The sequence below is a fragment of the Hamadaea sp. NPDC050747 genome (assembly GCF_040654195.1).
In the GTDB taxonomy this organism is placed as follows: Bacteria; Actinomycetota; Actinomycetes; order Mycobacteriales; family Micromonosporaceae; genus Hamadaea.
This window is the reverse complement of record NZ_JBFAHM010000013.1, coordinates 171,767-259,489: the sequence shown is the minus strand read 5'-3', so window position 1 is coordinate 259,489 and position 87,723 is coordinate 171,767. Positions and strand designations below refer to the sequence as shown.

At 70.9% G+C, this 87,723-nt stretch carries 75 protein-coding genes, 3 pseudogenes and 2 riboswitches (1 of these 80 running past the window's edge); of the genes and pseudogenes, 49 read left to right on the top strand and 29 right to left on the bottom strand.

The window, feature by feature from the left end:
* Positions 1-127 precede the first annotated feature (127 nt).
* From AB0H43_RS29965 to AB0H43_RS29945, 5 genes are all read left to right on the top strand, one after another.
* A complete protein-coding gene (locus AB0H43_RS29965) occupies positions 128-856 on the top strand; it encodes a PASTA domain-containing protein (protein WP_360004754.1) in 729 nt (242 codons plus the stop codon).
* Positions 857-940: 84 nt separating this feature from the next.
* Positions 941-1,657, top strand: a complete 717-nt coding sequence (locus tag AB0H43_RS29960) for a methyltransferase domain-containing protein (protein WP_360004822.1) — start codon at positions 941-943, stop codon at positions 1,655-1,657.
* A gap of 70 nt (positions 1,658-1,727) precedes the next feature.
* On the top strand, positions 1,728-2,876 hold the full coding sequence (locus AB0H43_RS29955) for a nucleotide pyrophosphatase/phosphodiesterase family protein (RefSeq protein WP_360004752.1): 1,149 nt from the start codon (positions 1,728-1,730) through the stop codon (positions 2,874-2,876).
* A gap of 33 nt (positions 2,877-2,909) precedes the next feature.
* Positions 2,910-4,202, top strand: a complete 1,293-nt coding sequence (locus tag AB0H43_RS29950) for a DNA polymerase IV (protein WP_360004750.1) — start codon at positions 2,910-2,912, stop codon at positions 4,200-4,202.
* A 130-nt stretch (positions 4,203-4,332) separates the two neighbouring features.
* Complete coding sequence (locus tag AB0H43_RS29945; protein ID WP_360004748.1) at positions 4,333-4,728, top strand: DUF3040 domain-containing protein; 396 nt, start codon at positions 4,333-4,335, stop codon at positions 4,726-4,728.
* Between the two features lie 167 nt (positions 4,729-4,895).
* Here AB0H43_RS29945 and AB0H43_RS29940 read toward each other — a convergent pair whose 3' ends face one another.
* Genes AB0H43_RS29940 through AB0H43_RS29930 form a run of 3 tightly spaced genes read right to left on the bottom strand, consistent with a single transcriptional unit; the run spans position 4,896 to position 9,706 of the window.
* A complete protein-coding gene (locus AB0H43_RS29940; RefSeq protein ID WP_360004746.1) occupies positions 4,896-7,346 on the bottom strand; it encodes a DUF3488 and transglutaminase-like domain-containing protein in 2,451 nt (816 codons plus the stop codon).
* Positions 7,347-7,368: 22 nt separating this feature from the next.
* Positions 7,369-8,673 (bottom strand): DUF58 domain-containing protein, encoded by a 1,305-nt coding sequence (locus AB0H43_RS29935; RefSeq protein WP_360004744.1) that lies wholly within the window; start codon positions 8,671-8,673, stop codon positions 7,369-7,371.
* A gap of 4 nt (positions 8,674-8,677) precedes the next feature.
* On the bottom strand, positions 8,678-9,706 hold the full coding sequence (locus tag AB0H43_RS29930; protein ID WP_360004820.1) for a MoxR family ATPase: 1,029 nt from the start codon (positions 9,704-9,706) through the stop codon (positions 8,678-8,680).
* 380 nt (positions 9,707-10,086) lie between these two features.
* On the opposite strand from AB0H43_RS29930, the gene leuS reads away from it, so the two are divergent.
* Together leuS and AB0H43_RS29920 are read left to right on the top strand one after the other, a co-directional pair.
* Positions 10,087-12,996, top strand: a complete 2,910-nt coding sequence (leuS, locus tag AB0H43_RS29925; RefSeq protein WP_360004742.1) for a leucine--tRNA ligase — start codon at positions 10,087-10,089, stop codon at positions 12,994-12,996.
* A 151-nt stretch (positions 12,997-13,147) separates the two neighbouring features.
* The gene (locus AB0H43_RS29920) at positions 13,148-15,808 is read left to right on the top strand and encodes a glycosyl hydrolase (RefSeq protein WP_360004740.1); all 2,661 of its coding nucleotides are present in this window, start codon (positions 13,148-13,150) and stop codon (positions 15,806-15,808) included.
* Positions 15,809-15,829: 21 nt separating this feature from the next.
* On the opposite strand, the gene AB0H43_RS29915 is transcribed toward AB0H43_RS29920, so the two are convergent.
* Genes AB0H43_RS29915 through AB0H43_RS29895 form a run of 5 tightly spaced genes read right to left on the bottom strand, consistent with a single transcriptional unit; the run spans position 15,830 to position 19,375 of the window.
* The gene (locus AB0H43_RS29915; RefSeq protein ID WP_360004738.1) at positions 15,830-16,255 is read right to left on the bottom strand and encodes a Rieske (2Fe-2S) protein; all 426 of its coding nucleotides are present in this window, start codon (positions 16,253-16,255) and stop codon (positions 15,830-15,832) included.
* On the bottom strand, positions 16,252-16,710 hold the full coding sequence (locus tag AB0H43_RS29910) for a DUF2231 domain-containing protein (RefSeq protein ID WP_360004736.1): 459 nt from the start codon (positions 16,708-16,710) through the stop codon (positions 16,252-16,254). Before AB0H43_RS29910 ends, AB0H43_RS29915 begins: the two co-directional genes overlap by 4 nt.
* A 49-nt stretch (positions 16,711-16,759) precedes the next feature.
* Positions 16,760-17,425: a VTT domain-containing protein gene (locus AB0H43_RS29905; RefSeq protein ID WP_360004734.1), complete on the bottom strand. Its 666-nt coding sequence runs from the start codon at positions 17,423-17,425 to the stop codon at positions 16,760-16,762.
* The gene (locus tag AB0H43_RS29900; protein ID WP_360004732.1) at positions 17,422-18,156 is read right to left on the bottom strand and encodes a glutamine amidotransferase; all 735 of its coding nucleotides are present in this window, start codon (positions 18,154-18,156) and stop codon (positions 17,422-17,424) included. Before AB0H43_RS29900 ends, AB0H43_RS29905 begins: the two co-directional genes overlap by 4 nt.
* On the bottom strand, positions 18,146-19,375 hold the full coding sequence (locus AB0H43_RS29895) for a MurT ligase domain-containing protein (protein ID WP_360004818.1): 1,230 nt from the start codon (positions 19,373-19,375) through the stop codon (positions 18,146-18,148). The genes AB0H43_RS29900 and AB0H43_RS29895 overlap by 11 nt, the downstream gene beginning before the upstream one ends.
* A gap of 245 nt (positions 19,376-19,620) precedes the next feature.
* A riboswitch (cyclic di-AMP (ydaO/yuaA leader) is annotated at positions 19,621-19,793 on the top strand.
* A gap of 5 nt (positions 19,794-19,798) precedes the next feature.
* Here AB0H43_RS29895 and AB0H43_RS29890 point away from each other — a divergent pair.
* The 29 genes and pseudogenes from AB0H43_RS29890 to AB0H43_RS29750 all read left to right on the top strand — a co-directional run bounded on the left by AB0H43_RS29890 (position 19,799) and on the right by AB0H43_RS29750 (position 53,281).
* Complete coding sequence (locus tag AB0H43_RS29890; protein WP_360004730.1) at positions 19,799-20,461, top strand: NlpC/P60 family protein; 663 nt, start codon at positions 19,799-19,801, stop codon at positions 20,459-20,461.
* A 273-nt stretch (positions 20,462-20,734) separates the two neighbouring features.
* A riboswitch (cyclic di-AMP (ydaO/yuaA leader) is annotated at positions 20,735-20,953 on the top strand.
* 2 nt (positions 20,954-20,955) lie between these two features.
* A complete protein-coding gene (locus AB0H43_RS29885; protein ID WP_360004728.1) occupies positions 20,956-21,588 on the top strand; it encodes a C40 family peptidase in 633 nt (210 codons plus the stop codon).
* A gap of 345 nt (positions 21,589-21,933) precedes the next feature.
* Entirely contained in the window at positions 21,934-22,377 is a 444-nt protein-coding gene (gene mraZ / locus AB0H43_RS29880) for a division/cell wall cluster transcriptional repressor MraZ (RefSeq protein WP_360004726.1), read from the top strand.
* 240 nt (positions 22,378-22,617) lie between these two features.
* Positions 22,618-23,583 (top strand): annotated as a pseudogene (gene rsmH, locus AB0H43_RS29875) (16S rRNA (cytosine(1402)-N(4))-methyltransferase RsmH); the annotation flags it as partial.
* 11 nt (positions 23,584-23,594) lie between these two features.
* On the top strand, positions 23,595-24,062 hold the full coding sequence (locus tag AB0H43_RS29870) for a hypothetical protein (RefSeq protein WP_360004724.1): 468 nt from the start codon (positions 23,595-23,597) through the stop codon (positions 24,060-24,062).
* The gene (locus AB0H43_RS29865; protein WP_360004722.1) at positions 24,062-26,185 is read left to right on the top strand and encodes a penicillin-binding protein 2; all 2,124 of its coding nucleotides are present in this window, start codon (positions 24,062-24,064) and stop codon (positions 26,183-26,185) included. Before AB0H43_RS29870 ends, AB0H43_RS29865 begins: the two co-directional genes overlap by 1 nt.
* A 57-nt stretch (positions 26,186-26,242) precedes the next feature.
* Positions 26,243-27,742: a UDP-N-acetylmuramoyl-L-alanyl-D-glutamate--2,6-diaminopimelate ligase gene (locus tag AB0H43_RS29860; RefSeq protein ID WP_360004816.1), complete on the top strand. Its 1,500-nt coding sequence runs from the start codon at positions 26,243-26,245 to the stop codon at positions 27,740-27,742.
* Positions 27,739-29,148, top strand: coding sequence for a UDP-N-acetylmuramoyl-tripeptide--D-alanyl-D-alanine ligase (gene murF / locus AB0H43_RS29855; protein WP_360004720.1), 1,410 nt, complete (start codon positions 27,739-27,741; stop codon positions 29,146-29,148). Before AB0H43_RS29860 ends, murF begins: the two co-directional genes overlap by 4 nt.
* Before the next feature lie 218 nt (positions 29,149-29,366).
* Positions 29,367-30,476, top strand: coding sequence for a phospho-N-acetylmuramoyl-pentapeptide-transferase (gene mraY, locus AB0H43_RS29850; protein WP_360004718.1), 1,110 nt, complete (start codon positions 29,367-29,369; stop codon positions 30,474-30,476).
* Positions 30,476-31,861: a UDP-N-acetylmuramoyl-L-alanine--D-glutamate ligase gene (gene murD / locus AB0H43_RS29845; protein ID WP_360004716.1), complete on the top strand. Its 1,386-nt coding sequence runs from the start codon at positions 30,476-30,478 to the stop codon at positions 31,859-31,861. Before mraY ends, murD begins: the two co-directional genes overlap by 1 nt.
* Before the next feature lie 9 nt (positions 31,862-31,870).
* Entirely contained in the window at positions 31,871-33,349 is a 1,479-nt protein-coding gene (locus tag AB0H43_RS29840) for a putative peptidoglycan glycosyltransferase FtsW (RefSeq protein ID WP_360004714.1), read from the top strand.
* Between the two features lie 11 nt (positions 33,350-33,360).
* Entirely contained in the window at positions 33,361-34,473 is a 1,113-nt protein-coding gene (gene murG / locus AB0H43_RS29835) for an undecaprenyldiphospho-muramoylpentapeptide beta-N-acetylglucosaminyltransferase (RefSeq protein WP_360004712.1), read from the top strand.
* On the top strand, positions 34,473-35,978 hold the full coding sequence (murC, locus tag AB0H43_RS29830; RefSeq protein WP_360004710.1) for a UDP-N-acetylmuramate--L-alanine ligase: 1,506 nt from the start codon (positions 34,473-34,475) through the stop codon (positions 35,976-35,978). Before murG ends, murC begins: the two co-directional genes overlap by 1 nt.
* A gap of 25 nt (positions 35,979-36,003) precedes the next feature.
* On the top strand, positions 36,004-36,777 hold the full coding sequence (locus tag AB0H43_RS29825) for an FtsQ-type POTRA domain-containing protein (protein ID WP_360004708.1): 774 nt from the start codon (positions 36,004-36,006) through the stop codon (positions 36,775-36,777).
* A gap of 230 nt (positions 36,778-37,007) precedes the next feature.
* Positions 37,008-38,111: a cell division protein FtsZ gene (ftsZ, locus tag AB0H43_RS29820; protein WP_360004706.1), complete on the top strand. Its 1,104-nt coding sequence runs from the start codon at positions 37,008-37,010 to the stop codon at positions 38,109-38,111.
* A 111-nt stretch (positions 38,112-38,222) separates the two neighbouring features.
* Positions 38,223-38,945, top strand: a complete 723-nt coding sequence (locus tag AB0H43_RS29815; protein ID WP_360004704.1) for a YggS family pyridoxal phosphate-dependent enzyme — start codon at positions 38,223-38,225, stop codon at positions 38,943-38,945.
* Positions 38,946-39,065: 120 nt separating this feature from the next.
* Complete coding sequence (gene sepF, locus AB0H43_RS29810; RefSeq protein ID WP_360004702.1) at positions 39,066-39,866, top strand: cell division protein SepF; 801 nt, start codon at positions 39,066-39,068, stop codon at positions 39,864-39,866.
* Positions 39,867-39,889: 23 nt separating this feature from the next.
* Positions 39,890-40,183, top strand: coding sequence for a YggT family protein (locus tag AB0H43_RS29805; RefSeq protein ID WP_360004700.1), 294 nt, complete (start codon positions 39,890-39,892; stop codon positions 40,181-40,183).
* 59 nt (positions 40,184-40,242) lie between these two features.
* Entirely contained in the window at positions 40,243-41,016 is a 774-nt protein-coding gene (locus tag AB0H43_RS29800; RefSeq protein ID WP_360004698.1) for a DivIVA domain-containing protein, read from the top strand.
* A 235-nt stretch (positions 41,017-41,251) separates the two neighbouring features.
* Complete coding sequence (locus AB0H43_RS29795; protein WP_360004696.1) at positions 41,252-41,881, top strand: hypothetical protein; 630 nt, start codon at positions 41,252-41,254, stop codon at positions 41,879-41,881.
* An 83-nt stretch (positions 41,882-41,964) separates the two neighbouring features.
* Positions 41,965-42,258 (top strand): DUF167 domain-containing protein, encoded by a 294-nt coding sequence (locus AB0H43_RS29790; RefSeq protein ID WP_360004694.1) that lies wholly within the window; start codon positions 41,965-41,967, stop codon positions 42,256-42,258.
* The gene (locus AB0H43_RS29785) at positions 42,255-43,877 is read left to right on the top strand and encodes a potassium/proton antiporter (protein WP_360004692.1); all 1,623 of its coding nucleotides are present in this window, start codon (positions 42,255-42,257) and stop codon (positions 43,875-43,877) included. The genes AB0H43_RS29790 and AB0H43_RS29785 overlap by 4 nt, the downstream gene beginning before the upstream one ends.
* Positions 43,878-44,904: 1,027 nt before the next feature.
* On the top strand, positions 44,905-45,348 hold the full coding sequence (locus AB0H43_RS29780) for a TraR/DksA C4-type zinc finger protein (RefSeq protein ID WP_290864245.1): 444 nt from the start codon (positions 44,905-44,907) through the stop codon (positions 45,346-45,348).
* A gap of 2 nt (positions 45,349-45,350) precedes the next feature.
* On the top strand, positions 45,351-45,971 hold the full coding sequence (gene lspA / locus AB0H43_RS29775) for a signal peptidase II (protein ID WP_360004691.1): 621 nt from the start codon (positions 45,351-45,353) through the stop codon (positions 45,969-45,971).
* Between the two features lie 44 nt (positions 45,972-46,015).
* Complete coding sequence (locus AB0H43_RS29770; RefSeq protein WP_360004814.1) at positions 46,016-46,900, top strand: RluA family pseudouridine synthase; 885 nt, start codon at positions 46,016-46,018, stop codon at positions 46,898-46,900.
* A complete protein-coding gene (locus AB0H43_RS29765) occupies positions 46,897-47,739 on the top strand; it encodes a hypothetical protein (RefSeq protein ID WP_360004689.1) in 843 nt (280 codons plus the stop codon). Before AB0H43_RS29770 ends, AB0H43_RS29765 begins: the two co-directional genes overlap by 4 nt.
* A gap of 294 nt (positions 47,740-48,033) precedes the next feature.
* Positions 48,034-48,873: pseudogene (locus AB0H43_RS29760) on the top strand (AAA family ATPase); the annotation flags it as partial.
* A 104-nt stretch (positions 48,874-48,977) separates the two neighbouring features.
* Entirely contained in the window at positions 48,978-52,511 is a 3,534-nt protein-coding gene (gene dnaE / locus AB0H43_RS29755) for a DNA polymerase III subunit alpha (protein ID WP_360004687.1), read from the top strand.
* Between the two features lie 122 nt (positions 52,512-52,633).
* Complete coding sequence (locus AB0H43_RS29750) at positions 52,634-53,281, top strand: DUF2567 domain-containing protein (RefSeq protein ID WP_360004685.1); 648 nt, start codon at positions 52,634-52,636, stop codon at positions 53,279-53,281.
* On the opposite strand, the gene AB0H43_RS29745 is transcribed toward AB0H43_RS29750, so the two are convergent.
* Positions 53,274-53,954 (bottom strand): LON peptidase substrate-binding domain-containing protein, encoded by a 681-nt coding sequence (locus AB0H43_RS29745; RefSeq protein ID WP_360004683.1) that lies wholly within the window; start codon positions 53,952-53,954, stop codon positions 53,274-53,276. The genes AB0H43_RS29750 and AB0H43_RS29745 overlap by 8 nt on opposite strands.
* A gap of 151 nt (positions 53,955-54,105) precedes the next feature.
* Between AB0H43_RS29745 and hisD the strand changes: the two genes are divergently transcribed.
* The 9 genes and pseudogenes from hisD (at position 54,106) to AB0H43_RS29700 (ending at position 61,317) form a co-directional block, all read left to right on the top strand.
* Positions 54,106-55,446 (top strand): histidinol dehydrogenase, encoded by a 1,341-nt coding sequence (gene hisD / locus AB0H43_RS29740; protein ID WP_360004682.1) that lies wholly within the window; start codon positions 54,106-54,108, stop codon positions 55,444-55,446.
* Positions 55,443-56,522: pseudogene (locus AB0H43_RS29735) on the top strand (histidinol-phosphate transaminase); the annotation flags it as partial. The gene hisD and the pseudogene AB0H43_RS29735, both read left to right, overlap by 4 nt.
* A gap of 173 nt (positions 56,523-56,695) precedes the next feature.
* Positions 56,696-57,307, top strand: coding sequence for an imidazoleglycerol-phosphate dehydratase HisB (gene hisB, locus AB0H43_RS29730; RefSeq protein ID WP_360004812.1), 612 nt, complete (start codon positions 56,696-56,698; stop codon positions 57,305-57,307).
* Positions 57,307-57,477, top strand: coding sequence for a hypothetical protein (locus AB0H43_RS29725; protein ID WP_360004680.1), 171 nt, complete (start codon positions 57,307-57,309; stop codon positions 57,475-57,477). The genes hisB and AB0H43_RS29725 overlap by 1 nt, the downstream gene beginning before the upstream one ends.
* Positions 57,477-58,097, top strand: coding sequence for an imidazole glycerol phosphate synthase subunit HisH (hisH, locus tag AB0H43_RS29720; protein ID WP_360004678.1), 621 nt, complete (start codon positions 57,477-57,479; stop codon positions 58,095-58,097). The genes AB0H43_RS29725 and hisH overlap by 1 nt, the downstream gene beginning before the upstream one ends.
* Positions 58,090-58,404, top strand: a complete 315-nt coding sequence (locus AB0H43_RS29715; protein WP_360004676.1) for a hypothetical protein — start codon at positions 58,090-58,092, stop codon at positions 58,402-58,404. The genes hisH and AB0H43_RS29715 overlap by 8 nt, the downstream gene beginning before the upstream one ends.
* A 105-nt stretch (positions 58,405-58,509) precedes the next feature.
* Positions 58,510-59,235 carry a bifunctional 1-(5-phosphoribosyl)-5-((5-phosphoribosylamino)methylideneamino)imidazole-4-carboxamide isomerase/phosphoribosylanthranilate isomerase PriA gene (priA, locus tag AB0H43_RS29710; RefSeq protein WP_360004675.1) on the top strand — a complete coding sequence of 242 codons (726 nt, stop codon included), beginning with the start codon at positions 58,510-58,512 and terminating at the stop codon, positions 59,233-59,235.
* A 52-nt stretch (positions 59,236-59,287) separates the two neighbouring features.
* Positions 59,288-60,523 carry a 3-phosphoshikimate 1-carboxyvinyltransferase gene (aroA, locus tag AB0H43_RS29705; RefSeq protein ID WP_360004673.1) on the top strand — a complete coding sequence of 412 codons (1,236 nt, stop codon included), beginning with the start codon at positions 59,288-59,290 and terminating at the stop codon, positions 60,521-60,523.
* Positions 60,524-60,681: 158 nt separating this feature from the next.
* A complete protein-coding gene (locus tag AB0H43_RS29700; RefSeq protein ID WP_360004671.1) occupies positions 60,682-61,317 on the top strand; it encodes a LysE family translocator in 636 nt (211 codons plus the stop codon).
* Positions 61,318-61,332: 15 nt separating this feature from the next.
* On the opposite strand, the gene AB0H43_RS29695 is transcribed toward AB0H43_RS29700, so the two are convergent.
* The 4 genes from AB0H43_RS29695 to AB0H43_RS29680 all read right to left on the bottom strand — a co-directional run bounded on the left by AB0H43_RS29695 (position 61,333) and on the right by AB0H43_RS29680 (position 66,853).
* The gene (locus AB0H43_RS29695) at positions 61,333-63,693 is read right to left on the bottom strand and encodes a DUF4132 domain-containing protein (RefSeq protein WP_360004670.1); all 2,361 of its coding nucleotides are present in this window, start codon (positions 63,691-63,693) and stop codon (positions 61,333-61,335) included.
* Positions 63,694-63,745: 52 nt separating this feature from the next.
* A complete protein-coding gene (locus AB0H43_RS29690; RefSeq protein ID WP_360004668.1) occupies positions 63,746-64,657 on the bottom strand; it encodes an LLM class F420-dependent oxidoreductase in 912 nt (303 codons plus the stop codon).
* A 50-nt stretch (positions 64,658-64,707) separates the two neighbouring features.
* A complete protein-coding gene (locus tag AB0H43_RS29685; RefSeq protein WP_360004666.1) occupies positions 64,708-65,604 on the bottom strand; it encodes a DUF559 domain-containing protein in 897 nt (298 codons plus the stop codon).
* A gap of 181 nt (positions 65,605-65,785) precedes the next feature.
* Positions 65,786-66,853: a hypothetical protein gene (locus AB0H43_RS29680; protein ID WP_360004664.1), complete on the bottom strand. Its 1,068-nt coding sequence runs from the start codon at positions 66,851-66,853 to the stop codon at positions 65,786-65,788.
* Between the two features lie 95 nt (positions 66,854-66,948).
* Here AB0H43_RS29680 and AB0H43_RS29675 point away from each other — a divergent pair, with 95 nt between their 5' ends.
* From AB0H43_RS29675 to AB0H43_RS29665, 3 genes are all read left to right on the top strand, one after another.
* A complete protein-coding gene (locus tag AB0H43_RS29675; protein WP_360004662.1) occupies positions 66,949-69,015 on the top strand; it encodes a M3 family metallopeptidase in 2,067 nt (688 codons plus the stop codon).
* A 153-nt stretch (positions 69,016-69,168) separates the two neighbouring features.
* Positions 69,169-70,506 (top strand): hypothetical protein, encoded by a 1,338-nt coding sequence (locus tag AB0H43_RS29670; protein ID WP_360004661.1) that lies wholly within the window; start codon positions 69,169-69,171, stop codon positions 70,504-70,506.
* A gap of 82 nt (positions 70,507-70,588) precedes the next feature.
* Complete coding sequence (locus AB0H43_RS29665) at positions 70,589-73,450, top strand: glycoside hydrolase family 2 TIM barrel-domain containing protein (RefSeq protein WP_360004659.1); 2,862 nt, start codon at positions 70,589-70,591, stop codon at positions 73,448-73,450.
* Positions 73,451-73,473: 23 nt separating this feature from the next.
* Here the strand turns inward: AB0H43_RS29665 and AB0H43_RS29660 are convergent, their stop codons facing one another.
* Both AB0H43_RS29660 and AB0H43_RS29655 read right to left on the bottom strand, forming a co-directional pair.
* Entirely contained in the window at positions 73,474-74,037 is a 564-nt protein-coding gene (locus AB0H43_RS29660) for a hypothetical protein (RefSeq protein ID WP_360004658.1), read from the bottom strand.
* Positions 74,038-74,067: 30 nt separating this feature from the next.
* Positions 74,068-74,928: an NAD(P)-dependent oxidoreductase gene (locus AB0H43_RS29655; RefSeq protein ID WP_360004656.1), complete on the bottom strand. Its 861-nt coding sequence runs from the start codon at positions 74,926-74,928 to the stop codon at positions 74,068-74,070.
* Between the two features lie 116 nt (positions 74,929-75,044).
* Between AB0H43_RS29655 and AB0H43_RS29650 the strand changes: the two genes are divergently transcribed.
* Positions 75,045-75,299, top strand: a complete 255-nt coding sequence (locus AB0H43_RS29650) for a hypothetical protein (protein WP_360004654.1) — start codon at positions 75,045-75,047, stop codon at positions 75,297-75,299.
* 106 nt (positions 75,300-75,405) lie between these two features.
* Here the strand turns inward: AB0H43_RS29650 and AB0H43_RS29645 are convergent, their stop codons facing one another.
* From AB0H43_RS29645 to AB0H43_RS29580, 14 genes are all read right to left on the bottom strand, one after another.
* Entirely contained in the window at positions 75,406-76,161 is a 756-nt protein-coding gene (locus AB0H43_RS29645; RefSeq protein WP_360004652.1) for a hypothetical protein, read from the bottom strand.
* Between the two features lie 13 nt (positions 76,162-76,174).
* On the bottom strand, positions 76,175-76,660 hold the full coding sequence (locus AB0H43_RS29640; protein WP_360004650.1) for a hypothetical protein: 486 nt from the start codon (positions 76,658-76,660) through the stop codon (positions 76,175-76,177).
* 10 nt (positions 76,661-76,670) lie between these two features.
* Positions 76,671-77,672: a hypothetical protein gene (locus AB0H43_RS29635; protein ID WP_360004648.1), complete on the bottom strand. Its 1,002-nt coding sequence runs from the start codon at positions 77,670-77,672 to the stop codon at positions 76,671-76,673.
* A gap of 17 nt (positions 77,673-77,689) precedes the next feature.
* The gene (locus tag AB0H43_RS29630; protein ID WP_360004646.1) at positions 77,690-78,193 is read right to left on the bottom strand and encodes a phage tail protein; all 504 of its coding nucleotides are present in this window, start codon (positions 78,191-78,193) and stop codon (positions 77,690-77,692) included.
* Positions 78,174-80,843 carry a putative baseplate assembly protein gene (locus AB0H43_RS29625; protein ID WP_360004644.1) on the bottom strand — a complete coding sequence of 890 codons (2,670 nt, stop codon included), beginning with the start codon at positions 80,841-80,843 and terminating at the stop codon, positions 78,174-78,176. The genes AB0H43_RS29630 and AB0H43_RS29625 overlap by 20 nt, the downstream gene beginning before the upstream one ends.
* Positions 80,840-81,283 (bottom strand): GPW/gp25 family protein, encoded by a 444-nt coding sequence (locus AB0H43_RS29620; protein WP_360004642.1) that lies wholly within the window; start codon positions 81,281-81,283, stop codon positions 80,840-80,842. Before AB0H43_RS29620 ends, AB0H43_RS29625 begins: the two co-directional genes overlap by 4 nt.
* Entirely contained in the window at positions 81,280-81,618 is a 339-nt protein-coding gene (locus tag AB0H43_RS29615; RefSeq protein WP_360004640.1) for a hypothetical protein, read from the bottom strand. The genes AB0H43_RS29620 and AB0H43_RS29615 overlap by 4 nt, the downstream gene beginning before the upstream one ends.
* A 16-nt stretch (positions 81,619-81,634) precedes the next feature.
* A complete protein-coding gene (locus AB0H43_RS29610; RefSeq protein ID WP_360004638.1) occupies positions 81,635-83,218 on the bottom strand; it encodes a phage baseplate assembly protein V in 1,584 nt (527 codons plus the stop codon).
* Positions 83,215-83,961 carry a hypothetical protein gene (locus tag AB0H43_RS29605; RefSeq protein ID WP_360004636.1) on the bottom strand — a complete coding sequence of 249 codons (747 nt, stop codon included), beginning with the start codon at positions 83,959-83,961 and terminating at the stop codon, positions 83,215-83,217. Before AB0H43_RS29605 ends, AB0H43_RS29610 begins: the two co-directional genes overlap by 4 nt.
* Complete coding sequence (locus tag AB0H43_RS29600) at positions 83,961-84,890, bottom strand: hypothetical protein (RefSeq protein WP_360004635.1); 930 nt, start codon at positions 84,888-84,890, stop codon at positions 83,961-83,963. Before AB0H43_RS29600 ends, AB0H43_RS29605 begins: the two co-directional genes overlap by 1 nt.
* 7 nt (positions 84,891-84,897) lie before the next feature.
* Positions 84,898-85,377, bottom strand: coding sequence for a phage tail protein (locus AB0H43_RS29595; protein WP_360004633.1), 480 nt, complete (start codon positions 85,375-85,377; stop codon positions 84,898-84,900).
* Positions 85,378-85,379: 2 nt separating this feature from the next.
* Entirely contained in the window at positions 85,380-86,615 is a 1,236-nt protein-coding gene (locus AB0H43_RS29590; protein WP_360004631.1) for a phage tail sheath subtilisin-like domain-containing protein, read from the bottom strand.
* 23 nt (positions 86,616-86,638) lie between these two features.
* The gene (locus tag AB0H43_RS29585) at positions 86,639-87,379 is read right to left on the bottom strand and encodes a carboxypeptidase regulatory-like domain-containing protein (RefSeq protein WP_360004629.1); all 741 of its coding nucleotides are present in this window, start codon (positions 87,377-87,379) and stop codon (positions 86,639-86,641) included.
* Between the two features lie 117 nt (positions 87,380-87,496).
* A protein-coding gene (locus AB0H43_RS29580; protein ID WP_360004628.1) for a YihY/virulence factor BrkB family protein crosses the window boundary here: on the bottom strand, positions 87,497-87,723 show its 3' end. It continues 820 nt past the right edge of the window; the window shows 227 of its 1,047 coding nt (coding positions 821-1,047); its start codon lies beyond the right edge, outside the window; its stop codon occupies positions 87,497-87,499.

The following is an 87,723-nucleotide window of genomic DNA, read 5'->3' as shown; positions in this document are numbered from 1 at the left end:
GCGGGCGATCAGGTCACCCGCGAATACGCGGACGGCGTCGTCCACCTGACCTTCCCCATCGCGCCCACCGAACGGTCACGGCGAGTCCAACCCTGATCCAGCGGACCCGGAGGAAGGGACACCGCCGATGCGACGGTCATACGTGTTCGCTGCACTCGTTGCCGCCGTCGGGGTGGCCGCCGGTGGCTGCGCCGAGCCGGGCGTACAGGCGGCCAATGGGCCGGCGCCGCAGGTCCGGCCGACCGACGCCCCGGCCGACGGCGTACGCGTCCCCGACGTGAAGGGACAACCGGCGCAGTACGCCCTCAAGCTGATGGCCGAGAGCAAGCTCGCCGCCGTCGTCCGGTACGCCCCGGAGGTCCTCGTCGAGGCCGGGACGGTCGTCCTCAGCGAACCCAAGGCGGGCGCCGGGCTGGGCGCCGGTGACGTCGTCGTCCTCGTGGTCGCCGGGAACCCGGCGAGCGTCGGCGGGTTCGACGGGCATCCCGGCGCGAAGGCGCTCACCGACCTGGCCGCCAGCCGATCCGACGTGTTCGTCGGGGCGGGCTGGGACGGCGGCGACCCGCGGAAGGCGTACGTGGTGGCCTTGGGTCCCACCGCCGACCAGGCGACCTGGGACGAGCGCATCGAGGCGGCCGCCGGGGAGCAGGCGTACCGGGTCGTGCGATGCGACCACAGCCTGGCCCAGCTCGGCGGGGTCAAGGCCGAACTGCAGGACGCCGGGCTCGGCCCGTACACCTCCTACATCGACGCAGTTCGCTGCTCGGTGGTGGTCCAGGGCACGTTCAGCCGCGACCAGACCGAGCGCGTACGCCGCCGGTGGGGGACGACCGTGGTGGTCGAGGCGGCGCGCTGAACCTCATGATCACCGCCGTGCCTTGAGCGGGGCGGGCCGATTCGGCAGGGGTCCTTCTATGCTGAGGCCATGGAGGCAGCCCCGATGGAACGCACTCACCACCGCAGCGGCTCCGCGCGTACCGCCGTGATCTGGGCGGTGCTGCGCGGCGAGCTGGAGCGGGCCGGCAGCCGGCAGCTGCGGGTGATCGACGTCGGTGGCGGGACCGGCGGGTTCGCGGTGCCGCTGGCCGAAGCGGGCCATCGAGTGACTGTGGTCGATCCGAGCCCGGACGCGCTCGCGGCGGCGATCCGGCGGGCGGCCGACGCCAACCTCAGCTCCCGGCTCACCGCCATCCAGGGCGACGCGGACGGGCTGGCCGACCTGATCGAGCCCGGCTCGGCCGACCTCGTCCTCTGCCACGCCGTGCTCGAGGTCGTCGACGATCCGGCCCGAGTGGCGGCCGCGCTGGCGCGCACACTCCGGCCGGGCGGCGCGGTCAGCGTCGTCGTCGCCAACCGCGCGGCCGCGGTGCTGGCCAAGGCCATGTCGGGGCGGATCGCTGAAGCGGAGTCACTGCTCGCCCCCGGCGCGCTCGACGGCGTCCGCCGCCGCTACGACGCCGCGGAGATCTCCGCGGTCCTGTCCGGCGCCGGGCTGGCCGTCGAGCAGATCCATGGCGTACGCGTCCTCGCCGACCTCGTCTCGGGTCCCATCGCCGACGCCGATCCCGAGGCTCTCGTCCAGTTCGAGCTGGCCGCCGCCGGGCGCTCGCCGTACCGGGACATCGCGACGCAGTTGCACGTCCTGGCGCGCGCATGAACAGCCGGAGGCTGGTCATCGGTTGGTTCAGGTGGACTCATGCGGTCGCCGGCCGCCGGACGGTGACCGCATGAGCGATTTTCCGCTGGACGAGATCGCGCCGGACTACGCCGGTGGCTGGCTCGGGGACGTGCTTCCCGGCGCGTTGACGGCGTTGGGCGTACCCGGGCTCGCTGATCCGCTGAACCTGGCCGGACGCCTGCCCGGAGTGCGTCAGGTCGTCGTGCTGCTCCTCGACGGGCTGGGCTGGCATCAGCTCGCCCTAGGCCGCGAGCAGGCGCCCACGCTGGCCGCGCTCGCCGCCACCGGACGGCCGATCACCTGCGGATTTCCGTCGACCACGCCGACCAGCCTGATCAGCCTCGGCACCGGGGCGAAGTCGGGGGAGCACGGCGTACTGGCGTTCACGACGATCGTGCCGGGCACCGACGAGGTGCTCGTCCACATCGCCTGGCGGGACGATCCGGATCCGTACACCTGGCAGCCGGTGACGCCGCTGCTCGATCGCGTACGCGGCGACGGGATGGCGACCGCGGTGGTCAACAGCCCGCTCTTCGAGGCGACCGGGCTCACCCGGCGGAGCACCGGCAATCTGGGTTACCTCGGCGCCACCGGCGCGGACGAGATGGTCGCCGGTGTCGCCACCGCGCTGCGATCCGGGGCACAGTGCGTGTACGCGTACCTGCCGGATGTGGACCGGGCGGCGCACGAGCACGGCGCGGGCTCGCCCGAGTGGAAGCAGGCGATGTCGGATGTGGACAAAGCCGTGGGCCGTCTCCAGGAGGAGCTGCCGCCGGGCGGCGCGCTGGTGATCACCGCCGACCACGGGCACCTCGTCTCGCCGTTCGACCGGCGCATCGACCTGGACTCCGTCCCCGAGTTGTCCGCCGGGCTGCGGGCGGTCGCGGGCGAACCCCGCGTCCGCTATCTGCATACCGAACCGGGTGCGCTGCCGGACGTGCTCGCCGCTTGGCGGGCGCTCGCCGGCCACGCCGCCTGGATCGGCGTACGCGAGGAGGCGATCGCGACCGGCTGGTACGGCCCGATGCCGCCGTCGCACGCCGAACGGCTCGGCGACCTCGTGGTGGTCTGCCGGGAGGACTGGTCGATCCAGGCCAGCGCCCACGAGCCCGCCCGCATCCTGGAGCTGGTCGGACTGCACGGCGCGCGTACGCGGACCGAGATGGAGATTCCGCTGCTGGTCCACGCTGTGTTGTAGGACGGTGTCGGACCCGGGCGCTAGCCTGCGGGCATGGGGCGCGAGCGCGGGCGTGAGGAGCGGGACTTCGGTCCCGGCGGGGACGACACCGGCTGCACCATCCTGCACGTCGACATGGACGCGTTCTTCGCCTCGGTGGAGGTGCGGCGCCATCCGGAGTTGCGTGGCAAGCCCGTCGTCGTGGGCGGCACCGGCGGCCGGGGCGTCGTCTCCTCAGCGAGCTACGAGGCCCGGGCCTTCGGCGTACGCAGCGCCATGCCGACCAGCCGGGCGCGGGCGCTCTGCCCCCAGGCGATCTTCATCCCGCCCGACTCGACGGCATACGGGGAGGCCTCCCGGGCGGTGATGGCCATCCTGCGCGACGTGACGCCGCTGGTCGAGCAGCTGAGCGTCGACGAGGCGTTCCTCGACGTCGCCGGGGCCCGCCGGCTGCTCGGCCCGCCCGCGCAGATCGCGATCGACCTGCGTGCCCGGATCGCCCGCGACCTGGAGCTGCCCTGCTCGATCGGGATCGCCCCGACGAAGTTCCTGGCCAAGCTCGGCTCGGCCCGCGCCAAGCCCGACGGGCTGCTGCTCGTGCCCCGGGCCCGGGTGCTGGAGTTCCTGCATCCGCTGCCGGTCTCGACCCTCTGGGGCGTCGGCGAGCGCTCGGCCGAGCAGCTGCAGCGGTTCGGCCTGCGGACGGTCGGCGACGTCGCCCAGGCCCCGATCGGCCTACTGCGCTCGGCGGTCGGCGAGGCGGCCGCCGCTCACCTGCATGAACTCGCCTCCGGACGGGATCCCCGCCCGGTGACCACCGGCCGCGAGGAGAAGTCGGTCGGCTCGGAGACCACCTTCGACATCGACGTGGACGACCACGAGCGGATCAAGCAGACCATGCTGGGCCTGTCCGGGCAGATCGGAGCGCGGCTGCGGGCGGCCGGCCAGAGCGGGCGGACGATCGCGATCAAGGTCCGGTTCGCCGACTTCAAGACGATCAACCGGTCCCGGACGCTGCCGGTGGCCACCGACGTCTCCCAGGAGATCTTCCAGACCGCGTGGGCGCTCTTCCGGACGCTCGGGCCGACCGACCGCATCCGGCTCATCGGCGTACGCGTCGAGGGCCTGGCCGGGGCCGAAGGCGCAGCTAGGCAGCTCGCGTTGGGCGAGCCCGAGCGCGGCTGGCGCGAGGCGGAACGAGCGGTCGACGCGGCGGCGAGCCGGTTCGGGCGGGCCGCGGTGAAGCCCGCGAGCCTGCTGAAAACCGGGGACCGCCGGAGGCATCCGGACAAACGCGCCGTGCCCGACGAACTCGACCCGCTTTCCGACGGCTCCGCTGCCTCGTAGACTTGGGGTACAGCGGCCACCTGGCTGCTGGGAGTCCGTCGACCCCTGCTCGACGCCTGACGGAGGTGGCATCGCCCCCGTCGGCCGGCGTCGGTGTGAGTCGACCCGGGGATCACCGGGGAGGAGTGCCGTGCCGCTCTCCGAGCACGAGCAGCGTCTGTTCGAGCAGATCGAGCGCTCGCTGGCCGAGGACCCGAAGTTCGCCTCGGCGGTGCGCAGCACCGACCCGCGTTTCCACGCGCGTCGTCGCATGATCATCGCAGGTCTGGTGGTCGTCGCCGGGCTCGCTCTCGTCGTCTGGGGTGCGATCGACGGCAACACCCTGATCGGCGTGGCCGGCTTCGTGGTGATGCTCGCCGCGGCCGCCTTCGCCATCCAATCCCAGCGCCGTGCCCACAATCGAGAGCTGCGTGCGGTCGACGGCACCGCCGCCCGACGCGTACGCAGCGGAGGCGCTCGCTCCTCCGGTGGCCTGCTCAGCCGCCTCGAGCAGCGCTGGCGGGATCGCCCCGAAGGCCGTTTCTGACCGTTCCTCCTACGCGTCCAGCCCTCGTCTCCTGACGGGGGCTTTCGCATGCCCGCCCACCCCGCCCCCGCCGGGGAGGTGGAGCGGGCTCGGCACCGGGAGGCGCCGAGCCCGCGTAGGACCGCGGGGGCCGCGTAGGGGCCGCGTTGGCCCAGGAGGCCGAGAGGTCAGCGGGAGGCGAGTAGCCGCCGCGGGTTGAACCGCAGCAGGAACTCGCGTAGCTGCCCCATCCGGTGGACGCCGCGGCTGAGCGCCTCCAGGGTGCCGACCCGCCACCGGGCCAGCACCGACGGCGGCATGAGCACCGCGAGGATGCGCGTACGCCGGTCGGAGGTGCTCGCGAGGTGTCGCCGGATGAGCCGGAGCGCGTCCGGGAGCGCCTGCGGGTCGAGCGGGTTGCGGGCGTATCGGGCTCGTTCTTCGGCGAGCCCGAGCCGTTGGGCCCCGTCGGCGGCCGCCGCGTCGAGGTCTTGTTCGGCGATGAGTCGCCGCGCCACCGCGCGCGGGGTTTCCGATGGGTCGGCCGGCACCCGGTAGTCGACCAGCGTGTCGAGTAGCTCGTCCCAGGCGTCGTGGGCCAGTGAGCGGGCGTGGTCGGCGCTGGTGTCGGAGATGACGACCATCGTCCCGGCCGGGGCGACGTCCAGGGCTTGCGAGGATGTGCCGTCGGATCGGGATCGGCGTGTTCGGAGCACCCGGCGGCGTACGCCGGGCACGCTGAGCAGCAGCGCGAGCGCCACGACCGCGCCGAGCAGGTACCAGGGCCACATCGGGGCCTGCTCGATCGGTTGACCGTCCGCGCCGAGCTGGGCGTCGGGGTCGTTGGCGCCCAGGCCACGGTTCGGCAGGTCGTCACCGGGGTCCCCGCCCGGCCCCGCGCTGAACGACGGGTTCGCCGTCGGCCCGGTGGTCTGGTTGGGGTCCGGCGCCCAGGCGGAGGCGACCGAGCCGGCGACGTAGGTGCTCGGTGTCGCGTCGAACGGCACCCAGCCGAAGCCCTGGAAGTAGACCTCGGTCCAGGCGTGCAGGTTGCGGTTGGTCAGCGTGAACGTGTACTGCCCGTTCGCGACGTGCACGTTGTTGCCCCGGGCGAAGCCGAATGCGACCCGGGCCGGGATGCCCGCCGTACGCACGAGCCATGCCATCGCGGCGGCGTACTGCTCGCAGAAGCCGGTCTTGTTGTTCAGGAAGTCGACGATCTTCTGCCCGGACGTGCCTTCCGGCACCTCGAGGCTGTACTTGAAGCCGTTCTTCGAGGAGAAGAAGTCGTAGATCGCGCGCACCTTCTCGTACGGCGTCTTCGCGTTCTTCGTCAGCTCGTCGACCTTCTTGCGAACCTCGGCGACCAGGGGCACCGCGGTGAACTGCCGTCGCATCGCGTTCTCGGCGGACAGCTCGGGGGCCTCGTTGAGCTCTTGCGGGGTGTAGGTCGAGCGGACGTAGTCGAAGTCGTAGCTCCGTCCGCCGGAGCGGGACCGCAGCGAGAAGATGACCTGCATGTTCTGGTCGTAGGACCAGTCCGAGCCGATCTTGCGGGTCTGCACCGGTTCGGCGTACACGGGCAGCAGCGGCATGTCGAAGGTCTTGGACACCTCGACCTTGGCCGTGTACTTCTCCCGCGTCACGCCGAACGACGGCCGCTGGTACGGATCGGGCAGCGGGTTGCCCATGGTGGTGCCGTTGGGCACCCGGGTGCCGAAGCCGCCCGCGCTCAGCTCATCGGCCACCCCGAACCGCAGGTAGTAGGGGTTGGCGTCGGTCGTGGTGACCTTGACGAGGTCGACGATGTCCTTCTGGTTCAACCGGCCGCTCAGGTCGGCGAACAGGTTGCTCGTCAGACCGCCCCGGCCGTTGCCCTTGCCGGAGCCGCCGTCGCCGTTGCCGCCGAACTGGTCGAAGAAGCTGGAGCTGAGTTGCGGGATGAGCAGTGGGATCACGATCGCCACCACCACGCCGACGACGCCCAGCCGGCGCCCGGCCGAGGCGAGCGGGGACGGCTCCCACACGTCGACGTCGCGGCCCTCCCCGGTGAACCGGCGGCCGAATCGGCGTACGCGGTCGACGTTGTCGCTGACCAGCAGCCACAGGTAGGCGGCCGCGGCGAAGACGAACGGGATGATCGCGACGGAGTCGGGGTAGACGGCGACCGGCACGGCGTAGATGGCCAGCATCGGCAGACCGGTCAGGGCCGGCCGCCGCATCGCCACCGTCAGCAGGTCGTTGATGATCGCGACCAGGCCGATGCCGAAGACCGTCAGGAACAGCAGCCCGTCCAGATCGGGCACGGGTACGCCGTTGTCCCGGATCTGCGTACCGGCCGTGGACAGCAGCGACGCGAAGTATTTGACCGTGTCCGGGGTCGGGATGATCCCGATCAGGGAGTGCCCGTTGGAGAACAGCAGGGTCAGGATGATCACCAGCGCGGCGAGCATGCCGAACCCCTGAGCGGCCGCGCGACCGCGCAGTGCGCGTACCCCTGCTGCCGTCGCGGCGATGACCCCGACGGCGAACGCCGATTCGATCATCCAGGTCCACGACTGGAAGATGCCCGCGAGCGGCGTGGCCGCGAGCAGGGTGGCCGCCGCGGCGACGAAGCCGAGGTGACGACGGTTGGTCACGAGAGCACCAGCCTTTCTGCGGTCATCGGCGGCCCGTCGTGGGCAGGGCGGTCTCGGCGAGCGCGGCTCGCCAGGCGAATCCGGCCGAGCCGCGGCCGGCGTGCGGCCAGAGCGCGGCGAGCTTGGCGCCGTGCTCCGCGCCCACCACTCGCCAGCCGTTGTGCAGCAGGGCGAGGGCGGTGGCCGCCCGTTCGCGGTCGGCGGTGGCACGGGCCTCGGGCGGCAGGTTGAGCCAGGTCGAGGCGTCGATCGCGAACGCCACGCAGGTGGTGCCGCTGGCCCGCAGACCGGCCAGGATCTGCGTCTCCGCTTCGCCGATCTGGCCCAGGATGGCGATGACAAGGCCGCCGTCGGACCGTCGCCGGCAGTGCTCGACCAGGGCGGCCAGCGTGCTCCGGTTACTGGTCTTCACTTCGGCCAGCCGGTCCATCAGGTGCGCCTCGCCGGCGGCGTCGTGCGCGTCGACGTCTATGTCGACGTCGGAGACCAGGCGGATGCGGTACCCGGCGTCGCGGAGGTGCATCGCGATGCTGGCGGCGGCGGACACGGCCCACTCGAAGCTCGCCGTCGGTCCCTCGCCCCGATGCGCGACCGCCCGGGTGTCGAGCAGGATCGTCGCCCGGCTCTCCCAGGGCTGCTCCTCGCGGCGAACCATCAGCTCGCCGACGCGCGCGGTCGAGCGCCAGTGCACCCGCCGCAGGTCGTCGCCGTGGCGGTACTCCCGGGTCGCCGCGTCGTCCTCACCGTGCACCGACACCGAGCGCGCCCGCGAGTCGCCCGAACCCGCGAACTCGCCCGCGAGGCGTACCGAGGGAAGCGGCACGACCTGCGGGATCACCACCAGATGGTCGGTGCTCGGGAAGGTGCGGGTCAGTTCGCACAGCCCGAACGGGTCGGTCATGCGGATGGCGAGCGGGCCGACCTCGTACCGGCCGCGGGTGTCGGCCGGAACCGTGTAGGCGACCGAACTCGCCTGGCCCGCGCCGAGCCGTTCCAGCACGAGCCGCGGCCGGCTGCCGAGCGCGTACGGCAGCCGGTCCTCCAGCAGCAGCGTCCCGGTGGGCAGCCGGGACATGTTCGCGAGCCGGAGGACCACCCGCGACCGGGAGCCCACCGGCACGCGGTGCGGCTCGACGGAACGCGTGCAGGACAACTTGTACCGCGATCGGCCCACGTACGCGGCGGCCAGCAAGGGAAGCACGGCCAGCAGCGCGGCCACGCGCATGAGGTCGCGCTCGCCGAGGATCAGGGACGCGAGCGCGGCGGCGGCCGCCGCGGCGAAGAACGCTCGCCCCCGGGTGGTCAGGCCGCTCAGCGCCTCGCGCACGGCGTCATCGCCTCCGCTCGAAGGCCTGCGTGCCCTGCCGCCGCTCGCTCGGCACCGGCAGGCGATGCACCAGGTCCGAGACGATGGCATCAGTGGTACGCCGAGAGAGCTGGGCGTCGGCGGTCGGGATGATCCGGTGCGCCAGGACGGGCACCGCGAGCGCCTGAAGGTCGTCGGGCAGCACGTAGTCGCGCCCGTCCAGGGCGGCGATCGCCTTCGCCGTCCGCAGCAGTTGCAGGGTCGCCCGCGGCGAAGCGCCCAGGCGCAGGTCGCCCGACTCGCGGGTGGCCGTCACGAGGGCGATCGCGTAGTTCTTGACCGCCTCGGAGACGTGCACCGCGCGTACGGTGGCGATCATCTCGCGGACGCGGGCGGCGTCGGAGACGGCGACCAGGTCCTCCAGCGGGTCCTGAGCCGAGTGCACGTCGAGCATCGCCAGCTCGGCGTTGGCGTCGGGGTAGCCCATGGCGATCCGGGCGGTGAACCGGTCGCGCTGCGCCTCGGGCAGCGGATAGGTCCCCTCCATCTCGATCGGGTTCTGGGTGGCGATGACCATGAACGGGGTCTGGAGCGGGTAGGTGACGCCGTCGACGGTGACCTGCCGCTCCTCCATGCACTCGAGCAGCGCGGACTGGGTCTTCGGCGAGGCCCGGTTGATCTCGTCGCCGACGACCAGGTTGGCGAAGACCGCGCCCGGCTTGAACTCGAAGTCGTGGTTCTCCTGGTTGTAGACGTTCACCCCGGTGACGTCGCTGGGCAGCAGGTCGGGGGTGAACTGGATGCGCCGCACGGAACAGTCGATCGACCGGGCGAGCGCCTTGGCGAGCTTGGTCTTGCCGACGCCGGGGACGTCCTCGATCAGCAGGTGGCCCTCCGCCAGCAGCACCGCGAGGGCGAGCCGGACGGTGGCCGTCTTGCCCTCGATGACCTGCTCGATGTTGGCGACGATGGCGTCCGCCGCCGACTGGAACTCCTCGGCCGGCAGAGCTGGGTTGAGCTCCTCGCGGCCGCCGTCCCACGACCCAGGCGTCAGGGGGTTACGGGTGGTCAACGGGCCTCCTCAAGATCGTGACCTCCGGTGCGTCTGTTAGACGCCCATGCCCCGCCTGTGGGTTGCAGGCCCGCCGTCGGCGAGGCGGCTCTCAGTGTGGGAGAAGTCTCCCCGAGTTACTTGCTCCCGGCAACAAAGCGCGCTACCGGTTCGACGCTACCTCGCACGCGGCGGTACACTGCGGTGCATGGGCCGGACTTTCGAGCTCCTTAGCGAGCCGTGCTGACGCAGCTAGCAGCGTGAGCACGGCGACCCCTCCTGCGTGAGGGGTTTTTTTGTGGGCGCTTGCGGCCACAACGGAATTACAGTTGCCCGCTTTTGATCTTGATTTGCACTTTGTTTTACCCGAGGGGACCTGACACATGAGCGAGGCGGACACCCCCGCGTTCCGCTACACGGCGGCGCTGGCGAACCAGATCGAGAAGCGCTGGCAGGACTATTGGTCGGCGAACGGCACATTCCACTCGCCGAACCCGGTCGGCCCGCTCGCCGATCCCGCCCATCCCCGCTCGGGCGCCGACAAGAAGTTCGTGCTGGACATGTTCCCGTACCCGTCCGGGGCGGGCCTGCATGTCGGGCACCCGCTGGGCTTCATCGGCACCGACGTCTTCGCCCGGTTCAACCGCATGGCCGGGTTCAACGTGCTGCACACGATGGGCTTCGACGCCTTCGGTCTGCCCGCCGAGCAGTACGCCGTCCAGACTGGCACGCACCCGCGGGTGACCACCGAGCAGAACATCGAGCGATACCGGGCTCAGCTGCGGATGCTGGGGCTGGGTCACGACGACCGCCGGAGCGTCGCCACCACCGACGTGCCGTTCTACCGGTGGACCCAGTGGATTTTCCGGCAGGTCTTCAACGCCTGGTACGACGAGGCGGCCGGCAAGGCCCGTCCCATCGAGGAGCTGGAGGCGGCGTACGCCGGAGGCGAGCGCCCGACGCCGGACGGCCGCCCCTGGTCGGAGCTGTCCGTGCACGAGCGCCGGGCGGTGCTGAACGAGTCGCGGCTGGCGTACGTGTCGAACGCGCCGGTGAACTGGTGCCCAGGGCTGGGCACCGTGCTGGCGAACGAGGAGGTCACCGCCGACGGGCGTAGCGAGCGCGGCAACTTCCCGGTGTTCAAGGCCAACCTGAAGCAGTGGATGATGCGGATCACCGCGTACGGCGATCGGCTGATCGACGATCTGGACACTCTGAACTGGCCGGAGCCGATCAAGCTGATGCAGCGCAACTGGATCGGCCGCTCGACCGGCGCCCATGTCGACTTCGCCGTCGCTCGCGACGGCGAACAGCAGCACAGTGCCGTCGCTCGCGACGGCGAACAGCAGCACAGCGCGGCGGACGCGGGCACGATCAAGGTGTTCACGACTCGGCCCGACACCCTGTTCGGGGCGACCTACATGGTCCTGGCTCCGGAGCACGAGCTGGTCGACACGCTGGTTCCGGCGGAGTGGCCGGAAGGCACGCACAAGGTCTGGACTGGTGGCTTCGCGACGCCCGCGGAGGCGGTCGCCGACTACCGGCGGCAAGCCGCCGCCAAGACCGATGTGGAGCGCCAGGCGGACGCGAAGGAGAAGACGGGCGTCTTCACCGGGGCGTACGCGACGAACCCGGTCGACGGCCGCCGGATCCCGGTCTTCATCGCCGACTACGTGCTGGCCGGCTACGGCACCGGCGCGATCATGGCCGTGCCCGGCCAAGACGAGCGCGACTGGGCCTTCGCGGAGGTCTTCGAGCTGCCCATCATCCGCACGGTGCAGACGCCGGACGGCTGGGAGGGCAAGGCGTACACCGGCGACGGCCCGGCGATCAACAGCGCCTCCCCGGTCAGCACCAGCCTGGACGGGCTGGGCGTCGCCGAGGCCAAGGCGAAGATCATCGAGTGGCTGGAGGCGACCGGCCACGGCACCGGGGCGGTCACCTACCGGCTGCGGGACTGGCTGTTCAGCCGCCAGCGGTACTGGGGCGAACCGTTCCCGATCGTTTACGAGGTGCTGCCGGACGGCACGGTCAGCGAGGAGCCGATCGCGCTGCCCGAATCCATGCTGCCGCTGGAGCTGCCCGAGATCGACGACTTCTCGCCGAAGCTGTTCGACCCCAATGACGCGAACACCTCGCCGGAGACGCCGCTGTCGCGTACGCGTGCCTGGGTCGAGGTCGAACTGGACCTGGGGGACGGACCGAAGCGTTACGTACGCGAGACGAACACGATGCCGCAGTGGGCCGGTTCCTGCTGGTACCAGCTGCGGTACCTGGATCCCACCAACGACCAGGCGTTCGTCGACCCGGCGAACGAGGCGTACTGGGTGGGCCCGCGCGAGGGGCAGGAGTCCGGCGGCGTCGACCTGTACGTCGGCGGCGTCGAGCACGCCGTCCTGCACCTGCTGTACGCCCGGTTCTGGCACAAGGTGCTGTTCGACCTGGGCAAGGTGTCCTCGTTCGAGCCCTACCACCGGCTGTTCAACCAGGGCTACATCCAGGCGTACGCCTACACCGACGAGCGCGGCGTCTACGTCCCGGCCGAGGAGGTGACCGAGGAGTCCACCGGCGTCTACGTCTGGCAGGGCGAGAAGGTCGACCGCGAGTACGGGAAGATGGGCAAGTCCCTGAAGAACGTCGTCACCCCCGACGAGATGTGTGCGCAGTACGGCGCGGACACGTTCCGGGTCTACGAGATGTCGATGGGGCCGCTGGAGGTGTCCCGTCCCTGGGAGACCCGGGCGGTCGTCGGCGCGCAGCGATTCCTGCAGCGGGTTTGGCGGGCGATCGTCGACGAGGAGACCGGTGAGGTCACCGTCGTCGACTCCGCTCCCGACGAGGCGACGCAGCGACTGCTGCACAAGACCATCGCCGGTGTCCGGGACGACATGTCCGAGCTGCGCTTCAACACCGCGGTCGCCAAGCTGATCGAGCTGACCAACGGCATCACGCGGCTGGAGCGCACGCCTCGGGAGACCGCCGAGGCGCTGACGCTGATGGTCGCGCCGTTCGCCCCGCACATCGCCGAGGAGCTGTGGCGCAAGCTGGGGCACGACGAGTCGCTGACCTACGCCGACTTCCCGCAGGCCGACCCGGCCCTGCTGGTCGAGGACCAGGTCACCTACCCGGTCCAGATCAACGGCAAGGTCCGCGGCCGGGTCGAGGTCGCGGCCTCCGCCGGCGAGGATGTGGTACGCGCGGCGGCGCTGGACGCCGTCGCCGACTCGCTGGGGGGCAAGGAGCCGAAGAAGGTCATCGTCGTCGCGGGCCGGATGGTCAGCGTCGTCGTGTGACCTCGAACGTCAGATGACAACTCTGTCATCGCAGGTGGCGGCCCGTCTTCGCAGGAAGGCGGGCCGTTCGCCGTCGATGGACGTCCACCGTGACAAAACTGCGGACGTTCGTCGATGAGCGCCGCTGACCAGCCGGGCGAGGCTGTGGCTCATGAAGCTTTTGGCCACACGACGTCGCAAGATAACCGCCGCGATCGCGGCCGTCCTGCTCGTCGGCGCCGGTGGAGCGGCGGCCGCCGGTGAGAGGTTCTGGGAAGAGATCGGGGTGCTCGACGAACCCGGTGCGGGCACGCCGTTCCAGCCGCACGAGTTCGCCGAGATGATGGCGGGGGAGGCCGGCGAGAACGCGGGCGACGAGGCGTTCGAGGCGCTCACCATCGCGCAGCAGTTCGCCGACGCCCGCACCGCGCCGGGCATCGTCGCGCCGGGCGCCTACAGCGCGGCGTACGCGCAGCTCACGTCGATGCCGAAGACGGCGGGGACGTGGTCGGAGGTGACCAACAAGGTCTACGACGCCGACGATCCGCGCTACCGGGACTGGTACTCGAACTCCAGTGGCGGCGCGGGCAACGTGACCGGGCGGATCACCGGGCTCGTCGCCGACAACGCCGGGCACGTGTACGCCGCGGGCGCCGACGGCGGCGTCTGGCGCTCGTCGACCGGCGGCGGTCAGTGGTCGCCCATCGCCGACCAGCTCCCGTCGTTGTCCAGTGGCACCCTCGTCCTCGCTGACGACGGCTCGCTCTGGTACGGCACCGGCGAGGCCAACACCGGTGGGACGGCGTACGCCGGATCCGGGGTGTATCGCCTGGCCGACCCGACGACGGGCCAGTTCACCCCGGCCAACCGGGTCGGCGGCACCGAGCTGGAGAGCACCGTCATCTCGAAGCTCCGCTTCGCGGGCGGCACCGTCTGGGCGGCCACCAACCGCGGCGTCTACAGCCACTCCGCCACGACGGCGGCCGGCGCCTGGACCTTCCAGTACGCCCCCAACCCGTCGTTCCTGCCGGGCGGGGCCGACGCGGGCAACGCGAACGCCGCGTACAAGAACATCGTGAACGACATCGCGCCGGACCCGAAGAATCCGAAGCACATCGTGGCCGCCATCGCCTGGCGGTCGGGAGACACCTACAACGGCTTCTACGAGACCGCCGACTACACCCAGGGCTCGGCGAGCTGGCACAAGGTGAATCCGACCGGCTCGATCCCGGCGGACGACATCGGCCGGGTCACCTTCGCGTACGCCGCCGACGGCAGCGTCCTCTATGCGATCAACCAGTCGCCGAAGCTGCTGAACAAGCCGGTCGGCACGGTGAACAGCTACCTCGACGGGGTCTACGTGTCGAACTCCGGCAGCCCGTCCGGGCCGTGGTCGAAGATCGCGGAGTCGGAGAAGCTGGCCAACTCGGGCTCGGCGTTGAAGCAGTCGGTCGGCGGCAAGGGCTACGGCCCCGGCATCCAGTCCTGGTACAACCACTTCCTGCAGGTGGACCCGACCGATCCGAAGCACGTCTGGCTCGGGTTGGAGGAGGTCTACGAGACCACCGACGGCGGGTCGTCCTGGAAGACGATCGGGCCGTACTGGAACTTCTACTTCGGCTGCTGGGCGATCGACGACGCGCACAACAAGTGCCCGGACTCGACCCACTCCGACCAGCACTCCGTCGCGGTCGGCAGTTACCAGGGCAAGGCGTACGTCTATGTCGGCAACGACGGCGGCGCCTTCCGGCGACCGGTACGCGGCCAGACCAACGCCGAGGGTCACGCCACCGACTGGAGCAGCCTGAACGACGGCACCCTGGACGCGCTGCAGTACTACTCGGTCTCCGTCGGCAAGGACACCTACAACGGCGTGTCCGGCGTCGGCGTCACCGGCGGTCTCCAGGACAACGGCACCTCGCTGCTGCGTCCGGGCGACACGGTGATGGGATCGAACTTCGGCGGGGACGGCGGCGACTCCCTGGCCGATCCGCAGAACATCTGCCGCCAGGTGCAGGAGTACACCACCTTGTCCATGTCGGTGACCGAGAACTGCGCGGCGAACCCAGGCGCCAACAGCGCCTCCGAGGCCACTTCGTGGAAGATCCAGCCGTACACGAACTCGCCCGGTGACGAGCCGGCCCGGTTCATCGCCCCGTTCTCACCCGACTCGACGAACTACAACGTCTGGGTCGCGGGCGGCCGGCACGTCTGGGTCAACGATCTGGGCTTCGCGATCCGCAGCGGCAAGCAGTGGAAGAACGTGTTCGACCTCGGAGCCGGGCACACCGCGACCTCCGTCGCCGTCAGCAACGGGACTGCGTACGTGGGCTGGTGCGGCCCGTGCAACAACGCCGGCTTCACCCGGGGCGTCGCCACCGGCAAGGTCGGCGACCCGACGAGCTGGCACCAGCTGGCCCTGCCGCCGACCGGCGTCGTGCCCAACCGGCTCGTCCAGGGCGTCGAGGTCGATCCGGCCGACGGTCAGCACGTCTTCCTGGCGGTGAACGGCTTCTCGCGGCGCTTCACCGAGGGTCCGGGGGCCGGCATCGGCCACGTCTTCGAGTCCCACGACGGCGGGGCGGACTGGACCGACGTCTCGGCGAACCTGCCGGACGTCCCGGCGAGCTCGATCAAGCTGCTGCCCAACGGCGGGCTGATCCTGGCGACCGACCTCGCGGCGTTCTACCGCCCGGCCGGCTCCACCGCCTGGCTGCGACTGGGATCGGGGCTGCCGCTCACGGTCGGCATGGACATCGAGTACTCCAGTGTGGACAACTCGGTGTACCTGGCCACCCACGGGCGGGGGATCTGGCGGATCACCCTGCCGTAACCGTGCGGACGTGGCGGTCGGCTACGGCTCGAGAACGATCGAGTCGCCGCTGACCGCCACGTTCTTCGGTGGCAGCGCCTGGGTCGCCGGCCCCTGCTTCACACTGCCGTCGGTGATCGAATACTGACTACCGTGGCAGGGGCAGTTGATAGTGCCGTTGGCGACCGTGCCGACCGTGCAGTGCATGTGGGTGCAGATGGCGCTGAAGCCCTTGAAGGCGCCCGCGGTCGGCTGAGTCACCACGACCTGCTGAGTCGCGAAGATCTGGCCGCCGCCGACCGGGATGTCCGAGGTCTTGCCGAGCGTGGTCGGCCCGGTCGCGGCCGGTGCGGTCGGTGTGGCGGACGAACCGCCGCCGCCACCGCCGCACGCGGCGGCCAGCCCCGTCGCGGCGACCCCGGCCGCTCCGGCGATCCCGGTCACGAAGGCCCGGCGAGTGGATGTCATGTCCGCCCCCATACAGATTCGGCACCGGAATCCCCGGTACGCACGACGTAATAGGCCGTGACGACGGCCAGGATCAGCACGACCGCCTGCAGCGCCGTACGCAGCCAGGCCGGTCCGGGCAGCCGACCGCCGATCGCCCACAGCAGCACTCCGGTGACCACGCCCAGCGCCAGCGCCAGCCAGAACGTCGTGGTGCCGTAGCTGCGGTGCTGCAGGACATTGGCCGGCGGGCCGGCGGCGTACCGGGCGGCGAGGAGGTCGTCGCCGGACAGCTTCGCCACCAACGCGGCCAGCGGTGCGAGCACGGCCAGTCCGGCGGTCAGCCACCCGGTCTTCGCCCGCCAGCGCGGGACGACGGCGTACACCACGGCGAACAGCGCCAGCAGCGGCACGAAGACCACCGCGGCGTGCACGTAGAGCGGATGAGCCGGTATGCCCAGAATGTCACTGAACATGACGTCAGTCTGGTAGATCCCACCGGGGTCCGGTGGGTGTTCGCCCAGATCACGGGCGGCGGGACGTCACCCGCCAGTAGACCGCCGCACTGGCGCTGACGAGCGCACCCAGGACGGCGGGTAGGTAGGTCAGGAGCGTGACGCCGCTCGGCGAGACGACGGCGGCCCCGATCGCGGCGTACGCGAACGCACTGGGCGCACCGCCGAGCGCCGTCCCCGCCAGATAGTGCCGGAACCGCGTCGCCGAGCTGCCGTACGCGTACCCGACGAGGCCGAACGGCGCGATCGGCAGGAGACGCACGACCACCACGGCCAGCGTGCCGCGCTGGGCCAGCCAGCTGTCCAGCCGCGCGATCCGCCCCCGCAACCGCCGCCGGACGGTCTCCCGCCCGGCCCAGCGGCCCAGCCAGAACGTCGCGATCGCGGCGCTCACCGCCGCGACGAGGGCCACGCCCGCCCCGGCCACCGCGCCGAACAACAGGCCGCACGCCAGCGAGATGGCGGTACGCGGAACGAGCGCCATGAGAAGGGCGGCCCCGGCGACGATCGCGGCCGCGGGGCCGAACGCGCCGAGATCGCGTACCTCGGCGGGCACCGAACCGAGGGGCACCCGGCTGGCCAGCAGCGCTACCGCGCCCACGCCCAGACCCAGCGCACCGGCCCGCACGAGGGCCCGGCGACGGAAGTCCCCCGCCTGGTCATCGGCAGTGGTCATCGGCCGACGGCGGTGAGCCGCTCGGCCCGGAGCCGATCCGGCCAGGTGTCGTCCAACGGCCCCAGCGACTGTTCGCCGGTCGCCCAGCAGAGCAGCAGATCTGCGAGCGCAGGGTTACGGGCCAGGGCGGGGCCGTGTGCGTACGTTCCGAGAATCGTCTCGGACCAGGCCCCCTCCGTGACGCCGTCGTTGCCGACGCCCGTGGTGACGCGGACCAGGGGCTTGACGCCGGGGCCGAGGTGCGTGCGGCCGCCGTGGTTCTCGAAGCCGGTCAGCGGCGGGAGGCCGAGCGTGGGGTCGACGTCGCCCGCCAGCTCGCCGACGGCGCGCGAGGGGCCGCGGTCCGAGCTGATGTCGATCATGTCGAGGCCGGGGCACTTGTCGCCCTTGGCGAAGAAGCTGCTGCCGAGAAGCTGGTAGCCGGCGCAGACGGCGAAGACCACGGCGCGGTTCGCGGCCGCGCGGGCCAGCCCGCCGTCGTTGAGCAGCCGTTGCGCGGCGAGCGCCTGCGGACCGTCCTCGCCGCCGCCGAGCAGGTAGATGTCGCCCTGGTCGGGCAGCCGCTGGTCGGAGCGGACCTCGATGGTCTGGGCCGGGATGCCGCGGGCGCGGGCCCGGTGGGCCAGGATCAGCATGTTGCCACGGTCGCCGTAGGTGGAGAGCAGATCGGGGTAGACCCAGACGATCTGCAGCCCACCGTTCAGATCAGAGGCTTTGCTGTCAAAGGACACGATCCAGCTCCGCTCGGATGTCTTGGAACGCGGTGTAGTTGGCGATGACCTCCAGGCGGCCCTGCGGCACCGCTGCGACCGCGTCGGCGAAGGTCTTGACGTGCGTGAACGGCACGCCGTTGATCTCCAGCCGGACGGCCAGGTCCATCGCCCGATCGCCGCTCACGAGGACCTGGCGCCCCCGGAGCGGGCTGAAGTCCACGTCGTAGAGCCAGCTCGTGTCGAGCCCGTCGGGGTCGCGGGCGTTGATCGCCAGCAACGTCGGCGCGACGTCGGCCATCTCGAACGCCTCGAGCCAGCTCGCCGGGTTCTTCGCCAGCAGCAGCCGGACCAGCCGGCCGTCCCGCTCCACCTGGGCGTATCGGCCGGCGACGCTGGCCACCGAGCCGAGCCGGGGGATCGCGTCCACCGGATTCACCCCGAACCGGGCGGCCACGGCGAGCGCGGTCGCGGCGTTGCCCAGGTTCACCGTGCCGGGGAGCTGAAGCTTCACCTCGTGCGGTACGCCGTCCGGCGCGACCACCTCGCCGTCGAGCAACGTCCACTGTGGAGAAGGGCGGCGCAGGTCCCCGTTCGCGCAGGCCCAGCCGCCGGCCTCGCCACGCTGGATGTGACCGCCGCAGGCGGGGCAGACGTGTGAGTCGTCCTGCCAGCGTTGCCCCGCCGAGAACCAGGTGACCTCGTCGGCCGGGTGGGCGCCCGCGGCGTACACCACCATCGGGTCGTCGGCGTTCGCCACGACGTGCACCGCGGGGTGCGAGGCGAGCGCCTGCCGCCAGAGGTCGGCCATCATGGCGACCTCCTTGGCCCGGTCGAGCTGGTCGCGCGACAGGTTCAGCAACGCCACCACCCGGGGCTGGGTCGCCTGGATGACCTGAGCCAGGTAGTGCTCGTCCACTTCGAGCACCGCGTAGCGGGTCGTCCCGGCACGGGCCAGCGCGGAGGTGTGCCCGGTCGGCATGTTCGCGCCGAACGAGTTGGTCGCGACCTCGCCGAGGACGCCCAGCGCCGCGGCGGTGAACCGGGTCGTGGTCGTCTTGCCGTTGGTGCCGGAGACCAGCGCGATCTCGCGGCCGGCCGCCAGATGGGCCAGCAGATCGGGATCGATCATCATGCCGAGCCGGCCGCCGATGACCGAGCCGTCGCCGCGCCCGGTAGCGCGCGACAGCGCGGCCGCCGTCTTCGAGACGGAAACGGCGAAGGCCGTACGCAGCGGCAGCTTCTTCTCGTCCGACACGCGGCTAGAGTACGCGATCTGTTTTCGTGATTGGTTGTGTGCCTTGAATCACGGACATCTCGGGCAATCTGCCGGGACAATACGGGCGCCCGTCGTTCCGGGGAGACATTTTGGCTGGTCAGGGGCTACGTCGCGGGCTTGGCTGACTGCCGGTCATGCACTAGAAACGCAGGCGCCGGTCGATGACCGGTGAACGCTCCGGTCCCGCCGAGCCCTGCCCGGCCGGGCGTTGACCCCCAGCACAGCACCGGGCAGGGGTGGGGGACCCACTGACGCCTCGCTGTCCCAGCCGGGCGTCGGCCTCGTCCGCACGAGGCTCGGGGTGAAGCCGCCCTCCAGCGGCCGGGCAACCTTCCGCGCCCGAACCCGACAGCTCACCTCACAGGCGTGCTGAAGGGAACCCCCATGCGGTACTCCTCCTGGGAGCGTGCTCGAAGTCTCCTGTTCGGCAGCCACCGGCGTCGCCTGGTCACCGTCGGAGCGGCGGCGGTCACGGCCGCGGCCGTCGGCATTCCCGCCCTCGCGGCGGGGCCGCACCCGACGCCCACCGGCCTGACGGCTCCGGCGCTCTCGGTGCTTGCCTCTGCGTCGTCGTCCTCGCCCACGCCTCCGGCGTCTCCCTCGGTGTCCGCGTCTCCAACTCCGTCCGCCTCTGCGTCCGCGCCTGCCTCGAAGCCGGCGGCCCCCAGGAAGGCGACGGCTACCGCGACGGCGGCGACCAAGGCGGCGATCGTCCTGCGCGAGGTGGCGAAGCTCAAGGGTTCGCCCTACGTGTTCGGCGCGACCGGGCCACGCACCTTCGACTGCGCCGGGCTCACTCAGTTCGTGTACGCCAAGATCGGCGTCAAGCTCGTCAACTACGTGCCGACGCAGCTGGCCAAGGCGAAGGTCGTCCCCCACTCGAAGCAGCGCCCCGGCGACCTCATCTTCTTCCTGAGCGGCGACTTCGCTTACCACGTCGGCATCTACGCCGGGAACCACAAGATGTGGGACGCCCCGACCGAGGGGCAGGCCGTCGGCCTGCACGAGATCTGGGACGACGGGTACGTCGTCGGTCAGTTTTACTGATTTTTCGGCCGAGGTCCGGCTCGTCCGATCGGAGGAGTACGCCGAACGGGCGGGCCGGACGACTTCTGTGGGCTGTGTCACCGGCCGAACCGGACATCGCGGCAGGCAATTTCGGACATCGATGCCTGGACCGCTCGGCCGGGGTAGTTTTCCCAGCTGACAGCGCCCTTTCAGGTTCTTGGCGAACTCGCAGGCTCTTGAGTAGAAACGATCCGCCGGTCGGGTTCACCCGGGCGGCGGCGCCGCGGATACGCCGAGTCCCGCCCGTTCGCGGTGCCCACCCCACCGAAGCAGTGGATGGGCGGGAGCGGAGGAACCACCTTCGCCGGACCTGCCCGCAGATCGGTTTTCCAGCTCGGTTCGCCGGCCTGGTTCCCCGGATCGGTTCGCAGGCCGGCTCGGGGTGAAGCCATGCCGTCCCTGGACGCCGTGGCCGGGCCACCTTCCCGCCCGAACCCGACAGCTCACTTCGCAGGCGTGCCGGAAGGACGACGATGAAGTCACAGCTCAGGCGGCGTACCGCCGGACTCGTGCTGGCCGTCGGCACGGGCATCCTGGCCGGGACGCTGACGGGAACCCCTACTCAAGCCTCCTCGGTGGACTCGGCCACTGCCCCGACTACCACCGCCCAGGCCACCACCGCCCCGGCGACCGGCGTCGGCGCGGCCGACACGGTCGTGACGGAGAACGCGGTCACCGCCACGAGCGCGACCGCGATGAGCACGACCGCCGCGACCTTCACCGTCGCGCCGACCGCCGTCAGTTCCCGGGCGGCCAAGGCCGCGAAGGTGATCGCGCTGGCGAAGCAGTACAGCGGCCGTCCGTACCGCTGGGGCGCCGCCGGACCCAAGCGGTTCGACTGCACCGGGTACACGAAGTTCATCTACAAGAAGGTCGGCGTCAAGCTCCCCCACAGCGGCGCCCAGGGCAAGAAGGGGAAGAAGGTCTCCCGGGCCAAGGCGCTCCCCGGTGACCTGGTGATCTTCCGCAACTCCAGCGGCCGCGTCTACCACGTCGGCATCTACGCCGGCGGCAACAAGATGTACGACGCCCCGACCTACGGCAAGAAGACCGGCCTGCACCGCATCTGGAGCAAAAAGGTCGAGTTCCGCCGGGTGTTGTTCTAGACCTCTCACCCATCCCCTGAAAGCAGCCGGGCCCGCACCAGTGGTGCGGGCCTTGCTGTGCCGGGGACGCTTAACTCGTGCTTAACGAGCGGTAATGGCATCGGTGACGGTGATGTCGGAAACCGGACCATGTTGATCTTCATAGGGCCCCTCCACCCGAACGTACCTCTCGTGACCTGGCCAAACGGGGAGGGCTCGGGGCGTCGGGAGCGTCGATTTTGGTTGACGGTGGAGGGAAGTGGAGTAAAGTGGGGCCCACTGGTGGGGCTGGGAGGCCCGGCCGGCCGGGGGAGCGGCTCGCCGCGAACGAGCTGATCCCGTCTGCGTCATCGGGGGGTGGGGCCGATGTTTCTCGGCACGCATACCCCTCGCCTGGACGACAAGGGCCGGTTGATCCTTCCGGCGAAGTTCCGGGACGAGCTGGCGGGAGGTGTCGTGATCACTAAAGGGCAGGAGCGCTGTCTCTACGTGTTCCCGGTCGCCGAGTTCCAGCGATACGCCGCCGAGCAGTCGGCCCGTCCGATGAGTGACAAGGCGGCCCGGGCCTACACCCGGGTGCTGTTCTCCGGCGCTCACGACGAGGTCCCCGACAAACAGGGCCGGGTCACCATTCCGCCGACGCTCCGAGCGTACGCGGGACTGGAGCGAGACCTGGTGGTGATCGGCGCGAGCACTCGTGTCGAGATCTGGGACAACGCCGCCTGGGAGGCGTACCTCGCCGAGAGCGAGGAGGCCTTCTCGGACGTCGACACCGCCGGTGACGCCGGCCTGCCGACGGAGGCGGGGTGACGCCGGCCAGACGGTGAGCGCCAGGCGCCTGGAAGCGATGCCGCGAACATCGCAGCACCGGGCACGAAACCGGCGTACCGCGAGATCTCCAGCCGCTTGTCGGCTCCTGGCGCCACTTCCCCGGCGCCAGGCGTACTGCTCTCTCGAACCCCTTGGGAACGGGGAACAAGAGGTGCGAGAAGCGGATGGGGATCTGGCGGTACGCCGGGATCAACGAGAGCAGAACAGCAGGGGGTCGAGATGCAGCAGCCGCGGGGCAAGCACGTGCCCGTCCTGCTCGAACGCTGCCTCGACCTGCTGGCTCCCGCGCTCACCGTCGACCGCGCCCAGCGGGCCGGCGGCCGGACCTACCACGTCGACGCGACCCTCGGCCTGGGCGGCCACGCCGAAGCCGTGCTCCAACGCCACCCCGAGACGGTTCTCATCGGACTCGACCGGGACACCGAGGCGCTGGAGCACTCCCGGCGGCGGCTGGCTCCCTTCGCCGACCGCGTTCATCTGGTGCACGCCGTGTATGACGAGCTTCCGCGCGTCCTGCGGGATCTCCGGATCGCCCGGATCGACTCGATCCTGTTCGACCTGGGCGTCTCCTCGTTGCAGCTCGACGAGGCGGACCGGGGTTTCGCGTACGCGCAGGACGCCCCGCTCGACATGCGGATGGACCAGACCCGGGGCATGACGGCCGAGCAGGTGGTCAACACCTACGACGCCGGTCAGCTGGCCCGGGTGCTGCGGGTCTACGGCGAGGAGAAGTTCGCGTCCCGGATCGCGGCATCGATCCTCAAGGAACGGGCGAAAGGCCCGCTCACCAGCTCGGCTCGGTTGGCTGAACTGGTTCGCGACGCCATCCCGGCGGCCGCCCGGCGTACCGGGGGACATCCGGCGAAGCGGACCTTCCAGGCCCTGCGCATCGAGGTGAATCGGGAACTGGTGGTGCTGGAGGCGGCACTGCCCGCGGCGCTGGACGTTTTAACGCCTGGTGGCCGGATCGTGGTCATGTCCTACCACTCGCTGGAGGACCGGATCACCAAGCAAGCGTTCGCAGCGCGGGCGCGGTCCACCGGGCCGGTCGACCTACCGGTCGAGCTACCCGGCACCGGACCGACCTTGCGGCTGCTGACCAGGGGGGCGGAGCTGCCCAGCGAGTCCGAGGTCGCGGAGAACCCGCGGGCCGCCTCGGTTCGCCTGCGGGCGGCAGAGAAGATCGGGGGAGAGGCATGAGCAACTCCAACGCGGCGCGGGCGCCGCGCGACGACGACCGTCGGCTCGACCGGGGTCGGGCCGAGGGCCGGGGGGAGACCGGGCGGAGCACGCCGGAGCGGCCGAAGCTGCGGCTGGCGCCGCCGATGCCGGTGTCCGGTCCGCGGGTGCCGTTCGTCGTGATGATCGTGGTCCTGGTGATGGCCGGGGTCGTGGGCATCCTGGCGCTCAACCAGAAGATCAACGAGAACGCGTTCAAGCTCGACAAGCTGCGGGCGGAGCAGGCCCAGCTGGACCGGCAGGAGCAGGACCTCAACCAGCAGATCGCCGCGAAGGAGGCGCCGGGCAACCTGGCGGCTCAGGCTCGCAAGCTGGGCCTGGTCCCGGCGGGCGCGCCGGCCTTCATCCGGCTGCCGGACGGCCGCATCGTCGGCGTTCCGCAGCCGGCCAACGGCGAGCCGGCCATCACCAGCCAGGGGGGCTGATGCCGCAGCAGCGTGGCTCCGACGGACGGGGGTCCGACGGGCAGGGCTTCGGCGACCGTGGGCGCACCGGCAAGTCCGGTGCGCCCACCGGCCGTTCGGGCGGCCAGAACCGCAGCGGACTGGGCCGGGCGCGTGCCTACACCCCCCGCGGCCGCACCGTACGCGAGCAGTCGTCGCTGCGGGTCGTGCCGCCGATCGATCATGAGGAAGAGGAGTCAATCAGGGACTCCCGGACACGCCACGCCGGTGGATCACGACCGAAAGTTCATGATCGCGCGGACAGGGGCGCGAGCGAGCGGGCGAGCGGCGGCCGGGGAGCGAAGCGCCGCGGAGCGCCGGCCGGCCGGCCGGGGCGGCCGAAGGCGGTCAAGGTGCCCAAGCCGCCGCGTCCGGCCAACCCCCAGCGACGGCTGCGCCTGGCGGCCGGGCTCGCGCTGCTCATGTTCACGGCGGTCGGCGTACGCCTCGTCGAGTTGCAGTTCGAGGGCGCGCCCGCGGCGGCGGCTCAGGGCTTGGACCAACGCCTCGAACACCAGACCCTGTACGCGTCCCGGGGCTCCATTTTGGACCGGAACGGCGCGATCATGGTGCACAGCGTCGAGGCGCGTACGGTGTTCGCCGACCCGACGCTGATCGAGGACCCGGCGGGGGCCGCAGCCCGGCTCGCTCCGCTGCTGGGGCGCCCGGTGTCGGAGTTGCTGCCGCTGTTGGAACCGCACAATCAGCCGAACAGCACCAAGCCGCAGAGCTACGAGGTGCTCGCGCAGGGTGTGAGGATCGAGACTGGCGATGCCGTGCGGGCGCTGAACCTCAAGGGCATCGGCGTCGACCGGGCGGATCGGCGCGACGTGCTCAGCCAGGACGTCGCCGCGAACCTCATCGGCTTCACCGGCGAGGACGGCGGGCTGGTCGGTCTGGAGGCGCGCTTCGACGATCTCCTCGCCGGGAAGAACGGCCTGCGCACCTATGAGGTGGGCCGAGGCGATCAGCTCGACAAGGAGATCCCTGGCGGCTACCACAAGACGGTCCCGGCGCGGAACGGCTCGACCCTGCAGCTCACCATCGACCGGGATCTCCAGTACGAGGTCCAGCGCATCCTCACCGCCAAGATGCAGCAGGTCAAGGCGATCTTCGGGAGCGCGACGGTGATCGACGTCAAGACCGGCGAGGTGGTGGCGCAGGCGAGCTGGCCGACCTACGACGCGGCCAACCCGCTGGCGAGCCGCCCGCAGGACCGGGGCGACGTCGCGAGCAACGAACTGGTCGACCCGGGTTCGGTGCACAAGGCGATCGTGCTGGCCGGGGCGCTGGAGGAAGGCGTCATCACGCCGGACTCGACGGTGACGGTCGCGCCGACGATCAAGGTGGCCGACAAGACCTATGAGGACACTCACCCGTTCCCCAGCGGCACGAAGATCACCATGCCGGGGCTGATGGCGTACTCGTCGAACGTGGGCACCATCAAGATCTCGCAGCAGCTGGGCGCGGAGAACCTCTACAAGTACCAGCGCCTGTTCGGGCTCGGGCAGCCCACCGGGATCTCCATCCCGGGCGAGGCCTCCGGGGTCGCCCGGCCGCCGTCGGAGTGGCAGGGGTCGGACTTCGGCTCGATCCCGATCGGCAACGGCGTCTCGGTGACCCCGTTGCAGATGACCGCGGCGTACGCGGCGATCGCGAACGACGGCGTCTGGATCCAGCCGCATCTGGTCAAGAACATCATCGGCCCGGACGGCAAGGTCCAACCGGCCGAGGCGGCGGCCAGCCACCGGGTGATCAGCGCCGAGCACGCCGCTCAGTTGCGGCAGATCATGGAGCCGGTGACGACGGCGCCGGGGGCGACCGCGCGCAGCGCCGCGATCGCGGGTTACCGGGTCGCCGGCAAGACGGGCACCGGGCGCTATTACGCCACGAACGGGTACGGCAAGGGCGAGGTCGCGTCGTTCATCGGCATGGCTCCGGCCGAGTCCCCGCGCTACGTCATCGGCGTGTTCGCGTACACCCCGGGCGGCAACGGCGGCGTGGTCTGCGGTCCGGCCTTCAAAGACATGATGTCCTTCGCGCTCAAGCACTTCGGTGTCGCCCCGAGCGGGGAGAAGCCCCCGACCTTCGTGGCGACCCGCTGACCTCCGGTAGGGTGCTCAAGCGTGCCTGTCAGTCTCCGACCCGCGTCCTGCGAGCCCGTGGCGCTGGCCACCCTGGGTGCGCTGCTCTCGCTCCCGGCCACCGAGCCGGGACCGCTGGTGAGCGGCGTGACGCACGCCAGCGACGAGGTGCTCCCCGGTGATCTCTACGCCGCGTTGCCGGGTTCCCGCCGGCACGGCGCCGAGTTCGTCGGCCAGGCGGCGGAGGCCGGGGCGGTCGCCGTCCTGACCGACGCCGCGGGGGCCGAGGCGGCGGCCGCCGCCGGGCTGCCCGCGCTGATCGTCGACGATCCCCGGGCGGTGCTCGGGCTGGTCGCCGATCGCGTCTACGGCGAACCGAGCCGCGAACTGGTGCTCATCGGCATCACCGGGACCGCCGGGAAGACGTCGACGGCGTACCTGATCGAGTCGGGGCTGCGGGCGGCGGGGCACGTCACCGGCATCATCGGCACCGTGGAGACCCGGCTCGGCGACCTGCGCGTCACGAGCAAACGCACCACGCCCGAGGCGACCGACCTCCACGCGCTGCTCGCGGTGGCCAAGGAGAACGGGGTCACGGCGGTCGTCATGGAGGTCTCCAGCCACGCGCTGGCCCTCGGCCGGGTCGGCGGCGTCCGCTTCGCGGTGGCCGGCTGGACCAACTTCGGGCTCGACCATCTCGACTTCCACGCCGGCACCGAGGAGTACTTCGCCGCCAAGGCCTCGCTCTTCGACGGCCGCGCCCGGTCCGAGGTGCTCAACCTCGACGACCCCGCGCTCACCCCGCTCCTCAAGCCCTCGACCGTCACCTACTCCGCGTCGGGCGACAGCAAGGCCAGCTGGTACGCGGAAAGCGTCTCCGGCGGCTACGACCAGCAGTTCACGGCGTACGGGCCGGGGGGTGCGCCGGTGCGGGCCGGGGTCGCGTTGGCGGGCCGCCACAACGTGGCCAACGCACTGCTGGCGCTGGCCGCGCTGACCGAGGTCGGAGTGGACCCGCAGACGGCCGCCGACGGCATCGCCGCGTGTCCCGGCGTACCGGGGCGGTTGGAGCGGGTGCCGAGCCCCGCGAACTCCCGCCGGGACGTCGTCGGCGTGGTCGACTACGCGCACAAGCCGGACGCGATCGTGGCCGCGTTGAAGGCGCTACGCGAACTGGCGGACTACCGGAGCGGGCGGCTCATCTGCGTCATCGGCGCGGGCGGGGATCGTGACCGGGGCAAGCGCCCGATCATGGGCAAGGCCGCCGCCGACGGCTCTGATCTGCTCATCGTCACCGACGACAATCCGCGGACCGAGGATCCGGCGCAGATCCGGGCCGAGCTCATCGCGGGTGTGCCCACCCCGGCTGAGGTCGTCGAGATCGCCGGGCGTCGGCAGGCGATCGACGAGGCCGTCCGCCGCGCGCGTATGGGAGACGTCATCGCAGTCCTCGGCAAGGGCCATGAGACCGGTCAGGAGGTCGGCACTGAGGTGCTGCCGTTCGACGACCGGGTGGAACTGGCCGACGCACTCACCGCGGCCGCGCTGGCGGACGCCCGGGAGGGGGAGCCGGCATGATCCGGATGACGCTGGCCGAGATCGCCTCGGCCGTCGGCGGCACGCTCAGCGAGGCAGACTCCGAGACCGCGGTGACCGGCCCGGTCGAGTACGACACCCGCCGGGATCTGACCGGCGGCCTGTTCGTCGCGTTCCCCGGGGCCAACGTCGACGGGCACGACTTCGCCGCCCGCGCGGTGGCCGACGGGGCCACGGCGGTCCTCGGCACCCGCGCCGTCCCAGGCGTTCCCATGGTGCTGGTCGACGACGCGCTGACGGCGATCGGACGACTGGCGCGCGCGGTGCTCGACCGGCTGCCGCAGCTCACCGTCATCGGGATCACCGGCTCGTCCGGCAAGACGAGCACCAAGGACATGATCGGCCAGCTGCTGTCGCGCCTCGGCCCGACGGTCGCCCCGCCCGGCACGTTCAACAACGAACTCGGCCTCCCGCATACCGCCCTCATGGCCGATGAGCAGACCCGCTTCCTCGTCCTGGAGATGGGCGCGCGCGGGCCGGGTCACCTGACCTACCTCTGCGGCATCGCCCCGCCCAAGATCGGCGTGGTGATCAACGTAGGCGTCGCGCACATCGGCGAGTTCGGGTCGCAGGACAAGATCGCCGAGGCCAAGGGCGAACTGGTCGAGGCGTTGCCCGCCGACGGCGTGGCGATCCTCAACGTCGACGACCCCAGGGTGGCGGCGATGGCGTCGCGCACCCGCGCTCAGGTCGTCGGAGTGGGCACGTCTGAGCTGTCCGTGGTACGCGCCGACGACGTCACCCTCGACGGGCTCGGGCGTCCGGCGTACAAGCTGATCTGGCCGGAAGGCGAGACGGCCGTGACCCTGACCGTGGCCGGCGCCCACCAGGTGGGCAACTCGCTGGCCGCGGCGGCCGTGGCGCGAGCGGCTGGGATGACCGTGACCGAGTGTGGCGATGGGCTGTCCACGTTGCGCGCGGTCTCCAGCCGAAGGATGGATGTCTTCGACCGTGCCGACGGTGTCACGGTGATCGACGACTCGTACAACGCCAATCCGGCCTCGACCGCCGCCGCGCTGCGCGCGCTGGCCGCCCTGGGCAGCGCCCCGGACGGACCCGCCCGCCGCACGGTGGCGGTGCTGGGTTATCACGCCGAACTCGGCGAGCACGAGCGATCCGGGCACGAAGAGGTGGGCCGGATCGCCGCCGAGACGGACGTGAGCCTGCTGGTCGTGGTCGGCGACAACGCCGCGCCGATTCGCGACGGAGCGACGGCGGTGGCGCGATGGGGAGGAGACTCGGTGCTGGTCAGCGATCAGGACGCGGCCGTCGCGCTGCTCGGGGAGCGGCTGCGCCCCGGCGACGTCGTGCTGGTGAAGGGCTCGCGCTATCGGACGTGGCAAGTCGTCGACGCGCTGCGCGCGCCGGCTGAGGAGGCCACCGCATGAGCGGCCGGAGGCCGATCATCGGCAAGCGCAGTCTTTCTCAGGCGGTCGCCGGCCGTAGGACGGTGACCGCATGAGCGGCCGGAGGTCGATCATCGGCAAGCGCAGTCTTTCTCAGGCGGTCGCCGGCCGTAGGACGGTGACCGCATGAGCGGCCGGAGGTCGATCATCGGCAAGCGCAGTTTTTCTCAGGCGGTCGCCGGCCGTAGGACGGTGACCGCATGAGGGCGGTTTTCGTCGCCATCATCGTGGCGTTCGCGGTCTCCTTGTTCGGTACGCCGCTGGCCATCCGCGCGTTCACCCGGCTCAAGGCGGGTCAGCCGATCCGCTCCGATGGACCGCAGATGCACCAGACCAAGAAGGGCACCCCCACGATGGGTGGCGTCGTCTTCATCGTCTCGACCGTCATCGCGTACGTCGCCGGGCACATCGCCCTGATCACCCTGCCCAAGGCGCAGATCGGCCAGGTCCGCCCGACCATCACCGGCCTGGTCCTGCTCGGGCTGTTCGTGTTCTGCGGCGCGGTCGGCTTCATCGACGACTTCCTCAAGGTACGCAAGCGCAACAGCGAAGGCCTCAAGGAACGCGGCAAGCTCCTCGGCCAGCTGATCGTCGGCGTGGTCTTCGGCGTCATCGCGATCTGGCCGATCGACGCGTTCAAGAGCACCAACCAGCAGACCGTGGCCAGCACGAAGCTGTCGTTCATCCGCGACATCGACTGGCTGGAGCTCGGCCGGATCGGCGCCATCATCGTCTTCGTCCTGGTCATCCTCGCGGCCAGCAACGGCGTCAACCTCACCGACGGTCTCGACGGTCTCGCCACCGGCGCCTCGTTCATGGTCCTGTCGGCGTACGCGTTCATCGGGTTCTGGCAGTACCGGCACTGGTGCGCCGACCCCGCGTACAAGTCGGGCTACTGCTACATGGTCCGAGACCCGCTGGAGATAGCCATGATCGGGGCGGCTGCCGCGGCGGCCTGCGTCGGCTTCCTGTGGTGGAACGCGTACCCGGCCCGGATCTTCATGGGCGACACCGGCGCGCTCGGCCTGGGCGGCCTGGTCGGCGGCCTGGCCGTCTCCACCCGCACCACGTTGCTGCTGCCGATCCTGGGCGCGTTGTTCGTCATCGTCACGATGAGCGTGATCATCCAGCGGATCTCCTACAAGACCACCGGTAAACGGGTCTTCCGCATGTCACCTCTCCAGCATCATTTCGAATTAGTGGGCTGGAGCGAGGTCAACATCGTGATCCGCTTCTGGATCATCGCCGGCATCGGCGTGGCGGTCGCGCTGGGCATCTTCTACGCCGACTTCCTGAGCGCGGTCAGCTGATGAGTTCCTTCGACGACCGTGCCGTGCTCGTGGTCGGCTCCGGCACCGCCGGGGCCGCGAGCGCCCGGGCGCTGCTCAAGCACGGGGCGCGGGTCACGGTCGTCGACCAGAAGCCGACGGCCGCTCTCTCGGCGCTGGGCGATCTCGGCGCTCGGATCGTCGTCTCCGACGCTGCGGGCTCGGTGGATTCGGGACTCTTGTCCGGAGTATCGGATGTCGTGGTCTCGCCGGGCGTGCCGCCGTACCACCCGCTCGCTGCCGCAGCGGTGGCGGCGGGAATCGACGTCTACTCCGAACCCGAACTGGCCTGGCGGCTGCGGGGCCCGGGCGCGCCCGCCTGGCTGGCCCTGACCGGCACCAACGGCAAGACGACCACGGTCACGATGCTCGAGGCGATCCTGCGGGCCGCCGGGCATCGGACCGGCGCGTTCGGCAACATCGGCGAGCCGCTGGTGGAGTTGCCGGACGGGCTCGACGTGCTCGCCGTCGAACTGTCCAGCTTCCAGCTCCACTGGTCGTCGCGACTGGCGCCGGAGGCGGGGGCGATCCTCAACCTCGCCGACGACCATCTCGAATGGCACGGCGACTTCGACGCGTACGCGGGAGCGAAGGAAGCGATCTGGCGGTCGGCCCGGGCTGGGACCGGAGTCGCCGTGGGCAACGCCGACGACGCCCGCGTCGCCGCCGCACTCCACCGGGCGGGCGGATCCGCGCCGGTCTTCTTCACGCTGGGTACGCCGTCCCCGGCGACCTTCGGTGTGCTGGACGGCTGGCTGACGACACCGGACGGGCAGCCGATCATCGAGGCCGAGCGGATCAAGCCCGCCGGTACGCACAACGTCGCCAACGCGCTCGCCGCCGCCGCGCTGGCCGTGGCGTACGGAGTTCCGGTCGAGGCCATCCGCGACGGGCTCGCCGGATACGTGCCCGAGCCGCATCGGAACGCGTACGTGACGACGGTGGCCGGTGTGACCTATGTGGACGACAGTAAGGCGACCAATCCGCACGCGGCGCTGGCGTCGCTCTCGGCGTACCCGCGGATCGTGTGGGTCGCCGGCGGCCAGCTGAAGGGTGTAGACGTCGACGAGCTGGTCCGGACGGTCGTGCCCCGGTTGACCGGGGCCGTGCTGCTCGGGGTGGACCGCGAGCAGATCGCGGCCGCGTTGGCGCGACACGCGCCCGAGCTCCCCGTCGTCCAGGTCGCCAGGACTGATGATGGAGCGATGGGCGAGGTCGTCGCGGCCGCGGCACAGCTCGCGCAGCCGGGCGACACCGTGCTGCTCGCTCCGGCCGCGGCCAGCAAGGACATGTTCCACGGGTATGACCATCGAGGTTCGGCGTACGCCGCCGCCGTCCGGGCGCTGACCGGCGAGCAAGGCGGCTGAGGGGCGGGCATGACGCAGGCGACCGGCACACCCGATCCGCCATCCCCGGCGGAGGGGACCGGCTCCGCCCGGGGCACGATCCAGGACGCGCGACCGGCCCGGCCGCCCTTCGATCCGCAGCGCACCGTGCTGGCCTTCGTCTCGGCGCTGCGCGGCCTGCTGGACCGGCCGCTGGCCTCGTACTACCTGCTGCTGGCCTGCGTCGGGCTGCTGCTGATCATCGGGCTCACGATGGTCTTCTCGGCGACCGCCGTCACGAACTACAGCAAGGGCCTGAGCCCCTACGGCTCGCTCGTCCAGCAGCTGGCCGCGGCCGCCGTCGGCCTGGTCGCCTTCTGGGTCTGCCAGCGGCTGCCCCGGCGCACCTATCGGGCGGTGGCCCGGCTCCTGCTGATGGTCGCCATCGCGCTTCTGGCCCTGCTGGACCTGATCAACCTCGTCGCCTCGCTGCGCAACCAGTCCACCGCCCAGTGGGGGCCGGTCGAGGCGAGCGGCCTCTGGCTGTCCATCGGCTCGGTCGTCCTCCAGCCCTCCGAGCTGGCCAAGTTCGCCCTGGTCGTGTGGGGCGCCGATGTGCTGGTCCGCAAGGGCGACCGCATCCTCCAGTGGCGAGAGCTGTGGACACCGCTGTTCCCGGCGGTCGGCCTGCTCTTCGTCCTCGTCGGGTACGCCGACCTCGGCACCATGCTCGTGCTGCTGGCGATCTTCGTCGGCATGCTCTTCGTCGCCGGCGTACGCGGGCGGGTGTTCGCCGGGATGCTCGGAGTGGCCCTGCTCGGCATCATCCTGCTCGTCTTCGCCCCCGGCAAGGACTACCGGAAGGACCGGTTCACCGCCTTCCTGGACCCGGCCAACTGCAACAGCAACGAGAACTGCTTCCAGATCAAGCAGGGCTGGTACGCCATCGCCGACGGCAGCTGGTTCGGCGTCGGGCTCGGCAACGGCTCGCTGAAGTGGAACTGGCTGCCCGAGGCGCACAACGACTTCATCTTCGCCGTCATCGCCGAGGAACTCGGGGTCGTCGGCTGCCTGATGGTGGTGACGCTGTTCGCCGTGCTCGCGTACACGGGGCTGCGGATCGCCCGCCGGGTGCCCGACGCCTTCCGCCGGATCGCGGCGGCCGCCGTCACGATCTGGTTCATCAGCCAGGCATTGATCAACATCGGCGGCGTGATCCGGTTGCTGCCGGTCACCGGCCTGGTGCTGCCGTTCATCTCACACGGCGGCAGTGCGCTGGTGGTCTCGCTGGCCGCGGTCGGCATGCTGGCCTCGTTCGCCCGCACCGAACCCGCGGCGGCGGCAGCCCTGCACGCCCGTCCGAGCGGCAAGTGGGTACAGCTACTCTGGGCCCCGTTGCCCGCGATCGCCCGGCGGCACCGCCCGCCGGACGCCGCCACGACATCGGCGCCCACCCCCCGGGCGCCCTCCCGCGCCGAGGCGGGAGCCGGAAGGGGACGGCGAGGCGGCCGCGGGCCGGCCGAGGACTGAGGAGGACAGCGGTGAGTCAGTTGCGTTCGGTGGTGCTGGCCGGTGGAGGCACGGGCGGTCACATCTACCCGCTGCTCGCCTTCGCCGACTGCCTGCGGCGGCACGACCCGGGAATCCGGATCACCTGCCTGGGCACCCCGAAGGGGCTGGAGACCGACCTGATCCCGCCGGCCGGCTACGACCTGCGGCACATCCCGGCCTACCAGCTGCCTCGGTCCATCAACATGAACCTGCTGCGGACGCCCGACCGCATGTACCGCTCGTCGCGGGCGGCCCGGGCGATCCTCGACGAGGTGGACGCGCAGGTCGTCGTCGGCTTCGGCGGCTACGTCAGCGTTCCGGCGTACCTGGCGGCCTGGCGACGGCACACGCCAATCGTCATTCACGAGGTGAACGTCCCCCCGGGCGTGGCGAACAAGCTCGGCATGAAGTTCACCGAGAACGTCGCAGTGGGCTTCCCGCACCAGGTGGTGCAGGCCGAGGCGCTGCGGGAGGCGACCGTCGTGGGCGTACCGCTGCGGCGCTCGATCACCCAGCTCGACCGCCCGGCCATGCAGGCCGCCGCACGCAAGCACTTCGGCCTCGACCTCGACCGGCCGACCCTGTTCGTGTTCGGCGCCTCCCAGGGCGCCCGCTCGATCAACCTGGCCATGGCCGGGGCGGCCCGTGCGATCACCGACGCGGGCATCCAGGTGCTGCACGTCATCGGGGCGCGCAACGACGACGTCGAGATCCCGGCGGGCCTGTCGGCTCCTTACGTCACGGTCAAATTCATCAACGAGATGGAACTCGGGTACGCCGCCGCCGACTTCGTCCTGTGCCGGGGTGGCGCGCTGACCTGCGCCGAGACGGCCGCCCTCGGGGTGCCGGCCGCGTACGTGCCGCTGCCCTACGGCAACGGAGAACAGCGGCGCAACGCTCTACCAGTCGTTGAGGCCGGTGGAGGCCTGATCGTCGACGACGCCGATCTGACTCCAGAGTGGATCGCGCGGACGCTCGTCCCGCTCGTCACCGACCGCCACCGGGTGGCGGCGATGGGGGCGGCCGCGGCCGCGTACGGGCGGCGCGACGGCGACGAGGCCCTGCGGGAGTTCGTCCTGAAGGCGGCGGGAGTGAGGGACTGATGGCAGCAGTGGAGACCGCGAACATGACCCCGGCCGGGGTACTCACGGCCGAGGAGCTCGGCACCGTGCACATGATCGGCGTGGGCGGCGTCGGGATGAGCGGCCTGGCCCGGCTGCTGCTGACCCGGGGCATCCCGGTGACCGGCAGCGAGCTGCGGGAGTGGCCGTCGCTGGCCGGCCTGCGGGCGCTCGGCGGCGTCATCCACATGAAGCACGAGCCGTCCAACTTGGACGGTGTGGACACCGTGGTCTACTCGACCGCCATCCCGGCCGACCATCTGGAGCTGGCCGAGGCCCGGCGACGCGGGCTGCGCGTACTGCACCGGTCCGAGGCGCTGGCCGCGGCGATGACCGGGCGGCGCACCATCGCCGTGGCGGGGACCCACGGCAAGACCACCACGACGTCGATGGCGACGCTGATCCTGCAGCACGCCGGGCTCGACCCGTCGTTCTTCATCGGCGGCGAGGTCGGCGAGGTCGGCTCCAACGGGCACCACGGCTCGGGGGAGTACTTCGTCGCCGAGGCCGACGAGCACGACCGGTCGTTCCTGGTCTACCGGCCGCACGTCTCGATCGTCACCAACATCGACGTCGACCACCTCAACACGTACGGCGACATGGACGGGCTGCGGGCCGGCTTCGCCGAGTTCGCGCGGCTGACCGACGCCGACGGGTTCGTCGTCACCTGCGCCGACGACCCCTACACCCGGGACATGGCCGAGGTGCTGCGCGGCGAGGGCCGGACCGTCTACACCTACGGCGAGGCCGAGGACGCCGACTTCCGGCTCACCGAGATCACCTCCGGCGTCGCCGGGGTCCGCTACTTCGGCTCCCTGGACGGTGAGCCGCTCGGCGAGTTCTCGCTGCCGACCCCTGGCCGCCACCTGGGACTCAACAGCGCGGCCGCGGCGCTCACCGCGCTCAAGCTCGGGGTGCCGGCCAAGACCGTGATCGACGCGCTCGCGGCTTTTCCGGGCGTACGCCGCCGGTTCGAGCTCAAGGGCATCGTCAACGGCGTACGCGTCTACGACGAGTACGCGTACCACCCGACCTCGATGACGGCCGCGCTGAGCACGTTGCGCGAGGTCGCCGGAGCGGGTCGGTTGCTGGTGGTGTTCCAGCCGTACCGGGTCTATCGCACCCGCGACCTGCAGGAGGAGATCGCGACCGCGCTGGCCATCGCCGACGAGGCGATCGTGCTGGAGGTGTTCGGCCCCGGTGAGGTACGGGAGCCGGGCCAGGGCGGGGTGGCGCTGACGGCGGCGATCCCGGTGGCGGAGGAGGCCAAGGTCTTCGTCCCGTCCTGGGAGGACGTGCCCGCCGAGGTGGTCCGCCGGGCCCGGGTCGGCGACGTCGTCGTGACGATGGGCGCGCCGCCGATCTCGCTGATGGGCGACGAGCTGATCGCCGCGTTGCGGGGCGACTCCGACGCCGAACCGCTCGACGGGGGCGGCGGCGGTGGCGGTACGCCCTACCAGGCGCGGCATCTGCGCGCCGAGGCCTGACGGACGGATGGGGGACTGACGGGGGATGTCGCAGACGCCGGACGGGCCGCGTCGCTGGCGGCTGGTGCGGGCTTCCCGGGACGCGGTGCCGGCCTCGGTACGCCGATTCATGGCCCGCGCCCGGCGCCGCCGGCTCCGGGCCGCCGCGCCGTGGGGGATCGGCGGGGTGATCGTCGTGCTCGCCGGCGCCCTCGTCTGGCTGGCGTTGCAGACCTCGGTGCTGGGAGTGGACCTGATCCGGGTCACCGGGGTGCAGGTCCTGAGCTCCGACGAGGTACGCGCCGCCGCCGAGGTGCCGAAGGGCACCCCACTGGCCCGGGTGGACACCAAGTCGGTGGCCCGCCGCATCGCCCGGCTGGCTCCGGTGGAGTCCGTCGACATCGGCCGCAGCTGGCCGAACACCCTGACCATCAAGGTCGTCGAGCGTACGCCGGTCGCCGTGGTGCCGCAGGACAAGAAGTTCGCGGTCGTGGACCGGTTCGGCGTCGTGTTTCTCACAGTGGACGACCGCCCCGGAGACCTGCCCGAGATGAAGCTCGCCCAGCCGGGCCCGGACAACTCGGAGACCAAGGCCGGGCTTCAGGTGCTCAGCGACCTGACGCCGCAATTGAAGAGCGAATTGGTGCGCGTGGTCGTGGACGCCCCGGCGAGAATCCGCCTGGAGCTGCGGAAAGGCCGGACGATCGTGTGGGGCGACGCGACTCAGGGCGAGGTGAAAGCGCGTGTCGCGACCGCTTTGCTGACCCGATCGGGTACGCAGATAGACGTGAGCGCGCCCGAGGTGGTGACGATCTCCTAGCCTGATCGGGGAGACAGTCCATAATGGAGCGCTTCCGACACGCCGGACCGGGTCCTTGGATCGCGGCGCGTGGACGCCTACTTTTTCGTCAGAGCCACATAGTTGACAAAACTCTAAGGCTCAACTAGAGGGTGAGGGTTTCACAAGCCTCGCCCTCGCAGCACAGGTAGCACCAGCGCCATCGGGGAACGGCCGGACCCGGGGCGATCCGACCTCGAAAGGAAGGCCCGATGACACCTCCGCATAACTACCTCGCGGTCATCAAGGTCGTCGGCATCGGCGGCGGCGGTGTCAATGCCGTCAACCGAATGATCGAGGTGGGACTCAAGGGCGTCGAGTTCATCGCGATCAACACCGACGCGCAGGCGCTCCTGATGAGCGATGCCGACGTCAAGCTGGACGTGGGCCGGGAGCTGACCCGTGGCCTCGGCGCCGGCGCCAACCCCGAGGTCGGCAAGAACGCCGCCGAGGACCACCGGGACGAGATCGAGGAGGTCCTCAAGGGGGCCGACATGGTCTTCGTGACGTGTGGCGAGGGCGGCGGCACCGGCACCGGCGGCGCGCCCGTGGTCGCCAACATCGCCCGCAAGCTCGGCGCGCTCACCATCGGTGTGGTCACCCGGCCGTTCTCCTTCGAGGGCAAGCGCCGCCAGGTCCAGGCCGAGTCGGGCATCGAGGAGCTGCGCAACCAGTGCGACACGCTCATCGTGATCCCGAACGACCGGCTGCTGGCCCTGGGCGACCGCGGCATCACGATGATGGACGCGTTCCGCCAGGCCGACCAGGTCCTGCTCTCCGGTGTGCAGGGCATCACCGACCTGATCACCACGCCGGGTCTGATCAACCTGGACTTCGCCGACGTCAAGTCGGTCATGAGCGGGGCCGGCAGCGCGCTCATGGGCATCGGCAGCGCCCGCGGCGACAACCGGGCGGTCGAGGCGGCCGAGCGGGCCATCTCCAGCCCCCTGCTGGAGCAGAGCATGGACGGCGCGCGTGGCGTGCTGCTGTCCATCGCGGGCGGCTCCGACCTCGGCCTGTTCGAGATCAACGACGCGGCCCAGCTCGTCACGGACGCGGCGCACCCGGAGGCGAACATCATCTTCGGTGCGGTCATCGACGACGCCCTGGGCGACGAGGTGCGGGTGACGGTGATCGCGGCCGGATTCGACGGCGGCACGCCGACCTACAAGCCGGCCGAGCTGAAGCGGCCGGTGCCGGTCGCCGAGACGGTCATCCGGAACCCGGTGCCGACCAGCGAGCCGCCGCGGCAGCCGCAGCGCAAGGTCCTCTTCGACGACGTCGACGTGCCGGACTTTCTCAAGAATGGGTCGTGACGCGGTCGCGTCCCACTTATGAGAAAGCAGCTAGCACAGCTTGAAGAACGGATCGCGGCGCAGCCGCGATGAGCCGTGCAGCCAAGTCCAACCACTGATCTGAAATGGGTCATGAACAGACGTGACGAAATAGCGGCCAACCTGGCGGCGGTGCGGCAACGCATCGCCGCCGCCTGCGCCGCCGTCCAGCGGCATCCGGACGAGATCACCCTGATCGCGGTCACGAAGACCTATCCCGCGTCCGATGTGGTGCACCTGGCCGCGCTCGGCGTACGCGAGGTCGGGGAGAACCGGGATCAGGAGGCGGCCGGGAAGGCGGCGGAGGTCCGGGCGGCCGGCGCCGACGTGCGGTGGCACTTCGTGGGCCAGCTTCAGCGGAACAAGGCCCGATCCGTCGCGTCCTATGCGGACCTCGTCCATTCGGTCGACCGCCCGGCGTTGGCGGCGGCGTTGGCCGAGGCCGCCGCCAAGGTACGCGATCGTCCGCTGGACGTCTTGATCCAGGTGAACCTGGACCCGACCGCTCCGGAAGTGTCGGATCCGCTACACCGGGGCGGCGTGTCTCCCGGCTCGGTGGCCGCATTGGCCGAGCTGATCGGTAAGGATGAGGCGTTGCGACTGCGTGGCGTGATGGCGGTGGCACCGGTGAACGACGACGCCGGGGCCGCGTTCGCCCGGCTCGCCGCGGTCGCGGCAGGACTTCGGGCCGACCATCCGAACGCGACGGTCGTCTCGGCCGGGATGAGCGGTGACCTGGAAGAGGCGATCGCGCACGGCGCGACACACGTACGCGTCGGCACCGCGTTGCTCGGAAAGCGTGCGCTGCTCGGGTAGCCTGACGGCGGGCGAAACTACATCCGTGTGGTTTGCCCGACCGGCACCCGCGGCGGGCGGAGGCCGCAGGGGCGACGCGCCGCGAACGCTCGCCCCGACGACATTAGGGGGCGGTTGCTGATGAGCGCATTGCGTAAGGCGGGTGTCTGGCTCGGCCTCGTCGAGGACGACGACGAGCGCGACTACGACGACCGCGGTTACGGCTCGGCCAGCTACCGCGACCGGGGCGGTTACCGGGATTCCCGCCGGTCCACCGCCCGGGACTCGGAGTACGACGAGTTCGACGACGAGGAGGACGAGGACGACCTCCCCGCGGTTCCGCGTTCGCGCTACTCGGAGCGCCTGCGTGAGGACCGTGGGCGCACGGACGACCGCGGCCGTGAGCCGTCGTCGCGCTCGGGCGAGTCGCGCTACGAAACCGGCCGCTCGGCCGGTGTGGGGTCCGGGTCGACGGTCCGGCCGATCACCCGTCCGGTGAGTTCCGCCGCTCCGGCTCAGCCGGCCGCCCCGGCTACGTCGAGCAGCGCTTCGAGCCGTTCCGGCGGGCTCTTCGGCACGCGCGAGAACCTGGCGCTGGCTCCGGAGTCGGAGACCGCCGCCCAGATCCAGCCGCGCTCGGCCGTGCCCGCCACCGAGGAGGACCGCCGCTACCAGATCACCACGCTGCACCCCACCACCTACAACGAGGCACGCACGATCGGGGAGCACTTCCGCGACGGTACGCCGGTCATCATGAACCTCACGGAGATGGACGAGGCCGACGCCAAGCGACTCGTGGACTTCGCGGCCGGTCTCGCCTTCGGGCTGCGCGGTACGATCGAGCGCGTCACCCACCGGGTGTTCCTGCTCTCTCCGGCCAACGTCCAGGTGACCGCGGAGGAGAAGGCGAAGATCGCCGAAGGTGGGTATCACCACACTTAACCCGCGCGAGGGATCCCACTGTCGTGTTTTCGATCGTCTGGCAAGTCGTATATCTCCTGCTGTACGCCTTCCTGCTGACCCTTTTGGCACGATTCGTGCTCGGGATGATCCTCCAGTACGGGCGCTGGTGGCACCCCGGCCGAGGCTCGGCGGCGACGCTGGAACTCATCTGGAGCGTCACTGATCCGCCCCTCAAGGCGTTGAGGCGTGTGATCCCACCGTTGCGGATTGGTACCGTTAGCGTCGACCTGGCGGCGATGATTCTGTTGGTTATTCTGTACGTTCTAATGCTGATCGCACAGAAGCTCTACCGGTAGCTTCATCTGACGCCGATGACCACCGCCCGACGCGGCCGCAACTGACCCGAGGAGTTTCGATGCCGCTCACCCCGGCCGACGTGCACAACGTGGCCTTCAAGAAGCCCCCGATCGGCAAGCGGGGGTACGACGAGGAGGAGGTCGACGCCTTCCTGGACGAGGTCGAGCGCGAACTCGCCCGTCTGATCGAGGAGAACAACGAGCTGCGCGCCCAGGCCGAGCGTGGCGGCGGCGGTCGTCCTCCGGCCGGCCCCGGCGCCGACCCGCGCCTCGCGGCCGAGCTGAACGAACTGAAGATGCAGCTCGACCGCGTCCAGCGGGAGAAGGGCGAAGCCGACCGTGCCGCGCGCGCGATGCAGGCTGAGCTCGACCAGGTGCGGGCCGGTGGCCCCGCCGGTGTCGGCCCGGTCGGCCCGGACGGCGAGCAGCAGGCGCTGCGCGTGCTCATGATGGCCCAGCGCACCGCGGACGACCACGTCTCGGACGCTCGCCGGGAGGCCGACAAGGTCCTCTCCGAGGCGCGCGCCAAGGCCGAGGAGGTCACCCGCGACGCCCGGGCCAAGGCCGACGCGCTCGAACGCGACGCGCGTCAGCGGCACCAGGAGGCGATGGGCGGGCTCGACGCCAAGCGCACCGCACTCTCCAAGCACATCGAAGAGCTCAAGCAGTTCGAGCGCGAGTACCGTACCCGGCTCAAGGCGTACCTGGAGAGCCAGCTGCGTGACCTCGAAGGTCGCGGGCAGGGTCTCGAGGCGGAGATCGCCCGGTCCGAGAACGGTCGCGCGGTCACGGCCGGGGTCACCTCCGGCGCGGGTTTCGGCGCCAGCCGCTAGCACCTCGCGATCTCCGGTGCGGACCCCCGTCCGCGTCGGCCCCTCTCGACGGCCGTGACCCCTCCTCGTGGCCGAGACCTCCAGGCGGCCGGCTCGCCGTTGACCCCCGTCTTCGGCGAGCCGCCTGAAGGAGCACCACGCACCACCGAACCACCCCGACACCCTGTGAGAGACCCGGCGCGGGACCCCGTGCCGGGATGACACCTGGATGCCGATATCGGCGGGGGTGAGCTGTGTGATTGTCGCAAGTCTGCTGCTCATCGTCGTCGCGGTCGTACTGCTGGTCACTGGCCTGATCAACGGGTCGAGCGGAATGCTCGTCGGTTCGATCGGGACCAGCCTCCTGGCCGCGGTCGCCCTCGTGGTGGGCGCGCGGCAGGCCGCCGCAGCCCGCGCTGAGGCGGACTACGACGAGGACGAGCAGGACGAGAGCGACGCGTACGAGGAGCCGGTCAGCCGGTCCCGGGCCACGCGAGACAGTGGCCGGGAGACGACCCGGGAGCCGGAGCAGCCGGTTCGCGGCCGGGTCGCCGAGCGGGCCGGGGAACGGGCCGATCAGACCGGGATCACGATCCCGGCCCAGTCGGCCGGAACCGCGCTCGGAGACGTCGACGACGACGAGGATCCGCCGGATGAGCCGGTCGCGCAGCGGGTGCCGCCCGCCGACGCGGCCCGGGTCGCCCGGATGAGCACCGAGGTGCTGGTCATCGATGGCCGGCCGCGTTACCACGTGGCGGGCTGCGTGCACCTCCTCGGGCGGCCGCACGAGCCGCTGCCCGTGAACGAGGCTGTCGAACTCGGGTTCAGCCCGTGCGGGCTCTGCGAGCCGGACAGCGCGCTGTTGGCCGACGCGCGCCGAGTCTGACGGAGTTCAGTCAGCGTCAGGGGACCCGCCCGGGTCCCCTGACGCTGTGTCAGTTAGTTGATCACCATGGCCTAGGATGAGGCATGGCGCAGAGCGTGACGGTCGCGGTGCGGGTCAAGCCCGGCGCCTCGCGGGCCAAGGTCGGCGGGCGCCATGACGGCTCGCTCGGACCCGCGCTCGTCGTCGCGGTCACGGCGCCGCCCGTCGACGGTCGCGCCACCGAGGCGGTACGCCGGGCGCTGGCCGGTGCGCTGGGCGTACCGGTGTCGTCGGTGAGCCTGCGCAGCGGCGCGACCGGCCGGGACAAACTCTTCACCGTCGCCGATCCGCCGGCGGAGCTGACCGCCCGGCTCGACGCCTTGCGGGACGGCGCTTGAGCGGGGCGTACTCCTTCGAGGTGGCCCTGCTCATCGGCGCGGGCGTACTGCTCGCCGCGGTCGCGGCGGTCCGCTTCTCCAGCCGTATCGGCCTCCCCAGCCTGCTGGTGTATCTGGCGCTGGGCATGTTGATCGGCGAGTCCGGCTTCGGCATCGAGTTCGAGAACGCCACCCTGACGCGTACGCTCGGGCTCTGCGCGCTGGTGCTGATCATCGCCGAGGGCGGGCTCAGCGCCCGGTGGAGTTCACTGAAACCGGTCCTCCCGGCGGCCATCGCATTGTCCACCGTGGGCGTCTTCATCAGCACCGCCGTCGTCGGGCTGGTCGTCCATCTCCTCCTCGGCGTCTCGCTGCACTCCGGACTGTTGCTGGGCGCGGTGCTCTCCTCGACCGACGCCGCCGCCGTCTTCTCCACCCTGCGCTGGCTGCGCCTCAAGCCGAAGCTCATGGCCACACTGGAGGCCGAGTCCGGGATGAACGACGCCCCGGCCGTCATCCTGGTCGTCCTGCTGGCGACGCCCAGCCTCGCCGGCGTCCACTGGGCGACCGAGACGGGGCTCATCGCGTACGAGCTGGTGATCGGGGCGGCGCTGGGCCTGCTCGTCGGCCTGGCCGGAGCGTGGACGCTGCGTCGTGCGGCCCTGCCGGCGGCGGGCCTGTATCCGCTGGCGGCGGTCGGGTTGACGGTGCTCGCGTACGCCGCGGGTGTGGTCGTGCACGGCTCCGGCTTCCTGGCCGTGTATGTGGCCGGGGTGATCCTCGGCAATTCCCGCCTGCCGCACCGGCAGGCGATCCTGGGCTTCGCCGACGGACTGGCGTGGCTGGCCCAGATCGGCTTGTTCGTCATGTTGGGCCTGCTCGTGTCCCCGGCCCGGCTGCCGGGCGCGTTGATCCCGGCCCTGGTGATCGGGCTGACCTTGTTGTTGCTGGCCCGGCCGATCTCGGTGGCGGTGTCCCTGCTGCCGTTCACCACGCGCTTTCGCGCTCGCACCATCCGGGCTGACGAGACCCGGGAGACCGCGATAGCCGGGACACCGCACGAACGCAGACGGCGGGGCCGCCCGAGGCATCTGAGGTACGAGCGGTTCGGCCGCCGCGACCTGGCCTTCCTGAGCTGGGCCGGACTACGGGGCGCGGTCCCGATCGTGCTGGCCACGATTCCGCTGTCGGAGGCGGTTCCGGGGGCGACCGCGCTGTTCGATGCGGTCTTCGTGCTGGTGGTGATCTTCACGCTGGCCCAGACGGGCACGCTCGCCCCGGTGGCCCGGTGGCTGCGGGTCACCTCGCCGGCCGAGCCGACCGAGCTGCGGGTCGAGACCGCCCCGCTGGAGCGCATGCAGGCTGACCTGCTCCAACTGGAGATTCCAGTCGGTTCGCAGCTGGCCGGGGTCCACCTCGATGAGCTGCGTCTGCCGGTCGGCGCGGTGGTGACCCTGGTCCTGCGCGGCGGGGAGGGATTCGTCCCGCACGAGCAGACCAGGCTGCGGGCCGGGGACAGCATGCTCATCGTCGCGACCGACGAAGTACGCGACGCGACGTTAAGAAGGCTGCGGGAAGTGGGTAAGGCCGGAAGACTCGCGCGATGGATTGCCGGAAATTCAGGTAAGACGGACGATTAGCGGCTAATGTCCGGTACTTGAGTGACCGGCAGTGTCGAACCAGACACTGTCCGGTTTCGGCAACCACGAGTGGCATGTTTGTCGGAAACCTGTGGCTTCCGTATTCTTGCCAACCTACTCCGAGTGCGCGGCACCCGCCGCGCGCCCGTTTTGCATGTGGGGGTATCCCATGGCCGAACCCGCAGGGCGCAAGGCGACCGCGAAGGCCACGGCGGGCGCCGCCGGAAGGACGACCGCGGCCCGGTCCGCGGCCGGGGCGGCGAAGAAAGCCGCCTCGTCCCGGAAGGCGCCCACCCCGAAACCCGCGCCCGCCCGCGCGAACGCGGCTCGGTCGGCCAAGGCGGCCGCGCCCGCCAAGAAGACGACCTCTGCCAAGACCGCTTCCGCAAAGGCCGCCCCGGCGGGCGCCGAGGTTATCCGGGATGTCGACGTTATCCGGGATGACGCTGCCTCACCGGCCGATCAAGGCAGCGATATGCCGGATAACGCGCCAGCGCCCGCCAAGGCGGCACCGGGGACGAAGGCGGCCACCGGCGGTAAGGCGACGCCGGAGGCCAAGAAGACGGTCAAGAAGGCGGCCACCGGCGGTAAGGCGACGCCGGAGGCCAAGAAGACGGTCAAGAAGGCGGCCACCGGCGGTAAGGCAACGCCGGCGGCCAAGAAGACGGTCAAGAAGGTGGCGGAGAAGGCGGCCTCAGCCACCAAGCCGGCCGCCGAGGCGGCACCGGCCAAGACGGCACCAGCCAAGGCGGCACCAGCCAAGGCGGCAGCAGCCAAGACGGCACCGGCTAAGGCGGCACAGGCCAAGGCGGCGCCCGCGAAGGCGACGGCTGCGAAGAAGACGGCCGGAAAGAAGGCCGCGACCAAGGCGGCGAGCGCCGAGCCGGTCGCGGCGACGGAGAAGCCGGTCAGGTCGACGGCGAAGAAGGCGGCGGCGAAAGCCGCGCAGCAGCCGGTCACCGCGACGGCGCACCCCCAAGTCCAGGAAGTTGAGACCGCCGCGGACACCGCGGCCGAGGGAGCGATGATGGCGAAGCAGACCACACCCAAGACCGCCGCCCCAGGCACCGCCACCACCGCGAAGACCGCTACCGCGGTGAGGGGTACGCGGAGCGCCGCGGACACTGAGAAGATCCGTACCGCTTTGTCGGGGCGGCTGGACGAGTTGCGGACGGAGTACGACCAGACCCTGGTCGACATCACCGAGTTGCAGCGCGACCGGTTGACCGACTCGGCCGGCGACGACCAGGCCGACACCGGCACCAAGACGTTCGAGCGCGAGCAGGAGATCACCCTCGCCAACAACATCCTGGAGCGGATCAACCAGGTGGAGCGCGCATTGGAGCGTCTCGATGAGGGAAGCTATGGGTGGTGTGAGCGGTGCGGCAACCCGATCCCGGTCGAGCGGCTGGCCGCCTTCCCGTCCGCCACACTGTGCGTGACGTGTAAGCAACTGGAGGAGCGGCGCTGACGATGAGCGAACTGGGGAGCGTGGCGGTGTCCGACGACGAGGGCGAGACGAGACCGCTCCCCGACGCGGTTCCCGCGACCGCGATCAGCGTACGCAGAGCTGTGCTGACGCTGATCGCGGTCGCTGTTGTGATCATCGGCCTCGACGCGGCGACCAAGGAGTGGGCGACCAACACGCTGGAGGGCGCCGATCCGGTGCGCCTGCTCGGCGGCCTGGTCTACTTCTCCTTCACCCGCAACAGCGGGGCCGCCTGGAGCATGGGCAGCAACTACACCTATGTCTTCCCGTTCATCGCGTTCGCGGTGGCGGCGTGGATCGGCTGGACCGCCCGCAAGCTGCGGTCGCTGCCCTGGGCGATCGCGTTGGGCCTGGTCCTCGGCGGCGCCCTGGGCAACCTCGTGGACCGCGTCTTCCGGTACCCCGGCGGCATCTCCGGGCACGTCGTCGACTTCATCAGCCTGTTCGGGCCGTACGGTCAGCGCTTCCCGATCTTCAACATCGCCGACATGGCGCTGAGCTTCGGCGTATGCCTGGCGATCCTGCTGGAGTTCACCGGACGTCAGCGCGACGGTTCGCGGCTGCGCCGGGAGACGAAGGAAGAGCAGCGCGAGGAGACGCGGTGAGCCGGGAGCAGCGCTCGCTGCCGGTGCCGGACGGCTTGGACGGCATGCGTCTCGATCAGGCCGTCTCCCGGCTCTTCGGGTTCTCCCGGACGCTCGCGGCCGATCTCGTCGAGTCCGGTGACGTGCTCGTCGACGGCTCGTCCCGGGCCAAGTCCGAGAAGGTGACCGGCGGTGCGTGGCTGGAGGTCACCATGCCGGCGCCGCCGTCGGCGGTCGAGGTGGTCGCCGAGCCGGTCGACGGGCTGAAGATCCTCTACAGCGACGACGACATCGTCGTGGTGGACAAACCGGTCGGGGTCGCCGCCCATCCCAGCCCCGGCTGGACCGGGCCGACCGTGATCGGCGGACTGGCCGCGATGGGCCAGCGGGTCGCCACTAGCGGCGCGGCCGAGCGGCAGGGCGTCGTGCATCGCCTCGACGTCGGCACGACGGGCGTCATGGTCGTGGCGAAGAGCGAGCACGCGTACAGCTTCCTCAAGCGCGCCTTCAAGGCCCGGGAGGTGGACAAGCGCTACCACGCGGTGGTGCAGGGCCATCTCGACCCGCTGCGCGGGACGATCGACGCGCCGATCGACCGCCATCCGCACCACGACTACCGGTTCGCGGTCATGTCCAGCGGCAAGGCCAGCGTCACGCACTACGACACGGCCGAGGCGTTCCCGGCGGCCAGCCTCGTCGACGTGCGGCTGGAGACGGGGCGGACCCACCAGATCCGGGTGCACTTCTCCGCCATGCGGCACCCGTGCGTGGGCGACCTGACCTACGGCGCCGACCCCACGCTGGCGGCCCGGCTCGGGCTCACCCGGCAGTGGCTGCACGCTCGCGAACTCAGCTTCGAGCACCCGTCGACCGGCGAGGAGGTCCGGTTCGTCTCGGCGTACCCGGCCGACCTGGCGCACGCGCTCGAAGTGCTTCGGGCGGCCGGATGACCCGGTCGCTGGGCGAACGGCTCGGCGCGGTCGACGAGACGCTGCTCGCCCCGATCGCGCGCGGCTACCGGCGCGTCCTCGGCGGCCGCCGCCGCCCGCACTCGCTCACCGTCGCCGCGTGCCTGGTCGCCGCCGCCGTGCTGGCGGTCGCCGTCTGGCAGGCGGATCGGGCCGCGCCGGCCGGCGACATGTCCGTCGGCCAGGTGGTCAAGGTGGGAGTGGAGCCCAACGGTTCCATCCCCGAGTACGCCGCCAGCAGCCGGGCGGAGCTGGACAAGCTGGCCGCCGAGGGCGCCCCCGAGGCGTACGCGCTGGTGACGCTCACCGAGTACCTGCCGCCCGACCGGCTGACCCCGATCCTGTCCGGCGTCGCGGTGTCGGCGGTCTACGTCCGGGTGCCGCTGGCCGGCGTGCAGACCGAGATCGTCCGCATCCCGGTGACGAAGGTGCCGGTCGACGTGCTGACCGGGATGGGCCGGCTCGTCGACCGGAAGAACCGGGAAGCCGCCGAGTACGCGGCCAAGATGAGCCAGGGCCCGGCTGACCGCACTCCTGGCGGCTCGCCCCAGAGACTCCCCGGCGCCGACCTGATCGCCGTGTACGAGTCGGGGCAGCGGGTCGCCGCGGCCGAACGGGACGCCTACGCCCGGCACTGCGCTTGTGCGTACGCGGCCGTGGTGCGGGCGACCCCGGCGGCGCTGGAGTCGCTGTCGCGCCGCCCGGACGTGCGGGTGGTGGACGTCGCGCCCGAGATCCGGCGGCTGGACCGGGCGGTCTTCTGGCCACCCCTGCCCGAACAGCGGACCATCGCGACCCCGCCGGGGGATACCCAGGGCTGAGCACCGGTCGTTGAACCCGTGACGCACCGCCCGGGATGCCAGATCGGCACGCAATCGGCCGACGGCGGGATGGCAGGTTGCCCCGTACGGCTTAAGGTTGACCGCGTACCCCGGTGATCGCCGAAACACCGGGGAGCACGGGCGGCGCTGGGAGGGCGAAGCGTGGAGCGCACACCACCGCAGGAGGACCACAACCCGCGTTGGCGTGTCCTGCTCGACCGCGGCCGTGCGCCGCGCCAGGAGCCGCGTGACTACCCCCAGCAGCGGGGTGTCGCGCCGATGCCGTCGAACCCGATCGAATGGCGGCCCGCGCCGACCGCGAGCAGCGCCGCCGACGCGGAGGTCAACCTGCTGCGGCGGGATCTCGGCGGTCCCCGGGTGCTGGCCTTCGCCAATCCGAAGGGCGGCGTGCACAAGACGACCGCCACCGTGCTGGCCGCCGCCACGATCGGCAGCGTACGCGGCCGGGGCGTGCTGGCCTGGGACGACAACGAGCTGCGGGGCACGCTCGGACTGCGGGCGGGCAGCGCCCGGCACGCCCGGACCATCCGGCATCTGCTGGCCGACCTGGTGACCATCGAGAACGCCCCGTCCTACGAGATGGCCGACCTGCTCGACGGGTACCTGCGGCACGCCTCCGACGGCTCCTACGACGTGCTGGCCGGTGAGGAGAGCCCTCGCTTCGCCCAGCGTCTCGACTCGCACACCGTCCGGCGGGTCCTGGATCTGCTGGGCCGCACCCACGACGTGATCTGCGTCGACACGGGCAACAACGTGGAGAGCGCCAACTGGCAGACCGTCGTGCAGGCGGCCGACCAGCTCGTGATCACCACGGTCCCCCGGGAGGACGCGGCGTTCACCGCCGACTGGATGATCGACCTGCTGCACGAGGTCGGCCTCGGGCGGCTCGCCGAGAACGCGGTGACCCTGTTGTCCTGCCCGACGCCGGGGCCGTCGGCGCTGCTGGAAGACCTCCGGGCCCACTTCGCCACGCGTACGCGGGCCGTGGCGGTGGTGCCCTACGACGCCGCGCTGGAGCCCGGCTCGTCGATCGAGTACGCGGCGCTGCAGCCGTCGACCCGGCGCGCCTGGCTGTCCGCCGCCGCGATGATGCTGGAGCCGTTCGCCCGCTGAGTTGATCATGAGATGCCGGTCTCTCCGGGGGTGTCGGCAGATGCTTGTTGTCCGCCCCGGGGACTAGGCTGTGCCAGGCTGGCGATCGGCGGTTGGGGGTTGTGGTGGCTGACAGCTTCGTTCACCTGCACACGCACACGGAGTACTCGATGCTCGACGGTGCGGCCCGGCTGAAGGAGCTGTTCAAGGAAGCCGCGCGGCTGGAGATGCCGGCGCTGGCGATGACCGACCACGGCAACATGTACGGGGCCTACGACTTCTACAAGCAGGCCACCGCCGCCGGGATCAAGCCCATCGTCGGGGTGGAGTCCTACGTGACGCCCGGCACCGACCGTCGCGACCGGACCCGGGTTCGCTGGGCCGACGGCGGGGAGAACGACGTCTCCGGCGGTGGTGCGTACACGCACATGACGATGCTGGCCACCGACGCCGATTCGCTGCACAACCTGTTCCGCATGCAGTCGCTGGCGAGCCTGGAAGGCTACTTCTACAAGCCGCGCGCCGACCGTGAGCTGCTCAACCGCTACGGCCGCGGGCTCATCGCGACCACCGGCTGCCCGTCCGGCGAGATCCAGACCTGGCTGCGGATCGGCGACTTCGACAAGGCGTGCGCGAGCGCGGGGGAGTTCGCCGACATCTTCGGCAAGGAGAACTTCTACCTGGAGCTGATGGATCACGGGCTCGACATCGAGACCCGGATCCGGCAGGACCTGCTGGCGCTGGGCAAGAAGCTCAACCTCAAGCCGGTCGCGACCAACGACCTCCACTACACCTACCAGGCCGACGCGGGCGCGCACGAGGTGCTGCTATGTGTGCAGTCGGGATCGACGCTGGCCGATCCGAAGCGGTTCAAGTTCGACGCACAGGACTTCTACCTGAAGTCCCCGGCCGAGATGCGGGCGTTGTGGGACGCCGAGGTGCCCGGCGCGTGTGACAACACGCTGGAGATCATGGAGAAGGTCGGCGACTACGCGAGCGTCTTCGCCTCTCGTGACCTCATGCCGAAGTTCCCCGTCCCGGCCGGGGAGACCGAGGAGTCCTGGCTGCGTAAAGAGGTCCATCGGGGTCTCGCCGAGCGGTTCCCCGACGGGGTGCCCGAGGACCGGCTGCGTCAGGCCAACTACGAACTCGACGTCGTGTGCACGATGGGCTGGCCGAGCTACTTCCTCGTCGTCGCCGACCTGTGTGAATACGCCCGGCGCGAGCGTATCCGGGTCGGGCCCGGCCGGGGCTCGGCGGCCGGCGCCATCATCGCGTACGCCTTGCGCATCACCGAGCTGGACCCGATTCCGCACGGTCTGCTGTTCGAGCGGTTCCTCAACCCCGAGCGCGTCTCCATGCCCGACATCGACATGGACTTCGACGAGCGCCGACGCGGCGACATGATCCGCTACGCGACCGAGCGCTACGGCGAGGAGCGGGTCGCCCAGATCATCACCTACGGCACGATCAAGGCGAAGGCCGCCGTCAAGGACGCCGCCCGGGTGCTCGGCTATCCGTTCGCGATGGGCGACCGGATCACGAAGGCGATGCCGCCCGCGGTGATGGGCAAGGACATCCCGCTGTCGGGCATCTTCGACCCGAACCACCCGCGCTACCCGGAGGCGGTGGAGTTCCGGCAGCTCTACGACACCGACGCCGACGTGCAGAAGGTCGTGGACACCGCGAAGGGCCTGGAGGGCCTCAAACGTCAGTGGGGCGTGCACGCGGCCGGCGTCATCCTGTCCGGCGAGCCGCTGCTCGACGTGCTGCCGATCCACAAGCGCGAGCAGGACGGCGCCATCATCACCCAGTGGGACATGGGCGCCTGCGAGACCATCGGCCTGCTTAAGATGGACTTCCTGGGGCTGCGCAACCTCACGGTGATGGACGACTGCCTCGAAGGCATCACGGCCAACCGGGGTGAGACGGTCGTCCTGGAGCAGCTGCCGCTGGACGACAAGCCGACCTACGAACTGCTCGCCCGGGGTGACACGCTCGGCGTCTTCCAGCTCGACGGCGGCCCGATGCGCTCGCTGCTGCGATCGATGATCCCCGACAACTTCGAGGACATCTCCGCCGTGCTGGCCCTCTACCGGCCCGGTCCGATGGGCGCGAACGCGCACAACGACTACGCCGACCGGAAGAACGGCCGCAAGCCGGTGGTGCCGATCCATCCGGAGCTGGCCGAACCGCTGGCCGACATCCTGGACGACACCTACGGTCTGATCGTCTATCAAGAGCAGGTCATGGCGATCGCCCAGAAGCTCGCCGGCTACTCGCTCGGCGCCGCCGACCTGCTGCGCCGGGCGATGGGCAAGAAGAAGAAGGAGATCCTCGACAAGGAGTACATCCCCTTCTCCCAGGGCATGCGGGACAACGGCTACTCCGACGCGGCGATCAAGACGCTGTGGGACATCCTGGTCCCGTTCTCCGACTACGCCTTCAACAAGGCGCACACCGCCGGTTATGGTCTCGTCTCCTACTGGACGGCGTACCTCAAGGCCAACTACCCGGCCGAATACATGGCCGCCCTGCTCACCAGCGTCGGCGACGACAAGGACAAGTCCGCCGTCTACCTGGCCGAATGCCGCCGGATGGGGATCAAGGTCCTGCCGCCGGACGTCAACGCCTCCACCGCGCGGTTCGCCGCCGTCGGCGAGGACATCCGGTTCGGGCTGTCGGCCGTCCGCAACGTCGGCCACAACGTCGTCGAGGCGATCGTCCGGGGCCGCAAGGAGAAGAGCCCCTACACCGACTTCTACGACTACCTGCGCAAGGTCGAGGCGGTCGCCTGCAACAAGCGCACGATCGAATCGCTGATCAAGGCCGGGGCCTTCGACTCGATGCAGCACACCCGCAAGGGTCTGCTGGCGGTGCACGCCGACGCGATCGACTCGTTCCTCGACGTGAAGCGCAACGAGGCGGTCGGCCAGTTCGACCTGTTCGGCGCGGCCTTCGGCGACGACAACCCGATGGGCGGCGGCATGATCGTGACCCCGCCCATCCCTACCGACGAGTGGGACAAGAGCGACCTGCTCGCGCTCGAACGGGAGATGCTCGGCCTCTACGTCTCCGACCATCCGCTGTTCGGCATCGAGCACGTCCTCGCCGGGGCGGCCGACTTCTCCATCGCGGCGCTGTCGGAGGAAGGCACGGTCGCCGACGGTCAAGTGGTGACGGTCGCGGGCATCCTCTCCGGGGTCCAGCGCCGGATCACCAAGCAGGGCAAGGCCTGGGCCTCGGCCAGCTTGGAGGACCTCGCAGGCGCGGTCGAGGTGCTGTTCTTCCCCAACACCTATGAACTGGTCGGGCAGTACGTCGCCGAGGACGCCATCGTGGTGGTCCGCGGCCGGGTCGACCGCCGCGACGACCAGCCCCGCATCATGGCGATGGATCTGTCGATCCCGGACATCACCGTCCCGGACGACGTCAAGCCGGTGGTCCTCGCCCTCCCCACGACCCGCTGTACGCCACCCCTCGTGGCCCGGCTGCGCGAGGTGCTGACCAGCCACCCGGGGCAGGCCGAGGTGCACCTGAAGCTCATCAACGGGCAGAAGGCGTCGCTGTGGCGCATCGGCCCCGAGCGGGTCGCGACGACTCCGGCGTTGATGGCCGACCTCAAGCAGCTGCTCGGCGCCTCCGCCGTCGGCGGCTGACCCGCTGCTGTCCATGATCAGCGGAAATCTCGTGGGGCTATGACGCCGCGAAACTTCCGCTGATCATGAAACACCTGACACGCCCCCAGCCGGGATCCAGGCGGATCTGAGAGGATCACCCGGTGGTGGATGAGTCCGAGTACGCCTGGGTCCCCGAGCCCACGCCGGAGCCGCGCCGGCCGCTGCTGGTGACGCTCCAGTCCGTCGCCGTGCTGCTCGCTGGCGTACTGGGCTTCCCGCTCGGCCTGCTCTGGCAGCAACTGGCCCCGAACGTGCCGGTGCTGATCGTCGAGGACGGCGCCGTCTACAACGACCCGCAGCCCGAGCAGTTCATGTCCGGTGACGGCTGGTTCGCCGTGCTCGGCCTCTCCTTCGGCATCGTCCTCGCCGTCGTGGCCTGGGTGCTGTTCCGGCGGCTGCGGGGACCCTGGCTGCTCCTGCTGCTCGCGGTGGCGGGGACGGTCGCGGCCGTGATCGCCTGGAAGTTCGGCCGCCAGCTCGGCCTCGAGGCGTACCTCAGGGAACTGCACTCCGCGCCCGCGGGCACGGAACTCGGCAAGCCCAACGACCTGCGCGTGGAAGCGCTGCGGTGGTGGCCGCCCGCGATCGAGGGCGTGCTGTTGCTGCCCGCGCTCGGCTCCACGCTCACCATCACGCTGCTCGCGGCCTGGTCACGGTGGCCGTCTCTCCGGGCTCCCCGATCCACTGGTACGCCGGAAGCAGCGCCCCTGGTGGGCCCGGAGGAGACGGGCGGCCCCGCGTTCAGTTGAGCGACGGCGGCTTGTGGAGTTCCGAGGGGGGCATCGGCACCGCCCGGACCTGCCGGAGCAGGGCCGATTCGCGGTGCAGGATCTTGATCTCCAGGCGCATCCGGGCGGTCGTGTCCGGCGCGGCGAGCAACGCCTGCCGGTCGGCGACGGTCAGCGCCGTGCTGGCCGCGACCAGGTGGGAGAGCACCTTCGGATCGTCGGGCAGTTGGTCGTCGGGTCCGCCGCGCAGGGCCGACAGATAGTCCCGGAAGATCGACAGCACCCGGGGGGCCAGTTCGTCGGCCTCCGCGTCGGCGTCCGGTTCGGGGTACCACTCGACGTGCGCGACGGGGTAGGGAGCGTCGTCGGCGGCGATTCCGGTGATCTTGAACCGGCGGTCGCCGACCGCGACGATGTCGAAGTGCCCGTCCGGATGTTCGGTGACCTGGCGCAGCTGCGCCACGCACCCGATGTCGTGCAGGCTGAGCTCGGTGACTTCCGAGCCCGGATTGGGCGGCAGAACCTCCAGCCCCTGATCGATGGCGACCACGCCGAACTCGCGCGGAGTCCCGTCGGGCAGGTCGATCAGCTGGCGGATCAGCTGGCGGTAGCGCTCCTCGAAGATGTGCAGGGGCAGAACCAGTCCCGGGAACAGCACCGTCCCGAGCGGAAACAGCGGCAACCGAGGCGACATCTGTCCAAGGTACCCGCGGGATGTTACGCATCAACCTATCCGCACGGTTCGGCCCCGCGATCTTGCCGCGAACAGGGGCGTGGGTCACAGTGTTCCCACCCGGTGGTAACGCCGCGCGGTTCCGAAGCCGCCGCTCGGTAGACTTGCGCGCGTGTTGACCCGTATCGACCTGCGCGGACGGGATGTCGACCCGCGCAGTCTGCTGCCTCGTGCCCAGCTCGACGTGTCCCAGGCCGTCGAGCAGATCCGTCCGGTCATCGACGGGGTGCGACACCATGGCGTCGACGCGATCCAGGAGGCCACCGAACGCTTCGACGGAATCCGGCCCGCCCGTCTCCGCGTACCGGTGGAAGCCCTGAAGGAAGCTGAGGAGCGGCTCGACCCGGAGGTGCGCGCGGCCCTGCTGGAGGCGATCGCGCGGACCCGGAAGGTGCACGCGGACCAGCGGCGCACGGACGTGACCACACAGGTCGTGCCGGGCGGCACGGTGACCGAGCGCTGGCTGCCGGTACGCCGCGTCGGGCTGTACGTGCCCGGCGGCCTGGCGATGTACCCGTCCACGGTCGTGATGAACGTCGTTCCGGCCCAGGCGGCCGGCGTCGAAGGGCTCGTCGTGGCGAGCCCGCCGCAGAAGGAGGCCGGCGGTCTGCCGGACGAGCGGGTGCTGGCGGCGTGCTCGCTGCTCGGCGTCGACGAGGTGTACGCCGTCGGCGGCGCGCAGGCGATCGCCATGCTCGCCTACGGCAGCCGGGGCGCCGACCTCGATCGGGAGCTGGACCCGGCCGACGACTGTGAGCCGGTGGACCTGATCACCGGGCCGGGCAACGTGTGGGTGACCGCGGCCAAGCGGCTCGTCCGGGGCGTCGTCGGCATCGACGCCGAGGCGGGCCCGACCGAGATCGCCGTGCTGGCCGACGACACCGCCGACGCGCGGCACGTCGCCGCCGACCTGATCAGCCAGGCCGAGCACGACCCGCTGGCGGCGAGCGTCCTCGTCACCACGTCGCCCGAGCTGGCCGACGCGGTGGACGCCGAGCTGGTGCGGCAGGTGTCGCTCACCAAGCACATGGAGCGCATCCGCACGGCGCTGACCGGCGAGCAGTCCGGTGTCGTCCTCGTGGACTCGGTGGAGCAGGGGTTGCGGGTCGTCGACGCGTACGCCGCGGAGCACCTGGAGATCCAGACGCGGGACGCTCGGGACGTCGCGATGCGAGTACGCAACGCCGGCGCGATCTTCGTCGGCCCGTGGGCGCCGGTGAGCCTGGGCGACTACTGCGCGGGGTCGAACCACGTGCTGCCGACCGGCGGCTGCGCCCGGCACTCGAGCGGGCTGTCGGTGCAGTCGTTCCTCCGGGGCGTCCACGTCGTGGAGTACACCGAGGAAGCACTGCGGGACGTGGCCCACCACGTCGTCACCCTCGCCACCGTCGAGGACCTGCCCGCGCACGGCCAGGCCGTCACGGCGCGCTTCCCCTCGGGCGGTGCCGCGTGACCTCCGAGATTCGTGCGCTCCTGCGTGAGGAGCTGCGAGGGCTGTCGGCGTACGGGGCGCCGCAGTTGGACGTGGCCGTCCGGCTCAACGTCAACGAGAACTCCTACGCCCCGCCGGAGGAGGTCGTCCGGGCGGTGCTGCGGGCGCTCGAAGGCGAGATCGCGACGCTCAACCGCTACCCCGACCGGGACGCCCTCAAGCTGCGGTCCGACCTGGCGGTCTACCTGGGCCACGGCCTGACCGCCGAGCAGGTGTACGCCGCCAACGGCTCCAACGAGGTCCAGCAGCAACTGCTGCAGGCGTTCGGGGGTCCGGGGCGGATCGCGCTCGGCTTCGGCCCGGCGTACTCGATGCACCCGCTGCTCGCGTCGGGCACCGCGACCGGCTGGGTCGACGGCGGCCGGGGGCCGGACTTCGGGCTCACCGCCGAGCATGTCGTGGCGGCGATCGAGCAGCACCGGCCGGCTCTCACGTTCCTGTGCTCGCCGAACAATCCGACCGGCACCGCTCTCTCGCTCGACGTCGTGCGAGCGGCGTTGGCGGCGACCTCGGGCCTGGTCGTCGTGGACGAGGCGTACGCCGAATTCGCCCGCCCCGGTACGCCGAGCGCCTTGTCGCTGCTCGAGGACAACCCGCGACTCGTCGTGACCCGCACGATGAGCAAGGCGTTCGCCTTCGCCGGAGCCCGGGTCGGCTACCTCGCCGCCGGCACCGAGGTCGTCGAGGCGGTGCAGCTCGTCCGGCTGCCGTACCACTTGTCGGCGCTGACCCAGGCGGCCGCCCGGGCGGCGCTCGCCCACGCCGACGCCTTGCTCTCCACTGTGGAGCAGATCAAGATCCAGCGCGACCGGATCGTCGCCGAACTGCGTACGCGGGGACACGCCGTGGCGGACTCGGACGCCAACTTCGTGCTCTATCGGGTCGCCCGGGAAGGCAGCGCGGACGAGACCGACCAGAAGGTCGTCTGGCGGCGGATCCTCGACGCCGGGGTGCTCGTCCGGGACGTCGGCCTGCCGGGCTGGCTGCGCGTCACCGCCGGTACGCCCGCCGAGACCTCCGCCTTCCTGGCCGCCGTTTCCGCTTCCGACGCGGAATCCGCTGGGTTCGCTGGGTCCGCTGGGTCCGCTGGGTCCGCTGGGTCCGCTGGGTCCGCTGGGTCCGCTTCGGGCGCGGAATCCGGGATAACGTCCCCATTGGCGGCCGGAAGGGGACACTATCCGGCATCCCGCGAGCGCCGCGAAGAGGAGAACTGATGCGTACCGCGACCGTTGAGCGCATTACGGCCGAGACGAAGGTCGTCGTCGAACTGGGCCTGGACGGCACGGGCGAGGCCGACATCGCGACCGGCGTCGGCTTCTTCGATCACATGCTCCACCAGATCGCCCGGCACGGCGGCTTCGACCTGCGGGTGAAGACCGAGGGCGATCTGATCATCGACGCGCACCACACGATCGAGGACACCGCGCTGGCCCTCGGCACGGCGCTCGACAAGGCGCTCGGCGACCGCAAGGGCATCCGCCGCTACGGCGACGCCACCGTGCCGATGGACGAGGTGCTCGTGCGGGCCGCGCTCGACCTGTCCGGCCGCCCGTACGTGGTGCACGACGAGCCCGAGCTGGCCCCGATGATCGGGCCGGTCTACCCGACCAGCATGACCCGGCACATCTGGGAGTCGTTCGCCCAGACCGCGCGGATGACGTTGCACGTCGACGTCCTGCGCGCGGCTCGCCCCGGTGGCCGTCCCGACGCCCACCACGTGGTGGAGGGTCAGTTCAAGGCGGTCGCCCGCGCGCTGCGCGACGCCGTCGCCATCGACCCCCGGTTCGCCGGCGTCCTGCCGTCCACAAAGGAGGCACTCTGATGGGTGGCTACGCTCCTATCCTGCTGTTCGCGCTCGCGGGCATCCTCCTCGGCGGCACCTGGTCGCTCTACAAGCAGGGCGCGCACAAGGGCGTGGTCCTCGTCGTCGGCGTACTGGCGCTGCTGTCGGCGGCCGGCGGCGTGACCTGGCTGATGCCCGGGGAGGCCTGATGGCTCCCTCGGTCACCATCCTCGACTACGGCTCCGGCAACCTCCGCTCGGCCGAACGCGCGGTCGCGGCCACCGGCGCACGGGTGACCGTCACCGACGACCTGACCGCGGCGGCCGAAGCCGACGGCCTGGTGGTGCCGGGCGTCGGCGCGTTCGCGGCCTGCATGGCGGGCATCGAGGAGGCCAAGGCGGGGCCGGTCATCGCCGAACGCGTCGCGGCCGGTCGCCCGGTCCTCGGCATCTGCGTAGGTGCACAGGTGATGTTCGCCGAGGGCGACGAGCACGGGGTCCTCACCCCGGGACTCGGTCTCCTGCCCGGCCGGGTCACCAAGCTGCCCGTACGCCGAGTGCCGCACATCGGCTGGAACACCGTCGACGTCCCACCCGCGTCGCGGCTGTTCACCGAGCCGGACGCCCGGTTCTACTTCGTGCACTCGTTCGCCGCCTCGCCGACGGACTTCGACGAGTCGGACGCGCTCGTCACGACGACCGAACACGAGGGCGCGGTCTTCGTGGCCGCGGTCGAAGCCGGTCCGCTCAGCGTCACCCAGTTCCACCCGGAGAAGTCCGGCGCGGCCGGGGCCGGGCTGCTGCGAGCCTGGGTCAAGACCCTTGAGTAAAGAACGCGCGCGCAGGCGGGCCGAACGGGAAGCCGAGCAGCTCAAACTGCGGGAGAAGCGGGCGCGGACCGAGGCACGCCGGGCGAAGCGGCGACGGATCACCGCCCGGCTCCGGGGGTTGCGCCCCGGCCGCACCGGGCGGCTGGCTCGGTGGAATCGGGGTCAGCGGTCGGTGATCGGGCTCGTCCTCGCGCTCGGCCTCGTCCTGATCTGGACGCTCGCCGGCTCGGTCGCGCTCAGCATCGCCCTGTCGCTGCTGCTGATCCTGATCCTGCCGGTGCTCGCCGTCGTGGCCTTCGACAAGTGACTTCTTTGCGCGCTGGATCAGGGTTCCGTGTCGAATCTTGAGTCAAGATTCGACCGGGATCGCTGATCCAGCGCGCATCCAGCGCCGAAGAGAGAGTGAGAGAGCATGACACTGGAGCTGCTGCCGGCCGTCGACGTCGCTGGTGGCCAGGCCGTGCGCCTGGTGCAGGGCGCGGCGGGCACGGAGACGGCGTACGGCGATCCGCTGGAGGCGGCGCTGGACTTCGCCCGGCAGGGGGCGCAGTGGATTCATCTCGTCGACCTGGACGCCGCGTTCGGCCGGGGCTCCAACGCCGAGCAGCTCGCCGGCGTCGTGGCCGCGTTGGACTGCAAGGTCGAGCTCTCCGGGGGCATTCGCGATGACGAGTCGCTGCGCCGGGCGCTGGCGACCGGGGCCGCCCGGGTCAACATCGGCACCGCCGCGCTGGAGGACCCGGAGTGGTGCGATCGCGTCGTCGGGGAGTACGCCGACCGTGTCGCCATAGGGCTGGACGTCCGTGGGCGTACCCTCTCGGCGCGAGGCTGGACCCGCGACGGCGGTGACCTGTTCGACGTGCTGGCCCGCCTGGAGCGTGCGGGCTGCGCGCGGTACGTCGTGACCGACGTCCACCGCGACGGCACGATGACCGGGCCGAACCTGCAGCTGCTGCGCGACGTCTGCGGCGCGACCGACAAGCCGGTCGTGGCGAGCGGCGGTGTCTCCACTCTGGACGATCTGCGGGGGCTGGCCACCCTGGAGAAGGAGGGCGTCGAAGGCGTCATCGCCGGGAAGGCCCTGTACGCCGGGGCGTTCACGGTCGCCGAGGCGCTCGCCGCCCTGGAGGAAGCGTGACCGGCCGGCTCAGGCTTTCTCACCCAACCGTCGGCCGAAGGCTGGTGATCGCATGACCGACGTCGTGATTCCCGGGTCGAAGTCGGTGATGGCGCGGGCGCTGTTCCTGGCGGCGGCCGCCGACGGAGTGAGCACGCTGCGCCAGCCGCTCGCCTCCGACGACACCGAGGCGTTCGCCTATGGCCTGCGGGCGCTCGGCTACGACGTGACGTTCGACCACGACGTCTGGACCGTCGCCGGCCTGCCGCACGGTCCCTCCAGCAGCGCGAGCGTCTACACGAGGGACGCCGGCACGGCCTCCCGCTTCCTGCCCGCCCTGGTCGCGGCCGGGCACGGCACGTTCCGCTTCGACGCGTCCGAGCAGATGCGCCGCCGTCCGGTCGCCCCGCTGGTCGACGCGCTGCGGCAGCTCGGGGTCGAGGTCACCTGCGACGAGGCCGAGGGCCATCTGCCACTCACCGTTCACGCCGACGGGGTCAAGGGCGGCACGCTCACCCTCGACGCTTCGCTGTCCTCGCAGTTCCTGACGGCGCTGCTCATGCTCGGTCCGCTCACCGCGGACGGGCTCGTCATCCGGGTGGGTGACCTGGTCTCGGTGCCGTACATCGAGATCACCCTCGCCATGATGCGCCGGTTCGGGGCCACGGTCGACTGGTCGGGCGACACCTTCACCGTCGCGCCGGGCGGCTACCAGGCCCGCGACTACCTGATCGAGCCGGACGCCTCCAGCGCCAGCTACTTCTTCGCCGCCGCCGCGATGACCGGCCGCGAGGTCACGGTCCGCGGTCTGGGCAGCGAGAGCTTGCAGGGCGACGTGCGGTTCGTCGACGTCCTGGCCCAGATGGGCGCGACGGTACGCGTAGAGCCCGAAGCGGTGACGGTGATCGGCCCGGAGAACGGGCGGCTCGCCGGGGTGACCGTGAACATGCGGGACATCTCCGACACGATGCCGACGCTCGCCGCGATCGCGCCGTACGCCTCGTCGCCGGTCCGCATCGAGGACGTCTACAACACCCGGGTGAAGGAGTGCGACCGGCTGGAGACGTGTGCGGTGAACCTGCGCCGCCTCGGCATCGCCGTCGAGACCGGCCGGGACTGGATCGAGATCCAGCCCGGTCAGCCCCAGGCGGCCGAGATCCTGACCGAGCGGGATCATCGCATCGCGATGAGCTTCAGCGTCACCGGCCTGCGTACGCCCGGGATCACACTGGACGATCCGGACTGCGTCAAGAAGACCTTCCCGACGTTCCACTCGGTCTTCCACGCCGCCTTCCCCGCGTCGCCCTAGCGCCTTCCTCGGCCGCCTCGCGTCAACGCTGGATCAGGGTTTTCCGTCGGATTGCCGGTGAGCCTCTCGGGCGAGCCGCCGGGAGTGCAGTCAGGGGCAAAGATTCGACCCGAAACCCTGATCCAGCCAGTTCGTCGGGCGACGTAGGGTGAAGGTCCATGGACTTCACCACCGCGGTCGTCTCGTTCGCCGTCGTCGCCGGGCTGCTGACCATCATCCCGGGTGTGGACACCGCCCTCGTTCTGCGTACGGCGGTCGTCCAGGGACGCCGGCACGCCTTCGCCACCGCCCTCGGGATCTGCACGAGCGCGCTCGTCTGGGGCGCCGCCGCGGCGGCGGGGATCTCCGTGCTGCTGACGGCCTCGCGCACGGCGTACACCGTGATGCGGGTGGCGGGTGCGATCTACCTGATCTACCTCGGCGTCATGATGCTCCGGGACGCCCGGCGGCCCAAGACGGCGGCCGACGTGGACGTCGCCCTGGTCTCACCTTGGCGGGCGTTCGCCCGGGGGATGACGACCAACCTGCTCAACCCGAAGGTCGGCGTCTTCTACGTCGCCATGCTGCCCCAGTTCCTCCCGGCCGACGTGCCCGCGCTGCCGATGGGCGTCCTGCTGGCGTTGGTGCACGACGTCGAGGCGATGGTCTGGTTCGCGCTCATCATCGGCGGCGTCGGGCTGGCCCGCCGCTGGCTGACCGGCAGCGCGGCCGCCGCCGTCCGCATCCGCCGGGTGACCGACGCCGTTGCGGGAACGGCTCTGGTCGTGCTGGGGATCCGGCTCGCCGCCGACTGATCGACCGCCGGCTGCTCAGCCGCTGACCGGGTGGATCTGCCGGAGGATCGACTCGTCGGTGATCTTGCCGTCCTCGGCGAGGAGGAACGCCTTGCTCAGGATGAGGGACAGGCGATCGTCGCTGAACGGCAGGAACACCTGGTCGGCCTTCTTGTGGGCGGGCACGATGCACAGGTACGCGTCGTCCGGCTCCATGAGAATGTTGCCACTGCCCAGATGGATCTTGTAGGTACGCCGGGCGCCCCGCACGATGAGCCACCGATCCCGCAGCTCGCAGCGGTCGGCGATGACCAGCCGAGGCAGGAGACGCTCCAACGCGTCGCGGCGACTCCGCGCGGTCTCGGTGAGATCGCCGAAGCCGCACTGCCACCAGTACGCGTGATGCTGCTCCCGGCGCTGAGTCCACTCCGGATCGCCCGCGACCGAGGTGACCCCCACGAACAGGTCGACGTCCCGCATGGCTTCGCTGAACAGCAGCGGCGGCACTTCGGTCACCCGGGCCGGCCGGAAGCTGCCGTCCTCCCGGCGATGGAACCTGATCCGGCCGGTGACCGCGCATTCGTCCTCGGCGTCGGCGTACTCCTGGTCGAGGACGACTCGCCAGTGGCCGCCCGGCAACACCCGGACGGCTTCGGCGAAGTCACCGGCGTCCCAGGGGCCGAGCAGCGGCGTACTCCAGCCCCGGCCTTTGACGAGGGCGTAGAACTGCTTGTAGCGCACGATGTGCGCGGCGAAGCGGAGCGATTCCTCGCCGCTCTGCTCCTCGGCCGGTGTGATCAGGTAGATCTCGCGGAAGGCCTGCTTGAACGGCTGACGGAGGCCGCGGGCCAGGAACAGGTCACGCCAGGCCCGGATCTCGTCGGCGCTCGACCGAATCGGATGCCACAGCCGGATGGCGGCCGTCGCGTCCGGTTTGACGACCACCCCGTCGACGTCGACGAAGGCGTCCTCCTCGGGCACCACCGACCGCCACTCACCAGAGGCGACCTCGACTTCCCAGATCAGGCCGCGCGCGACGGCGAGGCCGAGGCCTGTTCCGCCGAGTTCCGCGCGCCACCGCTCCACGGTCTGCTCGGCCGGGGCCGCGATGCTGCTCTCCAGCGCTCGGGTCAACGATCGATGGTGGGCCTTCGCCCGCTTGTGCAGATCCCGGGCCGTCGCCACGACCTCCTTGTGGTCGCGCTTGACCGCCGCGGACGGGGTCGCGGAGATCTTGCCGTTCTCCGCATGCCAGCTCAGCGTGACCTCGCCGGCCGTCGCCACCAGCACCGCCGTCTGGGAACCGGCCGCGATCTCCAGCCGGCCCTCGCGATCGAAGCCCAGATCAGGCAGCCGCGTCGCGACCTCCGGGCGATCGGCCAACGCCAGCTCGATCAACTTCAGCTTGCGATCCAACTGCTTCGGTACGCCCTTGTGGCGTACGCGGGAGCGGGCCTCGCGGAGGATGGTCAGCACTTCCGGCGTCGGGAAGTCGATGGCCGCCCGGGCGACTTCGTAGAGCAGCGCCTGCGACGGCAGCGTCTTGGCCGCCGTCGGCGCCACGCTGACCTGGAACACCAGCGGCCGCAGCAGATCGGGCACCTCACGTTCGTCGAGCAGGAGCAGGACGCGCAGGGCCCGGCCGAGCGTCCCGACCTCCAGATGATCGAACGCCTTGTCGGCGGCGAACGGCAGCTCTCCACTATGGATGCGAGCCGCGCGGTCGGCCGCCGTACGCAGCGCGGTCCAGCAGAGCGCCCGGTACTCGTCGGACTCGGCCAGGCGCCGCCATTGATCCGACGACGGCGGTGGCAGGTCGTAGCCGCGGTCGCCACCCAACTCGGCGATCGGCAACAGCGCGGGTGGACCGATCTTCGTCAGCACGGACAGTTCCTCCTGAGCGATCGGCGGCAAGGTGCTCTTGAAGACCTGCCGGACGAGGACACCGGTCAGACCATCGGAGATCGCGGCGAGCGCGACCAATGCGTAGGGCGCGCCGAACCGGCCGTGTCTGAGCAGCGACCGCAGCAGCGAACCGACGCTCTTGGCCGTGCTGGGCGGCCACGGCCCGTCGCAGTGCAGCAAGGCGTTCACGGCGAACGACGGATGGCCGCCTACGTCACGAGCCGCCCGGCCCGCGACCGCGTCGAGGAGATCGGCGCAGGTCTGCGGGGTGAACCGCGGCTGCCGCGTCCGCAGCACCACATCGAGGCTGTACATCAGCGTGGAGTAGCCGAAGCCGGGCAGCCGCCGCAAGGCCGCGACCGCCAGCGCGCCGAGGTCGTGATCGGACAGCCGTGCCTCGATCACCGGCTGCTGAGACAAGGGATCGTCCTGGCCCGCCACGGGATCGGAGACGACCCGGACGAGGTCGGCCGCGTACGCCGAAAGCTCCACGCCGCCGGAGTCTAGGCGGCCGGTCCGACAACCACCGCCCCCAACCCGTCGATCATGGAGTCAACCGCGGGGCGAGGTCACCCTGGATCACGTCGAGGTGGTCCAGATCGGACAGATCCAGCACCTGCAGGAAGAGCCGGGTCGCGCCCAGCTCGGCGAACCGCCCGATCTGCTCGGCGACCTGGGCGGGGGTGCCGAAGAGCGGCGGCTGCTGACCGATCGCCTCGGCCCGCTTCCGGGCCTCGGCGTCGGTCCGCCCGACCGCGATCGTCTGCGCCGCCGAGAACACCGGCGCTTCCCGGCCCGCCTTGGCGCAGGCTTCACGGACTCGGGCGTACGCGTCGCCGGTCGCCTCGACCGTGCCGAACGGCACGTTGAACTCGTCGGCGAACCGGGCCGCCAGGTCCGGCGTACGCCGCTTGCCGTGCCCGCCGACGATGATCGGCGGCCGGGGCGACTGCGCGGGCTTGGGCAGCGCCGGGGAGTCGGTCAGCTCGTAATGCTTGCCCTGGAACGAGAAGCGCTCGCCGTCCGGCGTGGTCCACAGTCCGGTGACGATCGCGAGCTGCTCCTCCAACCGCTCGAACCGCTCGCGGACCGGTGGGAAGGGCACCCCGTACGCCGTGTGCTCCGCCTCGAACCAACCGGCCCCCAGCCCCAGCTCCACCCGGCCGCGGCTCATCTGATCGACCTGCGCGACCGTGATCGCCAGGACGCCCGGGAACCGGAAGGTCGCCGACGTCAGCAGCGTCCCCAGCCGAATCCGCGACGTCTGTACGGCGATCGCCGCGAGCGTCGCCCACGAGTCGGTCGGGCCGGGCAGGCCGCTGTTGCTGCCCATGGTCAGGAAGTGGTCGGACCGGAAGAACGCCTCGAAGCCGAGTTCCTCGGCGTGCTGGGCGATCCGGAGCTGGTCGTCGTAGGAGGCCCCGAGCTGGGGTTCGATGAAGACAGCAAGCCGCATGCCCCCACCTTGCCACGAAACGAGCGGTGGATCATCGCTCGGCGAAGGTGTCACCGTCCTCGTCGTTCGGCGAGGATGCGCCGCACCTCATCGCGGACGAGGAGTGGCTCGCGCATCAGCCGGGCATAGCTGAACCGCACCACGTGGATGCCCTCCGCCGCCAGCTGCGAGTCGCGTCGCAGGTCCCGTTCCCGCTGCGCCGGGCTGCCGTGCCAGGCCGCGCCGTCCAGCTCGAAATCCACCCGTTCCGCTTCCGCGAAGACGTCGAGGTAATGAGTACGGCCGTTCAGGATGATCGGTGCTTGGCGCAGAAACGGGGGCATGTCGGGGCCGGTGAAGACGTGGTCGGCGCCCCAGAGTTCCAGCGCGCTGCGGCATCCGTTCATCAGGCGACCCGCCAGCGTCCGGAGCTCGGCGAGGCCGGGCAGATGAGGGCGCCGTGGCAGCTCGCCGAGGACGTGCTCGGCCAAGACGAGACGATCGGCGGTGGTCTGAATGATCAGTCCGATCCGTTCTGCGGACTCCAGCAGCGGCCAGGAATCGACCAACGCCGCCGCCGGCGTGGTCACCTCGAAACCACGACGTCGGAGAAGTGCCGACTCCGGGACGTCGCGATGGTGCACGACCAGGCCATCGGCGCTGCGGAGGCGAATAGACGCCGGCACGGTGAGATGAATCGGTTCGGCCTCCCGCTGCGCCCGCACGCCGTGCACGGCGAGCGCGGACAGATGACTGAGCGCTCCGGTGCCACGGCTGTACGCCAACGCGACCCGGAGCCGGAGGTCGTGGTCGACGGAGTCCGGGGCGGCGAAGAAGCCCGGCCCGATGCGGACGAGCCGGCCTCGGCGTACGGCGTTCGACCACGCCCAGGTCGGGACCTCCGGATGGTCGGCGCGATTCGCGTAGCCGTCGCCCGCGTCCAGTGCCGCGCGCAGAGACCGATCCATGCGGCAAATCTGCGGCACGGGCGCCGGCTCGCGCTAGGGCTGTGGATATCGCGCCGACCGGGAATGATCCACATCCCGATCGGCGTCACATTCGGCCGCCAAACCGACACCGATAGGGATGTGGATCATCCCCGCACCCGGACCAGCGCCCGGCAGCCCGCCCGTCCAGCCGTCCGTCCGGTCAGCAGTGGGGGAGATCGTCCGCCCATCGCGCGAGCATCGTGACCAATCCGGTGAGCCGCGTCAGTTCCTCTTCCGCGGTTCCGCGAACTCCGTACGACGGGTGCCCGACGGTTCCTTCGGCGATGCACCGTCCGAGCACCGCCGGGGCGAGCCACGAGTATTTGGCCGCCCCGTACGCGCGGATGTATGACGGCACGTCGGCGAGTGATCCGGGGTATCCGCCCGCTTGCAGTCCGGCGACGTATCCGGCGGTGACCGCGGCGTCGATGTCGGGGAGTTGGCTGACCGGCAGGTATCCGTCGGTGACGCTGTCGACGATGAGGTTGGCGGGGTCTTCGCCGATGCCGCCTTCGCCGACGAAGGCCCAGTCCAGCAGGGTGAAGCCGGTGGGGGAGGAGAACAGGTTCATGATCCAGACGTCGAGGTGGGCCAGGGTGCGTGGAGCCGCGACCGTCCGGTCCACCTGCGACAGCCGAGCGGACCACAGCGCGGCGAGCCGTTGCCGGACGGCTGCCGGCCAGACCTGCGCCAACGGGTGGTCCCAGTCGACCTCGTAGCGAGCCCAGATCGGCGTACGCTCCACATAGGAACGAAGCCAGCCGCGGGACAGCCACGGCATCGGTGGGACGCGTCCGACGAACGACGCCTGGGCCGCGCCCAGCCGTTCGGCGAACGCCTGGAAGTCGGCGGGCTGCCACGAGGTGCCGGGCGTACCGGTGACGACGTCGAGCCACAGGGCGACCGAGCCGTCCGGCCGGTCCGACGACGAGATCAGCGTAGGAGCGGCCACGCCGAAGTCGCCGTAGGCGGACGAGATCCCGGAACGGTAGGCGAACGGCTCGCGACGGTAGTAGTTCCAGTGCGCGGGGTCGTCGCTGGTCGGCCAGGCGGGGTTGCCCGACGGCGGGTCGGTCGGCGGCCGGGCGATTTTCAGCACCGCCGACGCGGCGGAGCCGTGGACGAGCCAGATCCCGCCGGTGGCCGCGTTGCCCTGATTGTGGGTGGGTTGGACGACTTCCACGACGGTTCCGAGAGCGGGGGGAATCGGGGCCGGAAGATCACTCACTGGGCAAGTATGCCCTTGTTAATGTGGTTCGACGGGCGACCACCCGCGAGTAGAGTCGGCTGCACCGCATGCGACTATGAGAGGGAGCGCGTTTGATGCTGCCGGCCGACAATCCGTTCGCCATCCCCAGCGACCTGCCCTACGAGGTTCCGCCGTTCGATCGGATCGCCGAGGAGCATTACCTCCCGGCGCTGCGAGCCGGCATGGCCGAGCAGCGCGCCGAGGTCGAAGCCATCGCCGCCCAGGCCGACGAGCCGACGTTCGAGAACACGCTGGTCGCGCTGGAGCGCTCGGGCCGGCTCCTCCAGCGGGTCTCCCTCGCGTTCTACAACGTGACCAGTGCTGACACCACGCCCGGCCTGCAGGCGATCGAGGCCGAGATCGCGCCCGAGACGGCGGCGCACAGCGATGCCATCTTCCTCGACCGGCGGCTCTACGCCCGGATCAAGTCACTCTACGACCGCCGCGATTCGCTGGGCCTCGATCCGGAGTCGGCGTGGCTGCTCGAGCGCTACCACACGGAGTTCGTCCGGGCGGGCGCTCAACTGTCCGATGAGGACGCCGAGCGGCTGCGGGCGTACAACGCCGAGCTGGCGACGCTGTGCACGACCTTCAGCAACCAGCTGCTCGCCGACACGAACGAGAGCGCCGTCGTGGTCACCGACCCCGCCGAGCTGGCCGGCCTCTCCGACGACGCGATCGCCTCGGCCCGCGAGGCGGCCAAGGCCCGCGACCTGGACGGCTACGCGCTGACGCTCATCCTGCCGACCGCCCAGCCGCCGCTCGCGTCCCTGCACGACCGCGGCTTGCGCCAGCGGATTCATCAGACCTCAGTGGTACGCGGAGCGCAGGGCAACGACAACGACACGTCCGATCTCGTGCGCCGGATCGTGAAGCTGCGCGCCGAACGGGCGCGACTGCTGGGGTACCCGCATCATGCGGCGTACCAGATCGAGGACAACACCGCGCGCACCGCGGACGCCGCGCTGGGCATGCTGGCCAAGCTGGCGCCGGCGGCCGTGGCCAACGCGGAGGCCGAGCTGGCCGACCTGCAGGCGGTCGTGGACGCGGAGGGCGGCGGTTTCGCGGTCGAGGCCTGGGACTGGGCCTATTACACCGAGAAGGTCCGCAAGCAGCGTTACGACATCGACGAGGCTGAGCTGCGGCCCTACTTCGAGCTGGAGCGTGTCCTGGTCGACGGCGTGTTCTACGCCGCCGGCAAGCTCTACGGCCTCGGCTTCGCCGAGCGTCACGACCTGCCCGGCTACCACCCCGACGTGCGGGTCTTCGAGGTCTTCAACGAAGACGGCACCGCGCTCGGATTGTTCTACGGCGACTTCTACACCCGGGATGCCAAGCGGGGCGGGGCCTGGATGAACAGCCTCGTGACCCAGTCGCACCTGTTCGGGACCAAGCCGGTCGTGGTGAACAACCTCAACATCAGCAAGCCGCCGGCCGGTGAGCCGACGCTGCTGACGCTGGACGAGGTCCGGACGATGTTCCACGAGTTCGGGCACGCGCTGCACGGGCTGTTCTCCAACGTCCGCTATCCCAAGTTCACCGGCACGAAGGTCCCGCGGGACTTCGTGGAGTTCCCCTCGCAGGTGAACGAGGTCTGGATGCTGTGGCCGGAGGTGCTGAGCAACTACGCGACGCACTACCAGACGGGGGAGCGGCTGCCACAGGAGATCGTCGACCGGCTGCAGGCGGCGGCCAAGTTCAACGAGGGCTTCGCGACGACCGAATACCTCGCGGCCGCCCTGCTCGACTTGGCGTACCACACGCTGACCGTCGAGGATCTGGCGACGCCGGGGCTGCTGGACGACGTCCAGGCGTTCGAGGCCGACGCGCTCACGAAGGCCGGGGTGAACGTGCCGGCGGTGCCGCCGCGCTATCGGACGACGTACTTCGCGCACATCTTCACCGGAGCGTCCTACAGCGCCGGGTACTACTCGTACATCTGGAGCGAGGTGCTCGACGCCGACACCGTCGAGTGGTTCAAGGAGCAGGGCGGCCTGCTGCGGAGCAGCGGCGACACCTTCCGCACCGAGCTGCTGTCGCGGGGTGGGACGGCGGATGCCCTCAGCTTCTTCCGGGGCTTCCGCGGCCGGGATCCGCAGATCGAGCCGTTGCTGACGCGGCGGGGCCTCGACCGCGCCTGACCCGCGTACGCCCTTCCCGCTGGATCAGGGTTCTCGGTCGAATCACGGGTCATGATTCGACCGAGAACCCTGATCCAGCGTCGTCGACGACCGATTTTCCGGGTACGCCCACCGGGGCAGCGAGATCACGTCACCAGGCCCTAAGCTCCGCCGGTGTCCTCCGCTGATCTTGATCCCTCGACGCACCTTGACTCGCCTACGCCGCACATTCCGACCGCGCGGCGCTCGACCGCCCGCCGCGTAGTGCTGCTGTTGGTCGCGTTTGCCCTGATCGTGGGCCTGCCGGGGGCCGCTGCCGCCGCGTACGCGTTCCGGCCGAACCGGCACTCGATCGCGCTCCCGCCCATGCCGACGCCGTCCCCGAAGCCGACGATCCCCACCTCCGTCGGGGACACGACCGCGTTGCGGATGCTGGTGGTCCGGGACGGCGTGGCGGCGGCCTTGACCAAGCTCGCCGGGGCGTTGCTGGCCCAGGACCAGGCGACGTACCTGCAGGTCGCGACGTCGCCGGGAGCGACGGCGATGCTGCGGCGGCAGTACCGCAATCTGACGGCGATGAGGGTCTCGGTGTACCGGGTCAACGCTGGGGCGCTGCTCGGCGGCGACAAACCAGGACAGTGGAAGGTCGCGTTGAACATCGACGTGTGCTTCGTCCGGCCGGACTGTGCCCCGGTACGCGTCGTCGAGCCGTCGGTCTGGCAGGACACCGCCGACGGGCCTCAGCTGATCGCCCTGAGCCCCAGCAAGACCGGCAGCCACTGGTATGAGAACACGCATCCGTGGGAGCTGGCCGATCTGTACGTGGCGATCGGGCCGCGCACGATGGTCGCCGCGACCGCCTCGCTCCGCGGGCGGCTGCCGGCCGCGCTCGCCGCCGCCGAGAAGGGCGCGGCCAAAGCCGACCAGTACGCCGTCGGCGACCGGAAACCGGACCAGTATCGGGTCTACCTCGCGAGCAAGGGCGAGTGGAAGACATGGTTCGGCGGGCAGCGCGCGAAATGGGCGATCGGCTACTCGCTCTCGACGGGCCCGTACAGCGCCGATGTCGTGCTGAACAGCGCCGAGATCAGCGCGTCCTATCTGCCCGGCGTGATGCGGCACGAATTGACCCACACCGCGTCGGCGTACGGGACGTACTACTGGTCGAACAACTGGTGGCTGATCGAGGGCTACGCCGAGGCGGCTGAACATGGTCTGACCTGGGACGCGACCTCGGTGACCCGGCGCTTCGCGGACTCGGGCTGGAACGGGAAGCTGCCCGGGAACTCCCCGGCGGACAACGCCTCGGTCACCGCGGCCAACGGCCGTTACGGCGTCGCCTTCCTGGCCGTCTACCGGCTCGAACAGCGATTCGGCCGAGCCGCCCTGATCGACTTCTTCAACCGGGTCGTCCGCGGCGGGCGGTCGTTCGCCGAGGCGTCGCCGCTGTCGTTCCACAGCGGCTGGGCGGCGGTCGAGGCCGACTTGATCCGGTTCATCAAGCGGTACTGAGCTGCACGGACGGCCCCGCCATGATCAATCGGCTACATTGGCGGGGCACGACAGCGCACCACCTCGTAACACGGGAGTTCCAGTGGCGTACCACCAGGTCATCTCGCCCGGCACCGGCGGCCTCGCGCCGCGCGCGCACGTCGTCTCCGACGCGCCCCGGCTGAGCTTGAACGGGACCTGGCGGTTCCGGTGGTGGCCGCAGGCCGGGGCGCCCGAGGACTTCGCGGATCCGCAGTTCGACGACGTGAGCTGGGCGGAGCTGCCGGTGCCGTCACATTGGCCGCTGCATGGCGACGGTGCGTGGGGCCGCCCGATCTACACGAACGTGCGCTTTCCCATCCCGATCGACCCGCCGTTCGTGCCCGACGAGAACCCCACCGGCGACCATCGGCTCGTCTTCGACCTGCCCGCGGACTGGCCCGGCGGGGACGCGGTGCTGCGGTTCGACGGCATCGACTCGTGCGGCAAGGTCTGGCTGAACGGCGTCGAGCTGGGCGTCACATTCGGCTCGCGGCTGCCCGTGGAGTTCGCCGTCGGCCACCTGCTGCGCCCGACCGGCAACGTGGTCGCGGTCCGCGTGCACCAATGGTCCGCGGGGACGTATGTCGAGGATCAGGACATGTGGTGGCTTCCGGGGATCTTCCGGGACGTCACGCTGATCGCCCGGCCCACGGCCGGTCTGCCCGACATCCAGGTCACCAGCTCCTACGCCGAGAGCACCGGCCTGGGCACGCTGGTGGTCGGCGTGCCGGGCGGCGAGGCCCGGGTGACCTGCGCCGAGCTGGGGATCGACGTCGCGGCCGGGGAATCGGTGAGCCGCCCGGTGCAGCCGTGGACGGCCGAGACGCCCCGGCTCTACCGGGTCGAAGTGGCGACCGCGACGGAACGCGCCGTCGTGCAGGTCGGCTTCCGTACGGTGTCCATCGTGGATGGTGTGCTGCGGGTGAACGGCCGGCGCATCCTGCTCCGGGGAGTCAACCGGCACGAGTTCGACCCCGATCACGGCCGCGTCATGAGCGAGGAGCTGATGCGCGCCGACCTTCTGCTGATGAAGCGGCACAACATCAACGCCGTCCGCACCAGCCACTACCCGCCGCACCCGCGGTTCCTCGACCTCTGCGACGAGCTGGGGTTCTGGGTGATCGACGAGTGCGACCTCGAGACGCACGGCTTCGAGGAGACCGGCTGGCGGCGTAATCCGGCGGACGATCCGGCCTGGCGGGAGGCGCTCGTCGACCGGGCGGTCCGGATGGTCGCCCGTGATCGGAACCATCCGTCGATCATCCTGTGGTCGCTCGGGAACGAAGCCGGCGTCGGGGAGAACCTCGGGCACATGGCCGAGGCGATCCGGGGGCTGGACCCGACCCGGCCGCTGCACTACGAGGGCGACCGCTCCTGCCGCTACGTCGACGTCTACTCCCGGATGTACGCCCACCAGGACGAGGTCGCCCTGATCGGGCAGGGCGCCGAGACGGCGCTCGACGACGCCGAGCTGGACGCGCGCCGCCGCAGGATGCCGTTCATCCTGTGCGAATACGGCCACGCGATGGGCAACGGCCCCGGTGGCATCCTGGAGTACCAGCAGCTCTTCGAGCGGCACGACCGCCTGCAGGGCGGGTTCATCTGGGAGTGGATCGACCACGGGCTGCGTACGCGGGACGCCGACGGCCAGGAGATCTACGGCTACGGCGGCGACTTCGGCGAGGAGCTGCACGACGGCAACTTCGTCTGCGACGGGCTGGTCTTCCCGGACCGTACGCCGTCGCCGGGGTTGCTCGAGTTCAAGAAGGTCGTCGAGCCGATCAGGCTGTCGCCGGCCCCTTCGGGCGGTGCGGTACGGGTGGCGAACCTCTACGACTTCGCCGAGCTGACCGACATCCGCCTGCGGTGGTCGTACCAGGTGCAGGGAGTGGTTCTGAGTGCGGGCGAGCTGACCTGCCCGCCGTTGGCCCCGGGTGCGTACGCCGATCTGCCGCTGCCACCCGCGCCGAAGGGCGCGCCGCCGGGGGAGGCGTACTGGACGGTCCGGGCGGTGCTCGCCAAGGACACGCCGTGGGCGGCGGCCGAGCATGAGATCGCGTGGGGTCAGTGGCAGGCGGTCGCCTGGTCTCCTAGGCCGCTCAACGCGCTGCGGCGGCCTGCCTCGCTGCAGCGGGTGGGTCCCGGGCGCTTCACGAACGGGCGGCTCACCGGCATCGGCGGCGTCACGTTCCACTCGCCACGACTGGACGTCTGGCGCGCGCCCACCGACAACGACGAGGGCTTCACCGGCAAACTGGCCGATCAGTGGCGGCAGCACGGGCTGGACCGCGTACGGGAGCGGCTGATCTCCTCCACTGTGGAGGGTGACACGCTCGTCGTGCGTACGCGGGCCGCGGCGGCCGCCGCCGACTTCGGCCTGTTCACGACGTACCGGTGGACGGGTGACGAGGAGCGGTTGCGCCTGGAGCTGGCGATCGAGCCGGACGGGGAGTGGCCGGTCGTGCTGCCCCGGTTCGGGCTGCGGTTCGGGCTGCCCGGCATGATCGACGCGGTGACCTGGTACGGCGGCGGCCCCGGCGAGGCTTACGCCGACATCCGGCAGGCCGCCCGGATCGGGCGCTTCGAGTCCACTGTCGACAAGCTCCAGACGCCCTACGTCCGGCCCCAGGAGAACGGGGCTCGCATCGACGTCCGTTGGGCCGAGCTGACCGACTTCTCCGGACTCGGGCTGCGGATCGAGGGTGATCCGGTCTTCCAGCTCACCGCTCGGCGGTGGACGTCGGAGGAGCTGGCGGCGGCTCGGCACACGCCTGATCTGGTCGCGGGGGAGCGGGTCTGGGTCAACGTCGACCACGCCCAGCACGGGATCGGGTCGGCCTCGTGCGGACCGAAGACGCTGCCCGCCTACGACCTGACCGCCGCCCCGATGTCGTTCGCCGTCACCTTCAGCGCCCTCGCCTGACCCGCCCGCCTTTCTTCCGTTGATCATGGAGTTGACTGTGGTGTCGCCGGTGTGTCGGCGACTTCGGCCGCGTAGCGTTTCCGGAGGCTGTCCGGGATCGAGCTGTCGGTGAATCCGTTCACGCGCGCCTGATAGCGCGCCGGGATCAGCGCTTTGACTCGTTCGGGATAGCCGGCGCCCGACTGCGCGATGCGTACCACGGGCGGCTCGCTGAGCTGGACCGCGACGGGGCCGGAGATGCGCGGTGCCACGTCCCAGGGGGTGCCGGCCGGAGCGGCGGCGCACAGGTAGTAGGCGTACGCCCAGCGCACCTCCTCGATGCGCCGGGCGTCGGCGGGTTCGTGGCCGAAGGCCTCGGCCACGCACAGCACTCGATCGCCCTGGGCGATGTCGTGCCCGTGATCGTGATGCTCCGTCAGGGACGCGTGCTCCAGCACCGTCACGATCCGCCGGCCGAGCTCGTCAAGTAAATCCTTTTCGGACGGTCCCCGGAGGGGCTCGGCGACGCCCAGGGCGAGCAGGCTGACGACGGTCAAGGCCGCCTCCACGCGAAGCCAGAACACGTTGCGCCGCAGCCATAAGAGCATTCACATACTCTAGTGCGTCGCCGGCCGGCTCTACCGCGACGAATCGGTGCGCCAGCTGTGCTCAGGTTCGTAGCCCAGCAGCTTGCGGGCCTTGTCGATGCTGAGCAGCGTCTCGGTGCCGGTGACCTCCCGGGTCACGGTGACCTCGGGGAACACCTCGGCGGCCAGCTCCGCCGACGATCGGCTCATCACGGTGTCGGCGTTGGCGATGATGAAGACCTCCAGCCCCGGCGTCGAGTACTCCAGCGCTTTCCGTACGGCCTGGGCGCCGTCGCGGGCGTCGATGTAGCCCCACAGGTTCCACTTGCGCAGCCGGGCGTCGGCGTCGAAGGCGGGGAAGCGGGCATAGTCGGCGGGCTCCATGACGTTGGAGAACCGCAGCCCGATCATCTTCAGCCGGGGATCCCAGCGGCAGAACTGCGCCGCTATGGTCTCGTCGACCAGCTTGCCGAGCGAGTACGCCGACTCGGGCCGGGGCGGATGCGTCTCGTCGATCGGGATGGCGATCGGCGGGATGTCCAACGGCAGGCCCAGCAGCGTCTCACTGGAGGCCCACACGATGTTGCGGATGCCGGCGACCCGGGCCGCCTCGAAGACGTTGTAGCTGGCCGTCACGTTGTTGTGGAAGATCACCGCGTTCGGGGCGACGCCGGGCGCGGGCAGCGCCGCCAAATGCACCACCGCGTCGAGCTGGGCGTACCGGTCGTCGACGCCGGTCAGCGCGCCCGCGACCTGCCCGTAGTCGGACAGGTCCACCCGGGTGAACCGGGCTCTCGGATCGCTCGGCGGCACCACGTCCAGGACGTGCACCTCGTAGCCGTGGGCGAGCAGATCCGCCACCACTGCCCGGCCCAGCTTGCCGCTTCCTCCGGTCACCGCTACCCGTGTCATGCCCCTCATCCTGCCCGTACGCCGTCCGTGCCGACAAATCGCCGTTTTTCTGCGAACCGCCCAGACGGGCCGCTAGGTTGATCCGCGGGACCACGGGAGGATCTCGGGAAGGGGACGTGCCCAAGATGCCCAGCAAGAAGACGTACATCGCGGCCGGCGTCATCGCCGCGGGTTCGGCGGCCGCTGTCACGGCGTACGCGGTTCGCCGCAAGCGCAGCCGGGACAAGGCAGTCGACCAGGAACTCGCCGTCATGATCGACGAGGTCGAGGCCGAGCTGAGCGACTCGCCGCGGGCCGGTGACGCCGCGAAGCGGGCCGCCGCTACCGCGAAGGACGACTTGCTCGGCGCCAAGCCCGCCTTCGACGCCTGATCGCTCGGCTGAGTGACGGCGCTGGATCAGGGTTCACAGTCGAATCTTGAGGCAAGATTCGACCCGGAACCCTGATCCAGCGCCGAGCGTGCGCCGAACGTACGCGTCAGGACTTCGTGAGGGCGGCGGTGACGCGTACCGCCTTGACGATGGCGGGGATCGAGCCGATGAGCAGCACGATGCCCCAGACGATCCCGGTGATCGCGAAGATGATGGCGCCGATGTCGTCGAGGATGCTGACGAAGATCATCGGCAGCAGGCCGTGCAGGAATTCCAGGCACAGCGTGCAGACCAAAGAGGTCAGAATCAGCAGTACGAGCCCCTTGTTCTGCAGGAAGCGCGGCTGCGCCAGGATCAGCAGGATCGCCCAGGCCAGCTTGAGGAACATCAGCAGCCCGACGATGACCGACGCCTTCGCGACCGGGAAGAACCCCCAGATCGCCAGGTACGCGATCGTCCCGAACGGGAACGCGAAGACGAGCGAGATCATGATCATCAGTTCGACGAACGCGATGATCAGCATGACGATCGAGACGATGATCAGGATGATCGAGCCGATCAGCGTCGCGATGCCCTGCACCCGCCCCTGTACGCGGTCCGGCACGACGAGGCTCAGTGTGAACAGACCGGTCGTGTAGAGCGCGATGATGTCGATGAAGGCCAGGTACATGATGCCGCGGCCGGGCGGCTCCGAGACGTTGCCGACGTCGCCGAGGTCGACGTCCATCCCGTTGGCGGTGTGGGCCAACGCGTTCGACGCGTCCAGCCCGCCGAGCATGAGCCCCGAGCCGAGTTCGACGAGCACGACGAGGGTGACCGCGAGGAACGCCAGGAGCAGGAACGGTTTGCGTAGTTCGCCCATGTCTCCTCCCGGGTCATCCGGCGGTCGCGACGACGGTGCACTGGGCGCCGAGGCCCGGGCAGGTCAGCACGATCTCGGTCGTCGTGTCCACCGCAACCTGGGCGACCGCCTGATCCGGGGTCGGCGACGGCTGCGGTGAGGGCTCGACGGTGTCCTTGACGCGTACGCCGGCGCCGCCGGGCGCGGGTGCGTTGACCGCGAACGCCTTCGAGCTACGCAGGGTCAGCGTCTTGAGCCCGCCCGGGTCGGCCACGGTCAGCGTGCAGGTCCCGGTGAAGGTGAAGGTGGCCGGTTTGCCGTCGACCGCGCAGTCGGCCGTGACCGTCTCAGGGTCCACCGCCGACTGCTTCGCCCCGAACTTGCTCAGCCAGCTGAGGAAGTCGGGCGGGGCGGCCGGGTCGCCCTCGCCGCGGCGGCTGCCTAGCCCGACCGCCAGCACGAAGAGGACGACCAGCACCACGGCGAGGCTGATCAGCAGCACCTTCTGTTTGCCGCTCACGATCGCGGGCTCACGGCTTGATCAGGGGGATCTTCGTGATGAGCACGAGATCTCCCGGGTTGACGAAGATGCCGCTGGAGGTGATCACGATCTGGTCGACTCCGGCGTAGTACCCGGCGCTCGCCGCGTTCTTGCCGACGATGCGCAGGGTCAGGGTGTGCGTACCGGCGGCCAGTTTGAACGAGCCGACCGTCTGCAGCACGGTCTTCCGCACGTCCGGGGTGTACCCGGCGAAGGTGCCGCCGACGAGCTGACCGTCCACAGTCCACACGGTGTCGGCGTAGTCGAACGACGTCGTGCGTACGGTGCGCAGCGCGAGGGTGGCCTCCCGGTTGGTCTCGAAGGTGACCGACAGCGTCTCGTCCACGGCGTGCGCCTGGAACCACAGCTGCCGGTTGCCGCTCCAGACAAGGTTGCAGCAGTTGTCCTGGATGACCACCTGGGTCGCGCCGTTCTTCCGGAACAGCTGCGCCCCGGCGACCAGGTTCTCGCCCTCGAAGGTGAGGTTGATCGGGGTGACCGGCGTGGGCGACGCCGACGGGCTGCTGCTGGGCAGCACCTCCGGCTTGCCCTTGTTCGACACGATCAGCCAGGTCACGACACTGCCGACGAGCAGCACCAGGGCGACCGCCGCGGCGATCCACGGCCACACCGGCTTGGGCTTCTCCTTCGGCTTCCACTCGAAGGCGACCCGGCCGCTGGTCCGCGAGGACTCCTCGGGCGCGGTGTTCGCCGAGTACGCCAACCCCACGACGTCCGCGCGGGCGGGCGGCGTACCGGCCGGAATCTTGAGCTTGACCAGGAATTCGACGGATTCGTTGGGACCGACCCGCCGCTGTGGCTCGTCGACGGAGAACCAGTCGCGCTGCGCGCCGTCGCCGGGGACCACATCGAAGACCACGGTGTCGGCGGCCACGCCCGGATTGGTGACGCTGAACTTGAGTTCGCCGGCGTTCTCCGCGTTCAGGGTGAACTGCTCGGCGAGGGGGACCACGGCCCACTCGGTCGTCATGGGGGCTCCTTGAGTGATTAGGACGAGACAGACAGCTCGAAGGTGGTGGCGGCCGGCTTCTCCACGGCGACGAGCCGGGTGACCAGGGCCAGCCGGTCGGCGGCGGCCGGCGGTACGCGGACGATCAGATGGAAGGGGCGGTCGGCGGGCTCCGCCACGGTGAAACCCGGTACGCCGGTCGCGACCTCCAGGGCGCGGCACAGTCCGTAGGGCGTACCGCGCCATTGGGCGAGGTGTGCGCCGATGGCGACCAGGTTGCGCAGGTCGCCGGGGCGGATCGGCAGGCGGGCGCCGGAGGGTGCGGCGATCACCTGGTCGAGGGCGACCCATCGGGTCAGGTACGCGGCGAGCGCCGCCGAGGTGCGGTACGCCGAGAAGAGCGAGTCGACGTCGGCGAGGAGCCGTTCGTCCGGCTCGTGCAGGGTCTCCATCGCGTCGAGCAGCGCCCCGAGCACGCTGCCCGGGACGGCGGCCCGCTGGTACGCGGCCGGCAGTAGCCGCTCAATCGCCGCTCGGCGCATCCTGCTGCACCACCTTGATGTCGTGCTCGCCGGAGCAGAGCAGCCAGGTGTCGGGGACGGTGACGACGTCGGCGGTGGACTGGTTGGCGCTGGCCGTCCACTCCACCCCGGTCGGGCTGCGGAAGACGCCGTTCGCGCCGCCCGCCAGGATCAGCCGGCCCGCCCCGGCCCCGGCGCCGCCCGAAGGCGAAGCGCCCGAAGACGAAGCGCCCGAAGACGAAGCGCCCGAAGACGAAGCGCCGGACGAACAGGCGACCGCGTCCACCGGGACGAACCGAGTACGGTCGCGCAGTGGCAGACCGCAATTGACCGAGACGGTCTTCCACTGGGGATCGGCGGCGAGCGTGTCCAGGCTGAGCACGCCGCCGCTCTGCGTCGCCGCGACGGCCAGCCCGCCGGCGAAGTCGAGCGCCCGGCAGGTGCCGCCGGTCCAGCCCCCTTGGAGGCCCTGCCACTTCACGTCGGCTTCGAACAGCCTTGTCCGGTAGCAGCCGTGCCCGGGTTTCTGCGGATCGGCTTCGCCGGTGCCGGTCCAGAGCAGGGTCGCCGGTCCGTCGTACTGGACCGACAGCACGCGGTTGTCGGTGTTGGCCAGCCCGACGTTGGCGTACGAGCCGCCGCGGCCCGCGTTCGTCGACAAGTAGACGCCGAACTTGGCCATCGCCGCCAGCGCCACTCCGGCCACGCCGCGCTCGGAGACGAAGGTACGCACGGCGTAGAAGCCGCGGTCGGCGTCGGCCGCGTCGACCTGGATCGGCAGCGGAACCGAGCCGGGCAGCAGCGGGACCTCGTAAAGCCCGGTGTCGGTCGCCACGAGCAGAATGCCGACCCCGTCGCGGTCCAGCCAGGCGACGTCCTGCGCCCGGGAGTCCAATCCGGACAGCTGAGCCCAGGTCTCGCCGAGGTCCGTCGTCAGGTGCACTCGGGAACCCGTGTCCCGGTGGGTGAGGACCGCGACCGACCCCGGCCGGGGCACGATCCCGGGCCGGGACGGGGCCGGCGCGGGCACGACGCGGACGACGGTCTCGCCGTCGAACCGGCCGACCGCCTCCCAGCCCGCGCCGCCGTTCGTCGAGCGGAACAGCACCCCGCCGGTCCCGGCATACCAGGTTCGCGGCTGGTACTGGTCGGCCGCGAGGCAGCGTACGGCGGTGTCGGGCGCCTCGGCGACCACGAAGCGGACGTCGTCGACGTAGCGCACACCCGGCTCGGCCTGCTCCAGCATCCGGTACACATTGGACGCACGCAGGGGTTCGCCGAACGCCCATCCGGTCGGGTTCAACGCCGTCGGCAGTGGGCTGAGCGTCTGGTAAAGCCGGTCGTGGATACGACGGGCGACCGCCTCGGCGTCCTCCTCTCGGCGTACCACCACGGTGGCCTGGATCGAGACGGCCTTGTAGCGCGCCCAGGTGGCCCGGCAGCTCGTGCCCAGCGAGCGGCGCCGTTCGAGGTCGGCCTCGGCGCGGTCGCGTGCCTCCTCGACCTCGTGGTCGTGCAGCACCGCGACCGGCAGGCGGCCGCCGGGCCGCGCCTCGTCCGGGACCGACGGGACCAGCACGACCTCGACCTCGCCGGGTCGCGCGAAGCTGTAGACGTCCGCGCGGGTGAAGGCGCGGGCACGGGCGATCGCGCCGGACTTGGCCGCGAGGATCTCGTAGTCGCGCGCGGTCACCGCGCGTTGCTGAGCGAAGAACTCGTAGGGGCCGCGCAGCATCGCGGAGTCCATCGACTCCATCGCCCGGCCACCGCGGGCGGGCTGCGGATTCGTCGCCTTCACCCCGGGCAGCGGATCACGCAGCCCGGTCAGGGTGTCCGCGCCGACGTTGCCCGCCGGGCCGCCGCCCGCGCGGTACCAGACCCGGACCTGCCGGCCCGCGGGCGGCACGGCGGCGAGCGTGGCCAGGCCGTCGGAGGCTTCAGGGGTACGCAGATCGACGGCGGGCGCGAAGGTGAAGGTGCCGGTGGAGCGGTCGACGACGTAGACCTTCGCCTGACCGGACGCGGTCGGGCCGGCTTCGGCGAAGTTGGCGACCGGCCGCCAGATCTCATAGGTACGCCCCTCGTGTTCCCGGGCCGCCGCGCCCAACTCCACTGATCCGGCCGGGACCTCCACGCCCAGCAGCAGATCCAGTGACTCGGCGGTATGCGCCAGCGGCGCGCGCGCCGCTCGGAGGACCTGACCGGGTTCGCCGGTCCCGGTGCCGAGCAGTTCGGCCTCCACCAGCTCGCAGTGGTGCATGCGGACGGTGATCTCGGTTTGGCCGGAGGCCAGCAGCGCCGGTTCGGTGGTGACGAAGACGACCGGTTGCGGATCGGCGCCCCGCGCCGCGGCGACGCGGGTGCCGGCCGGGATCCGGATCGCGCCCTGGTCCGACCCGGTACGCGTGAAGGTCACGTCGGCCCAGGCGGCGGCGGGGGCGTGCCGACTGACGCCGAGGAGGTTCAGAAAGGCCACGTACGCCTTCTCCGGCAGCTGGTTCAGCCGGTAGACCATGACCTCGGTGAGGTGGGCGAACACCTCGACGAGGGCGATGCCGGGATCGTGGACGGACAGGTCCCAGTCCGGGTGGGACCGCCGGATCCGCTCCCGCGCCTCGGTCACGAGGTCGAGGAAGGTCCGGTCGTCGAGGTTGGGCACGGGCAGGGTCATCGGAGGTCTCCCGCGTCTTCGGAGCCGGGCTGGGCGTAGGGGTCGAGGTCCACCGAGAAGGCCAGGACGCCCGGCGACAGGCTCGCCTTCACCCGGTAGTCGAGCCGGATGAGCAGCCGCCACGGCGCGTCCGGGTCCGGGTGCGCGTCGACGTCGATCACGTCCACGCGCGGCTCCCAGCGGGCGATCGCCTGGCGTACGTAGTGGATGGCCAGCCCGGCGGTGGTGTCGTCGTTGGGCGCGAAGAGCAGCCGATGCAGCCGGGAGCCGTAGCCGGGGCGCATGAGCCGCTCGCCCGGGGTCGTCGAGAGCAGCAGGAACAGGGCCTGCCGCACGGATTCGTCGCCGTCGGTCATGGCCAGCGTCCCGGCGGAGGTCAGGCCGAGCCCGCCGGTGACGGCCGCGTCGAACCCGGCGCCCAGGAACCGGATCGCCTTCATAGGTCGGACCTCACGAACGTCTGCTGGGGATCACGGACCTTGTAGTGCACGAAGCCGGGCGGGGTGCCGTCGGTCAGGCCGTCCAGATGCGACAGCACGATCTCGTGGCCGTCGATCTTCAGCCGCTCGCTGTAGCCGACCGTGACCTTCAGGGTCTTCGCGCAGGGCTTGATCGTCGGGCCGTAGTTGGGGCAGGCGACGATGTCGCGCCCCTCCGGGTCGGTCGCGACCAGCACTGGCACCCGGCCGATGGTGACCCAGTGCTGCGAGGCCTGGTTGGTCACCCGGCCGTCGTGGTCGCACTTGATCACCGACTCGAGGTCGATCCATTCCATCGGCGTCCGCCTCCCCTCAGCCGCTCTGCCTCGCCGCGGCGGCCGCCTGTTCGGCCGCCGCCTGCGGGTCCTCGGGTGCGTCGGCGTGCTGGAAGTCGACGGTCCGCGCCCGGATGACCATCGCCTTGCCGGGCGCCTGCAGCACCAGCGGCGTCGCGGCGTGCAGGGTGGTCAGGTCCGGGGTCAGCTCCAGGTAGCTGCCCACCTCGGTCTCCAGCCGCAGGCTGCGGCCACCGTCGTCCACGACGATCTTCTGCCCGTACGCCGTGCGCATCGACCAGCGTTGCGCCTTGCCGTCGTTGATCCCGGCGTCGTAAGGCTCGACCGTGCCGAACAATGAGCCGAGGACGATCCCGGCGGCCGGTTCGCCGCCCGGCAACGCCACCAGGACGGTGTCCTCCGGATCGGGCAGCGCCACGATGCCCTTGCCCCGGCCCGCGCCCGGCAGGGCGAGGGCCAGCCAGCCCGCGTCGAGACCCCCGTACGCGGGCAGGTCCACCCGAACGCGGCCCAGCCGATCGGGATCGTCCACATCGGTCACCGAACCCAAGGTGAGCACCGCGGCCGAAGACTGCGCCGGCACGGGCGGCGGCTCGGTCGAGAACCGGGTCAGATGCCCGGCGACGTCGATCGTGTGCACCACCTCGGTCAGCACGTACGCCCCGCAGAACCGCTCAGCCACCCCGCCGATCGCGATCCGCCGCCCCGGCCGCAGCCGCCCGTCGCCGTCGGCCGTACCGGTCGCGGTCGCCCAAGCGGCCGTCCTCGTGTCCAGCCAGGCCTGAGCCAGGGCGGCCAGCTCGTCGTCGCTGCGACCGGGCTGGTTGACCGCGGTACGCGTACCGCCGGCCCCGACGTCGCCGGGATCCGGCCGCAGCGGGATCCTCCGGCCGGACCGGGCCGACCCGGCGGACTGCTCGATCAGCTCGGCCCGCTGCGGATGCCAGCCGAGCGCCGTGCTGTCGCCGGCCGCCTGGTCGAGGTTGGCCTCGACGCGTACGCCGAGCAGGGTCTTGCCCAGGTCGAGCGGCACGGGCAAGCCGTAGCCGTCCAAAGTGATCAGCCGGAGCGTGTCGCCGTCCACCGCCAGGTGGAGCCCGGCCCGCCCGGCGACCTCGACGAGCAGTTCCAGATCCGTCTGCCGGTGTTGCAGCAGGCGCTCGACGCGGGGGCCTCCGTCATCGTCGGCGGCGTCGACAGTCAGACCGACCTTTCCCGCTAGCTCACCGGCGAGGTCCGACACCGTCACCGATTCGAAGACCCGCAGCTCCTGATGTTTGCGCAGCCGATGCAACGGGTCGTACGCCCGCGCGCGCAACAGCGGGGCGCCGTCGGCGGCGTACTCGACCTCGACGGCGGTCACCTCACCGGTGAACAGGTCACCGGTCGTGTCGTCCAGCCGCACGGCCAGCGCCGCCCCGAGCGGGAACATCGCCGGATCCGCCCCCGACCCCGGATCGGCGGTGAAGGCCAGCTCGCACTGGCCGGGCTGGTCGAGCCGGGCCGAGACGCGTACGCCCACCAGCCGGGTCAGCGCCGACGGCGGCAACGGGGCGCCCTGCACCGTGACGGTGAGCGCGTGGGGCGTCACGGCGGTCACGGCGCATCACCGGCCGTCCCCGTGAGCGGCGGTACGGCCAACGCCGTCCCCGCCTCCACCTCGAACGGGTTGGTGATGCGGTTGTGCTCGGCCAGCAGCCGCCAGCGCAGCGGCGAGCCCAACGCGTCATGGGCCAGCAGATCGAACCGTACGCCGGTGCCGCCCTGCGTACTCGTCTCGCCGGCGGCGCGCCCGTCGCCGGTGGCCACGATCGCCGTGCCCGGCGCGGCGGGCGTACTGGCGGCGGCGAGCTCCTCGGAGAAACCCGCCTGCGCCTGATCCGCCGACTCCGCCACCCGGACCAGCTTCAGGCGCAGCCACGACCGTTTCGGCGTACCGGTGAGGGTGAAGGCGTCGAAGCGCTCGGCGATCGCCACGATGATCCCGGGCACCAGCCACGCCTTGCCCCAGGCGAAGAAGACCTTCGGCGGGCGCGGCCAGCCGTGCTCGGTCGCCGAGTTCTCCGCGAGCATCCACAACGGACGGGTCAGCGCGCGTACGTCGGTGGGGCGCATCTGCGCCTCCACGAAGTCGATGTCGAACAACAAGTCCAAGGTCAGCTCGGTACGCCCACCGCCGGTGAAGATCAGCGGATCGTCGGCCAGCCCCTGCCCGGTGATCTGCCCGGCCGCCGACGACCGCGGGCGTACCCCGGCCAGCCGGGTGACCTGGACGGTCTCCGGATTGAGCAGACAGTCCACGCGTACTCCGGTCTCGTCGATGAGGAAGGCGACCCGTTCCATCAGCCACCCGCCTGTTCCCGGTCGAGCCGAGCGACCCGCTCGGGGGTGAACAGCGGTGGCACGGCGCTCCACAGCTCGGCGTCGTCCGGCAGCTCCGGCCACGGACTCGCCGCATCCGGTGCGCTGCGCTCCACCGGATGCGCCGTCCGGCGAGCGGGTGCCATCGGCACCTCCCTACGCGCCCGCGTCACCACCGGATCAGGGATCCGAGTCGAATCTTGGTCCAAGATTCGACCGGGATCCGTGATCTGGTGCCAACGGGGAGACGTCGGCGAGTGGGAGGCCGACGCCCGAACGGCGGGCGGCACCGGCAGCGGCGGCGTGGTGGTGACCCTGGCGGCCCGTACCTCGCCTACGGCGCTGCCGGTGTCCGCGGTGGACCACCGCACCGGGGCCACAGGCGGTTCGCCGGGCAACGCCGGCCACCGCGCCGGTCCCACCGGCACCTCCCGTCCCGGTGTGACGACCGCGCGGGCCACCGGAGGGTCCACCGCGCCCGGCGTACGCCGAGCGAGCGGCACCGGCGTCCCCGGGCGCGAAGACGTCACCACCGGATCAGGGATCCGGGTCGAATCTTGGCCCAAGATTCGACCGAGATCCCTGATCCGGTGCGAATCGGGGGAGGGGGAGGGCGGCGTCACCAAGGCGGGCCCGGTCGGCAGCGGCCGCCCCGAGGACGTCACGGGTGCCGGAAGGTCGGACGCGACCGGCCAACCCGGGTACGCCGTTGGGCGTACCCCTTCGTCTGGAGCCGGAGCATCGCGCAGCAGGCCGGGCGCGTGCGCGGTGACCAGCGCGAGCCAGTGTTCCGGGGGCTGGCCCGGCCGGCGAGGCGCGGGCGTCTGGTCCGGCGGGTCCAGAACCGACGCCGCCCGCCGGAGCAACCCGGCCGCCAGGCTGACCGAACTCCTGGCGGTTCGCGCGAGCACTCCCCGGCTAGGCAGGCTTGGCCGCCGCGCCACTGCCGGTCTCCAGTTCCAGGCTTTCGTAGGCCAGCGCGATCGACTCGATCGCGATCTCCTGCGCGAGCGTGTTGAGGTGCGCCCCGCGCCACCGCGTCGGCCACGCGTTGATGACGTTCCAGCGCAGCACCTCGGTGGTGCCGGCCGCGTCGAGCAGGACGATGGAGACGTTGCGGCGGTTGACCGCGCCCTTGGCCGCCGTGTTGGCCCAGTCCCAGATCTCCCGGGACTGCGTCAGTCCGAAGTGGAGGACGATCGGCTCGTAGTCGACCTGGCCGGGCACGAAGCGGATGCGGTCGTTGCCCGCCTCCCGGTACGCGAGCCGCTGGATGGTGAACTCGAGCCCGGAGACCTCGGTGAAGTGCCCGTTGGTGACGCCGTTGATGAGCAGCTTGAAGTTGTACGCGCGGTAGGGGTCGACCGGCGCGCCCGGCTGCGGGGTGGCCTGTGCCATTGTCAGCTCCCAATCGTCTCGGTCTCGGTGCCGCCGGCCCACTGGCTCAGCTTGAACACCACGAACTCGGCCGGCTTGACCACCGCGATGCCGATGTGCGCGACCACCATCCCGGCGTCCCGCACGTCGGCCGGGTTGGTCTCCTCGTCGCACTTGACGAAGAACGCCTCCTCCGGCGTACGCCCCAGGAGCGCGCCGTCGCGCCAGACCCGGGTCAGGAAGGCGCCGATGTCGCGCCGGATCGAGCGCCACAGCGTGTAGTCGTTCGGCTCGAACACCATCCAGCGGGTGCCGTTGGCGATCGACTGCTCCAGCGAGATCGTCAGGCGGCGTACGTTGAGGTAGCGCCATTCGCTCGCCTCGGCGGCCAGGGTGCGGGCGCCCCAGACGCGGATGCCCTCGCCGGCGAAGGACCGGATGCAGTTGACCCCCTTGGGGTTGAGCACGTCCTGTTCCGAGCGGGTCAGCTGACGGGCGAGGTCGACCGCGCCGCGCACCGGCTCGTTGGCCGGAGCCTTGTGCACGCCACGCAGCGCGTCGGTACGCGCCCAGATCCCGGCGATGTGCCCGGACGGCGGGGTGTCGACGAGGTCGCCGGTCAGCGGGTCGCGCACGGTGATCCAGGGGTAGTAGAAAGTGCCGAACTCCGACTGCCGCGGCCGGTTGCCGACTTCGTCTGCCGAAGCCGACGGGGCTGGGGCGGCGGTGGCGTCGTCCGGCTTCGGCGGCTTGGCCGGCTTGTCGGTCGGCGTGCCGACCCGGGTCAGGCTGGCGATGTCGTCCACGTCCGGGGCCGGGTCGCAGATCGCGACCAGGGTCCGCAGCCGCTCGGCCAGGCTCAGCAGGGCCTCGGTGGCGACGGCGCCGTGGAACCCGGGCGCGGCCACGATCGACAGCTCGTCGACCGTCTCCAGTAGCTGCAGCCCGGCCCGCTTGCGGCCGGTGCCGCTGATCTGGCCGTTCGTCCCGACGTTGACCACCCAGCATCGGGTGCCGCCGTTGTCGAAGAAGCCGAAGACCGCCCGGGACAACGGAGTGCCCTGCGGGTTGTCCACTCCGGACGCGAAGACGTTCAGGAACTCGGTCCAGTTGTTGACCGGGACCGCGCGGTCGGAGACGGCGGCAGGATTCGGGGCGACCCCGACGAAGCCCGCCGTGCTGGTGCCCACCGCGCCGATCGGCCGCGCGCCACTGGGCACCTCCTCGACGTAGATGCCGGGGGAGAAGTAGTTGGGCATGTGAACTCCTCGGTGGTGAGGCTTTACCGGGTGGGCAGATCGCAGCGGAGGATGAGGTCCGGGCCGTCGGGATCGCGGCCGGGTTCGACCGCCGCCACGAAGGTCCGGCCCCGGCCGATCAGGCGAAGGCGTACCTCGCCGGTGTCGGGCACACCCGCGACGGTGAACCGCCCCCGGGCGTCGGTGGTGGTGGTCAACGTGGTGCCGAGCACCTCGACGCGGACGGCCGGCAGCGGGACGTCCCCGGGGCCGACGACGGTTCCGGCCAGCGTCCGCCGGGCGACGTGCTCGATCTTCAGCGGGTGGAGCACCGGCGGGGCCGGCTGCTCGGCGTACGCGACGACGGCCGGCAGGTCGACGATCAGCGCCGGCCGCGGCGGTACGCCCAGCGCCTGCCACAGCGCGGGATCGCCCGCGGTCAACAGAATCTCGGGCTCACCGGCGTGGACGGCGGCGGTCAGCACCGAGTCCAACGCTCGCACTGGCCCGGTCACGAGAAACCGCACAGTGAACCGGTACGGCTCCCGAGGGCCGGTGCCGCGTGTCTGGCGCGCCGGGCGTACTTCCAGGAGGTAGACCGTGACGCCGCCGGTCGGCGGGTGCGGTCCGCCGTGCGGGTCACCGTCATGCCGGAGCGCCACCGCGTCGGCGGCGATCGCCGCGTCCGGTTCGGACAGGCGCGCGGCGACCCCGGCCGTCCGCCCCAGCCAGTCGAGCAGCCGGGCGGTGGCCGCCTCGATGGGGCCGGGCCCGGGGTCGGTCATGCGGAGCATTCTGTGACGGGACGATCACTATTCACAGTCACCGATCCGTCACATGGGTGTCGCCGATCTAACGACCGCGTGGTCGCATTCGGGTGACGACACCCTGACGTTGCGTAGCTAGTCTGAGGGGTTGGCCTCGTTCAGGTGATCGTCTGTCAGTTCCTGGAGTTCGTGCTGCTTAGGGACGTCCCGGAGCGGCAGATACGGTTCGGCACGCGGCGGCAGCCCGGCCGCGATCGCCCGCGCCCGGCCGAGTTCGGCGTCGAACTCCGCGCCGAGCAGAACCGCCACATTGGTCAGCCACAGCCAGACGAGGAAGACGATCACCCCGCCGAGGGTTCCGT

Excerpts from the sequence above, each read along its gene's own strand:
- AB0H43_RS29685 (WP_360004666.1), bottom strand. The coding sequence starts at position 65,604 with ATGGATCGGTCTCTGCGCGCGGCACTGGACGCGGGCGACGGCTACGCG.
- aroA (WP_360004673.1), top strand. The coding sequence starts at position 59,288 with ATGACCGACGTCGTGATTCCCGGGTCGAAGTCGGTGATGGCGCGGGCG.
- AB0H43_RS29630 (WP_360004646.1), bottom strand. The coding sequence starts at position 78,193 with ATGCGCCGAGCGGCGATTGAGCGGCTACTGCCGGCCGCGTACCAGCGG.
- AB0H43_RS29765 (WP_360004689.1), top strand. The coding sequence starts at position 46,897 with ATGACCCGGTCGCTGGGCGAACGGCTCGGCGCGGTCGACGAGACGCTG.
- AB0H43_RS29960 (WP_360004822.1), top strand. The coding sequence starts at position 941 with ATGGAACGCACTCACCACCGCAGCGGCTCCGCGCGTACCGCCGTGATC.
- AB0H43_RS29725 (WP_360004680.1), top strand. The coding sequence starts at position 57,307 with ATGGGTGGCTACGCTCCTATCCTGCTGTTCGCGCTCGCGGGCATCCTC.
- hisH (WP_360004678.1), top strand. The coding sequence starts at position 57,477 with ATGGCTCCCTCGGTCACCATCCTCGACTACGGCTCCGGCAACCTCCGC.
- AB0H43_RS29625 (WP_360004644.1), bottom strand. The coding sequence starts at position 80,843 with ATGACCCTGCCCGTGCCCAACCTCGACGACCGGACCTTCCTCGACCTC.
- AB0H43_RS29790 (WP_360004694.1), top strand. The coding sequence starts at position 41,965 with ATGGCGCAGAGCGTGACGGTCGCGGTGCGGGTCAAGCCCGGCGCCTCG.
- AB0H43_RS29825 (WP_360004708.1), top strand. The coding sequence starts at position 36,004 with ATGTCGCAGACGCCGGACGGGCCGCGTCGCTGGCGGCTGGTGCGGGCT.
- priA (WP_360004675.1), top strand. The coding sequence starts at position 58,510 with ATGACACTGGAGCTGCTGCCGGCCGTCGACGTCGCTGGTGGCCAGGCC.
- AB0H43_RS29655 (WP_360004656.1), bottom strand. The coding sequence starts at position 74,928 with ATGACACGGGTAGCGGTGACCGGAGGAAGCGGCAAGCTGGGCCGGGCA.
- murD (WP_360004716.1), top strand. The coding sequence starts at position 30,476 with ATGAGTTCCTTCGACGACCGTGCCGTGCTCGTGGTCGGCTCCGGCACC.
- AB0H43_RS29890 (WP_360004730.1), top strand. The coding sequence starts at position 19,799 with ATGCGGTACTCCTCCTGGGAGCGTGCTCGAAGTCTCCTGTTCGGCAGC.
- leuS (WP_360004742.1), top strand. The coding sequence starts at position 10,087 with ATGAGCGAGGCGGACACCCCCGCGTTCCGCTACACGGCGGCGCTGGCG.
- AB0H43_RS29870 (WP_360004724.1), top strand. The coding sequence starts at position 23,595 with ATGAGCAACTCCAACGCGGCGCGGGCGCCGCGCGACGACGACCGTCGG.
- ftsZ (WP_360004706.1), top strand. The coding sequence starts at position 37,008 with ATGACACCTCCGCATAACTACCTCGCGGTCATCAAGGTCGTCGGCATC.
- AB0H43_RS29690 (WP_360004668.1), bottom strand. The coding sequence starts at position 64,657 with ATGCGGCTTGCTGTCTTCATCGAACCCCAGCTCGGGGCCTCCTACGAC.
- AB0H43_RS29615 (WP_360004640.1), bottom strand. The coding sequence starts at position 81,618 with ATGGAATGGATCGACCTCGAGTCGGTGATCAAGTGCGACCACGACGGC.
- AB0H43_RS29645 (WP_360004652.1), bottom strand. The coding sequence starts at position 76,161 with ATGGGCGAACTACGCAAACCGTTCCTGCTCCTGGCGTTCCTCGCGGTC.
- AB0H43_RS29605 (WP_360004636.1), bottom strand. The coding sequence starts at position 83,961 with ATGGAACGGGTCGCCTTCCTCATCGACGAGACCGGAGTACGCGTGGAC.
- AB0H43_RS29910 (WP_360004736.1), bottom strand. The coding sequence starts at position 16,710 with ATGTTCAGTGACATTCTGGGCATACCGGCTCATCCGCTCTACGTGCAC.
- AB0H43_RS29920 (WP_360004740.1), top strand. The coding sequence starts at position 13,148 with ATGAAGCTTTTGGCCACACGACGTCGCAAGATAACCGCCGCGATCGCG.
- AB0H43_RS29840 (WP_360004714.1), top strand. The coding sequence starts at position 31,871 with ATGACGCAGGCGACCGGCACACCCGATCCGCCATCCCCGGCGGAGGGG.
- AB0H43_RS29770 (WP_360004814.1), top strand. The coding sequence starts at position 46,016 with ATGCGTCTCGATCAGGCCGTCTCCCGGCTCTTCGGGTTCTCCCGGACG.
- AB0H43_RS29885 (WP_360004728.1), top strand. The coding sequence starts at position 20,956 with ATGAAGTCACAGCTCAGGCGGCGTACCGCCGGACTCGTGCTGGCCGTC.
- AB0H43_RS29635 (WP_360004648.1), bottom strand. The coding sequence starts at position 77,672 with ATGACGACCGAGTGGGCCGTGGTCCCCCTCGCCGAGCAGTTCACCCTG.
- AB0H43_RS29780 (WP_290864245.1), top strand. The coding sequence starts at position 44,905 with ATGGCGAAGCAGACCACACCCAAGACCGCCGCCCCAGGCACCGCCACC.
- AB0H43_RS29965 (WP_360004754.1), top strand. The coding sequence starts at position 128 with ATGCGACGGTCATACGTGTTCGCTGCACTCGTTGCCGCCGTCGGGGTG.
- AB0H43_RS29745 (WP_360004683.1), bottom strand. The coding sequence starts at position 53,954 with ATGTCGCCTCGGTTGCCGCTGTTTCCGCTCGGGACGGTGCTGTTCCCG.
- AB0H43_RS29865 (WP_360004722.1), top strand. The coding sequence starts at position 24,062 with ATGCCGCAGCAGCGTGGCTCCGACGGACGGGGGTCCGACGGGCAGGGC.
- AB0H43_RS29675 (WP_360004662.1), top strand. The coding sequence starts at position 66,949 with ATGCTGCCGGCCGACAATCCGTTCGCCATCCCCAGCGACCTGCCCTAC.
- AB0H43_RS29585 (WP_360004629.1), bottom strand. The coding sequence starts at position 87,379 with ATGACCGACCCCGGGCCCGGCCCCATCGAGGCGGCCACCGCCCGGCTG.
- AB0H43_RS29700 (WP_360004671.1), top strand. The coding sequence starts at position 60,682 with ATGGACTTCACCACCGCGGTCGTCTCGTTCGCCGTCGTCGCCGGGCTG.
- murC (WP_360004710.1), top strand. The coding sequence starts at position 34,473 with ATGGCAGCAGTGGAGACCGCGAACATGACCCCGGCCGGGGTACTCACG.
- AB0H43_RS29590 (WP_360004631.1), bottom strand. The coding sequence starts at position 86,615 with ATGCCCAACTACTTCTCCCCCGGCATCTACGTCGAGGAGGTGCCCAGT.
- mraZ (WP_360004726.1), top strand. The coding sequence starts at position 21,934 with ATGTTTCTCGGCACGCATACCCCTCGCCTGGACGACAAGGGCCGGTTG.
- lspA (WP_360004691.1), top strand. The coding sequence starts at position 45,351 with ATGAGCGAACTGGGGAGCGTGGCGGTGTCCGACGACGAGGGCGAGACG.
- AB0H43_RS29815 (WP_360004704.1), top strand. The coding sequence starts at position 38,223 with ATGAACAGACGTGACGAAATAGCGGCCAACCTGGCGGCGGTGCGGCAA.
- AB0H43_RS29595 (WP_360004633.1), bottom strand. The coding sequence starts at position 85,377 with ATGGCACAGGCCACCCCGCAGCCGGGCGCGCCGGTCGACCCCTACCGC.
- mraY (WP_360004718.1), top strand. The coding sequence starts at position 29,367 with ATGAGGGCGGTTTTCGTCGCCATCATCGTGGCGTTCGCGGTCTCCTTG.
- AB0H43_RS29955 (WP_360004752.1), top strand. The coding sequence starts at position 1,728 with ATGAGCGATTTTCCGCTGGACGAGATCGCGCCGGACTACGCCGGTGGC.
- murF (WP_360004720.1), top strand. The coding sequence starts at position 27,739 with ATGATCCGGATGACGCTGGCCGAGATCGCCTCGGCCGTCGGCGGCACG.
- AB0H43_RS29950 (WP_360004750.1), top strand. The coding sequence starts at position 2,910 with ATGGGGCGCGAGCGCGGGCGTGAGGAGCGGGACTTCGGTCCCGGCGGG.
- AB0H43_RS29660 (WP_360004658.1), bottom strand. The coding sequence starts at position 74,037 with ATGCTCTTATGGCTGCGGCGCAACGTGTTCTGGCTTCGCGTGGAGGCG.
- AB0H43_RS29620 (WP_360004642.1), bottom strand. The coding sequence starts at position 81,283 with ATGAAGGCGATCCGGTTCCTGGGCGCCGGGTTCGACGCGGCCGTCACC.
- AB0H43_RS29915 (WP_360004738.1), bottom strand. The coding sequence starts at position 16,255 with ATGACATCCACTCGCCGGGCCTTCGTGACCGGGATCGCCGGAGCGGCC.
- sepF (WP_360004702.1), top strand. The coding sequence starts at position 39,066 with ATGAGCGCATTGCGTAAGGCGGGTGTCTGGCTCGGCCTCGTCGAGGAC.
- AB0H43_RS29905 (WP_360004734.1), bottom strand. The coding sequence starts at position 17,425 with ATGACCACTGCCGATGACCAGGCGGGGGACTTCCGTCGCCGGGCCCTC.
- AB0H43_RS29800 (WP_360004698.1), top strand. The coding sequence starts at position 40,243 with ATGCCGCTCACCCCGGCCGACGTGCACAACGTGGCCTTCAAGAAGCCC.